74 protein-coding genes and 2 pseudogenes are annotated in these 80,860 nt (G+C 64.4%); 54 read left to right on the forward strand and 22 right to left on the reverse strand.

What is annotated here, in order from left to right; translation table 11 throughout:
* The 3 genes and pseudogenes from C7402_RS47895 to mqo all read right to left on the reverse strand — a co-directional run.
* Positions 1 to 84, reverse strand: a pseudogene (locus tag C7402_RS47895) (succinate dehydrogenase, cytochrome b556 subunit); the annotation flags it as partial.
* Positions 85 to 244: 160 nt separating this feature from the next.
* A complete protein-coding gene (locus tag C7402_RS41655; RefSeq protein WP_112171491.1) occupies positions 245 to 547 on the reverse strand; it encodes a DUF3579 domain-containing protein in 303 nt (100 codons plus the stop codon).
* Positions 548 to 597: 50 nt separating this feature from the next.
* Positions 598 to 2,250, reverse strand: coding sequence for a malate dehydrogenase (quinone) (mqo, locus tag C7402_RS41660; RefSeq protein WP_425273823.1), 1,653 nt, complete (start codon positions 2,248 to 2,250; stop codon positions 598 to 600).
* Between the two features lie 901 nt (positions 2,251 to 3,151).
* On the opposite strand from mqo, the gene C7402_RS41665 reads away from it, so the two are divergent.
* Positions 3,152 to 3,367, forward strand: coding sequence for a hypothetical protein (locus C7402_RS41665; protein WP_112171493.1), 216 nt, complete (start codon positions 3,152 to 3,154; stop codon positions 3,365 to 3,367).
* Between the two features lie 104 nt (positions 3,368 to 3,471).
* Positions 3,472 to 3,930, forward strand: a complete 459-nt coding sequence (locus C7402_RS41670) for a DUF3331 domain-containing protein (RefSeq protein ID WP_116614719.1) — start codon at positions 3,472 to 3,474, stop codon at positions 3,928 to 3,930.
* Positions 3,931 to 3,949: 19 nt separating this feature from the next.
* Here the strand turns inward: C7402_RS41670 and C7402_RS41675 are convergent, their stop codons facing one another.
* Positions 3,950 to 4,888, reverse strand: coding sequence for a LysR family transcriptional regulator (locus C7402_RS41675; RefSeq protein ID WP_116614720.1), 939 nt, complete (start codon positions 4,886 to 4,888; stop codon positions 3,950 to 3,952).
* 157 nt (positions 4,889 to 5,045) lie between these two features.
* On the opposite strand from C7402_RS41675, the gene C7402_RS41680 reads away from it, so the two are divergent.
* From C7402_RS41680 to C7402_RS41690, 3 genes are all read left to right on the forward strand, one after another.
* Entirely contained in the window at positions 5,046 to 6,641 is a 1,596-nt protein-coding gene (locus C7402_RS41680) for an efflux transporter outer membrane subunit (RefSeq protein WP_116614721.1), read from the forward strand.
* An 84-nt stretch (positions 6,642 to 6,725) separates the two neighbouring features.
* Positions 6,726 to 6,926: a DUF1656 domain-containing protein gene (locus C7402_RS41685; protein ID WP_112171497.1), complete on the forward strand. Its 201-nt coding sequence runs from the start codon at positions 6,726 to 6,728 to the stop codon at positions 6,924 to 6,926.
* A gap of 17 nt (positions 6,927 to 6,943) precedes the next feature.
* A complete protein-coding gene (locus C7402_RS41690; RefSeq protein WP_112171498.1) occupies positions 6,944 to 7,807 on the forward strand; it encodes an efflux RND transporter periplasmic adaptor subunit in 864 nt (287 codons plus the stop codon).
* A gap of 35 nt (positions 7,808 to 7,842) precedes the next feature.
* Here C7402_RS41690 and C7402_RS41695 read toward each other — a convergent pair whose 3' ends face one another.
* Positions 7,843 to 9,450, reverse strand: a complete 1,608-nt coding sequence (locus C7402_RS41695) for a carbamoyltransferase C-terminal domain-containing protein (RefSeq protein WP_116614768.1) — start codon at positions 9,448 to 9,450, stop codon at positions 7,843 to 7,845.
* A 50-nt stretch (positions 9,451 to 9,500) separates the two neighbouring features.
* Positions 9,501 to 10,565 (reverse strand): HoxN/HupN/NixA family nickel/cobalt transporter, encoded by a 1,065-nt coding sequence (locus C7402_RS41700; protein ID WP_116614769.1) that lies wholly within the window; start codon positions 10,563 to 10,565, stop codon positions 9,501 to 9,503.
* A gap of 464 nt (positions 10,566 to 11,029) precedes the next feature.
* Here C7402_RS41700 and C7402_RS41705 point away from each other — a divergent pair, with 464 nt between their 5' ends.
* The 21 genes from C7402_RS41705 (at position 11,030) to C7402_RS41805 (ending at position 30,905) form a co-directional block, all read left to right on the forward strand.
* Positions 11,030 to 12,154, forward strand: coding sequence for a hydrogenase small subunit (locus C7402_RS41705; RefSeq protein WP_279635607.1), 1,125 nt, complete (start codon positions 11,030 to 11,032; stop codon positions 12,152 to 12,154).
* Between the two features lie 69 nt (positions 12,155 to 12,223).
* Complete coding sequence (locus C7402_RS41710; RefSeq protein WP_116614723.1) at positions 12,224 to 14,080, forward strand: nickel-dependent hydrogenase large subunit; 1,857 nt, start codon at positions 12,224 to 12,226, stop codon at positions 14,078 to 14,080.
* Between the two features lie 59 nt (positions 14,081 to 14,139).
* Positions 14,140 to 14,850, forward strand: coding sequence for a Ni/Fe-hydrogenase, b-type cytochrome subunit (gene cybH / locus C7402_RS41715; protein WP_112171501.1), 711 nt, complete (start codon positions 14,140 to 14,142; stop codon positions 14,848 to 14,850).
* A 7-nt stretch (positions 14,851 to 14,857) separates the two neighbouring features.
* The gene (locus tag C7402_RS41720) at positions 14,858 to 15,520 is read left to right on the forward strand and encodes a HyaD/HybD family hydrogenase maturation endopeptidase (RefSeq protein WP_116614724.1); all 663 of its coding nucleotides are present in this window, start codon (positions 14,858 to 14,860) and stop codon (positions 15,518 to 15,520) included.
* Positions 15,511 to 15,864, forward strand: a complete 354-nt coding sequence (locus C7402_RS41725; RefSeq protein ID WP_116614725.1) for a HypC/HybG/HupF family hydrogenase formation chaperone — start codon at positions 15,511 to 15,513, stop codon at positions 15,862 to 15,864. The genes C7402_RS41720 and C7402_RS41725 overlap by 10 nt, the downstream gene beginning before the upstream one ends.
* Positions 15,861 to 16,331: a thioredoxin domain-containing protein gene (locus C7402_RS41730; RefSeq protein ID WP_116614726.1), complete on the forward strand. Its 471-nt coding sequence runs from the start codon at positions 15,861 to 15,863 to the stop codon at positions 16,329 to 16,331. Before C7402_RS41725 ends, C7402_RS41730 begins: the two co-directional genes overlap by 4 nt.
* A 70-nt stretch (positions 16,332 to 16,401) precedes the next feature.
* Positions 16,402 to 17,262: a hydrogenase expression/formation protein gene (locus C7402_RS41735; protein WP_116614727.1), complete on the forward strand. Its 861-nt coding sequence runs from the start codon at positions 16,402 to 16,404 to the stop codon at positions 17,260 to 17,262.
* Positions 17,263 to 17,264: 2 nt separating this feature from the next.
* Positions 17,265 to 17,498, forward strand: a complete 234-nt coding sequence (locus tag C7402_RS41740) for a rubredoxin (RefSeq protein WP_112171506.1) — start codon at positions 17,265 to 17,267, stop codon at positions 17,496 to 17,498.
* Between the two features lie 26 nt (positions 17,499 to 17,524).
* Entirely contained in the window at positions 17,525 to 18,070 is a 546-nt protein-coding gene (gene hybE / locus C7402_RS41745; RefSeq protein ID WP_244315062.1) for a [NiFe]-hydrogenase assembly chaperone HybE, read from the forward strand.
* Positions 18,067 to 19,176 carry a hydrogenase maturation factor HoxV/HupK gene (locus C7402_RS41750; RefSeq protein ID WP_116614729.1) on the forward strand — a complete coding sequence of 370 codons (1,110 nt, stop codon included), beginning with the start codon at positions 18,067 to 18,069 and terminating at the stop codon, positions 19,174 to 19,176. The genes hybE and C7402_RS41750 overlap by 4 nt, the downstream gene beginning before the upstream one ends.
* Before the next feature lie 48 nt (positions 19,177 to 19,224).
* Positions 19,225 to 19,572, forward strand: coding sequence for a hydrogenase maturation nickel metallochaperone HypA/HybF (locus C7402_RS41755; protein ID WP_112171509.1), 348 nt, complete (start codon positions 19,225 to 19,227; stop codon positions 19,570 to 19,572).
* 31 nt (positions 19,573 to 19,603) lie between these two features.
* Entirely contained in the window at positions 19,604 to 20,680 is a 1,077-nt protein-coding gene (gene hypB, locus C7402_RS41760) for a hydrogenase nickel incorporation protein HypB (RefSeq protein WP_116614730.1), read from the forward strand.
* Positions 20,677 to 21,852: a Kae1-like domain-containing protein gene (locus tag C7402_RS41765; protein WP_116614731.1), complete on the forward strand. Its 1,176-nt coding sequence runs from the start codon at positions 20,677 to 20,679 to the stop codon at positions 21,850 to 21,852. The genes hypB and C7402_RS41765 overlap by 4 nt, the downstream gene beginning before the upstream one ends.
* Complete coding sequence (locus C7402_RS41770; RefSeq protein ID WP_116614732.1) at positions 21,843 to 22,109, forward strand: HypC/HybG/HupF family hydrogenase formation chaperone; 267 nt, start codon at positions 21,843 to 21,845, stop codon at positions 22,107 to 22,109. Before C7402_RS41765 ends, C7402_RS41770 begins: the two co-directional genes overlap by 10 nt.
* Entirely contained in the window at positions 22,106 to 23,242 is a 1,137-nt protein-coding gene (gene hypD, locus C7402_RS41775; RefSeq protein WP_116614733.1) for a hydrogenase formation protein HypD, read from the forward strand. The genes C7402_RS41770 and hypD overlap by 4 nt, the downstream gene beginning before the upstream one ends.
* Entirely contained in the window at positions 23,239 to 24,315 is a 1,077-nt protein-coding gene (gene hypE, locus C7402_RS41780) for a hydrogenase expression/formation protein HypE (RefSeq protein ID WP_116614734.1), read from the forward strand. Before hypD ends, hypE begins: the two co-directional genes overlap by 4 nt.
* Positions 24,316 to 24,454: 139 nt before the next feature.
* Entirely contained in the window at positions 24,455 to 25,942 is a 1,488-nt protein-coding gene (locus C7402_RS41785; RefSeq protein WP_116614735.1) for a sigma-54-dependent transcriptional regulator, read from the forward strand.
* Positions 25,939 to 26,958 (forward strand): NADH-quinone oxidoreductase subunit B family protein, encoded by a 1,020-nt coding sequence (locus C7402_RS41790; protein WP_116614736.1) that lies wholly within the window; start codon positions 25,939 to 25,941, stop codon positions 26,956 to 26,958. Before C7402_RS41785 ends, C7402_RS41790 begins: the two co-directional genes overlap by 4 nt.
* 5 nt (positions 26,959 to 26,963) lie before the next feature.
* Positions 26,964 to 28,421: a nickel-dependent hydrogenase large subunit gene (locus C7402_RS41795; RefSeq protein WP_116614737.1), complete on the forward strand. Its 1,458-nt coding sequence runs from the start codon at positions 26,964 to 26,966 to the stop codon at positions 28,419 to 28,421.
* A gap of 64 nt (positions 28,422 to 28,485) precedes the next feature.
* On the forward strand, positions 28,486 to 29,901 hold the full coding sequence (locus C7402_RS41800; protein WP_112171517.1) for a sensor histidine kinase: 1,416 nt from the start codon (positions 28,486 to 28,488) through the stop codon (positions 29,899 to 29,901).
* Positions 29,902 to 30,344: 443 nt separating this feature from the next.
* Positions 30,345 to 30,905, forward strand: a complete 561-nt coding sequence (locus tag C7402_RS41805) for an acyloxyacyl hydrolase (RefSeq protein ID WP_116614738.1) — start codon at positions 30,345 to 30,347, stop codon at positions 30,903 to 30,905.
* A 44-nt stretch (positions 30,906 to 30,949) separates the two neighbouring features.
* Here C7402_RS41805 and C7402_RS41810 read toward each other — a convergent pair whose 3' ends face one another.
* Positions 30,950 to 32,101 carry a porin gene (locus C7402_RS41810; protein WP_112171519.1) on the reverse strand — a complete coding sequence of 384 codons (1,152 nt, stop codon included), beginning with the start codon at positions 32,099 to 32,101 and terminating at the stop codon, positions 30,950 to 30,952.
* Positions 32,102 to 32,664: 563 nt separating this feature from the next.
* Between C7402_RS41810 and C7402_RS48115 the strand changes: the two genes are divergently transcribed.
* Positions 32,665 to 34,218 carry a methyl-accepting chemotaxis protein gene (locus C7402_RS48115; RefSeq protein WP_116614739.1) on the forward strand — a complete coding sequence of 518 codons (1,554 nt, stop codon included), beginning with the start codon at positions 32,665 to 32,667 and terminating at the stop codon, positions 34,216 to 34,218.
* 185 nt (positions 34,219 to 34,403) lie between these two features.
* Entirely contained in the window at positions 34,404 to 35,552 is a 1,149-nt protein-coding gene (locus C7402_RS41820; protein ID WP_112171521.1) for a porin, read from the forward strand.
* A 14-nt stretch (positions 35,553 to 35,566) separates the two neighbouring features.
* Here C7402_RS41820 and C7402_RS41825 read toward each other — a convergent pair whose 3' ends face one another.
* Together C7402_RS41825 and C7402_RS41830 are read right to left on the reverse strand one after the other, a co-directional pair.
* Positions 35,567 to 38,782 carry an EAL domain-containing protein gene (locus C7402_RS41825; protein WP_116614770.1) on the reverse strand — a complete coding sequence of 1,072 codons (3,216 nt, stop codon included), beginning with the start codon at positions 38,780 to 38,782 and terminating at the stop codon, positions 35,567 to 35,569.
* Positions 38,783 to 39,157: 375 nt separating this feature from the next.
* Positions 39,158 to 40,168 (reverse strand): AraC family transcriptional regulator, encoded by a 1,011-nt coding sequence (locus C7402_RS41830; RefSeq protein WP_116614740.1) that lies wholly within the window; start codon positions 40,166 to 40,168, stop codon positions 39,158 to 39,160.
* A gap of 64 nt (positions 40,169 to 40,232) precedes the next feature.
* Here C7402_RS41830 and C7402_RS41835 point away from each other — a divergent pair, with 64 nt between their 5' ends.
* The 4 genes from C7402_RS41835 to C7402_RS41850 all read left to right on the forward strand — a co-directional run bounded on the left by C7402_RS41835 (position 40,233) and on the right by C7402_RS41850 (position 44,139).
* Complete coding sequence (locus tag C7402_RS41835) at positions 40,233 to 41,483, forward strand: MFS transporter (RefSeq protein WP_116614741.1); 1,251 nt, start codon at positions 40,233 to 40,235, stop codon at positions 41,481 to 41,483.
* Between the two features lie 283 nt (positions 41,484 to 41,766).
* On the forward strand, positions 41,767 to 42,513 hold the full coding sequence (locus C7402_RS41840; RefSeq protein WP_116614742.1) for an SDR family oxidoreductase: 747 nt from the start codon (positions 41,767 to 41,769) through the stop codon (positions 42,511 to 42,513).
* Between the two features lie 161 nt (positions 42,514 to 42,674).
* A complete protein-coding gene (locus C7402_RS41845; RefSeq protein WP_116614743.1) occupies positions 42,675 to 43,529 on the forward strand; it encodes a DJ-1/PfpI family protein in 855 nt (284 codons plus the stop codon).
* 127 nt (positions 43,530 to 43,656) lie between these two features.
* Entirely contained in the window at positions 43,657 to 44,139 is a 483-nt protein-coding gene (locus C7402_RS41850) for a YybH family protein (protein WP_116614744.1), read from the forward strand.
* Between the two features lie 92 nt (positions 44,140 to 44,231).
* On the opposite strand, the gene C7402_RS41855 is transcribed toward C7402_RS41850, so the two are convergent.
* Positions 44,232 to 45,179 carry a GlxA family transcriptional regulator gene (locus tag C7402_RS41855; protein ID WP_116614771.1) on the reverse strand — a complete coding sequence of 316 codons (948 nt, stop codon included), beginning with the start codon at positions 45,177 to 45,179 and terminating at the stop codon, positions 44,232 to 44,234.
* Positions 45,180 to 45,598: 419 nt separating this feature from the next.
* On the opposite strand from C7402_RS41855, the gene C7402_RS41860 reads away from it, so the two are divergent.
* Positions 45,599 to 45,958 carry a GtrA family protein gene (locus C7402_RS41860; RefSeq protein WP_116614745.1) on the forward strand — a complete coding sequence of 120 codons (360 nt, stop codon included), beginning with the start codon at positions 45,599 to 45,601 and terminating at the stop codon, positions 45,956 to 45,958.
* A 179-nt stretch (positions 45,959 to 46,137) separates the two neighbouring features.
* Here C7402_RS41860 and C7402_RS41865 read toward each other — a convergent pair whose 3' ends face one another.
* The 4 genes from C7402_RS41865 to C7402_RS41880 all read right to left on the reverse strand — a co-directional run bounded on the left by C7402_RS41865 (position 46,138) and on the right by C7402_RS41880 (position 50,508).
* Complete coding sequence (locus tag C7402_RS41865) at positions 46,138 to 46,851, reverse strand: class I SAM-dependent methyltransferase (protein WP_116614746.1); 714 nt, start codon at positions 46,849 to 46,851, stop codon at positions 46,138 to 46,140.
* Between the two features lie 78 nt (positions 46,852 to 46,929).
* Entirely contained in the window at positions 46,930 to 48,018 is a 1,089-nt protein-coding gene (locus C7402_RS41870; RefSeq protein WP_116614747.1) for a glycosyltransferase family 2 protein, read from the reverse strand.
* 19 nt (positions 48,019 to 48,037) lie between these two features.
* Positions 48,038 to 49,309 (reverse strand): glycosyltransferase family 87 protein, encoded by a 1,272-nt coding sequence (locus tag C7402_RS41875; RefSeq protein ID WP_244315063.1) that lies wholly within the window; start codon positions 49,307 to 49,309, stop codon positions 48,038 to 48,040.
* Complete coding sequence (locus C7402_RS41880) at positions 49,306 to 50,508, reverse strand: glycosyltransferase family 87 protein (protein ID WP_244315064.1); 1,203 nt, start codon at positions 50,506 to 50,508, stop codon at positions 49,306 to 49,308. Before C7402_RS41880 ends, C7402_RS41875 begins: the two co-directional genes overlap by 4 nt.
* A gap of 796 nt (positions 50,509 to 51,304) precedes the next feature.
* Between C7402_RS41880 and C7402_RS41885 the strand changes: the two genes are divergently transcribed.
* From C7402_RS41885 to C7402_RS41960, 17 genes are all read left to right on the forward strand, one after another.
* Complete coding sequence (locus tag C7402_RS41885) at positions 51,305 to 51,475, forward strand: Flp family type IVb pilin (RefSeq protein WP_112171531.1); 171 nt, start codon at positions 51,305 to 51,307, stop codon at positions 51,473 to 51,475.
* Positions 51,476 to 51,552: 77 nt separating this feature from the next.
* Positions 51,553 to 51,792, forward strand: coding sequence for a Flp family type IVb pilin (locus C7402_RS41890; RefSeq protein ID WP_224038531.1), 240 nt, complete (start codon positions 51,553 to 51,555; stop codon positions 51,790 to 51,792).
* Between the two features lie 76 nt (positions 51,793 to 51,868).
* Positions 51,869 to 52,081, forward strand: coding sequence for a hypothetical protein (locus C7402_RS46610; RefSeq protein ID WP_133254640.1), 213 nt, complete (start codon positions 51,869 to 51,871; stop codon positions 52,079 to 52,081).
* 24 nt (positions 52,082 to 52,105) lie between these two features.
* A complete protein-coding gene (locus tag C7402_RS41895; RefSeq protein WP_112171827.1) occupies positions 52,106 to 52,651 on the forward strand; it encodes an A24 family peptidase in 546 nt (181 codons plus the stop codon).
* A 68-nt stretch (positions 52,652 to 52,719) separates the two neighbouring features.
* Positions 52,720 to 53,547 (forward strand): Flp pilus assembly protein CpaB, encoded by an 828-nt coding sequence (gene cpaB / locus C7402_RS41900; RefSeq protein ID WP_112171533.1) that lies wholly within the window; start codon positions 52,720 to 52,722, stop codon positions 53,545 to 53,547.
* Between the two features lie 105 nt (positions 53,548 to 53,652).
* Positions 53,653 to 55,539: a type II and III secretion system protein family protein gene (locus C7402_RS41905; protein WP_116614749.1), complete on the forward strand. Its 1,887-nt coding sequence runs from the start codon at positions 53,653 to 53,655 to the stop codon at positions 55,537 to 55,539.
* Between the two features lie 21 nt (positions 55,540 to 55,560).
* Positions 55,561 to 55,869, forward strand: a complete 309-nt coding sequence (locus tag C7402_RS41910; protein WP_116614750.1) for a hypothetical protein — start codon at positions 55,561 to 55,563, stop codon at positions 55,867 to 55,869.
* Positions 55,870 to 55,923: 54 nt separating this feature from the next.
* The gene (locus C7402_RS41915) at positions 55,924 to 57,132 is read left to right on the forward strand and encodes a CpaE/TadZ family protein (protein ID WP_116614751.1); all 1,209 of its coding nucleotides are present in this window, start codon (positions 55,924 to 55,926) and stop codon (positions 57,130 to 57,132) included.
* 12 nt (positions 57,133 to 57,144) lie between these two features.
* The gene (locus C7402_RS41920; protein ID WP_116614752.1) at positions 57,145 to 58,536 is read left to right on the forward strand and encodes a TadA family conjugal transfer-associated ATPase; all 1,392 of its coding nucleotides are present in this window, start codon (positions 57,145 to 57,147) and stop codon (positions 58,534 to 58,536) included.
* 55 nt (positions 58,537 to 58,591) lie between these two features.
* A complete protein-coding gene (locus C7402_RS41925; RefSeq protein WP_112171538.1) occupies positions 58,592 to 59,569 on the forward strand; it encodes a type II secretion system F family protein in 978 nt (325 codons plus the stop codon).
* Between the two features lie 46 nt (positions 59,570 to 59,615).
* On the forward strand, positions 59,616 to 60,581 hold the full coding sequence (locus C7402_RS41930; protein ID WP_112171539.1) for a type II secretion system F family protein: 966 nt from the start codon (positions 59,616 to 59,618) through the stop codon (positions 60,579 to 60,581).
* Positions 60,582 to 60,662: 81 nt separating this feature from the next.
* Positions 60,663 to 61,217 carry a TadE/TadG family type IV pilus assembly protein gene (locus C7402_RS41935; protein WP_224038526.1) on the forward strand — a complete coding sequence of 185 codons (555 nt, stop codon included), beginning with the start codon at positions 60,663 to 60,665 and terminating at the stop codon, positions 61,215 to 61,217.
* A gap of 36 nt (positions 61,218 to 61,253) precedes the next feature.
* Complete coding sequence (locus C7402_RS41940; RefSeq protein ID WP_279635609.1) at positions 61,254 to 62,414, forward strand: pilus assembly protein TadG-related protein; 1,161 nt, start codon at positions 61,254 to 61,256, stop codon at positions 62,412 to 62,414.
* A gap of 221 nt (positions 62,415 to 62,635) precedes the next feature.
* Complete coding sequence (locus C7402_RS41945) at positions 62,636 to 64,060, forward strand: DUF2254 domain-containing protein (RefSeq protein WP_244315065.1); 1,425 nt, start codon at positions 62,636 to 62,638, stop codon at positions 64,058 to 64,060.
* Between the two features lie 18 nt (positions 64,061 to 64,078).
* Entirely contained in the window at positions 64,079 to 64,756 is a 678-nt protein-coding gene (locus C7402_RS41950) for a carbonic anhydrase (protein WP_116614755.1), read from the forward strand.
* Positions 64,757 to 64,861: 105 nt separating this feature from the next.
* Positions 64,862 to 65,626: a TerC family protein gene (locus C7402_RS41955; RefSeq protein WP_165842116.1), complete on the forward strand. Its 765-nt coding sequence runs from the start codon at positions 64,862 to 64,864 to the stop codon at positions 65,624 to 65,626.
* Between the two features lie 138 nt (positions 65,627 to 65,764).
* Positions 65,765 to 68,683, forward strand: coding sequence for a CHAT domain-containing protein (locus C7402_RS41960; RefSeq protein WP_116614756.1), 2,919 nt, complete (start codon positions 65,765 to 65,767; stop codon positions 68,681 to 68,683).
* 82 nt (positions 68,684 to 68,765) lie between these two features.
* Here C7402_RS41960 and C7402_RS41965 read toward each other — a convergent pair whose 3' ends face one another.
* Together C7402_RS41965 and C7402_RS41970 are read right to left on the reverse strand one after the other, a co-directional pair.
* Positions 68,766 to 69,740 (reverse strand): alpha/beta fold hydrolase, encoded by a 975-nt coding sequence (locus C7402_RS41965; RefSeq protein ID WP_116614757.1) that lies wholly within the window; start codon positions 69,738 to 69,740, stop codon positions 68,766 to 68,768.
* A complete protein-coding gene (locus C7402_RS41970; protein ID WP_116614758.1) occupies positions 69,737 to 71,149 on the reverse strand; it encodes an NAD(P)/FAD-dependent oxidoreductase in 1,413 nt (470 codons plus the stop codon). Before C7402_RS41970 ends, C7402_RS41965 begins: the two co-directional genes overlap by 4 nt.
* A 642-nt stretch (positions 71,150 to 71,791) precedes the next feature.
* Between C7402_RS41970 and C7402_RS41975 the strand changes: the two genes are divergently transcribed.
* Positions 71,792 to 72,082: a hypothetical protein gene (locus tag C7402_RS41975; protein WP_133254641.1), complete on the forward strand. Its 291-nt coding sequence runs from the start codon at positions 71,792 to 71,794 to the stop codon at positions 72,080 to 72,082.
* A gap of 364 nt (positions 72,083 to 72,446) precedes the next feature.
* Here the strand turns inward: C7402_RS41975 and C7402_RS41980 are convergent, their stop codons facing one another.
* Genes C7402_RS41980 through C7402_RS41995 form a run of 4 tightly spaced genes read right to left on the reverse strand, consistent with a single transcriptional unit; the run spans position 72,447 to position 76,406 of the window.
* The gene (locus tag C7402_RS41980) at positions 72,447 to 73,556 is read right to left on the reverse strand and encodes a hypothetical protein (RefSeq protein ID WP_116614760.1); all 1,110 of its coding nucleotides are present in this window, start codon (positions 73,554 to 73,556) and stop codon (positions 72,447 to 72,449) included.
* 28 nt (positions 73,557 to 73,584) lie between these two features.
* Positions 73,585 to 74,424 (reverse strand): hypothetical protein, encoded by an 840-nt coding sequence (locus tag C7402_RS41985; protein ID WP_116614761.1) that lies wholly within the window; start codon positions 74,422 to 74,424, stop codon positions 73,585 to 73,587.
* A gap of 16 nt (positions 74,425 to 74,440) precedes the next feature.
* On the reverse strand, positions 74,441 to 75,100 hold the full coding sequence (locus tag C7402_RS41990; RefSeq protein ID WP_116614762.1) for a hypothetical protein: 660 nt from the start codon (positions 75,098 to 75,100) through the stop codon (positions 74,441 to 74,443).
* A 34-nt stretch (positions 75,101 to 75,134) separates the two neighbouring features.
* On the reverse strand, positions 75,135 to 76,406 hold the full coding sequence (locus C7402_RS41995) for a hypothetical protein (RefSeq protein ID WP_116614763.1): 1,272 nt from the start codon (positions 76,404 to 76,406) through the stop codon (positions 75,135 to 75,137).
* A 262-nt stretch (positions 76,407 to 76,668) separates the two neighbouring features.
* Between C7402_RS41995 and C7402_RS42000 the strand changes: the two genes are divergently transcribed.
* Together C7402_RS42000 and C7402_RS42005 are read left to right on the forward strand one after the other, a co-directional pair.
* Positions 76,669 to 77,970, forward strand: coding sequence for a helix-turn-helix transcriptional regulator (locus C7402_RS42000; protein ID WP_133254642.1), 1,302 nt, complete (start codon positions 76,669 to 76,671; stop codon positions 77,968 to 77,970).
* 21 nt (positions 77,971 to 77,991) lie between these two features.
* Complete coding sequence (locus C7402_RS42005; protein WP_116614765.1) at positions 77,992 to 79,149, forward strand: helix-turn-helix transcriptional regulator; 1,158 nt, start codon at positions 77,992 to 77,994, stop codon at positions 79,147 to 79,149.
* Positions 79,150 to 79,389: 240 nt separating this feature from the next.
* Here C7402_RS42005 and C7402_RS47535 read toward each other — a convergent pair whose 3' ends face one another.
* Entirely contained in the window at positions 79,390 to 79,602 is a 213-nt protein-coding gene (locus tag C7402_RS47535) for a hypothetical protein (RefSeq protein WP_116614766.1), read from the reverse strand.
* A gap of 316 nt (positions 79,603 to 79,918) precedes the next feature.
* On the opposite strand from C7402_RS47535, the gene C7402_RS42015 reads away from it, so the two are divergent.
* Complete coding sequence (locus C7402_RS42015) at positions 79,919 to 80,479, forward strand: hypothetical protein (RefSeq protein WP_133254643.1); 561 nt, start codon at positions 79,919 to 79,921, stop codon at positions 80,477 to 80,479.
* A 267-nt stretch (positions 80,480 to 80,746) separates the two neighbouring features.
* Here C7402_RS42015 and C7402_RS42020 read toward each other — a convergent pair.
* A pseudogene (locus tag C7402_RS42020) lies at positions 80,747 to 80,860 on the reverse strand (ABC transporter ATP-binding protein); the annotation flags it as partial.

The following is an 80,860-nucleotide window of genomic DNA, read 5'->3' on the forward strand; positions in this document are numbered from 1 at the left end:
CAGAGGCAGGCGGTACGCGAACAATATCTGCCCAAGCCCGATGTTCCGGTATTCCGGCCTCGGTTTTTTTGTGGCTTCTGCCATGCTAGACCCCTTGCAGCGAAAAATCGACTTCAAAGTTGAAAACGTCAGGACTGCGGAGCAACCTGATTAATGCGGTCTCTCTGAGAAGCCGGAAAGACCGGAACATCTGCGCGCCGCGCTCTGCCGTGACAAACCGGCACGGCAGCGCGGCGCGAGTCGCCTACCCCTTGCGTTGCACCACGAGATCGTTGTCCCGGGCGAACTTCAGCACGAAGTCGAAGGCGTAGGGCGCGACCTCGCGCATCCGGGCGTCGAGCACGACACACTTCAGGTTGCCGATAATCATCGGGCACACATAGGGCGAATAGCCGATGTGCAGGTTTTCCCGCCTGACGCCGCGCGCCCGCGGCCCGAAGCAGGACAAGGCGCCGGCCAGGCGCTCGGACCAGTCGCTGGGCCGGAATGTCTTGCCCTTGCTGGTGATACCTTGAATGACGTATGCAGAGGGATTCGCGGTGGTCATATGCAAATCTGTTCAGGCTCTGAAGAGGGGAGGCTCCTCAATGGAGGCGTTCAGTGCGCCAGTTCGACACGTCTGCCGCGCGCATTCGCATTCGCGTAGACAGCGCGGGCCTCGGGCATGTCGGGCTCGGTCGCGGCACGGTCCGCCGGCAAGCTCAGTTGCAGGATTTCGCTCGTCGTTTTCAACGACTCGCGCGCCTTGTCCGGATTCGACGAAAGCTGCGTGCCGAAACCCGGAATGATCTTGCGGATCGTCGCCTGCCACGCGGACGTGCGGAACTTGCTCTGAAACGCCCTTTCCAGCAGGTTCAGCATGATGGGCGCCGCCGTCGATGCGCCGGGGGAGGCGCCGAGCAGGCCCGCAATGCTGCCGTCCTGCGAGCAGACGATTTCGGTGCCAAGCTTGAGCACGCCGCCCCTCGTCTTGTCGCGCTTGATGATCTGCACGCGCTGACCGGCTTGCCAGAGTCGCCAGTCTTCCTGGCGGGCAAGCGGAAGATATTCCTGCAATGCCTGGAGGCGGTTGGCGTCGGAGAGCGTCAGTTGACCGGCCAGATACTTGATCAGCGAGAACTCGGAAAGCCCCACGCGCACCATCGGCACGATGTTGGTGATCTTCGTGCTGGCGAGCAGGTCGCTGTACGAACCGTTTTTCAGGAACTTGGTCGAGAACGTGGCGAACGGTCCGAACAGAATGGCCTTCTTGCCATCGAGAATGCGCGTGTCCAGGTGCGGCACCGACATGGGCGGCGAACCGACAGAAGCCTTGCCGTATGCCTTGGCGAAATGGCGGGCCGTGATCTCGCTGCTGTCCGCGACGAGGAACGAACCGCCCACCGGAAAGCCGCCGTACTCTTTCGCCTCGGGAATGCCGGATTCCTGCAACAGCGGCAGGGAGCCGCCGCCTGCGCCCACGAAAACGAAGCGGGCGTCGATCTGGCGGGTCTGCACGCGCGACTGCGTATCTTCCAGCGTCACGCGCCACGTGCCGTCGTCATTGCGCGAGATCTTCTGCACGTTGCTGTTCAGAAGCAGATCGAAGTTGGACTGACTGCTCAGGTAGCGCACGTATTGACGCGTGACTTCGCCGAAGTTCACGTCGGTGCCTTGCGGCGCCCACGTTGCGGCAACCTTCTGGCGGGGCTCGCGGCCTTCCATCATGAGCGGAACCCACTGCGCGATCTCGTCGTGCGATTCCGAATATTTCATGCCCTGAAAAAGCGCATTGGTCTGCAAGGCAGCGTAGCGATTTTTCAGGAAACGAGTGTTCTCGTCGCCCCAGACGAAACTCATGTGCGGCGTCGTGTTGATGAACGAGCGCGGCTGCTTCAGTATTCCGCGGCTGACACCCCAGGCCCAGAACTGCCGCGAGACCTGAAAGTCCTCGTTGATGCGCACGGCCTTCGTGATGTCGATGGCGCCGCTCGACGTTTGCGGCGTGTAGTTGAGTTCGGCGAGCGCGGTGTGCCCGGTGCCCGCGTTGTTCCAGCCGTTCGAACTCTCCGCGGCGACGCTGTCGAGCCGCTCGGCCATCATCATCGACCACTGGGGTTCGAGTTCGTGGAGCAGGACGCCGAGCGTCGCGCTCATGATGCCGCCGCCGATGAAGAGGACATCGACCCTGGCGTGGTCATTGCCGGATCCTGGTAGCGAGCGGCCAGAATGTTCCTGTCCCGATAGTGCTTCTCGATTCATTTGTGCCAAGATTCTCACCCGCTGTGGTTGATGCGGAAGTGGTTTGCCGTAATGGCCGCGTGAGCTGTTTCTTCCCGCAGGCCTTTTGTCGATCGATCCCGTCGAGCTCGCTCGTGGCGATCAGTCATGAAGAACGACAAAAATGGAATTCAGTTCGTTGACAGTGAATTGAAAAGGAAATCGCGAACCCATGATTGATTTCCTTCTTGTCCAGACGAACGCAATGGTACGGGCTCACTTCTGCTACATATAGCCGCAGTGTGGTAATGGACCTTTGCTTGATGGGTGTGAATTCTTGACGCAGGACGCGAGCGAACCTCGCATGCGCATTCTGCCGATGATTTCGCTTCAGTATGTGCGAGTGTCAAGATTTCTTTTATTCCATTTCACGACTAATCGGTGCTCGTGGGCTATGCCGTTGCGAGGCAATGGCGCGTAATGGAAGCCTGTTTGGCAACGGATGCGCGAATATGCGATGGCGCAGTCAATAAGGTCGCGAGCCGGCGCTCGGCCGAAGAAAGGGGCAGCGGAAAAGATCAATATGGCCGCCTGGAGCAGACTGTTCCAGAATCCGGGGTGAATCCAGACAGCGGCGAGCCGCGTGGAAGGGCGAGTGAAAGGGTGGAAATGGAAGGCGTTATTTTACCGGGCGGTCGGTCAATCGATATATCGATGCCGTATTCACTGACTATTAAAAGAAGACGTCGGTAATACGAAATCGGTCAATACAGCATTTCCATTTCCAGCATTACGATTGCCTTGAGAGCAGGCGCAATTCGCGCAGTTCGCCAGCGGGGCGCATGGAAGGAACTCTTCCATTGCCAGCACTTAATCAGGGCGGGGCGGCAAACTATAGTTCGCGGCACAGCAGCACGTTACGCTGCGCGTGAGGAGTTTAGTCGTGAAAGTTATGCCTTGTCTCTTGGTCGCCATGTCGCTTTTCGCCACCGCTGCGTATGCACAGGGAAACCATGCCCAGCCGTCCGCCGCCACCGAAACCGCCACGCAGAATGAAGCGGCGCCGGCGGCGCACAAGTTTGGCCGTGTTGACCACGATCGCCGTGAAGACAAAAAGGACGACTGTGTCGGTCCGGTGTCGTTCTGCAATATCTATTTCGGTAGCTGAGCGTTTGCTTCTGCGAATCGCTGCGAGCAAGTCGGTGCTGGAAGCGCATGGTATGGCCCGCCCATTGATCTGGATCGTTTTGCTGAACGGTTCGGAGGTGAAAATTGGACAACTCGAATGAGCATGTGTGGAAAAGCACCGTTGCGCTGCTCGGCCGGATTTCTTCGCCGGATGCCGGCGTAGGCAAGTACACCGTGAGCGGCCCCGATAATGGGCGGGGCCTCGCAAAAAGAGCCGCACCGGCGCGCGCCGGAGGACGGCCGGCCGATCTGGCCAACTGCACCATCGTCGATCGCATTTCCGCGTGTTCCATCATGGTTCGCTGGGGCGACGCGACCGTGGGGCACTATGGCGAGCAACTCTGGAAGCGCGGCATCGCGCGGCGCTCGACGTATTGCATCTTGAGCGGCATGCGGGTCAGGCGGGGCGATATCGTGTATCGGCCCTGCACGCGCGGACTGCGTCCGGCGAATTGCGAAGAGGTGATCCTGGCGGGCGTGCTGGAACAGGCTGACGCCGGCCTTTGCCAGGTATCGTGCGAGGTTTCGTCGGGCATCGACTAGAACGTTGCCCCGTGCAATCCTAGTGGCGCGAGAACTGGCGCAATTCAGACTCGTTCTGCATGAGTGTCGAAGGAAGTTGCTCGCGCAACATCTCCACCCACAGCCGCACCTTCGCGTCGGGATAACTGCGCGAAGGATGGATCGCGTAGACGCCCAGCGCGCGTGACGTGTAGTCGGGCAATATCCACGCGAGCTCGCCGCTGCGCAGCCCGCGCATTGCCGTGTAGATCGGCAGGAGGCCCACACCCATGCCTTCGCGCAACGCGACGGCCAGGGCCTCCGCAACGTTGACGCGGAACGTCGTCTGTTTCAGGTTGATCGTCTCTTCGCCCCTGGGGCCGCTGAAGCGCCACTGCGCGGGCGGGGCCTCGGGCGTCACGAGTTGCAGGCAGGTGTGCGCGGCAAGGTCGGCCGGCGTGCGCGGCACGCCGCGCTGTTCGAGATACCGCGGCGACGCGCACGCAATGCTGAACGTGCTGGCGAGGTGCTGCGATACGTAGCCCGAAGCCGGCTGCGCGGTTGCGAGAACGAGCGCCACGTCATACCCCTCTTCGAGCAGATCGGGCGTTTGCTGCGTGAGTGTCAGCTCCACGCTCACGTCGGGATAGCGCCGCCGGAATGCGCCAACGGCGGGCACGACGTAATGCTGGCCAAAGCCCGTTATCGCGTGGACCTTGAGTTTGCCGGACGGATGAGGGAGCGTGTCGGTGGCTTCGACTTCCGCCTGATCGACGTAGGCGAGGATCTGCTCGCACGAATTCAGGTAGCGTTTGCCCGCTTCCGTGAGCGCCATGCGGCGCGTCGTGCGGTTCAGCAGGCGCGTGCGCAGATGCGCTTCCAGATCCGATACCGCTCGCGACGCGCACGCAGTGGTGGAATTCAGGCGCCGGGCGGCGCCGGTGAAACTGCCGGCCTCGACCACGCGTACGAATACACGCATGTTTTGAAGCGTATCCATGCTCATCCTTCTTTTGACGCCGGGATTGTTACACGCTTCAAAAAAAGAATTGTCGCCTATATCGTGAATAATGCCTTCTAGCATTGTCGGTTATTCCGATGCCGTTCAAAAAATACAATGGCGCGTCGCAAACTAACGGCAAGTGAAGGAGTCAATTGTGCAGTCTCCGGTACCGAGAGGACTCGCCGCGCTCACGGTTCTTGCGTTCCCATTGATCATTGCGGGCTGTGCCAGTACCGGGGGAATCGCGCCGCAAGCGAAGCATGTGCAAGCATCGGAACTGGACGCGGGGTCGGCCATTCGCGCCGCCAATACCGACGCCCAGTGGCCCGCGAGCGACTGGTGGCGCAGCTACAACGACGCGCAGCTCAATGCCTGGATCGAAGCCTCGATCGCGGATAACCCGACGCTCGCGGCCGCCCAGGCGCGCGTGCGCGAGGCGCGCTCGATGGTGGGCGTGGCGCGCGCCGGCTTGCTCCCGCAGATCAACGGCAACATGTCCGTGCAGCGCCAGCACTGGTCCAACAATATTTATTACGGCCCGGGCGCGCTCGGTGATTCCAATTCCTGGAACAACACGGCGACGCTCGGTCTTTCCTATCACCTCGACCTGTGGGGCCAGGACCGCAACAACGCCGAGCGCGCGCTCGACATGGCGCACGCCACCGCGGCCGACGAACGCGCCGCCCGGCTCGAACTCGAAATCAATGTCACGCGCGCGTATATCGATCTTTCGATGAACTATGCGTTGCTCGACATCGCGAAACAGACGCTGGCGCAGCAGGAGAAGCTGCTTTCGCTCGCAAAGGGACGCTTTACGGGAGGGCTTGGCACGCAGCTCGAAGTGAGCGAGGCCGAAACGCCGCTGCCGGAGTACGAACGCCAGATCGATGCAGTCGAAGAGGACATTGCGCTTGGCAAGAACCGCCTGGCCGCGCTTGCGGGCAAGGGGCCGGGCGCCGGTGAGTCGATCGAGCGTCCGGCGCTCTCGCTTGCCGCGCCCGCGGGGCTGCCGTCTGCGCTGCCGGCCGAACTGATCGGGCATCGGCCCGACGTGGTCGCGGCGCGCTGGACCGTGGCGGCGCAGGCGCGCGGCATCGACGTGGCCAGGGCCGACTTCTATCCGAACGTCAACCTGCTCGTGTCGATGGGCGGCTACGCGGCCGCCGGCCCGCTGTTTCAGTTCCTGAAGTCGATGAGCGGCAGTTACACGGGCGGGCCCGCCGTTTCGCTGCCGATTTTCGACGGCGGGCGTCTGCGCGGCCAACTCGGCGCGCAGTCGGCGATTTACGACGTGGCCGTGGATCAGTACAACCAGACCATCGTGACCGCGCTCAGGGAGATTGCCGATCAGGTGGTGCGCATGCGCTCGCTCGCGACCCAGGAAGAGGACAGCCATCGCTCGGTGGCGAATGCCCAGCGCACGTTCGATCTGGCCACTGAAAGCTATCGGCGCGGGTTGCGCGACTATGTGAACGTCGTGATCGCGCAGAAGGACTTGCTGGCCTCGCAGCAGGGTCTCGTGCGCATTCAGGCCGAGCGCCTGAGCGCGCACGCGGCGCTGGTCGGCGCGTTGGGCGGTGGGGCCATCGATTCGTCAAGCAATCCTACGCAGGCGGAGCAGCTTCCCGCACACGGCAAAAAGAAGCGCGACTTGCCGCCGATGCCCGCGGCATGGCTGGCCCCCCCGCTGCCCGATGGGGGCGCGCAGCCCGCGGCACCGGTGGCGCGCCCCACTTCGCACGGTGGCTGATGCCGGCTATCCGCGAATTTCTGTTTGTGTGCGCGGCCCACGCGTTCGTTCAGCCGGACCGTTGCCGTCCGGCCGGAGTTTTTCATGCCTCGTGACATTGCAGTTTTCGAAGCCCTCATTCCGACCGCCGTGCTGCTGTTTTTTCTCGGCGCGGCGCTCACCTGGATACTCGATTCGGCGCTCGCCCGCATCGGCGTTTACCGGTTCGTCTGGCACGTCTCCCTCTTTCGGGTGAGCCTGCTGGTCGTCGTGTGCTGCGCGCTGGGTCTCGTCGTCTATCGTTGAACTCGATTCGAAGAATTATGAAATTGCGCAATATCATCGGCTTCTTTGCAACGGCCATTATCTTTGCCGTTGCCATTGCGAGCGGCCGCGCCTTGTGGGTCCACTACATGGACGAGCCGTGGACGCGCGACGGCCGCGTGCGCGCCGAGGTGGTCAATATCGCGCCGGACGTGTCAGGCGCCGTGGTGGAATTGCCCGTGCGCGACAATCAATGGGTTCGCAAGGGCGACCTGCTCATGCAGATCGACCCGTCGCACTACCGCATCGCGGTCGAGCAGGCGCAGGCCAATGTCGCTTCGCGCAAGGCCGAATTGCAGATGCGCCGCGACGACGCGAAGCGGCGCGCCGACATGGACAGCCTCGTGGTCTCCACGGAAAACCGCGAGAATGCCTCGCACGCCGCCAATGGCGCGCAGGCGCAATACGATCAGGCGGTGGCCGAACTCGACGCGGCGAAGCTCAACCTGGAACGTACGCGCGTGGTTTCCCCGGTGGATGGTTATGTGACAAACCTGCAAGTCTGGAAGGGCGATTACGCGATCCTTGGCCAGCCGAAGCTGGCCGTGATCGACAGCAATTCATTCTGGGTTTACGGCTATTTCGAGGAAACCAAACTGCCCGGCGTGAAACTCGGCGAGAAGGCCGAAATGCGGCTCATGAGCGGCGCCAGGTTCGAAGGTCATGTCGAAAGTATCTCCAGCGGCATTTACGACCGCGATAATCCGCAAAGCCGCGAACTGCTCGCCGATGTCAATCCGACCTACAACTGGGTGCGGCTGGCGCAGCGCGTGCCGGTGCGCATCCATATCGACAAGGTGCCCGAGAACGTGCACCTGGCCGCCGGGCTCACCTGCACCGTGGTCATCAAGCCCGGAAAATAAGCGCGCGCTGAGCGGCGGCTGGATTCAGCCGCCGCTCAGATTTTTTCGAGCAGGCGCTCGCCGATCAACAGGGCGTCGATGTCGTTTTGCGCGAAGCCGCGCAGGGCGTCGGCCGGAGATTCGACGAGCGGTTCGCCCGCCACGTTGAACGACGTGTTGAGGAGCACCGCCATGCCCGTTTCGCGCTCGAACGCGCGCAGCAGCGCGTGGAAGCCGGGGTTGTCCTGCTGCGAGACCGTCTGTGGCCGCGCCGTGCCGTCCACGTGCGTCACGGCCGCAAGGCGCGCTCGCCATGCGGGCCTCACCGCGCAGATGCGCAGCATGTAGGGGCTCGGAAGGTCGAGTTCGAAATAGCGCGCGGCGTCTTCGGCCGGCACGCAGGGTGCGAACGGGCGGAACGCTTCGCGGCGCTTCACGTCCAGGTTCATGCGCTCGCGCGCGCTGGCGCGCTCGGGGCTCATCAACAGCGAACGATTGCCGAGGGCGCGCGGCCCTATCTCCCCGCGCCCGGCGTGCAGCGCCACGCAGCGCCCGGCCGCGAGCAGTCTTGCCGCTTGCGCGGCGAGTTGCGCAGGCGTGCCGCGCGTTTCGCGGTAGCGCAGATGGGGCGGCATGGCCGCGAGCGCCGCCGCCACGCTGGCGAGGTCGTATGGCCTGCCGCCATAGGGCGAGAACGGGCCGGGCCGGAACGGCTCGCCGAGCACGCCGTGCCAGCCCCACAACGCGGCGCCGAGCGACGTGCCGCAATCCGCGCCGGCCGGCCCGGCGAACACGGCGTCGAATCCCGCTGCGCGCCACACGAGATCGTTGGCGCGGCCGTTGAGCGACACATTGCCCGCGAGGCACAGGCGGCGCATGCCCGTCATCGCGCGCACCGTTCGCGCGAGATGCAGCATGGCGCGCTCGCATTCGCGCTGCGCCGCATAAGCGAGCGCGGCGCGCGCGGCGTCGTCCGGCAGCGGCGGCGCGTGGAACAGACGCGAGCCGTGTGCGTCGCAATCGTCGCTGTAGTCGACATTGAGCCCTTCGAAGCGGCCTCGAAACACCGGCGCGCGCGCCGGGTCGCCGTAGGGCGCGAGGCCCATGGTTTTGCCCGTTTCGCGCGCGCCGAAGCCGATAGCCTGAGTGACGGCCTCGTAGAGCGCGCCGATGCCGCACGATGTGCTGCGCGCCACTTCCTCGATCCGCTCGCCGCGCGCGATCCAGACGCTTTGCGACGCGTGGCGCGCGCCCTGATCGCGCCGATGGCCGTCGACGACGAGAATGGCCGCTTCGTCGAACGGCGAGCAGTAGTATCCGGCCGCCGCATGGCACAACGCGTGTTCGACGTCGAGTTGCGCGACGTTGCCGAAGTGCGGCGGCGCAAACGTCGCGCCGCCGCCCGCGACGCGCGCAACGAGCGCGGGCCGGGCGTGTTCGGGCAGCCCGAGCGCGCTGCGGCACGCGGCCATGGCGTCGCTCGGGTAGGCGTTCGAATGCTTGATGCGGTCAAGGCGCTCCTGACTCGCGTGTGCCACCGCGCGCTCGCCGTGCGCGCTGATCACCCAGGCCGCGCCGGCGTCGGCGGCCGGTCCCGGTTGCAGGCCCAGTACGCCGCCGGCGCGGTCGTTGTCCGATATCGGGGAGGGGTAGGCGGTTGACATGAGGCGGTCTTGCGTCGAGGGTTCGGGCGGCGGTGTGAGGCGAGCCGCGATCATACCCGCGCGCCCGCGCGAGCCCTGCGGCGCTGGCGCTGACGCTGAGCCGTGGCGGCGAATAGCCAGCTACCCGCGAAGACGGCCACGATGGCGTACCCGGCTGCGCCCAGGTGCGCGTCCAGCGCGCCTGCGCCGTCCCAGAGCGATCCGCGCAGCGCGAACTTCTCGCCAATCAATCCGATGCCCTCGATCCCGCCAATCAGCAGCGCAAGCGCTGCTGAGAGCGCCGTGACGCCGACGTTGTAGCGGTGCTTGCGGGCGGGGTCGCGCAGCGCCCAGCCGTAGACGCCGAGCATCAGCATGCCGTCGGCGGTGTCGATGAGCGTCATGCCGGCCGTGAAGAGCGCCGGAAAGACCATGATCGACCAGATCGGCAAGTCATGCGTCGCGCTCGCGGCGGAGAGGCCGAGCACGCCGATCTCGGTCGCGGTGTCGAAGCCCAGACCAAACAGCACGCCGAGCACATACATGTGCCAGCTTTTCGTGACGATGCGGGTGAGCGGCCGCAGCACGCGCGCGAGCAGGCCGTGCGCATGCGGCGCGGCATCGTCGTGCGCGCCGCCGCGCCGCGCGCGACGGTACGACTGGATCACGGCGCGCAGCGTGAGCAGGTTGGAAATCGCGATCGCGAACAGAAAGATCGTCGAAACGGCGGTGCCGATGGTGCCCGCGACGTCGCGCACGGCGTCGAGCCGCTCGCGCAGGCCGAACGCGGCCGCGGCGATCGCCGCCGAGGCGAGCACCACGATGGTCGAGTGCCCCAGCGAGAACATCAGCCCGATCGTCACGGGCCGCTTGCCGTCGTGCATCAGCTTGCGCGTGACGTTGTCGATCGCGGCGATGTGGTCCGCGTCCACGGCGTGACGCAAGCCGAACGTGTAGGCCAGCATGCACGCGCCGAGCAGCGCGGGCCGCGAGCCGAACATCGCGATGGCCCAGCACCACGCGGCGAGATTGCACGCGAGAAGCATCGACAGCACGACGCCAATTTTCGCGCGCGTGGCGGAGCGTTTCGGGAATGACGGCGGGCGATGCGGGGGGTGAGGCAACGGAATATCCATCGTGTCTTGCTCGAATCGGTCGCCGGCCGTCTTGAGTGAACGGCGCACCGGCGAAAGGCATTCGATCAAGCAACCTCCGTTCCACCTTGCGGGCCATGCCTGTGGCCAGCGCCATTAGAAGGGTTTCTCAGCGCGATACGTGGTCGCGCTTGCCGCCCGCCAACGGATTGCGCGCACGGCGCAAGTGGTCACGACGTTGCCACTTTGGCGCGCGAATGGTTGCGTCGTAGCTACCCGCGCGGCCTGAACGCCGCGTCGCGACCGGCGTGTGACACACCGTCTGCGGAAGCATTTTTTCTTTTGTGATCTAGATCAACGGCACCTCCGACGCCGGTTTGGTGCACCCGTGCACGCAGTTGGCACGAATCTTGATCTTTGAGACCGCTAAACGCCGACAGGGGGGCGCCCGGAGACGCCGCCGTATGCCGGCGTCGCAGGGCCGAAGGCCATCAAGGAACCACACAGTGATCGAAACGTTTTATGAAGTCATGCGACGCCAGGGGATCTCGCGCCGCAGCTTCCTCAAATTCTGCTCGCTGACGGCGACGTCGCTCGGCCTCGGGCCCGCGTTCATGCCGAAGATCGCACACGCGATGGAGACCAGGCCGCGCACGCCGGTGCTCTGGCTGCACGGGCTCGAATGCACGTGCTGCTCGGAGTCGTTCATCCGCTCGGCGCACCCGCTGGCGAAAGACGTCGTGCTCTCGATGATCTCGCTCGACTACGACGACCTGTTGATGGCCTCCGCGGGGCACCAGGCCGAGGCGATCCTCGAAGAAGTGATGACGAAGTATCGCGGCAACTACATCCTCGCGGTCGAAGGCAATCCGCCGCTGAACCAGGACGGCATGAGCTGCATCATCGGCGGCAAGCCGTTCGTCGATCAGTTGCGCCGCGTGTCGAAGGACGCGAAGGCCGTGATTTCGTGGGGCTCGTGCGCGTCGTGGGGCTGCGTGCAGGCGGCGAAGCCCAACCCGACGCAGGCGGTGCCGATCCACAAGGTCATTACCGACAAGCCGATCATCAAGGTGCCCGGCTGCCCGCCGATCGCCGAGGTGATGACGGGCGTGATCACCTACATGCTCACCTTCGACCGCATGCCGGAGCTGGACCGCCAGGGCCGCCCGAAGATGTTCTACAGCCAGCGCATTCACGACAAGTGCTACCGCCGTCCGCATTTCGACGCGGGCCAGTTCGTCGAGTCGTGGGACGACGAAGCGGCACGGCGCGGCTACTGCCTCTACAAGGTCGGCTGCAAGGGCCCGACGACCTACAACGCCTGCTCGACCGTGCGCTGGAACGGCGGCACGAGCTTCCCCATTCAGGCGGGCCACGGCTGCATCGGCTGCTCCGAGGACGGGTTCTGGGACAAGGGCTCCTTCTACGACCGGCTCACCCAGATCAACCAGTTCGGCGTCGAAGCGAACGCCGACAGGATCGGCGGCACCGCGGCCGTCGTGGTGGGCGCCGCCGCCGCGGCGCATGCGGCCGCTTCCGCGATCCAGCGCGCCCGGTCGAACCACGACGCGAACCACGACGTGAAGCGGGACCTGAAGCAGGACGTGAAGCAGGACCACGACGGCCGATAGCCGCACCCAGCGTCCCCGCGCCGGGGCGCCGCCCACAAGTACAGGAAGCAGCACAGGAAAAAAACAAGCATGACAGCCATTTCCACCCAGGGGTTCCAGCTCGACAACAGCGGGCGGCGCATCGTCGTCGATCCGGTCACGCGCATCGAAGGCCACATGCGCGTGGAGGTCAACGTCGATTCGAACAACGTGATCCGCAACGCCGTCTCCACCGGCACCATGTGGCGCGGACTCGAAGTCATTCTCAAGGGCCGCGACCCGCGCGACGCGTGGGCGTTCGTCGAGCGCATCTGCGGGGTGTGCACGGGATGTCACGCGCTCGCTTCCGTGCGCGCCGTCGAGGACGCGCTCGACATCCGCATTCCGCCGAACGCGCACCTGATCCGCGAGATCATGGCGAAGACCTTGCAGGTGCATGACCACGTGGTGCACTTCTACCATCTGCACGCGCTCGACTGGGTCGATGTGGTCTCGGCGCTGAAGGCCGACCCCAAGCTCACGTCCGAATTGCAGCAACGCATCTCGCCCGCGCATCCGATGTCGTCGCCGGGCTATTTCCGCGACGTGCAGACGCGCCTGCGCAAGTTCGTCGAAAGCGGCCAGCTCGGGCCGTTCATGAACGGCTACTGGGGCAATCCCGCCTACGTGCTGCCGCCGGAAGCGAACCTGATGGCCGTGACGCACTACCTCGAAGCGCTCGACCTGCAAAAGGAGTGGGTGAAGATCCACACGATCTTCGGCGGCAAGAATCCGCACCCGAACTATCTCGTGGGCGGCGTGCCTTGCGCGATCAACATCGACGGCGATCTGGCCGCCGGTGCGCCGATCAACATGGAGCGCCTGAACTTCGTCAAGTCGCTCATCGACGAAGCGATCACCTTCTGCCGCAACGTCTATGTGCCCGATCTGCTTGCCATCGGCACGATCTACAAGGCGCGCGGCTGGCTGCATGGCGGCGGCCTCGCCGCGACCAACGTGATGGACTACGGCGCGTATCCGCTCGTCAACTACAACCCGTCCACCAACCAGATGCCGGGCGGCGCGATCCTCAACGGCGACTGGAACACGGTCCTGCCGGTCGATCCGCGCGACCCCGAGCAGGTGCAGGAGTTCGTGGCGCACTCCTGGTATCAATACCCGGACAACGACCGCGGGCTGCATCCGTGGGACGGCATCACCGAGCCGCATTACGAACTCGGGCCCAACACCAAGGGCACGCGCACCGCCATCGAGTCGATCGACGAGAGCGCCAAATACTCGTGGGTCAAGTCGCCGCGCTGGCGCGGGCACGCCATGGAAGTCGGGCCGTTGGCGCGCTACATCCTCGGCTACGCGCATGCGCAGCAGGGCAATACGCATTGCGGGCGCATCAAGGAGCAGATCGACGCCTCGCTGGTGGCCGTGAACCAGGACATGCCGAAGCTGCTCGGCTTGCCGGAAACCTCGCTTGGCGCGAAGCAACTGCTGCCGACCACCATCGGCCGCACGCTCGCCCGCGCGCTGGAAGCGGAGTATTGCGCCGAGATGATGGCGGACGACTGGCAAAGCCTCATCGACAACATCCGCAACGGCGACACCTCGACCGCGAACGTCGACAAGTGGGACCCTTCGACGTGGCCCGCCGAAGCGAAGGGCGTGGGCGCGGTCGCCGCGCCGCGCGGCGCGCTCGGTCACTGGATCCGGATCAAGGACGGCCGCATCGAGAATTACCAGTGCGTCGTGCCGAGCACCTGGAACGGCGGCCCGCGCGACGCGAAAGGGCAGATCGGCGCGTTCGAGGCGAGCCTCATGAACACGCCCATGGCGAACCCCGAGCAGCCTGTCGAGATCCTGCGCTCGCTGCATTCGTTCGATCCTTGCATGGCGTGCTCGACGCACGTGATGAGCGAGGACGGCGCGGAAATGACCACCGTGACCGTGCGCTAACTCCACCAGGCCGCCACGGCGCCTGCGCTCGCCGGCGCCGTGGCGGCCAAGAAAGGATGATGACGATGCAATCGTATTCCCGACGCGAAGAGGCGCGCGACACCGTTCCGCCCGCCGAGGCGATTTACGTGTACGAAGCGCCGGTGCGCATCTGGCACTGGATCAACGCGGCGTCGATCGTGGTGCTGGCGGTGACCGGCTATCTGATCGGCTCGCCGCTTCCCACGCAGCCCGGCGAGGCGAGCGCGCATTTTCTGATGGGCTATATCCGCTTCGCGCATTTCACCGCCGCCTACCTGTTCGCCATCGGACTCGCGGGCCGCGCGTATTGGGCCATTGTCGGCAATCACCACGCGCGCGAAATGTTCTGGGTGCCGGTGTTCACGCGCGAGTACTGGCTCGACATGCTCGCGATGCTGCGTTACTACGCGTTCCTCGGGCCCACGCCGCGCCAGTTCAGCGGACACAATCCGTTGTCGCGATTCGCGATGTTCTTCGTGTTTCTGCTGGTCTCGCTGTTCATGATCGTGACCGGCTTCGCGCTGTACGGCGAAGGCGCGCAGGCGGGGTCGTGGCAGCAGATTGCGTTTGGCTGGGTGCGTCCGCTGCTCGGCCAGTCGCAAGGCGTGCACACCTGGCATCACCTCGGCATGTGGGCGATCCTGATCTTCGTGATCCTGCATGTCTATGCGGCGATCCGCGAGGACATCATGGGCCGCCAAAGCGTGGTCGGCTCGATGATCTCGGGCTACCGCACGTTCAAGAAGTGAGGCCGCGATGCTGACTTCCCCGCAAAGCGGCGCGCCCGCCATCGTCGTGCTCGGCATCGGCAACGTGCTGTGGGCCGACGAGGGCTTTGGCGTGCGCTGCATCGAGGCGCTCCAGCAGCGCTTCGAATTCGCCCCGCACGTGAGCCTCATGGACGGTGGCACGCAAGGGCTGTATCTGGTCCAGTACGTCCAGGCCGCCGACAGCCTGCTGATTTTCGACGCCGTCGATTACGGTCTCGCACCCGGCACGCTGAAGATCGTTGAGGATGACGAAGTACCGGCATTCCTCGGCGTGCGCAAGATGAGCCTGCACCAGACCGGCTTCCAGGAGGTGCTGATGCTTGCGCGCCTGACCGGCCGGTATCCGCGCCGCGTGCTGCTGGTCGGCTGCCAGCCCGACGAAGTGGACGATTACGGCGGCAGCCTGCGGCCCGCCGTGAAGGCGTCGCTGGAGCGCGCGCTCGAACTGGGCGTCGAGCGCCTCGCGGCATGGGGCGGCGAGCCCTCGCCACGCCGCACGCCGCTGCGCGCCGACGAGGCGGTCACGCTGCCGCATCTCGCGCTCGCGCGCTACGAAGGCGAGCGGCCGAGCGAGGCCGATGCCTGCCGTACCGGCGACGAGCGGGTGTTGCTGCGCTCGCGCCACGAGGAGCCGCCGTCGTGTGCATAGGCGTGCCGATGCGGGTGATCGAGGCGCAGGGTTTGCAGGCGTGGTGCGACGCGCGCGGCGAGCGCCGCCGCATCGACACTTCGCTGGTTGGCCCATGCAGCGCCGGTGAATGGCTGCTGGTCTTTCTCGACGCGGCGCGCGAGAAGATCGACGCGACGCGCGCGGCGGAAATCGACGCGACGCTTTCGCTCGTCGAACGGGCGCTGGCGGGCGACGCCGCCATGGCCCGCGCGAACGCGCATTTTGAATTGCCGTCCGCGCTTGGCGTGGACGACCTGATCCGGCTGACCGGCGGCGTGCGAACGGCGCGCGGCGGTCACCGGTCCTCCGAGGAATCGACATGACAAATACGAGCGGCGCCGCGCATGACGCGGCGCCCGTGGTGCAGCGGCTGATCGACGACGGACACGCCGTGTTCGTGGACGAACGCACGCTCGACGAATGGCTTGCGGACGGCGGCGAATGTGTCGTGCTGCTCGCGGGCGACCCGGTGCGCTTTCCCGAATCGCTCGACGTGGCCGTGGTGCTGCCCGAACTCGCGCGCCTGGCGGCGGGCCGCTTTGGCCGCACCTTGCGCGCGGCGGTGGCGACGCGCGCAAGCGAGGACGCGATTGCGCGCCGCTTCGGCTCGCAGCGCTGGCCCGCTTTGCTGTGGCTGCGCGACGGCGGCTATGTCACGACGCTCGCGGGCATGATGGACTGGGACGATTACGTGGCCAACGTCGCCCATGCGCTCGCGCAGCCGACTACGCGGGCGCCTTCGATCGGCATTCCCGTTCACGCCGCCGGCGCTTCGGCGGGCTGTCACTAATCGTCGTTAAGCGTCGTTACGCCTCGTTAAGCGTCGATTGCACATCGATCAATCATCGGGATTGCCAACCATGTCCATGATTCCGTTTCCCGTTCCCGTCGTGCCGTTCGGCCCTGGCAGCCAGGACGAGGGCGATGCGGTGCTCGACTATCTGCCGATGCCGCAAGGCATGCGCACCTATGTCGCGCCGTCGCTGCCGGAGCGCGCCGATGCGCGCTCGCTCGACGCCGCGCGCGGCGTGCTGCGCGAAGTATTGCGCGTACTCGCGGCATACGAACCCGGCACGCCGCCCGAAGTGGTCGATCTCACGACCTGCGACGCGGCGGCGCTGCGCATTCTCAACGACGTGCTGGGCGAGGGCGAGGTCAGCGCGCGTATCGACGATGCGCAGCGCGGCAGCGTTCTGATCCAGGAGACCGTATTTACCGGGCTGTGGCGCGTGGTCGAGCCCGGCGGCGCGAGCGGGGCCGACCGCCTCGAAATCGGCGCGGCTCCGGCGCTTCTCGCGCGGCCCGCGCAGGGCACGCAGCCGATGGCGCCCTTGCCGGCGTTGCTGCCGCCGGGCGTGATGAACGCGCCTTCGATCCTGAGCGAGGTGCGCGATCACGTCGCGCGCTGGCGTGCCGGCGATGCGCCTCACGTTCTCAACCTGACGCTCCTGCCGTTGTCGCCGGGCGACGAGCAAATGATCGACGCCGTGCTGGGCGAGGGCGCGGTGCAAGTGCTCTCGCGCGGCTATGGAAATTGCCGCGTGGGCAGCACGGCGATCGCGAATTGCTGGCGCGTGGCCTATTTCAACTCGCAGGACACGCTGATCCTGAACACGATCGAGATCACCGATCTGCCGGAGGTCGTGTGCGCCGCGCCGGAAGACCTCGCGGATTCGCGCGAGCGGCTGGCCCAGTTGATCGAGTGGGTGGGCGAGGCGTGACGATGGACGAGCGTACGAGGCAATTCGAGGGCAGCTATCTCGGCGACAGCAGCCGCATCGGGGCGCATACGCGCCTCGAATGCAAGATCTGCTGGTGGATCTACGATCCCGAACAAGGCGACCCGGTGTGGCAGATTCCGCCGCACGTGCCCTTCGCGGCGCTGCCCGCGCACTGGCGCTGCCCCGTTTGCGACGGCGCGGCGGACCAGTTCATGGTGCTGGGGGACGCGGCTTGACCGCGCGCGCTGTCGTGCGAGATGCGGTGAGCGATGCAGTGCAAGATGCGGCGCACGGCGATCCACGGGTGGCGGCGCTGGTCGCGCACTTCGAGACGGTCGCAAGCGGTGCGATGCGCGACATGGCGGTTGTGAATCGCGCGTTGCGCGTCGAAGCGATCGGCTTCGCGCCGAAGGCGGGCGAAGCCGGGGCGCGAGGCGCATGGCTTGGCGTGCTGATCACGCCGTGGTCGATGAATCTGCTCTGGCTGCCCGGCGCGACGCAGGACTCGGCGCCATGTCCGCGCCCAGGCGGCAAAGCGTGCTTGCGCGTAGGCAACGTCGATTTCGAATGGATCGGCGCGCATGCGCAAGACGTGGGGGCGTACGCGTGCTGCTCGCTCTTTTCGCCGATGTTCGAATTCGCCGGGCAAGAGAGCGCCGCCGCGACCGCGCGGGCCGTGCTTGCGCAGTTGCGCGGTGCAGAAGGCGGTGGGCAGGGCGACGGGAAGGGCGACACATCGGCCGTCGCGCCGCGCGCGTCGCGTCGCGCGTTCCTGTTGCGGCCGGGCGCGTTCGGGAGCGCTGCATGAGCGCGGCGACGCAGGCCGCGTCGGCCGCGTTGGCTGCGCTGGCCGGGCAGTACCGGGTGCGCCCCGGTCGGCCGGACAGCATCGCGGGTGGCCGTCCGCCGCTCGCCGCCGCGCTGCTGCGCGGGCAACCGGCGGCAAGCGCCGCGTCGCGGCTTTCGGCGCTGTTTGCGCTGTGCGGACTCGCGCACAGGCTCTGCGCGGAACTTGCGGTCGGCGCGGCGGGCGCTTCCGTCGAGCACGAGCGGGAGGACGACGCGAACGCGGCTCATGCCGCGATGCTCACGCGCGAGACGCTCGCCGTGCATCTGCGCTGCATCTGGACCGACTGGCCCGTGCGGCTGGCCGCCGCCGCGCCGCATAGGCCGCCTGATGTCGGAACGGCGGTCGAAGCGGCAGGCGCGCCCGAATGGGTGGAGCGGCATGTTCTCGGCATGCCCGCGCGCCAGTGGCTCGCGCACTGGACGGACGATCCGCGCGGTTGCCTGAGCGCCTGGAGCGCGCGGGCCGAGACGTTCCCGGCCCGGTTGCTGGCGGACTGCCGCGCCTACGCCGATACGGCGTGCGTCACGCCGCGGCCGCTCGTGATCGACGAAGCGCGGTTGAGCGAACTGGCCACGGCGATTGCCGGGAGTCCCGCTTTCGCGCAAGCGCCCTTGCAGCACGGCCTGCCCGCGGAGACCGGCGTGTGGACGCGTAGCGACGATCCGCGCGCGCTGGACTACGATACGCCCTGGCTGCGGCTTGGCGCGCGCGTCGCGGACGTGGCCCGGCTGGTGGCGGGCGGCGGCGGTGCAGGCGCGCTGCGCTTTGGCGCGCGGACCTGCGCGCCCGGCGAGGCGATCGGCTGGTGCGAGATGGCGCGCGGCGTGCTGGTTCATTGGGTGCGGCTCGCGCCGGACGATGCCGGGTTCGACGACATCCGCATCGAGGACTACCGCGTGGTCGCGCCGACCGAGTGGAATTTCCACCGCCAGGGCACGCTCGCGCAAGCCTTGTCGCGGCTCGACCCCGCGCCGGATGACGGCGCGCTGGCCGCGCGCACCGGCGTGTGGATGGGCGCGTTCGATCCGTGTATCGCCTATACGGTCGACACGGACGGCGCGTGAGTGCAGCGCGATGAAACGAAGCATGGAATACCGGGCGGGACCCACGATATGCATGAAGTAAGCCTGGCCGGCGGCGTGCTGGCATCGGTCGAAGCGGCCGCCGAGCGCGAGCGCTTCGTCCGCGTGAAGGTGCTGAGGCTCGAAGTCGGGCGCCTCGCGGGCGTCGAGGTCGAGGCGCTGCGCTTCGCCCTCGAAGCGATCGCCCCCGGCACCTGCCTCGCCGGCGCGCGCGTCGAGATCGAGGAACCCGCGGGCAGCGCGTGGTGCATGAACTGCAACGCGACCGTGCCGCTGGCCGCGCGGGGTGAGCCCTGCGCGCATTGCGGCGGCTACTGGCTCCAGCCGAACGGCGGCACGGCGCTGCGCATCGTCGACCTGATCGTCGACGATGCCTGACAATCATCGGATTAGCACAAGGAGAAGCAACATGTGCGTGGTATGCGGGTGCAACAGCACCGGCGATCGGCAAAACGCCGCTCAGGGGCACGAGGGCGCGCAGGCGCACGGCCACTCCGGTTCTCATTCCCACGCCCGGCCGGGTGCAGCGGGCGCAGCGGTGGCTTCGGGAGCTTCGGGCGAGGACCTGCACTACGGCCTCGGGCCCGCGGGCGTGACGGTGCCCGGCCTCGACCAGGGGCGCACCATCAAGCTGGAGCAGGACGTGCTGGGCGAGAACAACCGCCATGCCGCCGCCAACCGGCAGCACTTCATGGCGCACGGCGTGCGTGCGCTCAATCTCGTGTCGAGCCCCGGCTCGGGGAAAACGACGCTGCTGTGCGCGTCGATCGCCGCGTTGCGCGAGCGGATGCCGGGCCTGCCCGTCGGCGTGATCGAGGGTGACCAGCAGACGGCGAACGACGCCGAGCGCATTCGCGCGGCCGGCGCGCCCGCGATCCAGGTGAACACGGGCAAGGGCTGCCATCTCGACGCGGCGATGGTGACGGCGGCCTTCGGGCGGCTGCCGCTGCACGACCATGCGCACGAGCACGAGCACGAGCACGAGCACGAGCACGAGCATGGCCATCACCACGAGCACGGTCACCACCATGACCACAAGCACGAACATGAACACGCGCCCGTCGCGACCAAAGCACCCAACACCCCGCGCAGCGTGCTGTTCATCGAGAACGTCGGCAATCTCGTTTGCCCCGCGCTGTGGGACCTCGGCGAAGAGGCGAAGGTCGCGATCCTCTCGGTGACGGAGGGCGAGGACAAGCCGCTCAAGTATCCCGACATGTTCGCCGCCGCGCGCCTCATGATCGTCAACAAGATCGACCTGCTGCCCTATGTGCAGTTCGACGTCGAGCAGTGCATCGCGTATGCGCGCCGAGTGAATCCGTCGCTCGAAGTGATCCGGCTTTCGGCCACGACCGGCGAAGGCCTCGATGCGTGGCTCGACTGGATCGCGCGGGCGCGCGACCCGATTGCCGAGCGCATCGGCGTGCTGGAGAGCGAGCTTGCGGCGCTGCGCGCGCAGCAGCGGCGCGCGGGAGGCGCCGCATGACGGCGCGTGTGCAGCATCTGCCGCATGCCCTCGGCGATCAGACGGTGCTCGCCACGGGCGCGTGGCTGAAGAACGCCGCGTGCGTGTGCCTGGGCGGCGAGGTGCACTGGTCGCCGCTGCACGGCGATCTCGACGACCCGGCGCACTGCGTGGCGCTCGATGCGTCGGTGGCCGCGCTCGTCGAGACCGCCGCGCGCGCGGGGCGGCCCGTGCGCGCGATCGCGCACGATCTGCATCCCGACTTCTACAGCACGCGCGTCGCGCTCGAATGGGGCGAGCGGCTCGGCGTGCCGACCGTCGCCGTCCAGCATCATCACGCGCACATCGGCGCGGTGGCGGCCGAGCACGGGCTGAACGAGCCCGTCGTCGGGCTTGCGCTCGATGGCGTGGGCCTGGGCACGGACGGCGCCGCGTGGGGCGGCGAACTGCTGGAAGTGGCGCCCGCCGGCTGGCGGCGCCTCGGCAGTCTCATGCCGCTTGCGCTGCCCGGCGGCGACGTCGCGGCGCGCGAGCCTTGGCGCATGGCCGCCGCCGCCTTGCACGCGCTCGGGCGCAGCGACGAAATCGAGCCGCGCCTTGCGGCCGCCGTGGGCGAGCGCGCCGCGCGCACGGTCGGCGTCATGCTCGCGCGCGGCCTCAATTGCCCGCCGAGCACCGGCGCGGGTCGCTGGTTCGACGCGGCGGCGGGACTGCTCGGCGTGTGCCTGCGCCAGCGCGCCGAAGCCGAGGCGGCCATCGCGCTCGAACGGCTCGCAAGCGGCTACCTCGTCGCGCACGAGGCTCCCGCCGTGGCGGGCCTGTGGCAAGTCGCGGACAACGGCGAGCTCGACCTGCGCGCGCTCCTCGCCGAGTTGCTGACGCTCGCGGACGCGGGCGAAGCCGCGCGCGGCGCGGCCGTTTTTCATCTTGCGCTGGCCGAGGCGCTCGCCCACTGGGCCGCGCACGCCTCGCAGGGGCGCGCCGTGCTGTTCGGCGGCGGCTGCTTTGCGAACCGGCTGCTCACCGCGCGCCTGCGCGAGTCGCTTGCGGCGCGCGACGTGCGCACCCTCATGCCCGAGACGGTGCCCTGCGGCGACGCAGGCCTGGCGCTCGGGCAGGCCTGGGTTGCCGCAAACGATCCGCAGGTGTTATCCCTGCCCACGACCGCACGAGGAGTCAGCGCATGTGCCTAGCCATTCCCGCACGGCTCATCGAATGGTCCGACGCCGAAACCGGTGTCGTCGATCTCGGGGGCGTGCGCAAGACGGTCTCGCTCGCGCTCGTGCCCGACGCGCGCCCAGGCGATTACGTGATCGTGCACGTCGGCTTCGCGCTGGGCGTGATCGACCCCGAAGAGGCCGAGCGCACGCTCGCGCTGTTCGGCGAGGTCGCCCAGTCGCTCGGCGAGGCGCATGACGCGTCCGTTACGCAACCCGGAGCCGCCCAATGAAATACGTCGACGAATTCCGCGACGGCGAAATCGCCGCACGCATTGCCGGGCGCATCGAGGCGGAGACGCAGACCGGGCGCCGCTACCACTTCATGGAGTTCTGCGGCGGTCATACGCACGCGATTTCCCGCTACGGCGTGGCCGATCTCCTGCCTGACAACGTGCGGATGATCCACGGTCCAGGCTGCCCGGTTTGCGTGCTGCCGATCGGGCGCATCGATCTGGCGATTCGCCTCGCGCTCGAACACGGCGTGATCCTCTGCACCTATGGCGACACGATGCGCGTGCCCGCCTCGGACGGCTTGTCCCTCCAGCGGGCCAAGGCGCGCGGCGCGGACATCCGCATGGTGTATTCGCCGCGCGACGCGCTGCGCATCGCACGCGAGCATCCGGAGCGCGAGGTCGTTTTTTTCGCGATCGGCTTCGAGACCACCACGCCGCCCACGGCGCTCGTCGTGCGCGAGGCGGCGGCGAGCGGCGCGGAGAACTTCAGCGTGCTGTGCTGCCATGTGCTCACGCCCGCCGCGATCACGCATCTGCTCGCCGCGCCGTCCGTCGACGCGAACGCGGTGCCGCTCGACGGCTTCGTCGGCCCCGCGCACGTGAGCATCGTGATCGGCTCCGCGCCTTATGAGGCCTTCGCGCAGGGGTATCGCAAGCCGGTCGTGATCGCCGGTTTCGAGCCGCTCGACGTGATGCAGGCGATCCTCATGCTCGTGCGCCAGGTCAACGACGGCCGCGCCGAAGTGGAGAACGAATTCGCGCGCGCCGTCACGCGCGCGGGCAATGCGGCCGCGCAGGCGCTCATGCAGGACGTGTTCGAAACGCGCGAGTCGTTCGAATGGCGAGGCCTCGGCGAGGTTCCGGCGAGCGCGCTGCGCATTCGCCCGAAGTACGCGCGCTACGACGCGGAAAGCCGCTACGAACTCGCCTACCGGCCCGTCGCCGATCATCGCAAGTGCGAGTGCGGGACGATCCTGCGCGGTCTCAAGCACCCGCGCGACTGCACGCTGTTCGGCACCGTCTGCACGCCCGAGAATCCCATGGGCTCGTGCATGGTGTCGAGCGAAGGCGCGTGCGCCGCGCACTACTCTTATGGTCGTTTCAAGGATATCCCGGTCGTCGCAGCATGAGCCCAGCCCAACCCTCTCCGGTCAAGCCCGCCTACGTGCGGCCCCTGAACTTTCGCGACGGCCGCATCGACATGGGCCACGGCGCGGGCGGGCGCGCGTCGGCGCAACTGATCCGCGAACTGTTCGTCGCGGCCTTCGATAACGAATGGCTGCGCCAGGGCAACGACCAGGCCGCGTTCGCGCCGCTCGCGCCCGGCCCCGGCGAGCGCATGGTGATGGCCACCGACGCGCACGTTGTCTCGCCGCTGTTCTTCCCGGGCGGCGACATCGGCAGCCTTTCCGTGCACGGCACCGTCAACGACGTCGCAATGGCGGGCGCGCGGCCTTCGTATCTCAGCGCGAGCTTCATCCTGGAAGAAGGCTTCCCGCTCGCGGACCTGCGCCGCATCGTCGAGTCGATGGCCGCGGCGTCGCGCGCGTGCGGCGTGCCGATCGTGACGGGCGACACCAAGGTCGTCGAGCGCGGCAAGGGCGACGGCGTGTTCATCACCACGACCGGCATCGGCGTCGTGCCCGCGGGCATTCATATCGACGGCTCGCAGGCGCGGCCCGGCGACGTCGTGCTGCTCTCGGGCACGATCGGCGAGCATGGCGTGGCGATCATGTCGCAACGCGAGGGCCTGGGCTTCGAAACCGAGATCCGCTCGGACAGCGCCGCGCTGCACACGCTCGTGGCGGACATGCTCGCCGTCGCGCCCGGTGTGCGCGTGCTGCGCGACCCGACTCGCGGCGGCCTTGCCACGACCCTCAACGAGATCGCCGGCCAGTCGGGCGTCGGCATGCGCATTCAGGAGCGCGCGATTCCCGTGCTGCCGCAAGTCGATGCGGCGTGTGAGCTGCTGGGCCTCGATCCGCTTTATGTCGCCAACGAAGGCAAGCTGGTCGCGATCTGCGCAAGCGACGACGCGCCGCCACTGCTCGAAGCCATGCGCGCGCATCCGTTGGGCGCGGCGGCGGCGCGCATCGGCGAAGTGGTCGAGGACGCGCACGGCTTCGTGCAGATCGAGACGAAATTCGGCGGCCGGCGCATTGCCGACTGGCTCTCGGGCGAACAACTGCCGCGGATCTGCTGATCCCGCTTGCTTCGATGGTGACGGTGGTGACGATAAGTATCGGGAGACTCAAGGTATGATTGCGGATCGTCCGCCCTCCAGTCGCGTTGCGCTCGCGGGGAGCCCTGAAAGACCGGTTCCCCACGGCTTCGATCAAGCAATGAGTTCGCCCGTCCCCGCCAGTCCCGCCACGCTCCCGCTGCGCCAGCCCGCCACCGTGCTTGTCGTCGACGACGAGCCGCGCTTGCAGGAGACGACCCGGCGCGTGCTGGACGACGAGTTCGAGGTGTTGACGGCGGGCTCCGCCGACGAGGCGCGCGCGATTCTCCAGGAGCGCGCTGTCTCCGTGATCCTGTGCGACCAGCGCATGCCGGGGCAGACGGGCGTCGAATTCCTGTGCGAGGTGCGCGAGACCTGGCCCGACGTCGTGCGCATCATCGTCTCGGGCTACACCGATTCGGAAGACATCGTCGCGGGCATCAACCGGGCGGGCATCCACCAGTTCATCCTCAAGCCCTGGTTGCCCGATCACCTGATCGAAACCGTGCGCCAGGCCGCCGAGGCCCAGTCGCTCCAGCACGACATGCGCCGCCTCGATCTGGAACTGCGCGGCAGCGTTCCGCTGTTGCGGCGGCGCAGCCACGAAAAGCTCGCGCGCGTGCAAAGCGAGTTCGGTTTCGATTCGATCGTGCGCTCGCCGGGCAGCCCGCTCGACCCGGTCTGCGTGCTCGCCGCGAAGCTCGCGCGCTACGACCTGTCGCTGCTCATTCTCGGCGAATCGGGCACGGGCAAGGAACTGCTCGCGCGCGCGATCCATTACGGGAGCCCGCGCGCGGCGGGGCCCTTCGTGGTCGAGAACTGCGCGGCCGTGGCCGACACGCTGCTCGAATCGGAACTGTTCGGCCACAAGCGCGGCGCGTTCACAGGCGCGTTCCAGGATCACACGGGCCTGTTCCAGCAGGCCAACGGCGGCACGATTTTTCTCGACGAGATCGGCGACATGTCGCTCTCGTTCCAGGTCAAGCTGCTGCGCGTGCTCCAGGAAGGCGAGGTGCGTCCCGTGGGTTCCACGCGTGCCGTGCCGGTGGACGTGCGCGTGATCGCCGCGACGCATCGCGACCTGGAACGCGAGGTCGAAGCGGGACGGTTTCGCGAGGACCTGTACTATCGGATTGCGACCGCGACGCTCTCGATGCCCCCGCTGCGCGAGCGCAGCGGCGACCTCGTGCCGATCGCGCAGAAGCTGCTTCAGGACATTGCCGGCCAGGTTCCGCAGCGCGGCGGACTGGCGTTCGCGGGCAACGCGCTGGCCGTGCTGCTCAGCTATCCGTGGCCGGGCAATATCCGCGAGCTGCGCAACGAAATCTACCGGGCGGTGGCGCTGAGCGACGACGACCTGATCCGCGCGGACGCGTTTTCGCCGAAGGTGCTGCGCGGGCAGCCCGCCACGCCGGGCGCCTCCGGCATGGTCATGCATGCGACGACCGGCACCCTGCAAGAACGACTCGACGCGATGGAGGCCATGTTGATCAAGGAAGCGCTGTTGCGGCACCGCTGGAACAGGACGCGTGTTGCCGCCGAACTGGGTCTCTCGCGCGCCGGGCTGCGGCAGAAGATGCAGCGCTTCGGGCTGGAGGAGCGCACATGAGCACGGCGGCAACGGGCGCGTTCAACGTGCTGTGGCTCCAGTCGGGCGGCTGCGGCGGCTGCAACATGTCGCTGCTGTGCGCCGATACGGTCGATTTCGCGGGTACGCTCGTGCGCGCGGGCATCCACGTGCTGTGGCATCCGTCGCTGTCGGTCGAAACGGGCGCCGAGGCGCAGACCATCCTCCAAGCCTGCCTTGACGGCGAGATCGAACTGCACGCGCTGTGCGTGGAAGGCGCGATGCTACGCGGTCCTAACGGTACGGGGCGCTTTCACGTGCTCGCGGGCACCGGGGTGCCGATGATCGACTGGGTTGAGCGGCTTGCGCAGGTCGCGCACTACACGGTGGCGATCGGCACGTGTGCGGCATTCGGCGGCATCAGCGCGGGCGGGGCGAATCACACCGAGGCGTGCGGCCTCCAGTTCGACGGCGAGCGGCCCGGCGGCCTGCTCGGGCAGGCTTACCGGTCGCGCCGCGGCCTACCGGTCGTCAACGTCGCGGGCTGCCCCACGCATCCCGAATGGGTGCTCGACACGCTCGCGAGCCTGTCGATGAACCTGCTCGATGCAACGGGGCTCGACGCGCTCAACCGGCCGCGCTTCTACGCCGACCAGCTCGTTCATCATGGTTGCACGCGCAACGAGTTCTACGAATACAAGGCGAGCGCCGAAAAGCCCTCCGACCTCGGCTGCATGATGGAGCACATGGGCTGCAAGGGCACGCAGGCGCACGCCGACTGCAATACGCGCTTGTGGAACGGCGACGGCTCGTGTACGCGCGGCGGCTACGCGTGCATCAACTGCACCGAGCCGGGCTTCGAGGAACCGGGGCACCCGTTCCATCAGACGCCGAAGATCGCGGGCATTCCGATCGGCTTGCCGAGCGACATGCCCAAGGCCTGGTTCGTCGCGCTGGCTTCGCTTTCGAAGGCCGCGACACCGAAGCGCGTGCGCGAGAATGCGACGGCGGATCACACGAAAGTGCCGCCCGCCGTGCGCTCTACCGTGCGCAAGTAGGCCCCATGTCCCGGCTCGTGATCGGTCCATTCAATCGTGTCGAAGGCGACCTCGAAGTGCGCCTCGATATCGCGCACGCGCGCGTGACGAGCGCTCACGTGAACGCCACGATGTATCGCGGCTTCGAACAGATTCTCGTGGGGCGGGAGCCGCTCGACGCGCTCGTCTACGTGCCGCGCATCTGCGGAATCTGCTCGGTGTCGCAAGGCGTCGCCGCCGCGCGCGCGCTCGCGAGTCTCGCGCACGTGAGCCCGACGCCAAACGGACTCATCGCGACGAATCTGATGCTGGCCGCCGAAAATCTCGCGGACCACTTGAGTCACTTCTACCTGTTTTTCATGCCGGATTTCACGCGGCCCGTGTATGAAGGGCGGCCGTGGCATGTGCAGGCGGTCGAGCGATTCACGCCGTATCGCGGCGAGCGCCATCGCGTGGCGCTCGCCGCGCGGCAACGCTGGCTGCGCCTGATCGGCACGCTCGGCGGCAAGTGGCCGCATACGGGTTCCATCCAGCCGGGCGGCAGCGCGCGGGCGATCGAGCACGGCGAGCGGTTGCGCCTGCTTGCCTGCATCGGCGAATTCAGGCAATTTCTCGAAGAGACGCTGTTCGCCGCGCCGCTCGAAGAAGTCGCGCAACTCGACAGCGAAGCCGCGCTCGACGCCTGGCGCACGCGCGCGCCGCAGCGGGGCGACTTGCGTTTCTTCCTCTCGATCGTCGCGGATCTCGGGCTCGACAGGCTCGGGCCGGGGCCGGGCTTGTACCTCTCGTACGGCGCCTATCCGCAACCGGACGGCACGCACGCGTTGAGTGGCGGCGTGTGGGACGCTCAAGCAAACCGGCTCGATGCGGTCGATCTGGCGGCCATCACCGAGGACGCCACGCACGCGTGGCTCGACGACGCGGGAGGCCCGCGCCATCCGTCCGTGGGCGTGACCGCGCCGCTGGCCGACAAGCCCGGCGCCTATACGTGGAACAAGGCGCCGCGCCTGAACGGCGCGGTACTGGAAACGGGGGCGATCGCGCGCCAGTTGACCGACCGGCATGCGCTGATCGCCGATGCGACCGCGCGTTGCGGCGGCACGGTGTACACGCGCGTGCTGGCGCGCCTGCTGGAACTCGCGCGCGTGGTGTCGATGATGGAGCAGTGGGTGAAGGCGCTTGCGCCGGGCGAGCCGTACTTCGCGCCATTCACGCTGCCGCACGAAGGCAGCGGCGTGGGGCTGAACGAAGCGGCGCGGGGCAGCCTCGGGCACTGGGTCGAAGTGAAGGGCGGCCGGATCTCGTGCTACCAGATCGTTGCGCCGACCTCGTGGAATTTCTCCCCGCGCGATGCGTCGGGGCGGCCCGGCGCGCTGGAGGCCGCGTTGGTCGACGCACCGGTGCAGCCGGGAGAAACGACGCCGGTCGCGGTCCAGCACATCGTGCGCTCGTTCGATCCGTGCATGGTCTGCACCGTGCACTGAGGCCGAGCGCAGCCGAAGCAGCAGCCGCCGAAGCCGTAGTTGCAGCGAAACCCTTACGAACGTCATGGCACGCAACCCATCCCATCGTCGCGATCGAACACCGAAGCGCCAGAACACGCCAGGCGAGGACGCGCTCAGCCGCGCCGTTGCCAGCGGTGACGCGCCGCTCGGGATCGAGGGGCTCGACGACGCGGCCTGGCTGGAAGTCATCCACAAGATGGACGAGGTGTACGCGCAACTCGTCGAAGACGAAATCGCGCTGGAAGAGAAGAACGCGCAACTGGAGCAATCGCAGCAGTTCATTCTCGGCCTGCTCTCGTCGATGTCGGACGTGCTGGCCGCCTGCAACGAGCGCGGCGAGATCGAGGAAACCAACGCCGCGCTGTGCGAGTTGCTCGGGCAGCCGGACAGCGTGTTGCGCGGCTCGCGTTTCGAGCACTGGCTGGCCGACGAAGCGAGCGCCGCCGCGCTGCGCGAAACGGTGCGCGCCGGGGCACCCATGCGCGACGCCGGAATCGAGCTGAATTTGCGCAGCCGCGACGGCGTGGCCGTGCCCGTGGATTTCAGTTGCACGCCGCGCGGCGGGCCGCGTGGGCGCCGTGTTGGCTATCTGCTGGTGGGGCGGCCGATGGGCGAGCTCAAGCGCGCGTACCGGCAGTTGCGCGAGGCGCACGAGGCGCTCAAGCAGGCGCAGCAGCAATTGCTGCACTCGGAGAAGATGGCCGCGCTCGGCCGGCTCGTGGCAGGTGTGGCGCACGAGCTGAACAATCCGATCAGTTTCGTGCTGGGCAACGTGCACGTGCTCAAGCGCTATGCCGAGCGCCTCACGCGCTTCGTGGACGCTTCCGCGCAACCGGCCACGCCCGCGGAGCGCGCCCGCTTGCGCGAGACGCTGCGCATCGATTCGATCCTGACCGACCTGCCTTCGCTGATCGACGGCACGATCGAAGGCGCGCAGCGCACGGCCGATATCGTGATCGCGCTGCGGCGATTTTCGGCGGTCGATCGCGAGGAGCGCGTGGCCGTGGACCTGAACGATGTCGTGGAGCGCGCGATTCAATGGATCCGCAAAGGCGCGGGCCCGGACTTCGATGTGCACTGGACACGCGGCGCGCCGATGCTCGTGCGGGGCAATCCCGGCCAGTTGCTCCAGGTGCTGATGAATCTGATCCAGAACGCCTGTGACGCGGCCACCGGCGCGCAGCGCGAGCGCCCGGAACTGTGGATCGAACTGGCCTGCCGCGAGGGCAAGGTGCGCGTGACGATACGCGACAACGGCCCCGGCATTGCCGACGAACATCTGCCCCACCTGTTCGAGCCGTTTTTCACGACCAAACCGCCGGGCCGTGGCACCGGACTCGGTTTGTCGATCAGCTATGGCATTGTCGAGCGCCACGAAGGCCGGCTGACGGCGCGCAATGCGTCCGATGGCGGCGCGGTGTTCACGGTCGAAATTCCGCAACTGAGCGCCGAGGCGTGAGCGGCCGCGTCGGCCTGCGCTTACGCAATGAAAGGTCGATACGGTATCAGCCGATCGATTGAGATTAATCGCGAAATAATCATTTTCCTCTTTTGAAAAAGAAGCCAATTTCTCTTTAAGAAGAGAAATGATGGACATATTTTTTCCGCGAATTATTTCGTTAAATATGCCTTTATAATTATGGCGGATATTGAAACGATGCAATGCGGGAATTCACATTTATTCTCCTCATCTCTATTGTTAGCATGATTGCTCATCGTTACCAAGCGAAGCGATGATGTTTTCCCCCGCTTAACCTCCTGCAACCTCGCACGGAGGTTTTTTTTCGCACCGTTTGCGGTATTTGCCGCGTTGTGGACCTTCGGCGCGGTGGCGAAAGAAGCGTCGATCCGGCTTTCGACATGCCGTCGATCAACCGGGGACTGGATGCAAAAGCAAAAAGAATGAGGAAGAAATTGAAAGAAGGAAGGCTTCGGCTTGGGGTGCTGTTTGCCGTATTGTTCGCGAGCACGACGTCTGCCTATGCGGACCAATGGGGTGTTCAATTCGCAGGCGGTGTGGCGGATCACAACGTTCGTAAAGCCGATCTCGGTATTGTTTGGGACCCGGGACTGAGCTGGTGGGAAATTGGCGGCTATCATTTCACCGTGGTGGGTGAAGCGCATGCCGCCTACTGGGATATTCAGGAAAAACCGGGCTCGCATCCGAACCTTTGGGAATTCGGGCTCACGCCGGTGTTTCGCTTTATCAAGAGTTCCGGTTATGTCCGGCCTTTCGTCGAAGCCGGGGTGGGCGTGCGACTGCTGACTCACGTGGATGAAACGCCGGATCGTAGCTTCTCGTCTTCGTTTCAGTTCGCCGACATGGTGGGCGTGGGCGCGCAGTTCGGCGCGCACCAGAACTACCAGGCCGGCTTTCGCTTTCAGCATTTGTCGAACGCGGGTTTGAAACACCCCAACCCAGGCATCAACTTCAGTCAGGTCTATCTTCAGTACAACTTCTGATTGTGTTGTCGTGGAGACCCGATGCCGGAGTGCCGCCGAAGCCGTTAGAAGCGGGTGCGCAACCCGGCCGTCGCCACCACCTGATTCGCGGTGGAGGATGCACCGCCCGACGTGTTGATGAACGCGACGTACTGCTTGCCGCTCACGTGCTGGTACATGGCTTCGGCGTAGACATCGGTTCGCTTCGAAAGCGAGTAGATCGCCTGTGCGTTGACCTGATTCCACTTCGGGTCGGCGCCATAGGTCGTGCTGCCGGTCACATGGCCGTCCGTGTAGGCGTACGCGATGCCGAGCTTCAGCGCCGGGGTCACCGTATAGCGGCCGTTCAGTTCGAAGTTGTCGAAGCGCACTGTGCCGTTCGCCGATCCGAACGACTTCGTGCCCTGGTACTGGCTATGGGAATACACGAAACCGAGCACGGCCGGACCCACCGTGTAGTTGATGCCGGCGGCGGCCACGCGCTGCACGTCGGCGCCGAGCAGGAATCCGGCCGTGCCGTTGGCCGTGGACTCCGCCGTGTCGATCGCGCCGGTCGTGTTCGTGCTGTTCGAGCCGTTGATCTGGAGATAGCTGGCCGCCACTTTCAGCGGTCCGTTGCCGTAGCTCGCGCCCACGCTGTATGCGCGGTTTGCGCTGAAGTCGGTGCTGTTCGAGAAGGCATACAGGCCGCCGAACTTGAAGCCGCCGATATTCGGGCTATTGAATTTGACGGCGTTGTTGATGCGGACCGAGTAGTCGAGATTGTCGTTGTCGAACGGATGGGAAAAGCCGGTCTTGCCGAACGTCGACGCCACTTCGGACAAGGGCGCGACGAAATCGACGCCCGAGTCGTACTGGCGGCCAAGTGTGAACGTCCCGTAGCGGGCGCTATCGAGGCCCACATAAGACTGCCGCCCGAAAAAGCGGTTGTTTTGCCCCATCTTGCCGTTCTGCACGTTGAAGCCGCTTTCCAGCACGAAGACCGCGTGCAGGCCGCCGCCAAGATCCTCGCTGCCGCGCACGCCGAACTGGCTGCCGTTGATGTTGCCGCTCGTGGCCTGGACGAGCGAGCCCGCGCTCGTTCCTTTTTTCACGTTGTTCGTGTACATGAGACCGGCGTCGATCAGGCCGTACAGCGTGACGGAATTTTGCGCGTGGGCGAGTGGCGCAAGCAGGCTGGTTGTGACCGCCGCGCCCAGGAGAAACTTCTTGGACAAGGTTGACTCCGGGAAAAATGAGGGCACCGCGAGGTGTGCGAAAGGGAAGGGCGATCATAGGAGCGGGTGGATTTCACGCGAAGCGATCTCTTGTCATATGGAAATCGATGGCGCTGCTTTCGGGATCGAAGACGAGGGATGAATCGGCTATTGACTTAGCAATGCGAAATAAAATTAAGCAGGGATGCGAGGAGACGCGAAAGCCTTGTCGCACGGCGCTTTTCGGCACGCCAACAGTTCACTGAAGGGGCGAGGAAATCATGCCGGCACTCAGGCTTGCGGACGCACCGCAGCGGGCCGCCGAAAATCGATTCCTCAGTGATCTGGAAGAGTCTCTTCCAGTTTTCGGCTGAAAGGCGTTGCGTGGAGCGTGCATTGGCTGTGCTGGCCGCCCGCTTGCCCTATATCACCACGCAACGCGACCGACTAGCCATCGCGCGAATAAATGTCCCTTCTCGATTGCGTGCTAATGCAAGGGGCGATTCCGGACGTTAGTGATACCAGTGATTTGCGTAGCTCACATGCGAGCGCGTCACTGATCCTCCGTTCCGGTTACTGTCACTATGATTAAAAATATTAGTATTCGCGCCCGCCTTGGCCTCGCCATGGGCTTTCTCGCGGCCCTGCTGGTGATCGGCGGCCTCATGGGCGTGGTGGGCGTCTTGATGAGCAACCGCGACGTAAAGGAGTTGTACGCGAACCGCCTCGCCTCTTCGCAGGCTTTGGGCCAGTCGAACGTCGCGCTTTCCAGGGCGCGTTTGTGGCTGTATCGCATCGCGCTCGATCCGGCGGGGCCGGAAGTCGAACAGGAAACGCAGACCGCGCACGATCTGCTCGATGCCTCGAAGACAGCGTGGAACGCCTATCGTGCGCTGCCGTTCTCGGGTCCGGAGGAAGCGCGGCGCGCGGCCGACGTGAACGGCAAGTACGACGCGCTCGTCGCCAACGGCCTTGACCAGATGTTCAGCGCGATCGCCACCCACGACGCCGCGAAGATTCCCCAGGTATGGCGCAGCCTGCCTCCCGCGCTCTTTATCGACGTGTCCGACGGGATGGATTCGCTGGGCGAGATCCAGGTCACGGCCGCGCGCGCCCTGTTCGACAGCGCGCAGGCGCGATTTCGCTGGTTCGTCTGGGTCGCCGCTTTGGGTATCGCGATTGCGCTGGCCGCTGCCGTTTTCGCATGGTGGTCGCTGCAACGGGCCGTCGGTCTGCCGCTCGCTCGCGCGCTCGACCACTTCAAGGCAATTGCGGACGGCGACTTGACGAGCGCTGTCGAAGTCCATTCGGACGACGAAATGGGGCAGTTGATGTCGGGCCTCGACGCGATGCAAGGCAAACTCGTGCGGACCATTGGCGTCGTGCGCAAAACACCGCAGTCGATCAAAGTCACCACGCAGGAAATCTCGGCCAGCAATCTCGACCTGTCACAACGCACGGAAGAACAGGCGGCGTCGCTCGAACAAACCGCGGCATCCATGGATGAGCTCACCTCGACCGTGCGCCAGAATGCCGAGAACGCGAAGCAGGCGAACGAGGTGGTGCGCAACACGACGCAACTCACCGAGCGGGGCAATCGGGCGACGCAGGATGTCGTGCAAACGATGCGGGGCCTGTCCGATTCGTCGGGCAAGATCGCTGAAATCATCGGCGCTATCGAAGGTATCGCTTTTCAGACCAACATTCTCTCGCTGAACGCGGCAGTTGAAGCGGCTCGCGCGGGCGAACAGGGCCGCGGCTTCGCCGTGGTAGCCGGCGAAGTGCGCTCGCTCGCGCAACGCAGCGCGACAGCGTCAAGAGAGATCAAGGGCCTCATTACCGACTCGCTCAAACGCGTCGAAGCGGGCGCGAGGCAAGCGGACAGTGCGATCGCCACCATGGAAGCGATTCTGGATTCGATCAGGAAAGCCAGCGCCTTGATGAGCGAGATTGCCAGCGCGTCGGAAGCGCAATCGAAGGATATCGAGCAGGTCAATCGGGCCGTTTCGGAAATGGACCACGTGACGCAGCAAAATGCCGCGCTGGTTGAACAGGCCTCGGCGGCGGCGCTTTCGATGAAGGAACAGGCGGGGCAACTGGACAACGCGGTTTCGGTATTCGTCGTAGGGAAGCATTGAATATCCGATGGGTCGATCGTTGTTGATTCTGGAAAAGGCTATTCCAGATCGGCCCATATAAGCCGAAAATACGACGCACTATGCTCCCGCCACTGATCGCAATCGGTCCGCAATCAGTCCGCAATTAATCGAATTGGCAAGCTCGTCGAGTTGCCGGAAAAAGTCCGTCCGGGGAGGCAAATCTAATGAAAAAAGTCGCGATTTTCGGCGCCATTGGCGCATTTTCCGCTGTAACGGCAACGTCGGCGTTCGCGCAGAGTTCCGTCACCTTATATGGACTCGTCGATACGGCAATCCGTTATCAGACGAATGCCGCGCCGGATGGCAAGGACCTGATCGGCATGACGGTTGGTCCGGAAACGCATAGCCGCTGGGGCCTGCGCGGCAGCGAAGATCTGGGCGGCGGTCTTTCCGCGATCTTCCGCCTCGAAAACGGCTTCGAACTCGGCGACGGGAAACTGCATGTGCCGAACACGTTGTTCAGCCGCCAGGCGTATGTTGGTCTTTCGAGCAGCCAGTTCGGCTCGGTCACGTTCGGCAACCAGTACGCACCGATGTACGACACGATGGGCGATATCTTCGACCCGATGGAGGTCGGCGACTACTGGCAAGACAGCTGGATGTACAACGGGATCGGCAATTACCTGACCGTGCCTAACTCGGTCAAGTACAAGTTCTCGTCCAACGGCCTGAGCGTCAACGCAATCTATGGCTTCGGCAACCATGCGGGGGCAATGGGCCTCGACAGCACGTATGGCGTGGAATTGACGTATGAGCACGGACCGGCGTCGATCAACACGGGCTATCAGCAGACTTCCGTTTCGTCCGTGAACGGCAGCTCGGTCAATGGCGCGAAGGTCAGCTTCCTGCACGTGAGCGGCGCGTATCAGATCACGCCGAGCGTCCGCCTGCTGGCGGGCTGGCTGCATGGTCAGGACCAGACCGGCACGACCGACTTCAACATGCAGCAATCCGGTGCGCCGACCCTGCACGGCGGCAGCCCGAACCGCATTGACGACACGTTCTACGTGGGCGGCAACTGGCAGGCCACCACCCCGTTGCTGATTACCGTGGCGGGCTACTATGGCCACACGCGCAATGCCGAAATGCTCGACGGCTCGCTTGGCCGCGGCATCAACTATTCGGCCACGGTGCTTGCCGAGTATTCGTTCTCGAAGCACACCGAGGTATACGGCACCGCGGACTTCGCGCGCGGCAACGGCGCCTTCGCCGCCGACTACCCCGGCGTGACCAACACGGCGACCGGCGCTGTCGACCGGGTCGGCCGCACCAACAATGTCGGTGTGGCGATCGGCATGCGGCAGATGTTCTGATTTTCGCGCGGCACTCACACCAATGCCGCATCGCGCGAACGCAGCCACAGCGTGAGCGCTTCGTGCGGCATTGGCTTCGCGTAGAGAAAGCCCTGCAATTCATCGCAGCCGATGCGGCGCAACGCGTTGGCTTCGTGTTCGTGCTCGACGCCTTCCGCCACCACCCGCAGGCCGAGTTCGTGGCCGAGTTCGACGATCGCGCGAATCACGGCGAGATCGGAAGGCTCGTTGAGCCGCCCGTGCACGAACGCGCGATCGATCTTGAGCCGGTCGAGCGGGTAGCGGTGCAGATAGCTGAGACTCGAATACCCCGTGCCGAAATCGTCGAGCGAGAGCTTGACGCCCAACGCGCGGATCTTCTTGATGGCGTCGAGATAGTGACCGACGCTTTCCATCAGCACGGTTTCCGTGATTTCGAGTTCGAGCCGGTCCGGTTCCACGCCATGCGCTTCGAGCGTATCGCGTAGATGGGTGACGAGCCGTTCGTCGTCGCGCAACTGGATGGCCGAGAGATTGATCGACACGCGCATGTCGGGCAAACCGGCTTCGCGCCAGCGCGCGATCTGGCGGCACGCTTCCTCGATCACCCACGCGCCGATCGGCAGGATCAGCCGGGTTTCCTCGGCGATGGGAATGAACTCCGACGGCTGCACGAGGCCGAGATCGGGATGTTGCCAGCGCAACAAAGCCTCGACGCTCATCAGTTCGCCAGTCGATGCATCCACGCAAGGCTGGTACGCAAGCCACAGTTCATTGCGCTCGACAGCCGTGCGCAAGCGCGCTTCGATTTCAAGGCGATGACGCGTGCTTTCGGCCATGTCGGGCGAGAAGAACTTCACGAGATTTCGGCCGCTCGACTTCGCGCGGTACATGGCGGCGTCGGCGTTTTGCATCAGCGCTTCGATCGTCGTGCCGTCTTCGGGATACAGGGAAATGCCGATGCTGCACGCGACCTGCAAGGTCATGCCGCCGATCGAGTGGGGCTCGCGCATGAGCGGCAGCAGCCGTTCTTCGATGAGCCGTGCCACGTCGGCGCTGCCGCCCGCGCCGGAGAGCAGCACCGTGAATTCGTCGCCGCCGAGCCGGCTCACGGTGTCGCCCGCCCGCACCGATTGCAGCAGGCGCCGCGACACCGAGCGCAAGAGGCCGTCGCCCGCGTGGTGGCCGAGCGTATCGTTGATGTCCTTGAAGCGGTCGAGGTCGATGAACAGCACGGCCACGCGGCCGCTTGTCTGGCGCGCGTGGTCGATGGCCGCGCCCACGCGTTTGGTGAAGAGCGCGCGATTGGGCAGCTCCGTGAGCACGTCGTGTTCGGCGAGAAACTGGATGCGCGCCTCGCTCTTCTTGCGGTCGGTGATGTCGATGAGCGTGCAGATATAGTGCGAGACGCTCGCGCGTTTGTCGCGCACGGCGCTGATCATGAGCCACGCGGGATAGTCGCCGCCCGCGCGACGGCGCACCACGGCTTCGCCGTTCCAGACGCTCGAAATGTCGACGAGGGCGGTCAGTTGCGGCATCAACGGTTCGCCGTTCGGCGAGGCCAGCACGAAATCGGGCAGCGTGCCGCACACGTCTTCGGCGCGATAGCCCGTGGCGCGATAGAACGAGGCGTTCGCGGTGAGCAGGCGCCGGTTGCCGTCGAGAATCAGGATCGCCTCCGACGAAGCCTCGAACACCTTCGCCCATAGTTCGAGCCGCTGCTCCATGAGCTTGATCTGGTTGATCGGCGTGAAAGCGGTCAACACGGCGTCGCGCCCCTGAAACGTGAGGTGGCGCGCCGAGAGCATGGCCCATGTGGGTTCTTCGCTGCCCATCCAGCGCACTTCGAACTCGTCCACGGCGTCGCGATCGGAAAGCTGCTGGAAAAAGCGCGCACGCACCGCGGAATCGAGGCCCAACGCCCACGGGTCGGACGTGCAGCCGTTGAGCCAGTAAAGGGCGGGGCGGTTCGCGTGCAGCACCTCATGGCCCGGCACGGCCGTGACCATCATCGGCACCGGCGTCGCTTCGACGAGCGCATGCTGCGCCTGCGAGGCGCGCGCCGTGGCCGCGAGTTCCTTTTGCACGTCGCGCTCGCGATCGAGCTGCACGAGCATGTCGTTGAAGCCGAGCACAAGCTGGCCGATCTCGTCCTGACTGCGCCAGGTGGCGCGCACGCCGTGGTCGCCCGTGCGGCGCACGGTGTCCATCACGCGCGCGAGCTCGCGCAGCGGCCGCGAGATCTGCTGCGCGACGAGATAGACCATCGACAAAATCCCGCACAGCAGAAAGAGCGCGGTGCCCAGATGGAGCCACATGCGCGAGAAGAGGCCGCGTACGCGCGCGTGGAGCAGCGTGTCGAGCTCGGCTCCCGTGGCGCGCCATGCCTCGCCCACGCGCGCGACGAGCGCCTCGTGCGCGGCCTGCGCGGCCGCGCGGCTCGCGGCGTTGCCGCCGGACTGCGCGACCACCGTGCGCGCCGCCTCGCGATATGCCTCTAGCGCGTCGAGCAGATTCGCGACCGGCGTGGCGAGCGCGCGCTTCACGTCCTTGTTGGCGGCGGCCGCTTCGGCGAAATCCGAGCGCAAGCCTTGCGCGACGGCGTCGAGCTGGCCTTCGAGCACGAGATAGCGCGTGCTCAGATCGCGGCGCGCGGGTGCACTGTCCGCGCCGATGCCGCCTTCGCGCAAACGCTGGCCGATGCCGTTCGCGGCGTCGAGCAGCGCCGGATAGCGCAGGATCGACAGCGACATCGAGTAATAGCTGTCCAGATCGGGGTCGAGGATCAGGTTGGACTGATTGCCCACACGCGTGATGAGTTCGCGGCACGCGTCGAGCGCCGCGCGCACGACCTCGGGCGCGGGCGCGGGCGCGGGCGGGTGCTCTGCGTGTGCGCCAACTGCGAGCGCGCCCAGCGCACCACGCGCGCGCGCGTTCAGCTCGCTGCTCTCCAGGTTCGCGCCATATTGCGCTTCGGCGCTCGCGAGCGCGGCCGTCAGGCGGGCGACCCGCTGCGTGTCGACGTGACCGTCGGCGCCGCTTTGGGCGACGTCGATCAGCACGTCTCTCAACGTGCCGAGATACGCATTGCCGATGATCTCCTTCTGCGAGAAGTCGATCGAAATATATTTTTCGTGAATCAGGATGCCGCTGATATACACCACCGCACTCAAATCGAGCAGATAGATCAGCAGCAGCTTGCGCCCGACACGCAAGCGTCCAAGCAAGCGAAGAAACGGATTGTGTTTCATCGGACGCGCCAAAACGACACCGGAAATTGCGCCATATTCATGACCGAACAAACGACGCGCCTGAGAGCAAGCGGCTCACGCCGGAGCGCGCTTGACTCTTGCGTAACGGCAATAGATTACGGCAACTTTAATATGCCAAAATCAATTCACTGTGTTGATGCGCGCTCGCTTCGGTGTGGTGCGTGGGTGCACCAAATTTGGGGGAATTACGGGGTGGTTGCATGCGCAACCCATAACCGTCGTTCGCACTCCTTTGCGGCCACGACGGCTTTTGGGCTTGAACGGACGCTCGCCGCGTTGCGTTAGCAGGCCAGGCGTGCCGGAGAATCTTCCCCGCTTCGAGTTGTGCGTGATCGTGCCGGCGTAGCCTTCGACTCAGGTCACGTGAAGCGCCAGCGCCTGTCGACTGGCACCGGGCGGTTGGCCGGTGATGCGCTTGAAAGCACGGCTGAACGCGGCTTGAGACCTATAGCCCAGGCGTTGCGCTACGGCTTCAATCGGCAGCCTGTCCTGGGTAAGCCACTGACTTGCCAGGTGCATTCGCAATGCTGTGGCGTAGCGCAACGGCGGCATGCCAACCGTGGCCTGGAAGCGTTCCGCGAAAACGGAACGGGAGGTATGGCACTGCGCTGCCAGCTCCGCCACGGTCCAGTCGCGTCCCGGCTGTCTGTGCAAGGCGAGGATGGCGCGTGCCAGTCGGGGATCCCGCAAGGCTGCGACGAGGCCAGATGCGTCGTCGCAGCCGCACTCCACCCAGCCGCGCACGATCATGGCGGCGACCACGTCCGCGAGGCGAGCGAGGATACCTGCGAAACCGATCCGCCCGGAGCAAATCTCGCGCTTCATCGAAGCGAGGATCGGCATGAGGCCAGGATAGCGCGGCTCGGTGGCATCCACCACCATGAGGTCGGGCATCAAGGGCGCGAGACCCTGCATGCCGCCAAGATCAAACTCCATGCATCCGTAAAAGAGAATGGCGCTGGGGATGACGCTGGTGCTGGGGCAGGTATCCACGCCGCTTACCGCGTCGCCGAGCGGGGCCACGTCGAAACTGTCGATGTCCTGGGCAGGCGTTTGCGGGCTCGACAAAAGTTGATGGCTAACGCCTTGTGGCACGAACACGGCATTCCCGGCCGACACTTCATGCAAGGTACCGTCGCTCGTGCGCAGGACGGCGGAGCCAACGGCCAGGTAGTGGAAGTAGGCGTGTCCGGGCCTCGCATCGAAGTGCAGGCCGAAAGTCGGCCCGGTCTGGATGCGGCGGTACTGGACGCCTCGCAGGCGCATTCCGGTCAGCAGTTCGCTGATGAGGTCGGAAGACAGCGCAAACGGGTCTGTCGAATTCATTTCAGGCGTTTCGATCAAAAATCCCAGACTCTCAATCATAGATCATCCTGGATCGCGAGCCTAGACTTCGGGTCGGCAATCGTTTTCGAGGGATATTTCTGTGATGAGTGATCGTGTTTATGAAGCTGCGCAAGACGCGCAGTCAGGGGCCGGGCCGGACGTGGAGCCTTCATCGGCGGCCTGGATGGCGGTGTTTTCGCTGACGATGGGGGTGTTCGGGCTATTAACGGCGGAATACCTTCCGGCCAGCCTCCTGACGCCCATGGCCGCCGGGCTGGGGGTGTCGGAAGCATTGACGGGTCAGGCCGTCACGGTAACCGCCGTGACCGCACTGTTTTCCGGGTTGCTCGTGCCGCGCCTCACGCGCCGGCTTGATCGCCGCATCGTCCTGCTGGGCTTTACCGCGCTGATGATCGCTTCCAACCTGCTGGTCGCCCTGTCGTCCAGCCTGGCGGTGCTATTGACAATGCGGGTTCTGCTTGGCGTCGCCATAGGCGGATTCTGGAGTATGGCCGCGGCGGTGGCGATGCGCCTCGTGCCGGCGAAATCGGTGCCACGCGCGTTGTCGATTATCTTCAGCGGCATCGCGGTGGGCGCCGTCGTAGCGGTTCCACTGGGAAGCTATCTGGGTGGTCTGTATGGATGGCGCAGCGCCTTCATTGCCGCCGCGGCGGTTGGCCTGGTGACGTTGGCGTTCCAGTGGTTCACACTGCCGCGAATGGCGCCGCGCAACGTGGCACGAACCGCATCGGTCCTCGAGTTGCTGCGCCGGCCTGGAATCGGCATTGGGATGCTCGGTTGCGTGCTGGCGCACACCGGTCAATATGCGCTGTTCACCTACATCCGGCCCGCCCTGGAAAGCCTGGTGCACGTTGATGCCGACGGATTGGCCTTGATGCTGCTGGGATTTGGTATCGCCAACTTCGTCGGGACGCTAATGGCGGGTTGGCTGATGGAGCGCAGCCTGCACGCGACCCTCGTCGTGATGCCCGCGCTGGTTGGCGTGGCGGCGCTGGGCATGGTGGCACTCCCGGTTCAAATAACCGGGTTAATGGTGCTGGTGGTGCTTTGGGGGGCGGCGTTCGGCGGCGTGCCTGTGGCGTGGTCCAACTGGGTGGCACCCGCGGTACCCGATCAGGCGGAAAGCGCAGGCGGGATGGTCGTGGCAGCGGTGCAATCATCCATCGCAGCCGGTGCCGCTGTGGGCGGCGTGGTTTTCGGCTTTGGCGGTGTCACAGGGGTTTTCATTACCGCAGGCGTCGTGATGCTGCTTGCGGCTCTGGTGATTGCGCTTCGCGTTAAGGTTGACGCTGCCCGTCGCGGCGTTGAAGCCGGTCATGGCGTTCATTTCTAGGACGCTTCCGCTCTTGTTTGGGTAACGGCATGGGATTAAACCACTTCGCTATTTTCCAGTCGTTCCCAAATAACGAATAGTAGTCCGTATATTTGTGAAACGCACGCTCGTTTCGCCAGAAACCACCAGCCGGAAACCCGGTGGCTTTTTTTGAGGGTTATACGTCCTTTGCGTCATCTCCCGTACGTTCCATAATTTGCCCACGAAATCGAGTTGAGGCAAGCGCGGTTGCGCTTTGAATGTTTGGCATTGACCAATACGAAGCACAGAAAGGAACCTACAGATGAGGCTCAAAAATAAGTCGGCGTTGATCACGGGCGGCACGAGTGGCATCGGTCTTGCCACTGCCAGGCTCTTCATCGCGGAAGGCGCCCGAGTGGCGGTGACTGGCCGCGATGAATCCGCGTTTGAACGTGTGAAGGCGGAGCTAGGCGAGAATGCGCTCGTTCTCAAGGGCGATGTCCGCTCGCTCAAGGACATGCGGGCGATTGCCGCCGAGTTGAAAGAGCAGTTCGGCGGTCTGGACATCGTGTTCGCCAACGCGGGTTGGGCTTTTCCGTCCGCAGTCAACGACATCAACGAGGATCTCTATAGCGAGATCATGGACATCAACGTCAAAGGCGTGGTGTTCACCCTTCAAGCGGTGCTGCCGGACTTGCGGGAAGGCGCGTCGGTCATCCTCAATACGTCGTTCGTCGCGCAGACCGGCCAGCACGGCATTTCGTTGACTGCGGCGGCGAAGGCCGCCGTGCGATCGCTCGCCCGCAGTTGGTCCTACGAGTTTCTCGACCGCAAAATCCGCTTCAACGCGATCGCTCCCGGCGCGATCAACACGCCCCTGATCTCGAAGTGGGGCATGTCCGATGAGTGGGTACGCGACCGCAAGGCCGAGTTTGCCGAAGCCATTCCGGTGGGCCACATGGGCAAGCCCGAGGATATTGCCTACGCGGCGCTCTATCTCGCTAGCGACGAATCCACCTATGTCGTCGGTACCGAACTGGTTGTCGATGGCGGGGCCTCGCAGCTTTGAGTCTTCGGCTCCCGATTTCAGCCGTTTTCAGCCGCTGCGCGTCATCCCGGCTTATTCGAATTTGAATCAAGCGCCCGCCAGGCATTTCGTCGTGGTGGCTCGTTAATTTGGCCCAACCTGACTGCGCGTGCAGAGGGGCCGAAGTGCAAGGAGAAGTTCTCTTGACCGACAATAGCAACAATCACGCCGCTGGCAAGCCACTCAACAGAGCGGGCCACGCCCGTCGCGACGCGCTCAAGTTTGGAAGTGTTGCCACGCTCGGCGCCATCCTGGGCGGTGGAGCGCTGCTTGGCCACGCCACGCCTGTTCTTGCGCAGGCAGGCAGTAAGGCGGAACTCGCCCCGAATGAACCGCTCAATATTCTGATCGTGAATTACGACGGCGGCACGCTTCTCGATTTCGCCGGCCCCAGCGAGATTTTTCACCGGCTACCGAATACGAATGTTCGCTATGCGAGTCTCAATGGCGGCAACGTCACGCTCGAATTCGGCGTCGTTTATGGCAAGACCGAACGACTGGCCGATATCGAGCAGACTGACCTGATCCTGGTTCCCGGCGGGTCCGATCTGTCGGTGCCGATGCGTCCGGAGTATCAAGCGCAGATCCGGCGTCTGGCTGAAGGCGCCAAACACGTTACGTCGGTTTGCAACGGATCGCTCGTGCTCGCCGCAACGGGCATTCTCAACGGCAAGCGAAGCGCCTGTCATTGGGCCTTCATCAACAAGCTGTCCGAATACGGTGCGATCGGCGTTCCGGATCGCTTCGTAGAGGACGACAACGGCCGGTTCATGAGCGGCGGCGGCGTGACGGCGGGTATCGACTTCGCACTTCGTGTTGCGGCGAAGATGCGCGGTCAACAGGCCGCCGAATTCACGCAGCTTGTGATCGAATACGATCCCGCTCCGCCGTTCCATTCCGGTCACCCCAGAGACGCGCGGCCGGAGGTGATCGCGATGGTCGACAAGGAATTGCCCGGCGCATCCAGGGGGCTCGCACGCGTCCCAGGCGTGCGCTGAAGCGGTCGCAGGCAACGGATGTCGGGACGTCCGCTGGTTTCGACGAAGCTGCGGCCGACATGGCTTGCGCCACCCGCCCAGGTTGGCGCGGCCACCTTCAATTCAAACCATGACGGGAAATCATTAGATGCGACGGATTCGTTTATTCGCTGCCGGCCTCGCAGCCTGCCTCTCCTTTTTCGCGTTTGCCGCGCCAGCTACAGCCAGTGGCCCGCAGCCTCAAATCGAATCGGCCATCAAGGCCGAGAATGCACGGTGGGCGGAAGCCTTTGGACGCGGGGACTATGAGGCAATAGGCCGCCTCTACACGAAAGACGGCGCGCTTTTGCCGCCCGGGGGCGACAAAGTCATAGGGGGCAGCGCGATCGTTCAATACTTCGCAAGCGGGTATGCCGGGTCAAAGCCTCATACCGTATCGTTCAGCAATTACGAGTTCTACGGCAATAACCGGATGGTGACAGAGGTTTCGGATGCGGAAGTCCGTGACCATAGTGGAACGCTCACATATCGCGGTAAGCAGACCCTCGTTTTCCTGAAGCAGGGCGATAACTGGAAGTTGCATCGCGACATGTGGAACGACTACGGTCCGCCGAAATCTGACGACCACTGAGCGGGCGGCAAATAGATCGCCCCAAATCGAAAGCCCCCATAGGACGTTGGACGAACGCCGACCAGGCAGCGCGCTGGTCGGCGTTCGATCGATCAGCGCTCGCTGGTTAGCCGGCTTGCGCGTCGGATCGATTGCGGCGGATGTCCATGCAGTTTGACAAACGCCCTGCGCATGCGCTCCGAATCAGTGAATCCCACGGCTAGCGCAATCTGTTCGATCGGCTCACTCCCATCCTGAAGGCGCAATCGCGCGGCTTCCACTCGCAAGCGCTCGACGGCCCTGGCAGGCGTCTCACCGGTTTCCCGACGAAAGGCTCGTCCAAAATGCCGCAAACTCAATCGTGCCGCGTCGGCGAGTCGTTCGACCGGTAGCGCTTCAGCCAGATGTTCCCTGGCAAAATTCAGGGCGATGCGGATACGATCCGATTCGGGCTCCATTTGCGACATCGCAGAGAATTGGGACTGACCGCCAGGCCGACGATACGGAACGACCAGGAGCCTGGAGACCGTGCGCGCAATTTCCGCGCTCATATCCTTTTCAATCATGGCGAGCGCCAGATCGATACCGGACGCGATGCCCGCCGATGTCCAAACGTGGCCGTCCGCGATATAGATACTATCGCCCTCGACCTTGGCCAGCGGGAAGCGCGACTGCAACTGAGTTGCGTATCGCCAGTGGGTCGTGGCTCTGCGGCCGTCCAGCAAGCCGGTTTCCGCAAGCAAAAACGCCCCCGTGCACACGCTTGCCACCCGTGTGGTTCTGGCGCCCAGTTTCCTCGCTGCGGCGATGTTCTCCGATGTCTGCATCGGTTCGATATCGCCGCCTACGAAAATCACGGTATCGAACGTGCGCCTGCCGACCGGCTTTGTTTCGATGGGCAGGCCCGTGTTGCCGGGAACGGGTCCTCCCGCTTGCGAGATGATGTGAAGGTCATAGGGGCTACGGCCAGCGGCAGTCGCCACCTGATTAAAAGTCGAGAGTGGCCCCGCAAGATCCAGCGCATCATGGCCACGGCAAACGAAGAATCCAACTCGGTGCATGATGAATCGCCAACTGAAATCGTCGATACGGCATATTTTACGGAGAACCCTCAAATAGCGCCATTCGAATTTTCCATTCGAGGCGGCAATGAAGAGTTTCGGCAGACCATGATCATGATCGGGGCGCCGTGGTCCCCGACGGCGGCAGCGGTGGTGTACGCGATGTTCTCCGAGCGGATCCTTTCTGTACTGTGTCAATGCATGGTGCCGTGCCAGTTCCTGCTTTTCCAATTTGATCGGCCTGTGTGCGGTCGCGAACGATGCCCCCCCCTTCCAGCCGCTGCGCAGCAAGCCGATCCACTATATTTTGAAATGCGAACTATTGCGTGGAGGGACCCGTGCGAGGAGCACTGCCCGACCAAACGGAGGGGCGTCGTGCCACCTGGGCGGTGCGTCACGCGCATGAAGGAGCAACGAGGATGCCGCGCATCATCAGGTTTGGAATGGTTGGCGTCATGGCGACCGGCGTTCACGTTTCGGTCGCCTGGTCCGTCTTCAACTGGCTGGTGCGCGACGCGACAATCGCGAATGTTGCTGCGTTCGTCGTCGCCAACATCGTTTCGTTTCTCATGCAGACGCTGTGGAGCTTTTCCTCTCGTCCGAGCGTTGCGCGGTTCTCGCGCTTTGCCATCGTATCGGCCGCAGGTTTTCTGGCAGCCGCGACGATTCCCTGGGTGTGCGGCCGGCAGGCTATCTGGCTTCCTACCGTTGCTGTCGTCGTGTGTATTCCGGCGCTGTCTTATGTTCTGCATGCCAGATGGACTTATCGGGTGGCGTAGCCGCACCCGATGTATGTCGCCATCCTGCATCTCAGTTGCGGTTAGCCAAACCCCTGTACCTTCCCGAATAATTCGCTTCGAAGCCGCCTTGCCGGGTTCTGTCCGGGGATACCCGGTGCAGGCAGGCGTGCTTCGAAACCCGGTCATCACGCTGCGCCCGCGTGGGGCGCAGCATGCCTTCATGGCTTGCGCGCGACACAGAAAATCGTCAGGCCGCCTATGCGATTGAAGCGCATGAGTGCCAACTCCGTCGAGCAGAGCGACTGGAGGACCCGATTGACGAACGGGTGATGCGCATGCATCTGCGACTTCGGGGCATTGGCGGGCCGGTGCGTTCTTTCCGCAAGACGCAGTGCCGCGGCAATCGGCAAGACGAGGCCGAAGTAATAAGCGCTGTGCTCGATTTCGAGGCCGGCGCCGCGCACGGTCCTCTCCAACTGACCGAGCGTGTAGCGGCGCTTGTGGCCGAGGAATGTGTCGTGTGTGCTCCAGAGGCACTGGAACGCCGGCACGGTAATCAGAAAGCGCCCACCAGAGGGCACCTTGGCGGCGTACTCGCGCAGCAGTCCCGCATCGTCGTCGACATGCTCCAGGACATCCATCAGCAGCACCAGGTTTGCGTCGACCGGCTCGACGGTGCGCAGGTAGCGAATAGGCTTGCCCGCTTCGCGAGCTTCGGAGTCAGCCGGATAGCTGATATCCACGCACCATGCTTCTTGTGCGCCCGCATGCGCGAGCAGGTATTTGGAAAAGAATCCGGAACCCGCGCCCACGTCGAGTACGCGCGTGCCCGGCGGCGTGCCGAGAAAGCGGCGCATGGCCCGCGCCTTTGACGCGTAGTACCAGTGCGCCCCGACTTCCGGGCCAAGGACATCGATCTCTTTCAGGTCCATGAACGAACTCCTGTTGTGGCGTACGTCATGCGGCGCGCCGCGTACGCACTGGATTGAACGCGTGGCGATGCGCAAGCGCTAACGTGAGGCGATGCGCAAGCGCGGCGGGGTGCGCGTGCGCCGCGGCGCATCGGTCCGTGCCTGACGGCTGCTCTCGCGCACCATGGGAAGCGTGCTGACCTTCGTGCGAACCTCGTAGCGGCGGCGCACGAGATAGATCGGCCGGCCTTTGGACTCGTCGTAGATGCGTCCGACGTACTCGCCGATCACGCCGATGCCGACAAGCTGTATGCCGCTCATGAAAAGCACGACCGAAAGCATCGATGCGTAGCCGGGCACCGGATTGCCCAGGAGCACCGTGCGCGCGATGATGAAGCCGCCGTACAGGAACGCGAGCAGGGCAAGGACACAGCCGATGTACGTCCAGCTGCGCAGCGGCACAGTGCTGAAGCTCGTGATGCCTTCGAGCGCGAAATTCCAGAGTTTCCAGCCGGAGAATTTCGAATGCCCGGCGCTGCGCGGCTCACGCTCGTAGTCGAGCGTCACCGTGCGGAACCCGACCCATGCGAACAGTCCTTTCATGAACCGGTGCCGCTCCGGCAACTGGCGCAGCGCGTTGACCACGCTGCGATCGATGAGCCGGAAGTCCCCGACGTTTTCCGGGATCTTCACGTCGGAGAGCAGGTTGTGCACGCGATAGAAAAGCGCCGCCGTCGTGCGTTTGAGAAACGAGTCGCAGGCGCGGTTGGCGCGCCGCGCCAGTACGACCTCGGCGCCGCCGCGCCACTGCTCGATCATGCGGGGAATCAGCGACGGCGGGTCTTGCAAGTCCGCGTCGATGGCGATGACCGCGTCCCCGACGGCTTCGTTGAGCCCGGCGGTCAGCGCGGCCTCCTTCCCAAAGTTGCGCGTGAGGTCGATCACCCTGATGCGACTGTCGCGTTGGCTTGCAAGAACCAGCTTGTCCAGCGTGGTATCGCGGCTGCCGTCGTTGACGCAGACGATCTCGAAGCGGATCGATTCGATCGATTCCATCGTCGCGACGATCTGCTCGAAGAACACCCCGACACTGTCCTCTTCGTTGTAGAACGGCACGATGATGGAGACGACGGGGTTTGCGAGCGCGGATCCGGCGTGGCGCGCTTCCCCGGTAATGGTCTTGTTCATGATGTTTCCCCCCCTCTTATTAACGCGCGGTCGCGTTGGTCATGATTGCCTGAGCGTTTCGCTCACGCGCGATCTGCGTGACCAGCATCCAGAGCGTGGCCATCGAGATCAGCGGCGTGAAGGGAACGTGCAGATGCGAAACGATCGTGAGCCCGGCGATGGGCGCGAGCCAGAGTACGGCCAGCCATTCGCGTTGTCCGCGCTGGAAACCGTGTTCTCTCGCGTGGTGGATCACCCACACAATCAGGATTCCATACCATGTGAGGTCGTAGTCGTAGAGATATGGACTCACGAGCAGGCTGGCGCAAACGAGTACGGCGGCACGCAGGCCATAGGCGCTGGGCCGGCCCCATGCGTAGCAGACGGCAGCGGCGGCGCACAGGGCCGATACGGCCTGCACCGCGGCCGCAACCGTGGTCGGTGCATGGAGCAGCTTGAGCGCGGCGAAGGGCGTGGGCACGCGAAACATCAGCGCCCGTCCGGTTTCGACGTAGCTGTTGGCGAGCGCCACGTTGTGCAGGAATGCGGCCAGCGTTTCGCCGCCGAATGCCACGACCGAGAGTGCCAGCGAAATCGCCACTGCGGCCGTCATCGCGCCGAGCGCGCGCCATGAGCGCGAAGCCAGAAGCGCAAGCGGAATCAGCACACAAAGCTGCGGCTTCATGGCGACGAGCCCGAAGCACACACCGGCGAGTATCGGCCGGCGGCGCAGCAGCACAAGCCCGAGGCCCACCAGCGAGGCCGTGAGGAAACTGTTCTGGCCGGACGTCAGCACGAGCGCGCAACCCGGGAAGGCCAGCGCGATTAGCGCCGTGCGCGGGTGCGGTGCGATCGTCTTGACGACTTTCACGAACAGGGCGAGCGAGCCGAACAGGAAGATTGGCGCAGCAAGCGTGAATGGCAGCAGGGCCAGCGGGTAGACGAACAGCAAGAAGGTGGGCGGGTAGAGCCACGGCAGGGTACCCACGGCGCGACCAGCGGCATGCTGCTCGATGGGACTCAGGATGGCGAGGTTGTAAGCGTCGGCGGCGTGTCCCTGCAAAGCTAGATGCGACGCGCTCCAGATCGGCAGCAAATCCACGGCCAGCGGGCCGAGTTGCGGATCCTTGAGCCACCACACGTGATAGGCGTAAGCCAGCGCCATCCCGGCGTAGTAGATGAGCGCGGCGACCGGATAGATCCACAGCCGCGTGCCGCTCAACCAGTGCGTGCGGCGTTCTTTGGCCGGGCGCGCGCATCCGGTGACGGACGCATTCGTGCCCATCGTGTCGGGGACGATTATCGGGTTCATTGACGGCCGCTCCTTTGTTGGGTGCGTGCGCGGCGCAGGATCGCGAGCAGCATGAGCAGCAGGATCAAAGGGCCGACTTGCGGCAGTTGCATCACCGGATTGGCGAATTCGAACACGGGGAGGAGCCATGCGAGCACCAGCACTTGCTGCTCGCCCGGCAGCCACCCGCGACGCAATCCGGTCGCGAGAAGGCAAGCCGAGGACATACCGATCCACACCAGTTCGTAATGCCAAACGTAGGGGTTGACGATCAGCGTGGCCGTTCCGAGCGCGGCAGCGCGCAGTGCCGTATCACGCGACGTGCGCCAGACGCTGTATGCGCCACAGGCGGCGATGAGGGCAACGGCTGCGTGAAGCAGTTCCGCCACGGCCAGTGACGCGCCCGTGATCCGGAGGGCGGCGAACACGGTCGGAGAAGCGAGCCAGAAGCGCACGGCGTTCTCGAGGACGAGTTCGCGCGCCAAGTGGACGTTGCCGGCGAAGAGTTGAAGTGAGTCGAGTCCATACAGCGCCACGCTCGCCAATGCGAAAAGCAAAGCCGTCACCGCAGCAACGCCGAATACTTTCCATGCACGCGTCGCAATCAGAACGAGTGGAAACAGGATGGCAAGTTGAGGTTTGATCGCAAGCAATCCGATGCATATTCCGGCAACCACGGGGCGTTGCTTGATCGACGAGACGGCAAACGCGGCGAGCGCCGCAGTGATCAGTGCGTTTTGCCCGTAGACCGCGCAAAGCATGATGCAGGGCATGGCGAGCACGACGTACCGCGCCGCAGTCGTGCCGAGCAGGCTTTTCTCGAGTCCGGAAACGCGCAAGGTCGCGACGACGAATGCGTACGCGCTGGCGCCCATGAAGGCGAAGTAGGAAAGGGCAAGCGGCAGCAGCGCGAGTGGCGTGACGAACAACAGGAAAGTCGGCGGGTATAGCCAGGGTAGAAACTTGCCGCTGAGCACGCCGCCGGTGACTGCCGCCTCAATGTGGGAAAACGTCGGGTAGTCGAAGACCATGGACGCCTGCCCATGCAGCGCGGCGTAGCTTGCCGACCAGAAGGCCGCGAAGTCGGCCCCCGGAAGCGCACCGCTACTAATGGCAAAGCCGTGAGTCGTCACCGCCCAGATCACCATAAAGCCGGCGTCGACGATGAGCATTGCGGTGCTGTAGAGAATGAGCCGCTCGCGCGAAAGCCAGGACGGCACGGCCGAGTGCGAGCGTGTGGAGTTCCACTCAAGTGGATGCATTTTTTCAGCCCCCGCTGACTATTTTCAGTAGGCGGCACTGCCGCCGATTTCTATTTCCCCGTTCACGTAACGCGTGCGATGCACGTTGGTCCGTACGTGTTGCCGGGATTATTTGGAGATCGGCGCGCATCGAGCAATGCGGAGTGTATTGCAAGCGTTGGAGAGCGAACACTCCGCCGCGAAAGGCCCATTTCAATGAAGGGAGTGCTGAGGAATCAGGGGCTTTTGACGCGTCTTTTCAGGGTTTATATCGACGGGTAACTACTCAATTTGCGGTACGAGGAGATGCAAGCGTGTTGGCATAAGCGTGTGCTTAATGCTCGTGCCGGATGTTTTACCGATAGTTGACTTGTCCAGTTGTTAATTGATGACCAGGTGACTCACATCTCTTGTGTGGACATCGTTGTTATAAGAAAGCGCCTAGAAATATAGGTGTAAATGAGAATCGAGATGTTTTGGTCGGGAAGGCGAGGTGTCCTATCAGGGTTTTTATTAGTGGAGAACGCATGTTCTTTTTTTGGGGTTCGACAGCGAGTTTGGAGGTGTAGGTCACACGTGGCGTGTCAATTTGACCGATTTCGAGGGGTTCGACACAGGAAGTCATTTCGCATGTGAGCAAGCGCACGAAGTTCCCGGTTTTCCACGCGTAGAACTGCGGCTAAGGCTGCTGCACTCAACCGGGTGACGTAGCCCCACCACCCTCAATACCACATGGAAACGGGGGTTAACCATGTTGAAAACCAGGAGATCAAAAATGCAAAACATCATCGCTAAGGCAAAGGGCTTCGTTCGTGACGAAAACGGCATCACGGCGCTCGAGTACGGGATCCTCGCTGGGCTGATTACGGTTCTGCTCATCGCGAGCATCACGTCGATCGGCAAGGCGCTTCAGGCGGTGTTCTCGGATATCGCCAACGACCTCTAACCGAAGCGTGGGCGAGCGGGTTTGCAGCGAACGCCACACTCGCCCAGTTTCGCCAGATACGAACGTTCGACCTGTAGATGTTTGAGACCACGCCGGGAAGCTCCGGACACCAGGCGGCCTTCGAGCTGGTTCAAAGGGAGAAAAAGATGCAACCGATCATCGTTCAGGCAAAAGCCTTCATTCGCGACGAAGACGGTATTACCGCTTTGGAGTACGGGATTCTCGCGGGCCTGATCTCAGTCCTGCTCATTGCCAGCATCACGTCGATCAGCTCGTCGCTCCAGAACATTTTTTCCGATATTGCTAGTGAACTGTAAGCCGTGCACGGGCGAGTGCGCTCGCAGCTCACGCACACTCGCCCGGCTTCTCGTGAATCGAACCGTGGAGTCGGACATGCTTGAGACCGGATCCGGAAATGCCCTGGTAGCAGATGGCCTTCTATCTGCCGCGCGCGCCGTGATGGCCGAGCCCACCGGGTCGTTTTCCGAATGCGGCCTCGCTGCGGCACCTGAGTGTGAAGTTGTCGTATCGGCGCGGGCTGCCAATGCGAGCGCCTTCCGTATTTACCCTCATGCAGACGCCGAAGTGATGGCGCAACAAGATTAGCCGGGGAGCAACCAAATGGACCTCATGCTGTATTCCGTTCCGTTGCCGCAGCAGCCAGTGCCGCTGTGCGTGATGGCATTGGCCATCCTGGCGGCCAGCACGGATATCGTGAGCCGCCGGATTCCGAACCTGCTGATCGCGTTCGGACTCGTCGCGGCGCTGGCCGTCCAGTTCGCCCTGCACGGTGCGCTCCCGGGCGCTGCGATCTGGCTGGGCGGCGCACTCACCGGGTTCGGCCTGTTGCTGCCGTTCTATCTGCTGCGCGGCATGGCCGCCGGCGACGTCAAGTTGCTGATGATGCTCGGGGCCTGGCTAGGGGCCGCGGCGATTGTGAATGTCGCGGTAAGCACTTTCATCATCGGCGGCATCTGGTCACTAGGGATTGTCCTGGTGCGAGGGCGGTTGATGCGTCTAGCCGGAAATGTCGCGGCCTTGATTACCGGGTCTTGCCGCGCCATTCGCGGGATGGGTGTTTCGCCGGGTGCGGGGCGGGAGTCGGTGGGTTCGATTCCCTATGGTGTCGCCATCGCCGCGGGCACCGTGGCAGTGATGTTCGCGATGGTGCGCTAAAGCGCGGGACGAAGCTGGGTTGTCGTTCCGTCGAATATGAGTTTTCTGGAATGTCTACGGGGGATGTCATGAAAAACAGCCGCGCGTTCGCGATGCTTGCCATTGCCATTCTGGCCGGTCTGGCCGCAGTGGTGTTCGCTTCTAAATGGTTGCTGCAAACGTCGTCGGGGTCCACGGTGCCGGTTGCCGTCGCCTCCGACGATATCAATCTCGGCCAGCCGCTCAATGAAACGATGATCAGAACGGTCAGTTGGCCGAAGGACAGCCTGCCGCCCGGCACCTTCAAGGCGCCCAAGGACCTCGACGGGCGCGTGGTCCGCACGAACCTCACGCGCGGCGAGCCGGTGCTCGAATCGAAGCTCGCGCCCGTGGGCACGAAAGGCGGTCTCTCCGCCGTGATCGGCGAGGGGCGTCGTGCGATCACGGTGCGCGTCAACGATGTGGTGGGCGTCGCGGGCTTCGCGTTGCCGGGCAACTATGTGGACGTGATCGTCAACACGCAGGAGCCCGAGATAAAGAGCGATAACCAGCAGCAGAGCATTTCCAAGATCGTGCTCGAAAAGATTCTGGTGCTGGCGGTGGCGCAGCAGGTCAATCGCGACGATACCGCACCCAAGGTGGTGAACGCGGTGACCCTCGAAGTCACGCCCGAGCAGGCGGAAAAGCTCGATCTGGCGCGCAGCGTGGGCACGCTCTCGCTTGTCCTGCGCAACCAGGTGGACGACCACAAGCTGCTCACCGACGGCGTGACCAAGGAAACGTTGCTGGGCAGGCCGCTGCCGCCGCCCGTGCCGCTGCCGGAACCGGTGCGTGTGAAGTACGCCGGGCATGCGCCGGTGAAGCGCAACTGCATCGGCGTGCTTTCGGGTGTGACCGGCAGTCAGGAATGTTTCTGAAAGAAAGCAGCACGGTTGCCTGAATCCGGCGACGACCAACCGGGTTAAAGGCGCGTGAGCGGCGCAGCCGCCATTAAAACGCAGCTAAGTACGGGGTATAACGATATGGATACCAAAGTAAATGTGGGGTCCACGGGGGCCCGCGACGGCATTCGTCCGTGGCGCGTCGCAACGCTTGCGTGGGTATGCGCGGGGTTGATGACTTCGACGCCTGGCTGGGCGCAGCAGTCGAACGGGAACGCAGCACAGGACAAGTCTGCCGCAGGCGCTTCGGTGCCCATGGGCAAGGGCCCTATGCAAATGACCATCAGCATGGGGCCGGCGCAAGGCAGCAGCGCGCCGCCCAAAGCCGTGGCGGGACCGCTGCGCGGACCGAATTGCGTTGGGGCCATCCGTAACGAGAGCAACGTGATCGTGCCGCTTGGCAAGTCGACGCTCGTGCCGATCGACGAACCGGTGCGCAACCGCACCCTCGGCAATCCGGAGGTCGCCCAGGCGACCATGGTGTCGCCGCAAACGCTCTACATCGTCGGTCAGGCCGTTGGGACGACCAACATGATCATCCAGGGCAAGAGCGGCGCGTGCCAGGTGATCGACGTGATCGTCAGCGCCGATGCAGGCGGCCTCCAGGCCGCGCTCGCGCAACTCATGCCGCAAGAGCGTGATATCCGCGTATCGACGGCGGCCGACAACATCGTGCTTGCCGGTCATGTGTCGAGCGCACAGGCAGCCCAGCAGGCCGTGGAGATTGCCAGGGTGTTCGGTGTGAGCGGGCAGAGCAATAACGGCGCGCACACGGGCGGCGTGATCAACATGCTCGGCGTGGACTCGCCGCAGCAGGTCATGCTCGAAGTGAAGGTCGCCGAAGTCGACAAGACCCTGATCGACCAGCTCGGCTCGGCGGTCAATATCCAGGGCGGTTTCGGATCGTGGACGGGCGCACTCGTGAGCAATCTGCTCGCGGGTGTATCGAGCGCATTCGGTTTCTCGAAGGCGAACAACAATCCGCTCAAGTTGGCCATCGACGCGCAGAAGACCGACAACCTCGTGAAGATCCTGGCGGAGCCTAACCTTGTCACCATCAGCGGTCAGGAAGCCACTTTCCTCGCCGGCGGCAAGATCTTCATCCCCGTGCCGCAAAGCGGCGGCGGCACCTCGGCCACCGCGATCACGCTTCAGGAAGAGGAGTTCGGCGTGGGGCTCAAGTTCACGCCTACGGTGCTCAACGGCGGGCGCATCAACCTGAAGGTGGCGCCGGAGGTCTCGGAGCTGTCGCCCACCGGCGTCACGCTGAGCGCGTCGAACGTCAGCGGCGTGAGCATCCTGCCGCTCATCACGACGCGGCGCGCTTCCACCACGGTCCAGATGCACGATGGCGAGTCGTTCGCGATCGGCGGGCTCATCAACAACAACATTACCGGCTCGCTCAAAGCCGTGCCGGGCCTCGGTGAGGTTCCGGTGCTGGGCGCGCTGCTCAGAAGCACTTCGTTCCAGCAGGACCGCTCGGAGCTGATCTTCATCATCACGCCGCATCTCGTGAAGCCGGTGGCGGACGTCGCGCAACTCCAGTTGCCCACGGACAGCTTCTCGCAGGTCCACGAAGCCGATGTGTACGCGACGGGCAACATGGAAGGCCGCGCCAATCGCGACCAGGGACGTTTCGCACCGCCGCCCGCACCGGCCGGCACGCAAGCCGTACCTGGCGCGCCCGCTGCACCCGCCGCACCTGGCGATGCGCCCGCTGTGCCCGCCATGCCGGCCGCACCGCAGACGCCCGCCGCGCTGCCCGCGCCGCAGGTCTCCTCCAGGCGCGAGGCAGCGCCGGCGCCAGCGGGGCCGCCGCCCGCTGAAGCGCTCGTGCAGCCCGTACCCGTGCAGCAGGTGAACGCGCAGGCGCTCGTGCCTGAACCCGGTGCCGACACCGCGGCGCGTGCGCAGCGCATCGAGCGCGAGGCGGCACGGATCGCGTCGAACGAATCCCCCGCTCATTGACCCGGCGATCAGGAGGCCAAAATGAAACTCGAAAACTTTGCAAGCGTTCGCCGGTTCCTGTTGATCGCCCCGCTCGGCGCGGCGCTTGGCGGCTGCATGACCAGCACGCCGATCTGGGATGCGCACTTCGGACAAGCCGTGCGTTATTCGATGCAGGCGCAAATCATCGACCCGGATGCGGGCAAGCACGGCGCCGCGCAGCAGGGCGTGGACGGCAAGTCGGCGGCATCGGCGATGGACCTCTACGACAAGTCGTTCCAGCAGCCGCCGACCGCGTCGAGCCCCTACACGATCGGCGTGAGCGGCGGTGGTGGCGGCGGCGGCCAGTGAGCGGCGTCACGAGCAACCGTCCGGGGAAGGGAACAACAGCGGGGACCTACGATCATGATCGACATACTCATTACCTCGACAGACGCAGAGCGGCTTGCGCAGATCATGCGCACGATCGCGGGATGCGGCCCGTACCGCACGACGCGTAGCGTAGGCACACCGTTCGATCTCGTCGAGCGCGGCGACACGCTCGACGCCTTCGATGTCCTGATCGTCGATGCGCGAGGGTTGCAGGAAGCGCAGTTGCCCGCCGTGAGCGAGCTGTGCCGGCGCTGCGAGCGGCTCATGTGCGTGCTGCTGATTCCCGAGGCGTCGCCCGACGAGCTCATCGCGGCGATGCGCGCGGGCTTTCGCGACGTGGTCACGGGGCCGCAGGACGGCCGCGCGATAGGCGAGGCGTTGCAGCGCGCGATCGGCCAGCGTGCGCAAGGCAGCACGCGTGCGTCGCGCATTGTCTCGTTCATGTCGTGCAAGGGCGGCGTGGGCACGAGCTTCATCGCGGCGAACGTGGCGCATATCGTCTCGCAGACGCAGAGCCGCCGCGTGCTGCTGATCGACCTGAATCAGCTCTACGCGGACGCGGCGTTTCTCGTGACGGCGGATACGCCGCCTTCGACCTTGCCCCAGCTCTGCGCCGAAGTGGACCGCATGGACGTTGCGTTCTTCGACGCGAGCGTGATGCATGTGGCCGAGAACTTCGACATCCTCGCGGGCGCGGGCGATCCGATCAAGGCGGGCGAGATGCGTCAGGACCGGCTCGAATGGGTGCTCGGCGTCGCGACGCCGCGTTACGACTGCGTGATCCTCGATCTCGGCCAGACGATCAATCCGCTTTCCATGCTCGCGCTCGATCGCAGCGACGAGATTCACATCGTCTTGCAGGCGAGCATGCCTCATCTTCATGCTGGCCGCCGCCTCCTGGAGATCTTGCAGTCGCTCGGCTATGGGCCGGAGCGCATGCGCCTGCTGCTGAACCGGCAGACGCGTCACGGCGAGCTCATGCGCGAGGCCGCCGACAGCGTGCTCGGCATGAAGCCGTTGCTTGTCATTCCCGACGACGCGCGCGCCGTTGCGGAGGCGGTCAATCAAGGTGTGCCGATTGCCGTCGCGGCGCCTGGCAGCGCGGTGACGCGCGCTCTGCGCACGCTGGCGGCGAGCGTGGCGCCTCCGAACGCCAGCGGCGAGACAGCACGGGGCAAGGGCGAATCCGTGTTCGCGCGCATGCTCGGCCGCCAGACGCCGGCCAAACTCGGCTTGATGTAAAGGAGAAAAAACATGTCTCTTCGTGAGCAGATCTTTGCACAGCGTCTCGAGCCGACGATCGTCGAGCGCACCGACGCGGGCGGCCCCGCAACGGCCGCCGCCGCGGCGCCGGCCCGGGTGAAGACCGAGGCGTACCAGAAGCTGAAGTACGACATGCATCATGCGGTGCTCGAACGCGTGGAGCTGGAGCGGCTTTCGCGCATGCCGCAGGAGCAGATCCGCGGCGAGATCAACGCGCTCGTGGGCCGCATACTCGAAGAACAAAAGGCGCTTGCAAACGATATCGAGCGCAAACAACTGGCCATCGACGTGTACGACGAGATGTTCGGTTTTGGCCCGCTCGAGCCGCTGCTGCGCGACCCCACGGTCTCGGACATTCTCGTGAACACGTGGTGTCAGACTTACGTGGAGCGCCGCGGCAAGCTCGAACTCACCGACGTCAACTTCTACGACGACGCCCATCTCATGAAGGTGATCGAGAAGATCGTCTCGCGGGTCGGGCGGCGCATCGACGAATCGAGCCCGATGGTGGATGCGCGCCTGCCTGACGGCTCGCGCGTGAACGCCATCATTCCGCCTTCCGCGGTGGACGGGCCGCTCGTGTCGATCCGGCGGTTCGCGGTCTCGCCGTTGAAGGTTTCGGATCTGATCGAGCTGCAAACGCTCACGCCGCCCATGGCGCAGGTGCTCGAAGGCCTCGCGCGGGCCAAGGTCAACATTCTCGTTTCGGGCGGCACGGGCAGCGGCAAGACGACCATGCTGAACGTGCTCTCGGGTTTCATTCCGAACGACGAGCGCATCGTCACGATCGAGGACGCCGCCGAGCTTCAGCTTCGTCAGGATCACGTGTTGCGGCTCGAGACGCGTCCGCCCAACATCGAAGGCAAAGGCGAGATCACCCAGCGCGCGCTCGTGCGCAATGCGCTGCGGATGCGCCCCGACCGCATCATCCTCGGCGAAGTCCGCGGCGCGGAAGCGCTCGACATGCTCAACGCGATGAACACCGGCCACGAAGGCTCGCTCGCGACGATCCACGCCAACACGCCGCGCGACGCGCTCACGCGTCTGGAGAACATGATCAGCCTGGGCGGCCTTGCGTTGCCGCCGCGCACGATGCGCCATCAGATCTCGTCCGCGATCTCGGTGGTCGTGCAAGCCGCGCGCCTGACCGACGGCCGCCGCAAGATCGTGAGCATTTCGGAGCTGACCGGCATGGAAGGCGACATGATCAACATGCAAGAGATCTTCACTTTCAAGCGCACGGGGATGGACTCGAACGGCAACGTGCGCGGTCATTTTTGCGCAACGGGCGTGCGGCCGAAGTTCTGCGAGCGGTTCGCGGCATTCGGCGTGAACGTGCCGGACGCGCTTTTCGATCCGGGCCGGCGTTACGAAGCGACCTGATGTTGCCATTGATGTTGTTGCCGAGGGTTTCGGGAATCTTCCGGGGGAGTATGGCATGAGCACAACCTTCATTCTGGCAATCCTGCTGCTCTTCGTGGCCGTCGTGCTGGCCAGCCAGGGGGCGTGGGAGTGGTGGAACAGCCGGCACGGCGCCGTCGCGCGGCGCCTCGAATCTCGCCTTCAGGCCGTGGCTACGGGCGGGGCGGGGCGCAAGGAGGCGATGTCCATCCTCAAGGCGCGCAAGCTCGACGGATCTACGGTGTTCGAACGCGCGTTGCTGCTGTTGCCGGGTATCCGCACGTTCGAGGCGTGGGTGCAGCAGTCGGGCGTGAGCTGGACGACAGCGCGCATCGTTGCATTGTGCGCGCTGATGCCGGTGCTCGTGGCCGTGGCGGGGATGTTCGTCTACGTGCCGTTGGCGATGCTGGCGGCCCTCGCGGTGGTGACGGCGCTGCTGCCGGTGATGTATGTGCGCTATCGGCGCGCAAAGCGGATGATGCGCTTCCAGAAGCAGTTGCCGGATGCCTGCGACATGCTTGCGCGTGCGTTGCGATCGGGGCATGCGCTGGCGGGGGCGATCGACATGGTCGGCACCGAATTCGCCAACCCGATGGGCGCCGAGTTCCGTATCACGTTCGACGAGATCAACTACGGCGCGTCGCTCAACGACGCGCTGCTGGGGCTCGCGCAACGCGTGCCGGCCGGAGACCTGCGCTACTTCGTGATTGCCGTGCTGATCCAGCGCGAGACGGGCGGCAACCTGGCCGAGTTGCTGGACGGCATTGCGACCCTCGTGCGCGAGCGCTTCAAGCTGTTCGACAAGGTGCGTGTGCTCTCGGCCGAAGGCGTGCTCTCGGCTCGGGTGCTGTCTCTGATGCCGGTGTTCACGGCGGGGGCCATCGCCTTCGTGAATCCGGGCTTTCTGGAGGTGCTCTGGAAAGATCCGGGCGGCGTGATGATGCTCCAGGCCTCGGCCGTGATGATGGTGATCGGCGCGATCTGGGTGCGGCGCATCGTGCGCATTCACGTTTGAGGACGCCAGGTCTTGCGCCGGTAGAAAAAAGCGAAAAGGGGGAATCATGTTAGCGCTCGATTCAACGCGGTTGCTGTTGTTGTTGTGTCTCTTTGCCGGCGTGTTCGGCGTGACGTTGGGCGCCATGTATCTCTTCGCGCCCAGGACTTTGCGCCGGCGCATCGAACAGGCGGGCGGCGGCCGTAGCGCGGCAGCGCCCGGTGCGCAGCCCGACGACGGCAACGAGGCGTGGTACGAAAAGCTCGTGCAGATCTCGGAGCCGCTTTCCCGGCTGTCCACGCCGAAAGAGGGCTGGGAGGTTTCGGCGCTGCGTGTGCGCCTGATGAACGCGGGCTGGCGCACGCCCGGCGCCGTGGCGGTCTTCTTCGGCGCCCGCACGGTGCTCGCGCTGCTGCTGCCCACGCTGGCCGCCATGTGGCTCATCAGTGGCGGGGGCGTGACCTCGGTCACGCAGTTCTCCGTGGTGCTCGTGAGTCTCGTGGCATTCGGCTACTACCTGCCGGGCATCGTCCTCTCGCGCATCGTGGCCCGCCGCAAGCGCGCGATCTTCGAGGACTTCCCCGACGCAATCGATCTGCTGACGGTTTGCGTCGAAGCGGGCCTCGGGCTGGATGCCGCGCTGATGCGCGTGACGGAGGAGATCAAGCTGCGCAGCGCGGTGGTCGCGAGCGAGCTGGAGCTCACGCTGCTGGAAATGCGCTCGGGCTATTCGAAGGAGAAGGCGCTGCGCAACCTCGCCTTGCGCACGGGCGTTGACGACGTCGATTCGTTCAGCACGATGCTCATCCAGGCGGAGCGTTTTGGCACGAGCATCGGCGATTCGCTGCGCGTGCTCTCGGATACGCTGCGCACGCGCCGCCGCATGCTGGCCGAGGAAAAGGCCGCGAAGATCGCACTGAAGCTCCTGTTTCCGCTGATGTTCTGCATCTTCCCGACGCTGCTGGTGGTGCTCATGGGGCCCGCGATGCTTCAGATCTACCGGACGATGCTGCCGGCGATGAATGGTGGCTAGCCCGCGGCCGTAATGAACCAGGAAAGCGGACGAAGAAAACAGACCAGGCCCGGGATGGGCGATTCGATCGGGGGGGGTGTCATGGAATCAGCAAACATCGGCGCGCAGCCGCTCATGACGCGTGCGCATAGGGGACGAGCGGGCGGGGCTCAGTCGCGGCCGGTGCGCCGGCGGCGCGCGCAGCGCGGCGTGGCGGCGGTCGAGTTCGCCCTGGTGCTGCCGCTGCTGTTGCTGCTGCTGTTTGGCATCGTGGAAATGGGCTTTCTCCTGTACGACAAAAGCGTGATTACCAGCGCGAGCCGCGCGGCGGCGCGGCAGGCGGTGGCGTTCGGCGAGGACGCGACGGGCGTGCCGGTTTATCTGAGCGCATCGAGCGTGCAAGGTATCGCGACGGGCGGACTTTCGACCTTGCTGGTCAACTTCGGCTCGGGCTCGCCGAGCGTCACGATCACGAATTCGACCTCGGGCGTGGTCACGGGATCGACGCAGGCATGTAGTTCCGGCGCTTCGTTGACGGTCGCCGTGAGCTACCCGTTCACCGGTTTCGGGTTCGGCGCGTCGGCGGCGATCAATCCGCTGAGTACGGTGGCCAACGCGCTCACGTTGAGTTCGTCGACGACCATGAGCTGCGAATAGCCGGTGGGCGAACCGGCATATCGACTGGGGATGAATATGTACAGGACAACTACAGGTTGCCGCAAGGTTCGGCGCCAAAAGGGTACGGTGGCGATTCAGGTCGCGCTGATGCTCGTTCTCCTTATCGGCGCGGCGGCGTTCGCGCTCGACGTGGCGCGCTGGGTGATCGTGCGTCACCAGCTGCAAAACGCGGCTGACGCCGCAGCCCTCGCCGGGGTGAAACAGTTGCCTGGCCAGTTGGTTGCGGCCGCTTCAACCACCTTGTGGGCGTCGGCGGCGCCCGCCGCGAGCGCAGCGGCCGCCCAGTACGCGAGTGCGAATTCGGCCAACAACCAGGCGGCGTCGGCGCAGTCGGTGATGGTCGGCTATTGGGACGTCAATCGCGCCAACGTGGCGACTAACGCGCTCCCGCTGGTGCAGACCATTGCTTCGCCAACCTCCAAGCCGGCCGTGATGGTCACGACGGGCTTGCAGGGTGGAGCGAGCTTGCCGCTGATGCTCGGGAGCCTCCTCGGCGTGTCGAGCCTCAATGCCAGCGCTACGGCTGTCGCGGTCATATCGGCACCGGGCGCGGCGCTGCCGGGTGCGCTCTTTCCGATGGTCCTGAATCAGTGCATCTACCAGAATTCCACGTACTGGAGCAACGGGAAACCTGTGTCCGGCATGCCGCTTCAGATGGGCGTTGGCGGGGCGATCACGATTGCGGGCACGACTTGCGCGAGCGCCGCAGGTCAATGGACAACACTGAATGACACCGCCTGTGGGTCGATCAACAGCGTGCCAGCGATTCAGTGTCTGATGCAAAACGGAAACTCGGGTCCGCTCACCACTACGAGCAATGCGCAAACACCTTGTGTGCAGCAACCTGTCAGCTGTACCTACGTTCAGCCTGGCACGAAAGCGGAGCTATACGACAGCAGCAACTATCCCACCTTGCCGATTGTGGTGACCGTTCCGGTCGTCGCCGACGGGGCGACGGCGCTCAACGGCAGCAGTACGCCGATCCTCGGTTTCGCGTCGTTTTCGATCGATGCCGTGTATAAGGCGGGGACCTCGTCCCCGTGTGCCAAATGCATTGTCGGGCATCTCGTTTCGGGCGTCGCGGGCAGCACGACGGCGGGCGGCACGACGAGCAGTTACTACGGCGCGGTCACCCCGCCCAGTCTCGCGGTGCTGCCGACAAACGACTATTACTGAATCGTGACAGTCGGTCCGGCGTGGCGCTTCTCCGCGCGCCGTCCGGCGACCAGTGCGGGTATGGCTCGATAGCGGCGAAGTGCACGTCGCACGGCGTGCCTGGCTGCCACGAGCGACGTTTATCCTGGCCCTGAAAAGGGCGCAGGGCCGGTCCAGGCCGGATGGCCGCCAGGCGTCCCGCAAGGTCGTTTGTGGGCCGACGTACATAGCGGCGGTCAAATTTGACATCCCCCGCCTTGCCAGGTGGCAAGCTGGAGCCCCGATCTCCCAAACCAGCAGGACCGAGGCGCCATTGGCCAGAACAGAGTGCGAATCGCACGGGGAGTGCACGCATGGACTGGAGTCGCTGGTACAGCTTGAAAAGCTACGTGCGGTCCTCGCTGTGGACCGTGCCGCTCATTGCAGTCGCGATCTATGCCGTGGTGAAGCCGCTGACCGAAATGCTCGGAAGGTGGATGATCCGGCAAGGGATCCTCGATCCGAAAACGGGCTTTTTCGGGCTGTCCATGACAGGCGCCCGGTCGTTGCTCGCGGACATCGTTTCCGCGGACCTGGCGTTTCTGGTCTTCACGTTCGGTTCATTGCTCGTCGCCATCCAGGTGGCCGGCGGCCAATACACGCCGCGCATCATCGCGACGACGCTGTTGCGCGACAACATCATCCGTGGCATTTCGGGGTTGTTCGTTTTCGCTTTGCTGTTCGCCAACAGAACGGCGGGCTGGATGGGCGAGGACGAGGTCCACCAGCTTCAGGTTTTCATAGCGGCGCTGCTCGGATTCGCTTCAGTCGTCGCGTTTCTTTTCCTGATCGACTACGCCGCGAAATTTCTGCGGCCAGTGAGTCTCGTGGCTCGCGTTGGGGAGCGCGGGCTCGCCGTGATCGACAGCGTCTATCCCGCGCCATCCAGCGGTGTCGCGACCGCGCCGGAGCGTGACAAGGAGCGCGGCACGCCCGATCGCGTTGTTCGCCTGGCAGGCAGCTCCGGCATCGTGCTGGCCGTGAACATGAAGATGCTCGTGGCCGAAGCGCGGCGCGCCAATTTGATCATCGAGTTCGCACCGCAAGTCGGCGATTTCGTTGCCGTGGATGAACCGCTGTTCTATCTGTACGGCAACACGGGTGCCATCAATGAAACGCGGTTGCGCACGCTTGTTGCCTTTGGAACGGAACGCACGATGGAGCAGGACCCGATGTTCGCGTTTCGCATCCTGGTCGATATTGCGCTGAAGGCGCTGTCGGCGGCGATCAACGATCCGACCACGGCCGTCCTTGCCATCGACCAGTTGCACCGGCTCTTGCGGATGGTGGGAAAGCGCTCGCTGCGCATCGAAGAAATTGCGGACAAGTCCGGGCAGGTGCGCATGATCCTGCGAACACCCAACTGGGAAGATTTCGTGCATATCAGTTTTCGCGAGATACGACAGTGCGGAGCCGGCAGCATCCAGATTGCACGGCGTCTGCGCGCGGCGATCGAGAACCTCATCCAGAGCCTGCCGGAGCATCGTCATGATGCGTTGTACATCGAGTTGAGCCTGCTCGATCGCGCGATTGCTTCGAAGCTGGAGTTTGCCGAAGACGTTGCGTTGGCGCGCATTCCCGACTCGCAGGGACTGGGCGGTTCGGCAACCTCGATAGCGAACAACTAGCCCATCAGGAGGCAACCGATGCGCAAACTCATCATGGGCATTGTTGAATTTCGCGAGAAAATGTTGCCCCACTACGCCGAGCAGTTCAGCAAACTGGCGCTCGCGCAGACGCCGGATGCGCTCTTTATCACGTGCTCGGACAGCCGGGTCGTGCCGGACCTGCTTGCCTCAACCCATCCGGGCGATCTGTTCACGATGCGCAATGTCGGCAACCTGATACCGCCGGCAACCGCCGAGGGGGTCTCGACCGGCGACCTTTCTGAGGCGAGCGCAATCGAGTACGCTGTGCTAGTGTTGAAAGTCGCGAATATCGTCGTGTGCGGACATTCGGAGTGCGGGGCGATGAAAGCCGTGCAGACACGCAGCGCCAAACTGAAAGCGCCCAACCTCGATAAATGGCTGTATCACGCGAGCAATGCCGCGTTTCGCCTGGAGCAAGAAGGGCCGCTCGATGGCAGTTTGAAACCGCACGATCAATTGTCGCAACTCAACGTACTCGTGCAGCTCGAGCATTTGATGACTTACCCGATCGTTCGCCAGCAGGTTAGCGCCGGTGCGCTGGTATTGAGCGGGTGGTGGTTCGACATCGCGGCTGGCAATATGTACGCCTATGAGCGCACGAGCCGCTCATTCGAAGTCATCGACCGCGCGATGGCGGAGCGCATGGTCGCGCGCCTTGCCACACGGGCGCGCTGAAGGGAGGTTTTCCAGTTCTGCCCGCAGCACAGAGTGGTCACAAGCCGGATGTCCCGCCCAGGCGTGGCCTGTCCGACCCGGATTACGACGAACGCTTTGGTGAGCATGGACAATTTACTGACTCTCGCTACGGATCCGGCCGCCTGGGCCGCTCTTGTGACACTCGTCACCATGGAGGTGGTGCTCGGGATCGACAACCTCGTCTTCATTTCCATCGTCAGCAACAAGCTGCCGGCCGCGCAGCGCTACACGGCCCAGCGGATTGGCATCGGGCTTGCCCTCGTGCTGCGCCTTGGTTTGCTCGGCACGGTGGCGTGGATCACGCGCTTGACCGAACCCGCGGTATCGCTGTTGGGTCATGCGTTTTCGTGGCGTGACCTCGTTCTGATTAGCGGCGGCCTCTTTCTCGTCTGGAAGGCGACGACGGAGATTCACCACAACGTCACGGGCGATGAGGATGAGCATGCCGATAACGGAGCGCCGGCCGTGCACGCGATGTTGACGCCGCAGGCCGCAATCGTTCAGATCCTGCTGCTCGACCTGGTGTTCTCCATCGACAGCATCGTTACCGCCGTGGGCATGACCAGTCATGTGACGATCATGTACATCGCCGTTATCGTAGCGGTTGTCGCGATGCTGGTCGCGGCGGCTCCGCTCTCCAGGTTCATCGAACACAATCCCACCATCGTCATGCTGGCGCTGAGCTTTCTCCTGGTGATCGGCATGACGCTCATCGCGGAGGGCTTCGGCTCTCACGTGCCCAAAGGCTACATCTACGCTGCGATGGCATTTTCGGGGTTCGTCGAAGGCATGAACATGCTCGCGCGGCGCGCCCGAATGCGCCGTCGTTTGCGCCAGGCCGCCCAGTAGCGGAGGTAAGGGAGGTAAGGCGCTCGTCTCGTCGAGATGAAATCAAACGTGACCCCTGAGGGAAAACGCTTCCACCGTCTATATTGACTACTAAGCCGGGCGCTCCCGGACAGCACGACGTGTGAAGCGGAGGCAAAGATGGGCACCCGGTCCGGCAAGGCGTCGCAGGTCGTGCGGTGGTGTCTGAAGCCTGTGCTGTGGCTCCTTGCGGCGGCGATCGTCGGATCGCCTGGCGGCTTACTGCGGACTTCGCTGGCAGGTGAGTCTCAAGGTGTGAATGCGTCGACTGAAAAAATCGGCCAGACCCCGGGGCAACCCTCCCTCGCCGATGAAGAGAAGGCCATTCACAAGCTACTCGACGAGAATCCGGACGGAGAGACGCGGCTTGCGCTGCTGATTGTGCTCGTTCAGGATTACTTCGACGCGGACGACCCCGCCGACGCGAGGCGGGTGATGGAAAGCATCGTTGATGACGCGCGGATCCCGGCTGGCCGACGCTCCCTGACCGCATCGGGACTCGCCCTTGCGTATGCGGTGGAAAACGACTTCGTGCGTAGCCAGCGGCTCGTGAATCAGGCGAAGACACTGGCCGACCAGACGCCCGCCGCCGAGCTTGAAACCCTTCCGGAAGAACCGGCCTACGAGTATCTCGCCGCCGAGGCGGAGCTTGCGCGCCGCGCGTTGAATCAACATGACACGGCGTTGCGCAAGGTGCGCGAGGCGGCCGATCTGGCGAGAAAAAATCTCGACAACCCGTTGCTCAGTGAACATCGTCACGAGGAAGCCGCGAATCAACTGCTCGACGAAGTCGATCATCTCGTGGATTTGCAAACGCAGAACAATAGGCGAACCGAGGCGCTGAACTACGCGAACGGGATGCTGTGGGACATCGACCACGATCCGCGGCTCAAACCTGACGCCGCCCAGCGCGCCCGCGTCGAGGTTGCCGTCACAATCGCGCTCATGTCCAACGACGACTACGATGGCGCACTCTTCTGGATCGACAAAGCCATCAAGGGGTATCAGGATGCCGGCGTGCTCCCCTATACGTTCACCTATGCGGACGCGCTGCGCTTGCGCTTGATGATCGGGCTTGCCACGAATCGCCTGGCCGACTACAAGGCCGATGCAGACGCTTTCCAGTACGCGGCGTCGATCAATCCGGTCGTGGCTAAAACCCCGAGCAAGGACGAGCGGCTTTCGGTGATACTCGCGACGCAGGGGAACTGGCCGGCAGCCGAGTCGAGCCTTTCACGCGTGCTGGCGTACAACCTCAAGGACCAGGGGGCGCAGAGTCCGTTCGTCAAGTATCAGTCTGCCATGTTGATGCTCTATCGCCTTGAGGACCCCGAAAGAAAGGTCAGCGAAAGCGATATCTCCCGATACGTGACGCCCATGCTTGGCCAGAACGACGATTGGGACGCGTCCGGTAGCGCGGGGGCGTTTGTCGAGGACGGTGCGCTTGCCATGTGTCTGAGCCGCCTGATGGACGACGGCGCGCAAGGTCAGGCACTCGCCTTTCGTATCGCCGAATTGTTTCACATGAATGCGACCCAGGGCGCGATGAGCGATGGCGCAGCGCGCCTGGCGGCGCTCACACCGGAACTGCGCAGCCTGGTCGAGCAGGAGCAGATGGCGCGCCGTGCAGAGGACACCGAACGAATGGGGCTTTCGGGGCTGAGCGCACGCCTCGCCAGAATCGGCACGGAAACTACCGGCGATAAAGGGAATGCGATCGCCAGTGTCAACGATGCCGAGAAAGCCATGAATGCCTCGGCCGAGGATCTGGCCACGCTGCACGCGCGCATCAACAAACAGTTTCCCGAGTACCGGCGGCTGGTGTCGCCCGCCGTTCCCACCCCGGAACAGGTCGGCGCGGCGCTGCATGCCGATGAGGTGTATGTCGACTTCTACGTCGGACGCGAGGCGACCTACGCGTTCGTCGTCAACGCCAAAGGCGCGCTGCATGCCATACGACTCAACGTCACGCGCACAGACCTGAAAAAGCGGATCCTGGCGCTGCGCAACGCATTCGATGCGGGCGTTCCGCCGCGTCGGGCGGGGGACCTGGCCGGGTTCGACATGACAGCGGCAGCGGATCTCTACCGCTTGCTGATCTCGTCAATCCAGGCCGATATCGAAGGGGCGAAAACGGTGTACATCGCCACGAGCGGCGTTCTCTCGAGCCTGCCGTTCGACGTGCTCGTGACGGCACCCGCCACGGACCTGGCGAGTGCGCACTGGTGGATCGCCACGACCATGCCGGTGCGTATTCCGAATGCCTCGGCGCTTGTGCTCACCCGCAGTCATCCGGCAACGCACGCTGCCGGGCCGTTGATCGCGTTCGCCGATCCAAGCTTCGACGGCCGCGATCCAGCCACGATCGCCGCCCACCCTGCGAACGGAACGCCCGCACGAGCGTTTCCGGTTGAGGGGGGCGCTGCTGCGTTCGATTACCATCGCGTCGCGCCGCTGCCCGAGACACTCGACGAGGCGACCTCGATCGCGAAGACGCTCAATGCCCCCGGTCACAGCGTGCTGTGGGGCAAGAGCGCCTCGCGCAGCGAAGTGATGAAACGGGATCTGTTGAACGATCGCGTTGTCCTGTTCGCCACGCACGGCATCGTGGCGGGCGAAGTGCCCGGCTGGCACAAGGCGGGACTCGCGCTGGCCTATGAGGGAAGCGGGCTGCGCGATTCGGTTCTCACGGCGGACGATATCGTGACCTTGCGGTTGAATGCCGACTGGGTGGTGCTGTCCGCCTGCAACACGGGACTCGTCACCGGTAACGCGGGAGATGCCATGTCGGAACTGTCCCGCGCATTTTTTGCGGCGGGGGCGCGCTCGATACTCCTTACCCAGTGGGCCGTTGAATCTCGATCGGCGACGCAGGTGACGACCGGTGTATTCCGGACGTATGCCAGCGATCCGTCGCTCTCGAAGGCCGAGGCACTGGCGCGTACCGAGCGCGACATGGCCGGCGGGAAGGAAGGGGAACTCTATCGTCACCCGTATTTCTGGGGCGCATATGCTCTTGCCGGTGACGCGGCCCGCTGATCTTCGGTCATGCGTGGCCGGTGAAAACCGGTCTCCTTCCCGTTGAGAGGAGATCCCGTGTGTGCGAATGCCCGTGTGCGGGTCAGCCGTCGAGTTCGTTCAGGAAGGCGAGCAGCAACCGGTTCACTTCCTGCGCTCGCTCGCGTTGCAGCCAATGGCCCGCACCGTCGAGCAGGTGAGAACCGCGCAACCCCGGCAGCACTTGCGGCAACGCGGCGACGCGCTGCTGCATGCCTGGAAACCTGAGTATGTCGTCGCGCGCGCCACCCAGGAAGAGTGAGGGCTGACGAATCGGGCAACCATACCAGGGGGCGAGCAGTTCCGCGCTCCTGCGGATCGCGCGGTACCAGTTCAATCCCCCACGGAAGCCGGTGCGCCGGAATTCGCCGACGACGTAATCGAGGTCGTCCTGAAGCAGCCAGTCCGGCAATGTGTCGGGGTCGACGGTGTTGTCGAGGATGCCCGCGCCCGGCGTGAGGATGCCGGCGACCACTCGGCCGGGGCCGTCGCCCGACATGCTGAACGTCAGGCGGCGCAGGGTCGCTGCGACATCGGCCTGGAGTTCTTCCTCAGCCACGCCCTCCTGCTGGAAGTACTGCATGTAGAAGGTCGTCACGCCTTGCCGCTCGAATGCGCTCAGCAAGTCGGTCTTCGCAGGCGGGGTATAGGGGACGCTCAGTCCGACGACGGCACGGAAGACATCGGGCCGTAGCAGCGCACTGTGCCACGCGGCCGGTGCGCCCCAGTCGTGGCCCACGATCACCGCCGAACCGGCGCCGAGTATCCGCACCAGTTCCACCATGTCGCCGGCGTGATGCAGCATCGTGTACTGCGCGGGGTCGGCCGGCGCGTCGGTGCCGCCGTAGCCGCGCATGTCCGGCGCCGCGGCGCGGTAGCCCGCGTTAGCGACCGCGGCCATCTGCGCGCGCCAGGATATCCACGACTCCGGAAACCCGTGGCAAAACACCACGAGCGGCCCGTCGCCCTGAAGCGCCACACGCATGCGGATGGCCCCGACCTGAAGCGTTTCGAGCTGCACCTCACGGGGGGTGCTCATGCTGCCTCCGTTGCGGCAAGCAATTGCGCAATACGCTGCGCCGCATCCGAAGCCTTGGCCCCGACGGTTTTGATCAAGTCCTGCACGGCAGCGTCCATCACCACGCCCTTGAGCACCACAACCTGCCCGTTGAGGCGGCACTGCCTGAGCCAGGCGCTCAGGTCGGGGTTCTGCTGCCAGCGCGCGGCATTGGCGAGCGTCGGCAGCCACATGCGCAGGTAATCGACCGGCAGTTCGGGCGCGGGAACGGGCATGCTCATCGCGTTTTTTTCCTTCTCATTCGTCACGTGCGCTTCGATCCAGGCGATCACGCTGCCCGAAAAAACCGGCTGGCACCAGCGGACCATCAGGAGGTTGATCACATCATCCTGGAACACCGGCACGTCCGGCACCGGCTGGATCGCGCAGGCAGTGCAGTCGATGTACAGCGTATCAGGATCGGCGGCGAGTTCACCGTTTTCCAGTACGATGCGCGACGGCTCGATCGCGTGCACGCGGCCAAGCCGCACGATCTCACCGATCTTGCGCAACTGGGCCATCTCGCCGCGCGAAACGAGTGCGCAGCGGTACGTCGTGGGGTTGATGGCAGGGTCGATGCGCATCAGCGCGCCGCCCGCTTCGAGTCGCCGGAACAGGTCGGGGACGTCGTTTGCGTCGCGGATCGCATCGAATTGCACCACGCTGTTCTCGAAATAGCGCCGCCAGCCCGTCGGGCCGGGCTGCATGTTGGCGCGGTCCATCACCCAGGCGTCGCGCGGCATGATCCAGCGGATACGCTCGTGCGGCACACCGTTCTCGATCAGCCAGATGCACGCGTCCATGCCGGTCTTGCCGGAGCCGACAACGGTGTAGCACGCGTAGGGCTGCATCACCTTCGGCAAGCCGTTGCAGGCAATGCATTGCACCCCGGCGGCCACGCGGTATTTGGGCGGGTGCGTGGACGGCACCTCGGTTTTCGCATGCGTGCCGTTCACCCATTTGCGCCGCGCGCGCACTTCGTACTCGGCGCCGGTCAGCAGCGAGCGGAAGCGGTGCGTGCGGCCGTCACTCGCGAAGTGATCGCATTTCGGGAACCACTGCACGCGGCCGGAGGGAATGAAGCGCTGTTTCATTACCTGCTCGAAATGCGTGAGCACCTCGGCTCCCGAGGAAAGACCCAGCATGCCTTCGTTAAAACCCGTGGTTTCATGCGACCAGTCGCTCAGTTCGCGCGACGCCACGCCATACCAGGCGGACGGTTGGTGCAGCCGCACATACGGATAGGCGTCGTTCCAGTGGCCGCCGGGACGGTGGTGGCGATCCACCATCACGACTTGCGCATCTGGCGACTCGGTGAGCAACGTGTCGACGAAGGCCATGGCGCTGGCGCCCGTCCCTGTCACGAAGTAGTCGGACTCGATCGATGGCATGTCACCCTCCTGACCAGGAGACTTTGAAGCCGTGTCTTGACGATCCCGGTGCGGGACACGGTTGCTGCGTTTCTACGTAGCGCGATTCAAGGGAATATAAGCGATCAACGGGCGTGCACGCGGTCGGCTGGTTCTGGTTGTAATGGCTTCAGGCGGAACATGGGGCGACGAAGCCTTCGAGAGCGGGCGAGGTCAATGGGGAAGGGTGCCTCTGGCCGGCGCGGCGGCAATCCGCGACGCCTGGCGGTTTTCGGCACGATTTCCTCAGGACCATAGGCGACGTGCAGCAAGCGGCAAGCGATTCCGGTGAAGAAGTGTCGGTGAGCGCACACAGCGAATAGCGGTATGCAAACAGACGTTCCGGCCGCTTGAAACCGACCCGGAGCGGACAATTCGGGCCCGAGCCCGAGCCCCAAAATGCTCGCTTGCAGTTTGCCTTCAGCCTTCGCGTTCAAGCGGGGTGGCGCTTCGGAATTCGAGCCACATCGCCATGTCTGGGGAGTGACCGTTCAGGCCCTTTCTTCTAGCCGTCGACGCTCACGAGGGGATTCCACTGCATGTCATCGTACAAAAGCGCTGCATGTGCTACCGTGGATGCCAGGAGCCAGCAGGACGTTTCAGTCGAACACCGTAAGGATGCTCATGGAATTCAACAATGGCGCTGTACTTGAAGCTCTTCGTCTTGCTTTGTATCGACAGATACCGTGGCACAAACGCCCGGCCATTTTCACGTCGCTTCGCTCGCAGGGGCTGATCGACACCATCGACCAGAAGCCGCCGCCTGGCACGAAATTCCTCCCGACACTCCAGATTGCCATCCTGACCGACAAAGGACAGAAAGAAATCCGGCGCATCGAGGCGTCAACGCATGTATCCGGTTGGCTGGACGACGATTATTTCGCAACGTTCCTTGCGGACGTGGCGTTTCCCTGATCACGCCTCGTTGCGCGCGTGCGGGTCCGTCACACGGCAGCCAGAAAGGACTAATCCGTCGATTGCGGTGCCCGGATTGCGTTTGATACTCGCCGCGTATAGACGCGCCAAACGATTGCGCTGAGATAACACGAAAAATCCCAACGGGTATTTTCGTGTCCATTTTCCGGATCGAGTCGGCGGACTTCAATCTCCGGGCGGCTATTCACGCCGCCAGGCGCTGACCGAACAGTGCGTTGGGTCTCCTGCTGCACGAGCAGCCGCGTCAGTTCGCACGCCCGAAGATTGCCCTCAATCGCGAGCGTGAACATGGCCCACTCGCGGATATTCGACAACATCGGCAGCCTGGCGCGAATCGCCCGGATTATCCGCGCGGCGATAGCACGACGTTTAGCCGCCGGGCTTCATCGCGCGCCGTGGCAAGCGTGACGTTCCTCATCCTGATCGCGCCGTGGTCGTTGACGGTCATCGTTGCAACGACGGCGGGTGCGTCGGCATCCGCGCCCGCCGCAAGCAGGGCGTTGATGGCTTCGAGGTTGCGAGACCAGATCGCGACGGCGAGCGGGTTTGCCTTGACCATCGGCGGAATCAGGCCCACGGTCTGCGCGCCGTGATGGCGTGCCGCCGCCAGCAGGCCGTCGAATTGCGGAATCGACGCGCTTTGCGCCTGCGTGAAGGTCAGCAGCCAGGGCGTTGAGAGCGCATGCCTGTCGAACGACGGCTGCGATGCTAGCAGCTTCAACGTTTGCGCGAAGTGCGCGTTGTTCGCCATGATCGGCGCTTCGAGGGTCGATCCGCCGCGTTTGCCAAACTCGGGGAGCGCCAGCGGCATCGTCTCGTTCAGATGCAGGTAGAGTGCGATGGCCTCGGTGTCGCAGGTTTCGATGGCGCGTGCCTTCGAGGCGTCGTCGAGCCCGTAGCCGAGGTGCTGGAGACGCCCGCGGTCATCCTGTGGCACGACGGCGCTGCGAATGGCTTGCGTGTCGTTCTGGAGGTTGCGCTCGCTGGCGGCGAGCGCATCGACCTTGCCGTGCAACCGCAACAGCGATTGCTGGAGCGTGCCGAGGGTCGGAATGGCGGAGCCGAGCGCACTCGGGTTGGGCGCGTCGCCGTGAGTGCACGTCGCAAACGCGAGCGCCGCGCCGCCGCTGCTGATCATGGCCGTGAGCCAGAGTTTGCGTGAGCGCGCATAGAACGCGAGGCGTCCCGGCATCGGTGTCAGGCGCCGGCGCTGCTGTTCGAGATGGCTGGCGCCGAACAACAGGAGCAGCAGGCACAGCGCGCCGAGCACGGCCGCGACGCGGCCGGCCACGTGTCCGAGCGCGGGCGCGAGCAGATCGAGCACGACCGTCGAGGCGGTCACGGCCGCATTGACCGGCGATACCCAGTCCGACGACAGCTTCAGTGCGCCGCGCACCGCTGAGTCGCCGTTCGGCGGGGTAGGCGGCACGGCAGCGAGATCGGGCTCTTCCATCAGGCGAACTCCGGCGGGTTGATCGGCGTTACTTGAAGGGCCACGACAGCCCGAGCGACTTCTCGAAGTGGTAAATCGCCATGAGCATGCGCATCGTCAGTTCGCGATGGTGCAGATAGAACTGATGCATGGCGACGCAGAACGCCAGCACGAAGAGCGGCAGCAGCACGATCGTTCCCGCGATCTTCAGATACCACGGCGTTGCGCGCTTGCCGTTGGCCACCCGCCGCGCAAACCAGCTATACAGCAGCACGCACAGCGGCAGTGCGAGCACGCCGGCCACGCCCATTTCGATGCGGTGATGGGTATAGATGCTGTATTCCGGCCCGTTGACGGCCACGTTCAGCAGGGCGCCGATGGCGGGAAAGCCGCGGCTCGTGAACCAGCACAACAGATCCACCAGCAACGTATAGACGGCGAGGCAGGACAGCGCGAGCGAGAACGAGCCGCGAAAGCCGAAGCGCACGCGCACGCCGCTGCCAAGACGCGCTGCGGCGCGCAGCGCAACGAAGTACCCGCAGACGGGCAACAGCACGAAAGTGAGCGTGAGCGCCCAGAAAAACGGGGCGAGCGGGCCGGCCACCAGAATCCAGAGGAACAGCAGACCGGCTGCGGCCAGGAAGGCCAGCACCTGGATGGGATCTTTCCAGTTGAGTTCGCTGGCGATAGCGCCGAGCGCCGACCCTGCCGCCGCCATACCGCCCGGCCCGTGCTGCGCCTGCTGGCGATAAGCCACTTTGATCTGTGCGCCAAGAGCCGTGTCGTAAGCGTTCACGCCGGCTTCCCGCTGCGTTTGCGGGCTCGCGAACACGCCCTGGCTGCCCGCCTGGAACGTGCCGTCCGGATTGCGTCCCTGTTCGTCGCTCATGGTGGGCTCCGCAGCGTCAATGCGCCATCTGCGAGGCCGACGGCACCGATACGACCCACGCGCGGTGATCGTCGGTGTTCTCGGCGAGGTCGTAGCCCATCGCAAACATTAGCTGTGCGAAGAGATTCATGCCGTTCGTGCTCACGAACGACTGCACGTAGCCCGAGCCTTGCGGGAAGTTGTTCTTCGGCGGGTTCGGGCCGGTGGTGCGGCGCGCGCCCGTGTTCGCCCCCTGCGCGAGCGAGCCGCCCCAGAGCAGGAACTGGCCGCTGTCGGCGGAAACGATGTTGTTCGGGATATCGTTGCCGCAGAACTTCACGCCGTCGAAGTGCTGGCTGTGGCCTGCGTCATGCCACAGCACCACGGAGACGTTCATGCAGTAGTCGGGACCGTACGAGAAGGTCCCGATGCTGTGCGCGTAGGCCGTGGCAGGCAGGCTGTTGATCGTGATGGCCGCGCGCGGCCAGCCGTTGCCGCCGTCCTGGAGCACGTGAGAGAGGCCCGAGTCCTTGAAGTGGCCCGGGCCCGGTCCCATGACGGCGGTGGTCATCCCGTTCTTGAGACCGTCCGTGAACTGCGAGACGGAATTGCCGAAGTTGGTCGAGCCGGCGCAACCGGCCAGCAGGCCGGCCAGCGCCGTCGCCGTGCCGAGTGAAGTGAGCAAAGCTTTTTTCATCGTGTGTCCTCTCGCTTTGAGCTTGACGTGAGCCTTATTGCTTGACGCAGAGGCCTTCGACGAAGAAGCCGTTGCCGTTGACTTCGTCGAGGTAGTAGAGGTTCGTCGACGAGACCGGCAGGAACATCATCGCGCTCTGCACGGTGTTGCCGTTGCTCGTGGTGCGCAGCAGCCCGGCCATCAATCCGTTCACGCCGCTTGCCAGCGCGGGCGTCGAGGACGATGACGCGGCGTTGAACGTCGCATTGAAATTCAGCGTGAACGGGGCGGCGTTCTGGCCGGATGGCGTGAACGTCGTGCCCGCAATCGTCACGCGATTCGCCACGATGTCGCCGAGCAACTGGTTGTTGTCGCTGGTGTTCGGTTCCGAGCACAGCCACGTGCCGTCGTATGCGCCGCTCGTCAGGGGCTGCGCCGTGTGGAACACCCACGAGCCGGTCCGGAACGTGCCGTCGCTGTTCGAGCCCGCCTGATCGAGCATCAGCGTGACGGCGCTGCCGCTCGTGCTCGCGAAGAGGCGGCCGAAGGACTTGCCGTTCAGCGTCATGTCGAAGGCGCCCGGGTACGTGGTCTGGTCAGGATCGACGGTGATCGTGCCGGTGTCGGCGATGCTTGCGTTGCTGTCGTCCATACAGTTCGCGCCGTAGGCGGCGCTCGGGCAGGCGCGGAACGTGCCGTCGGCGTTGATCAGCATCTGGCCGCTGTCGGCGTCCTGCGAACCGACTGGTACGCCGGCTTTCGTGTAGTCGCCCGAGAGCTTGATGAAACTGTACGTGCCCGCGAGGCCCGCCACCGTGGTCACGCCGTTGTTCGATGCGGCAATCTGGCCGGAGAGCGTTTGCGATCCGCTGCCTGCCGTCACGTTCGGCACGTTGCTGAGCTGGCCGCTCAGGACGCCGTGGTTGCTGCTGTCGCTAACAACGCCGAACTGCATGCCAACCGCGTTCGCCCCGGCCGCGAGCGCGGCCGGCACCGTGCCGCTTGCCTGGAAAGACGTCACGATGTAATTGCCGTTCGTCAGCGTGTAGTTGCCCACGAGCTTGCCGGTGAGGCCGAACTGCGAATCGATGAAAGTCGTCGTCACCTGGCCCTTGGCCGGGGCGTCGATCTGCACGGAGATCGTGTCGCCGAAGCTGACCGTGCCGATATAGGTCTGCTGCGCGGCGAGCGGTTGCGCCTGCGCCTGTCCTGTCTGCGACCCGCTGCCCGACTGGCTCGAAGCGCTGCTGCTGCCGTTGCTCCCGCTGCCCCCGCCGCAAGCAGACAACACCGCGCACACCCCAATGCAAACCAGTGTCTTGTTCATGCTGGATTCCAGATTCGATTATTTGACTTATGAAATTTGATTTTCTTGCCGACGGAAATTCCGCCGGACGGCCCGGCCATTCGATTTTTATCCGCTCGCAAACGTAAAACAGCGAAAAAATTCACTGCAAGTGCTATTCGTTTGAGCCGTAGATGCATTTCGCATAAGGGCCGCCAATAGCAGGTTGTCCACGCCTTTTGGCAGGGAATGTCCTTTACGGCCCGTCGGTGTGGCATTCTCCAGCGAGTGTGCCCGGGGGCGCATGATCAAAATTGATCATGTGAATGAAACAGGTCGGCCGCACACTAGATGCGAATTAGAAAGAAAAATATCCGAGGCCGATTGGCAGCTTATGGCAACACGTGAAGTCAAGACCGGTAAAACGGACGCGCTCGATGCGATCCTCACGCAGTTCTACGACGCCGTGCTCGAACCGGACGCTTTGCTGCCGGCGCTGGCGCGCTTCGACCATTGGGTGGGCAGCACGCTGTGCCATATGCTCGGCTGGAATCGCGTGCACGATTGCGCGCAGTTCAGCTTCATGACGCGCCCCGAGTTTCTCGCGACCGGCGACGCGTATGCGAATTACTATGCCCCGAAAGATCCTCGGCGCGCGTTGGTCAACCGCCTCGCCGAGGGAATGGTCGTTCAGTGTGCGGACTATTTCGATAGCGGTTATGTCGATCGCAACGAGTTTTACCAGGATCTCCTGATTCAGAACTCGCTTCGATACAGCGCAGGCGGCTGCGCGTTTCGCGACGATTCCGTCGACGTGCTCATTGTCTTCAATCACTGCGTGGGCCAGCCGGCATTTTCCACGGCGCAGATTCAGGGCCTCAAGCGACTATTTCCGCATTTGCGGAAAACGCTGCACCTCATGAGCCGCACGGAAACGCTGCGCGCGGGGCTGTATGCCGGAGAGGCCGGTTTGCAGTCGATGGGGCAGGCATTGATCGTCCTTAACCGGCAGCAGGACATTCTGTTCTGCAACGAGGGCGCCGAAGCCATCTTGCGGGAGCGTCACACGCAGCGTGCGCTGCCGCTGCGGATGGCGGGCACGTCGTTGTGGAGCGCGGCGCTCGGTGATGTGCTGCGTCGCGTCCAGCTTACGCGCCGCACCGAAAGCCTGCTTGCACCCGCGCATGACGGCAGCCATGTCCTCACCGTCATCGCGCTGCCGCGCGAGGGCATCGGCCAGCGCGCGCAAACGGTCGCGCCGATGCACGGCCAGCCATCGTGGCGGGGCGGCGCCGTGCCACCGGGGCTGATTCAGCCGTTTGGCCAGGCCGACCTCATGATTCTGATTTCGCGCCAGCATCACGAGGACGCGATTTCCGCCGCTCAACTCGCGCAGTTGTACGCACTCTCGCCCGCCGAGGCGCGCCTCGCCCATCACCTCGCGAAAGGGCTCTCGATCGAGGAGCATGCCGTCACCGCGGGCGTGTCGATCACCACGGCACGCAACCAGTTGCGCGCCGTGCTCGGCAAGACCGGTTACCGGCGCCAGCAGGACCTCGTGCGGGCGTTGTCGCGGTTGCCGGCGTCCTCGACATCGGTGCAGTGAGAGAACGGCAAGAAGCGAATCATGGCGCAACGTGAAGTCACGACCGGCAAGCCGGAAACGCTGGATGAGATGATTGTGCGGTTCTACGACGCGATCCTCGATCCGGGCGCGCTGCTCCGTGCGTTGACGGAATTCGATCGCTGGATCGGGAGCCGTCTGGCGCATATGGTCGGCTGGGACGCGCGCACGCAGAGCGCGCCGGTCAACCTGATGACGCGTGCCGAGTACATGCACGCGGGCGAGGCCTACGCGCAATACTACGGCAAGATCGACCCGCGCCGCGCGGTGGTACTGCATCAGCCGGTGGGGCGCGTGTTCCAGTGCGCGGACTATTTCGACAACCGGTACGTGGACCGCAGCGAGTTCTATCAAGACCTGCTGATTCCCAACGGCATGCGTTACATCCTCGGCGGCTGCGTGTATCGCGAGGACGCGCTCGACATCTATCTGGTTTTCAATCATGCGGTGGGCCAGGCGTCGTTTTCTACGCAGCAGGTGCAAGCCGTAGACCGACTGATGCCGCATTTGCAGAAGACGTTGAAGCTCATGCTGCGCAGCGAGTCGCTGCGGGCGGGAATCGTCGCCGGAGAAATGGCGCTCGCGTCGATGGATCAGGCGATCGTCGTGCTCAATCCGGCCAACGAGGTCGTGTTCTGCAACCACAGCGCCGAAGCGCTGTTCAAGGCGCAGCGCATTTTGCGCGTGTCGGGGCGCCGCATCGAATCGGCGAGCTTCTGGAACGATACGTTGTCGGGCGCGATCGGCCGCGTGCGCGAGAGCGGCAAGCCCGAAAGCCTGCCCGTGGGCGCGGGTGCGGGCGCGCAGCAGCGCTATCTCACGGTGCTTGCGCTGCCGCGCGCGCTCGGCACCGGAAGCGGGCTCACGCTCGCGAGCGCCGACATCATGATCGTCGTGACCGAAGCGGAGCGCAGTGCCGCGGCCTCGGAACGGCAACTGTCCCAGTTGTTTGGTTTGACGGCTGCCGAGGCGCGTCTCGCGCATGGACTCGCAAAAGGACTTTCGATCGAGGAATATGCGAATGCGTGCGGCGTGACAATTACGACCGCGCGTAATCAGTTGCGCGCGGTACTCGCTAAAACAGGCTATCGCAGGCAGCAGGACCTGGTCCGCGCACTTGCGGTGTTGCCGGCGATCGCGGGCCCGCGTGTTGGTGAATGAATCGCTCGAAGGGCGGCCCGGATCGTCCTGTGCTTAAGCGCGAAGGCAGGCCAGGCTTGCAGCACGGGGGGCATCGCATCGCGGATCTGCGTCGGGTGTGGCCAAGGGATGTTCGAGAACGTTACTTTGAGCGACGGCTTGCGAGGCTGAGCCGACGCATGCATGAGCGCGATGCGCGACGGTGCTTTCTGGCCGGCTACCGCCCGATATTGTCGGCCGGGAACCGCTGAATGGCTCGAGTCAGCGGTTGTGTTGCGACCGGCTTTTCTTGCGGCCGCCCAACCACCACATCGTGGCTCCCCAAAAAATACCGCCGACCATGAACATGCCGATATTTCTGGCGACATCTGCCATTCCGACTTCGTGGTGCTGGAGAAACTGAATCGCAGTGAAAATGACAGCCGTACCAATACCCCACGCCAGGACCCCACGAACTACGACAAATCGCAGCATTGAATTCTCCATACGAGTACGACAGGTTGATCAAATACACATAACACATCAGAAGCTTTTCAAAAGACTCAACCTGGACAGCGAGATCGACAGGTAGCGACGAATTGTCGACGGTTTTGCCAGCGGTGTCGAATGCTTGAAAGTGGCCGCGTGCAGAAGGAGGGGAGCCCGCATTGAACTCCGGAGTGGTGGGAGTCGAGAACTTCTGGAGGTGATCAGCGATGATACGTATACACGAAATACGTCGGTCCCGCCAAAATTGAACATCTACTTCGCGACGATCAGTTGTAGCTAGACAGCATGGGAGGGTAAAGCTATGCCACTCAATGAGCATCTGGCGCAGGCGCCCAGGCGCGGCATGATCGTGCGCTCAAAAGAGACACTTGAACCGGGGCTTTCGATCTTCAAACTCGGTCACCGATTCGACGGAAACGTGTGCCAAAGTGACGAGCAAGTTATTTCCAAACCTTGGTGGTTCACGGAAGCAACCGTCGAATCCATTGACCACGTGGCTCAAAATGCTAATGAGAGCCTGTCCGAAGTGTTTCGACGTTTTGGAGCCGTTGCGAAGAGATGGGGCGGGTCAGCCGACTTGATAGTCAAGGCACGCATCGCAGCCCCGGTAATCGCTTACATCGGCCCTGGCACGATTCAGGACTTTAGGGAACAGGAGCATGAGGAGAGTAACAATACCTGGGACATGCCACTTTGGGTCCCGTCGCCGAATATTGCGCAACTTTATATCCCTCTCGCCAAAAAATCAGACTCGTTATCTTCCGTGACAATGGCCGCACTTCGAGACATTTATATCGTTCCCATAGATGAGTGGGAGAGAGGCTACATCTACGGAAATCCCGATTCAAAATGGAAGCTATAGGGTTGCTGAACGGAGTCGATGACTGAATACCTGCCTGTTCAGGAACTTACGACTGAAACTGGCCGAACCCGAAAGTTCATTGACTATCACCGATCCGCATTCCCTCTGGCAGCGCCGAACTGGATCGCTCAGCACCGGAATGGCGGGTTTCGGCTTCGAAACCGCCATCCACGTCAGGCTAACTTCGGTTTGCCGCTCGCGCATGTCGTTCGCGTCTCGGCATTTGATATTTTTCGAAAGAGTTCAGCCTTTACTGGTGTTCGCGATTTACTCGCCCAGATACGCTGCGCGCACCTTCGGATCGTCGAGCATCTGCTTGGCCTCGCCTTCCATCGTCACGAGACCCGAGTCCATCACGTAGCCGCGATTCGCCGCCTGCAA

This window comes from Paraburkholderia unamae (assembly GCF_003096875.1).
Classification (GTDB): domain Bacteria; phylum Pseudomonadota; class Gammaproteobacteria; order Burkholderiales; family Burkholderiaceae; genus Paraburkholderia; species Paraburkholderia unamae.

Excerpts from the sequence above, each read along its gene's own strand:
- C7402_RS41655 (WP_112171491.1), bottom strand. The coding sequence starts at position 547 with ATGACCACCGCGAATCCCTCTGCATACGTCATTCAAGGTATCACCAGC.
- C7402_RS41665 (WP_112171493.1), top strand. The coding sequence starts at position 3,152 with ATGCCTTGTCTCTTGGTCGCCATGTCGCTTTTCGCCACCGCTGCGTAT.
- C7402_RS41675 (WP_116614720.1), bottom strand. The coding sequence starts at position 4,888 with ATGGATACGCTTCAAAACATGCGTGTATTCGTACGCGTGGTCGAGGCC.
- C7402_RS41685 (WP_112171497.1), top strand. The coding sequence starts at position 6,726 with ATGCCTCGTGACATTGCAGTTTTCGAAGCCCTCATTCCGACCGCCGTG.
- C7402_RS41690 (WP_112171498.1), top strand. The coding sequence starts at position 6,944 with ATGAAATTGCGCAATATCATCGGCTTCTTTGCAACGGCCATTATCTTT.
- C7402_RS41695 (WP_116614768.1), bottom strand. The coding sequence starts at position 9,450 with ATGTCAACCGCCTACCCCTCCCCGATATCGGACAACGACCGCGCCGGC.
- C7402_RS41700 (WP_116614769.1), bottom strand. The coding sequence starts at position 10,565 with ATGGATATTCCGTTGCCTCACCCCCCGCATCGCCCGCCGTCATTCCCG.
- C7402_RS41710 (WP_116614723.1), top strand. The coding sequence starts at position 12,224 with ATGACAGCCATTTCCACCCAGGGGTTCCAGCTCGACAACAGCGGGCGG.
- cybH (WP_112171501.1), top strand. The coding sequence starts at position 14,140 with ATGACGATGCAATCGTATTCCCGACGCGAAGAGGCGCGCGACACCGTT.
- C7402_RS41720 (WP_116614724.1), top strand. The coding sequence starts at position 14,858 with ATGCTGACTTCCCCGCAAAGCGGCGCGCCCGCCATCGTCGTGCTCGGC.
- C7402_RS41730 (WP_116614726.1), top strand. The coding sequence starts at position 15,861 with ATGACAAATACGAGCGGCGCCGCGCATGACGCGGCGCCCGTGGTGCAG.
- C7402_RS41735 (WP_116614727.1), top strand. The coding sequence starts at position 16,402 with ATGTCCATGATTCCGTTTCCCGTTCCCGTCGTGCCGTTCGGCCCTGGC.
- C7402_RS41740 (WP_112171506.1), top strand. The coding sequence starts at position 17,265 with ATGGACGAGCGTACGAGGCAATTCGAGGGCAGCTATCTCGGCGACAGC.
- C7402_RS41750 (WP_116614729.1), top strand. The coding sequence starts at position 18,067 with ATGAGCGCGGCGACGCAGGCCGCGTCGGCCGCGTTGGCTGCGCTGGCC.
- C7402_RS41755 (WP_112171509.1), top strand. The coding sequence starts at position 19,225 with ATGCATGAAGTAAGCCTGGCCGGCGGCGTGCTGGCATCGGTCGAAGCG.
- hypB (WP_116614730.1), top strand. The coding sequence starts at position 19,604 with ATGTGCGTGGTATGCGGGTGCAACAGCACCGGCGATCGGCAAAACGCC.
- C7402_RS41765 (WP_116614731.1), top strand. The coding sequence starts at position 20,677 with ATGACGGCGCGTGTGCAGCATCTGCCGCATGCCCTCGGCGATCAGACG.
- C7402_RS41770 (WP_116614732.1), top strand. The coding sequence starts at position 21,843 with ATGTGCCTAGCCATTCCCGCACGGCTCATCGAATGGTCCGACGCCGAA.
- hypD (WP_116614733.1), top strand. The coding sequence starts at position 22,106 with ATGAAATACGTCGACGAATTCCGCGACGGCGAAATCGCCGCACGCATT.
- hypE (WP_116614734.1), top strand. The coding sequence starts at position 23,239 with ATGAGCCCAGCCCAACCCTCTCCGGTCAAGCCCGCCTACGTGCGGCCC.
- C7402_RS41785 (WP_116614735.1), top strand. The coding sequence starts at position 24,455 with ATGAGTTCGCCCGTCCCCGCCAGTCCCGCCACGCTCCCGCTGCGCCAG.
- C7402_RS41790 (WP_116614736.1), top strand. The coding sequence starts at position 25,939 with ATGAGCACGGCGGCAACGGGCGCGTTCAACGTGCTGTGGCTCCAGTCG.
- C7402_RS41795 (WP_116614737.1), top strand. The coding sequence starts at position 26,964 with ATGTCCCGGCTCGTGATCGGTCCATTCAATCGTGTCGAAGGCGACCTC.
- C7402_RS41800 (WP_112171517.1), top strand. The coding sequence starts at position 28,486 with ATGGCACGCAACCCATCCCATCGTCGCGATCGAACACCGAAGCGCCAG.
- C7402_RS41805 (WP_116614738.1), top strand. The coding sequence starts at position 30,345 with ATGAGGAAGAAATTGAAAGAAGGAAGGCTTCGGCTTGGGGTGCTGTTT.
- C7402_RS48115 (WP_116614739.1), top strand. The coding sequence starts at position 32,665 with ATGATTAAAAATATTAGTATTCGCGCCCGCCTTGGCCTCGCCATGGGC.
- C7402_RS41820 (WP_112171521.1), top strand. The coding sequence starts at position 34,404 with ATGAAAAAAGTCGCGATTTTCGGCGCCATTGGCGCATTTTCCGCTGTA.
- C7402_RS41825 (WP_116614770.1), bottom strand. The coding sequence starts at position 38,782 with ATGAAACACAATCCGTTTCTTCGCTTGCTTGGACGCTTGCGTGTCGGG.
- C7402_RS41830 (WP_116614740.1), bottom strand. The coding sequence starts at position 40,168 with ATGATTGAGAGTCTGGGATTTTTGATCGAAACGCCTGAAATGAATTCG.
- C7402_RS41835 (WP_116614741.1), top strand. The coding sequence starts at position 40,233 with ATGAGTGATCGTGTTTATGAAGCTGCGCAAGACGCGCAGTCAGGGGCC.
- C7402_RS41840 (WP_116614742.1), top strand. The coding sequence starts at position 41,767 with ATGAGGCTCAAAAATAAGTCGGCGTTGATCACGGGCGGCACGAGTGGC.
- C7402_RS41850 (WP_116614744.1), top strand. The coding sequence starts at position 43,657 with ATGCGACGGATTCGTTTATTCGCTGCCGGCCTCGCAGCCTGCCTCTCC.
- C7402_RS41855 (WP_116614771.1), bottom strand. The coding sequence starts at position 45,179 with ATGCACCGAGTTGGATTCTTCGTTTGCCGTGGCCATGATGCGCTGGAT.
- C7402_RS41860 (WP_116614745.1), top strand. The coding sequence starts at position 45,599 with ATGCCGCGCATCATCAGGTTTGGAATGGTTGGCGTCATGGCGACCGGC.
- C7402_RS41865 (WP_116614746.1), bottom strand. The coding sequence starts at position 46,851 with ATGGACCTGAAAGAGATCGATGTCCTTGGCCCGGAAGTCGGGGCGCAC.
- C7402_RS41870 (WP_116614747.1), bottom strand. The coding sequence starts at position 48,018 with ATGAACAAGACCATTACCGGGGAAGCGCGCCACGCCGGATCCGCGCTC.
- C7402_RS41875 (WP_244315063.1), bottom strand. The coding sequence starts at position 49,309 with ATGAACCCGATAATCGTCCCCGACACGATGGGCACGAATGCGTCCGTC.
- C7402_RS41885 (WP_112171531.1), top strand. The coding sequence starts at position 51,305 with ATGCAAAACATCATCGCTAAGGCAAAGGGCTTCGTTCGTGACGAAAAC.
- C7402_RS41890 (WP_224038531.1), top strand. The coding sequence starts at position 51,553 with ATGTTTGAGACCACGCCGGGAAGCTCCGGACACCAGGCGGCCTTCGAG.
- C7402_RS46610 (WP_133254640.1), top strand. The coding sequence starts at position 51,869 with ATGCTTGAGACCGGATCCGGAAATGCCCTGGTAGCAGATGGCCTTCTA.
- C7402_RS41895 (WP_112171827.1), top strand. The coding sequence starts at position 52,106 with ATGCTGTATTCCGTTCCGTTGCCGCAGCAGCCAGTGCCGCTGTGCGTG.
- cpaB (WP_112171533.1), top strand. The coding sequence starts at position 52,720 with ATGAAAAACAGCCGCGCGTTCGCGATGCTTGCCATTGCCATTCTGGCC.
- C7402_RS41905 (WP_116614749.1), top strand. The coding sequence starts at position 53,653 with ATGGATACCAAAGTAAATGTGGGGTCCACGGGGGCCCGCGACGGCATT.
- C7402_RS41910 (WP_116614750.1), top strand. The coding sequence starts at position 55,561 with ATGAAACTCGAAAACTTTGCAAGCGTTCGCCGGTTCCTGTTGATCGCC.
- C7402_RS41915 (WP_116614751.1), top strand. The coding sequence starts at position 55,924 with ATGATCGACATACTCATTACCTCGACAGACGCAGAGCGGCTTGCGCAG.
- C7402_RS41920 (WP_116614752.1), top strand. The coding sequence starts at position 57,145 with ATGTCTCTTCGTGAGCAGATCTTTGCACAGCGTCTCGAGCCGACGATC.
- C7402_RS41925 (WP_112171538.1), top strand. The coding sequence starts at position 58,592 with ATGAGCACAACCTTCATTCTGGCAATCCTGCTGCTCTTCGTGGCCGTC.
- C7402_RS41930 (WP_112171539.1), top strand. The coding sequence starts at position 59,616 with ATGTTAGCGCTCGATTCAACGCGGTTGCTGTTGTTGTTGTGTCTCTTT.
- C7402_RS41935 (WP_224038526.1), top strand. The coding sequence starts at position 60,663 with ATGGAATCAGCAAACATCGGCGCGCAGCCGCTCATGACGCGTGCGCAT.
- C7402_RS41940 (WP_279635609.1), top strand. The coding sequence starts at position 61,254 with ATGTACAGGACAACTACAGGTTGCCGCAAGGTTCGGCGCCAAAAGGGT.
- C7402_RS41950 (WP_116614755.1), top strand. The coding sequence starts at position 64,079 with ATGCGCAAACTCATCATGGGCATTGTTGAATTTCGCGAGAAAATGTTG.
- C7402_RS41955 (WP_165842116.1), top strand. The coding sequence starts at position 64,862 with ATGGACAATTTACTGACTCTCGCTACGGATCCGGCCGCCTGGGCCGCT.
- C7402_RS41960 (WP_116614756.1), top strand. The coding sequence starts at position 65,765 with ATGGGCACCCGGTCCGGCAAGGCGTCGCAGGTCGTGCGGTGGTGTCTG.
- C7402_RS41965 (WP_116614757.1), bottom strand. The coding sequence starts at position 69,740 with ATGAGCACCCCCCGTGAGGTGCAGCTCGAAACGCTTCAGGTCGGGGCC.
- C7402_RS41970 (WP_116614758.1), bottom strand. The coding sequence starts at position 71,149 with ATGCCATCGATCGAGTCCGACTACTTCGTGACAGGGACGGGCGCCAGC.
- C7402_RS41975 (WP_133254641.1), top strand. The coding sequence starts at position 71,792 with ATGGAATTCAACAATGGCGCTGTACTTGAAGCTCTTCGTCTTGCTTTG.
- C7402_RS41980 (WP_116614760.1), bottom strand. The coding sequence starts at position 73,556 with ATGGAAGAGCCCGATCTCGCTGCCGTGCCGCCTACCCCGCCGAACGGC.
- C7402_RS41985 (WP_116614761.1), bottom strand. The coding sequence starts at position 74,424 with ATGAGCGACGAACAGGGACGCAATCCGGACGGCACGTTCCAGGCGGGC.
- C7402_RS41990 (WP_116614762.1), bottom strand. The coding sequence starts at position 75,100 with ATGAAAAAAGCTTTGCTCACTTCACTCGGCACGGCGACGGCGCTGGCC.
- C7402_RS41995 (WP_116614763.1), bottom strand. The coding sequence starts at position 76,406 with ATGAACAAGACACTGGTTTGCATTGGGGTGTGCGCGGTGTTGTCTGCT.
- C7402_RS42000 (WP_133254642.1), top strand. The coding sequence starts at position 76,669 with ATGATCAAAATTGATCATGTGAATGAAACAGGTCGGCCGCACACTAGA.
- C7402_RS42005 (WP_116614765.1), top strand. The coding sequence starts at position 77,992 with ATGGCGCAACGTGAAGTCACGACCGGCAAGCCGGAAACGCTGGATGAG.
- C7402_RS47535 (WP_116614766.1), bottom strand. The coding sequence starts at position 79,602 with ATGCTGCGATTTGTCGTAGTTCGTGGGGTCCTGGCGTGGGGTATTGGT.
- C7402_RS42015 (WP_133254643.1), top strand. The coding sequence starts at position 79,919 with ATGCCACTCAATGAGCATCTGGCGCAGGCGCCCAGGCGCGGCATGATC.